The organism is Streptococcus sp. FDAARGOS_192 (genome assembly GCF_002073815.2).
Taxonomy (GTDB): domain Bacteria; phylum Bacillota; class Bacilli; order Lactobacillales; family Streptococcaceae; genus Streptococcus; species Streptococcus salivarius_H.
The window spans coordinates 173,015-288,357 of record NZ_CP020431.2; the positions used below are offsets into that span (position 1 = coordinate 173,015).

Annotated in this window: 114 protein-coding genes, 3 tRNA genes, 1 other RNA gene and 3 pseudogenes (2 of these 121 running past the window's edge); 101 read left to right on the forward strand and 20 right to left on the reverse strand. The window is 39.9% G+C overall.

Going from position 1 to position 115,343, the window contains the following annotated elements:
• The 8 genes from A6J31_RS01875 to A6J31_RS01910 form a co-directional block, all read left to right on the forward strand.
• Positions 1-557, forward strand: partial view of a 5'-methylthioadenosine/adenosylhomocysteine nucleosidase gene (locus A6J31_RS01875; protein WP_080610344.1) — the 3' portion only. Its footprint begins 136 nt before the window's first position; the window shows 557 of its 693 coding nt (coding positions 137-693); the start codon falls outside the window, past its left edge; its stop codon occupies positions 555-557.
• A 392-nt stretch (positions 558-949) separates the two neighbouring features.
• The gene (locus A6J31_RS01880; protein WP_080610345.1) at positions 950-3,976 is read left to right on the forward strand and encodes a Spy0128 family protein; all 3,027 of its coding nucleotides are present in this window, start codon (positions 950-952) and stop codon (positions 3,974-3,976) included.
• Positions 3,977-4,106: 130 nt separating this feature from the next.
• Positions 4,107-5,105, forward strand: a complete 999-nt coding sequence (locus A6J31_RS01885) for a glycosyltransferase family 4 protein (protein ID WP_004182965.1) — start codon at positions 4,107-4,109, stop codon at positions 5,103-5,105.
• A complete protein-coding gene (locus A6J31_RS01890) occupies positions 5,106-6,428 on the forward strand; it encodes a glycosyltransferase family 4 protein (protein ID WP_080610346.1) in 1,323 nt (440 codons plus the stop codon).
• A 457-nt stretch (positions 6,429-6,885) separates the two neighbouring features.
• A complete protein-coding gene (locus A6J31_RS01895; RefSeq protein WP_080610347.1) occupies positions 6,886-7,281 on the forward strand; it encodes a hypothetical protein in 396 nt (131 codons plus the stop codon).
• 44 nt (positions 7,282-7,325) lie between these two features.
• On the forward strand, positions 7,326-9,272 hold the full coding sequence (gene thrS / locus A6J31_RS01900; protein WP_002886069.1) for a threonine--tRNA ligase: 1,947 nt from the start codon (positions 7,326-7,328) through the stop codon (positions 9,270-9,272).
• A 48-nt stretch (positions 9,273-9,320) separates the two neighbouring features.
• On the forward strand, positions 9,321-10,259 hold the full coding sequence (locus A6J31_RS01905; protein WP_080610348.1) for an alpha/beta fold hydrolase: 939 nt from the start codon (positions 9,321-9,323) through the stop codon (positions 10,257-10,259).
• 29 nt (positions 10,260-10,288) lie between these two features.
• Positions 10,289-11,347: a DUF3114 domain-containing protein gene (locus tag A6J31_RS01910; RefSeq protein WP_013990950.1), complete on the forward strand. Its 1,059-nt coding sequence runs from the start codon at positions 10,289-10,291 to the stop codon at positions 11,345-11,347.
• Positions 11,348-11,421: 74 nt separating this feature from the next.
• Here the strand turns inward: A6J31_RS01910 and A6J31_RS01915 are convergent, their stop codons facing one another.
• The 5 genes from A6J31_RS01915 to A6J31_RS01935 all read right to left on the reverse strand — a co-directional run bounded on the left by A6J31_RS01915 (position 11,422) and on the right by A6J31_RS01935 (position 15,398).
• Positions 11,422-11,613 carry a PspC domain-containing protein gene (locus A6J31_RS01915; protein ID WP_002886147.1) on the reverse strand — a complete coding sequence of 64 codons (192 nt, stop codon included), beginning with the start codon at positions 11,611-11,613 and terminating at the stop codon, positions 11,422-11,424.
• 56 nt (positions 11,614-11,669) lie between these two features.
• Positions 11,670-12,347, reverse strand: coding sequence for a PAQR family membrane homeostasis protein TrhA (gene trhA / locus A6J31_RS01920; RefSeq protein ID WP_002886236.1), 678 nt, complete (start codon positions 12,345-12,347; stop codon positions 11,670-11,672).
• Complete coding sequence (locus A6J31_RS01925) at positions 12,340-12,789, reverse strand: DUF1836 domain-containing protein (protein ID WP_013990949.1); 450 nt, start codon at positions 12,787-12,789, stop codon at positions 12,340-12,342. The genes trhA and A6J31_RS01925 overlap by 8 nt, the downstream gene beginning before the upstream one ends.
• 169 nt (positions 12,790-12,958) lie before the next feature.
• Entirely contained in the window at positions 12,959-14,230 is a 1,272-nt protein-coding gene (locus A6J31_RS01930; protein WP_013990948.1) for a hydroxymethylglutaryl-CoA reductase, degradative, read from the reverse strand.
• A 1-nt stretch (position 14,231) separates the two neighbouring features.
• On the reverse strand, positions 14,232-15,398 hold the full coding sequence (locus tag A6J31_RS01935) for a hydroxymethylglutaryl-CoA synthase (RefSeq protein ID WP_038675548.1): 1,167 nt from the start codon (positions 15,396-15,398) through the stop codon (positions 14,232-14,234).
• A gap of 470 nt (positions 15,399-15,868) precedes the next feature.
• Between A6J31_RS01935 and A6J31_RS01940 the strand changes: the two genes are divergently transcribed.
• The 9 genes from A6J31_RS01940 (at position 15,869) to A6J31_RS01980 (ending at position 22,655) form a co-directional block, all read left to right on the forward strand.
• Positions 15,869-16,729, forward strand: coding sequence for a thymidylate synthase (locus A6J31_RS01940; protein ID WP_013990946.1), 861 nt, complete (start codon positions 15,869-15,871; stop codon positions 16,727-16,729).
• 107 nt (positions 16,730-16,836) lie between these two features.
• Positions 16,837-17,340: a dihydrofolate reductase gene (locus tag A6J31_RS01945; protein WP_080610349.1), complete on the forward strand. Its 504-nt coding sequence runs from the start codon at positions 16,837-16,839 to the stop codon at positions 17,338-17,340.
• Positions 17,341-17,344: 4 nt separating this feature from the next.
• Positions 17,345-17,515 carry a hypothetical protein gene (locus A6J31_RS01950; protein WP_002886174.1) on the forward strand — a complete coding sequence of 57 codons (171 nt, stop codon included), beginning with the start codon at positions 17,345-17,347 and terminating at the stop codon, positions 17,513-17,515.
• 17 nt (positions 17,516-17,532) lie between these two features.
• Positions 17,533-18,759, forward strand: a complete 1,227-nt coding sequence (gene clpX / locus A6J31_RS01955) for an ATP-dependent Clp protease ATP-binding subunit ClpX (protein WP_002890340.1) — start codon at positions 17,533-17,535, stop codon at positions 18,757-18,759.
• A 9-nt stretch (positions 18,760-18,768) separates the two neighbouring features.
• Entirely contained in the window at positions 18,769-19,368 is a 600-nt protein-coding gene (gene yihA, locus A6J31_RS01960; protein WP_002885996.1) for a ribosome biogenesis GTP-binding protein YihA/YsxC, read from the forward strand.
• Between the two features lie 129 nt (positions 19,369-19,497).
• Entirely contained in the window at positions 19,498-20,874 is a 1,377-nt protein-coding gene (locus tag A6J31_RS01965) for an amino acid permease (RefSeq protein WP_080610350.1), read from the forward strand.
• Between the two features lie 11 nt (positions 20,875-20,885).
• Positions 20,886-21,836, forward strand: coding sequence for a homocysteine S-methyltransferase (gene mmuM, locus A6J31_RS01970; protein ID WP_002885890.1), 951 nt, complete (start codon positions 20,886-20,888; stop codon positions 21,834-21,836).
• A 112-nt stretch (positions 21,837-21,948) separates the two neighbouring features.
• A complete protein-coding gene (locus tag A6J31_RS01975; protein WP_002886199.1) occupies positions 21,949-22,203 on the forward strand; it encodes a DUF1912 family protein in 255 nt (84 codons plus the stop codon).
• 74 nt (positions 22,204-22,277) lie between these two features.
• Positions 22,278-22,655 (forward strand): helix-hairpin-helix domain-containing protein, encoded by a 378-nt coding sequence (locus A6J31_RS01980; protein ID WP_002885939.1) that lies wholly within the window; start codon positions 22,278-22,280, stop codon positions 22,653-22,655.
• Positions 22,656-22,772: 117 nt separating this feature from the next.
• Here A6J31_RS01980 and plsY read toward each other — a convergent pair whose 3' ends face one another.
• Entirely contained in the window at positions 22,773-23,414 is a 642-nt protein-coding gene (plsY, locus tag A6J31_RS01985) for a glycerol-3-phosphate 1-O-acyltransferase PlsY (protein ID WP_013990943.1), read from the reverse strand.
• Positions 23,415-23,551: 137 nt separating this feature from the next.
• Between plsY and parE the strand changes: the two genes are divergently transcribed.
• From parE to A6J31_RS02060, 14 genes are all read left to right on the forward strand, one after another.
• Positions 23,552-25,501 carry a DNA topoisomerase IV subunit B gene (parE, locus tag A6J31_RS01990; protein ID WP_080610351.1) on the forward strand — a complete coding sequence of 650 codons (1,950 nt, stop codon included), beginning with the start codon at positions 23,552-23,554 and terminating at the stop codon, positions 25,499-25,501.
• A 155-nt stretch (positions 25,502-25,656) separates the two neighbouring features.
• Entirely contained in the window at positions 25,657-26,205 is a 549-nt protein-coding gene (locus A6J31_RS01995) for a hypothetical protein (protein WP_013990940.1), read from the forward strand.
• Positions 26,206-26,823: 618 nt separating this feature from the next.
• Positions 26,824-29,280 (forward strand): DNA topoisomerase IV subunit A, encoded by a 2,457-nt coding sequence (gene parC, locus A6J31_RS02005; RefSeq protein ID WP_080610352.1) that lies wholly within the window; start codon positions 26,824-26,826, stop codon positions 29,278-29,280.
• A gap of 165 nt (positions 29,281-29,445) precedes the next feature.
• Positions 29,446-30,468: a branched-chain amino acid aminotransferase gene (locus tag A6J31_RS02010; RefSeq protein WP_080610353.1), complete on the forward strand. Its 1,023-nt coding sequence runs from the start codon at positions 29,446-29,448 to the stop codon at positions 30,466-30,468.
• A gap of 118 nt (positions 30,469-30,586) precedes the next feature.
• Positions 30,587-30,817 (forward strand): DUF2969 domain-containing protein, encoded by a 231-nt coding sequence (locus A6J31_RS02015; RefSeq protein ID WP_002886057.1) that lies wholly within the window; start codon positions 30,587-30,589, stop codon positions 30,815-30,817.
• A 60-nt stretch (positions 30,818-30,877) separates the two neighbouring features.
• Positions 30,878-30,958 (forward strand) — tRNA-Tyr (locus A6J31_RS02020).
• A gap of 68 nt (positions 30,959-31,026) precedes the next feature.
• Positions 31,027-31,098, forward strand: a tRNA-Gln gene (locus A6J31_RS02025).
• Positions 31,099-31,218: 120 nt separating this feature from the next.
• Complete coding sequence (gene rpsA, locus A6J31_RS02030; protein ID WP_003094841.1) at positions 31,219-32,421, forward strand: 30S ribosomal protein S1; 1,203 nt, start codon at positions 31,219-31,221, stop codon at positions 32,419-32,421.
• 69 nt (positions 32,422-32,490) lie between these two features.
• Positions 32,491-32,562 (forward strand) — tRNA-Arg (locus A6J31_RS02035).
• A 250-nt stretch (positions 32,563-32,812) separates the two neighbouring features.
• Positions 32,813-33,162, forward strand: a transfer-messenger RNA (tmRNA) gene (gene ssrA / locus A6J31_RS02040).
• A 45-nt stretch (positions 33,163-33,207) separates the two neighbouring features.
• Positions 33,208-33,828: a DUF3862 domain-containing protein gene (locus A6J31_RS02045; RefSeq protein WP_002885892.1), complete on the forward strand. Its 621-nt coding sequence runs from the start codon at positions 33,208-33,210 to the stop codon at positions 33,826-33,828.
• A gap of 82 nt (positions 33,829-33,910) precedes the next feature.
• On the forward strand, positions 33,911-34,594 hold the full coding sequence (locus A6J31_RS02050; RefSeq protein ID WP_014633415.1) for a TVP38/TMEM64 family protein: 684 nt from the start codon (positions 33,911-33,913) through the stop codon (positions 34,592-34,594).
• The gene (locus tag A6J31_RS02055) at positions 34,572-35,807 is read left to right on the forward strand and encodes an aminoacyltransferase (protein WP_002885926.1); all 1,236 of its coding nucleotides are present in this window, start codon (positions 34,572-34,574) and stop codon (positions 35,805-35,807) included. Before A6J31_RS02050 ends, A6J31_RS02055 begins: the two co-directional genes overlap by 23 nt.
• A gap of 97 nt (positions 35,808-35,904) precedes the next feature.
• Positions 35,905-36,867 (forward strand): Gfo/Idh/MocA family protein, encoded by a 963-nt coding sequence (locus A6J31_RS02060; RefSeq protein ID WP_080610354.1) that lies wholly within the window; start codon positions 35,905-35,907, stop codon positions 36,865-36,867.
• 45 nt (positions 36,868-36,912) lie between these two features.
• On the opposite strand, the gene A6J31_RS02065 is transcribed toward A6J31_RS02060, so the two are convergent.
• From A6J31_RS02065 to A6J31_RS02075, 3 genes are all read right to left on the reverse strand, one after another.
• A complete protein-coding gene (locus tag A6J31_RS02065; RefSeq protein ID WP_002885967.1) occupies positions 36,913-37,215 on the reverse strand; it encodes a DUF1827 family protein in 303 nt (100 codons plus the stop codon).
• A 9-nt stretch (positions 37,216-37,224) separates the two neighbouring features.
• Positions 37,225-37,683 carry an NUDIX hydrolase gene (locus A6J31_RS02070; RefSeq protein WP_002885978.1) on the reverse strand — a complete coding sequence of 153 codons (459 nt, stop codon included), beginning with the start codon at positions 37,681-37,683 and terminating at the stop codon, positions 37,225-37,227.
• Positions 37,684-37,825: 142 nt separating this feature from the next.
• Entirely contained in the window at positions 37,826-40,096 is a 2,271-nt protein-coding gene (locus A6J31_RS02075) for an ATP-dependent Clp protease ATP-binding subunit (RefSeq protein ID WP_037620401.1), read from the reverse strand.
• 242 nt (positions 40,097-40,338) lie between these two features.
• Between A6J31_RS02075 and argF the strand changes: the two genes are divergently transcribed.
• The 25 genes from argF to A6J31_RS02200 all read left to right on the forward strand — a co-directional run bounded on the left by argF (position 40,339) and on the right by A6J31_RS02200 (position 63,055).
• Complete coding sequence (gene argF / locus A6J31_RS02080; protein ID WP_073688458.1) at positions 40,339-41,319, forward strand: ornithine carbamoyltransferase; 981 nt, start codon at positions 40,339-40,341, stop codon at positions 41,317-41,319.
• Between the two features lie 68 nt (positions 41,320-41,387).
• Positions 41,388-41,618 (forward strand): DUF1797 family protein, encoded by a 231-nt coding sequence (locus tag A6J31_RS02085; RefSeq protein ID WP_002885970.1) that lies wholly within the window; start codon positions 41,388-41,390, stop codon positions 41,616-41,618.
• A 313-nt stretch (positions 41,619-41,931) separates the two neighbouring features.
• Positions 41,932-42,612 carry an amino acid ABC transporter permease gene (locus tag A6J31_RS02090; RefSeq protein ID WP_002886081.1) on the forward strand — a complete coding sequence of 227 codons (681 nt, stop codon included), beginning with the start codon at positions 41,932-41,934 and terminating at the stop codon, positions 42,610-42,612.
• The gene (locus tag A6J31_RS02095; RefSeq protein ID WP_002886191.1) at positions 42,612-43,346 is read left to right on the forward strand and encodes an amino acid ABC transporter ATP-binding protein; all 735 of its coding nucleotides are present in this window, start codon (positions 42,612-42,614) and stop codon (positions 43,344-43,346) included. The genes A6J31_RS02090 and A6J31_RS02095 overlap by 1 nt, the downstream gene beginning before the upstream one ends.
• 171 nt (positions 43,347-43,517) lie before the next feature.
• Entirely contained in the window at positions 43,518-43,994 is a 477-nt protein-coding gene (locus A6J31_RS02100) for a ferrous iron transport protein A (RefSeq protein ID WP_037620398.1), read from the forward strand.
• The gene (feoB, locus tag A6J31_RS02105; RefSeq protein ID WP_080610355.1) at positions 43,991-46,129 is read left to right on the forward strand and encodes a ferrous iron transport protein B; all 2,139 of its coding nucleotides are present in this window, start codon (positions 43,991-43,993) and stop codon (positions 46,127-46,129) included. The genes A6J31_RS02100 and feoB overlap by 4 nt, the downstream gene beginning before the upstream one ends.
• Positions 46,130-46,146: 17 nt before the next feature.
• Positions 46,147-46,287 (forward strand): FeoB-associated Cys-rich membrane protein, encoded by a 141-nt coding sequence (locus A6J31_RS02110; RefSeq protein ID WP_002890392.1) that lies wholly within the window; start codon positions 46,147-46,149, stop codon positions 46,285-46,287.
• A gap of 149 nt (positions 46,288-46,436) precedes the next feature.
• Complete coding sequence (locus A6J31_RS02115) at positions 46,437-47,213, forward strand: alpha/beta fold hydrolase (protein WP_080610356.1); 777 nt, start codon at positions 46,437-46,439, stop codon at positions 47,211-47,213.
• A gap of 147 nt (positions 47,214-47,360) precedes the next feature.
• On the forward strand, positions 47,361-48,215 hold the full coding sequence (locus tag A6J31_RS02120; RefSeq protein WP_080610357.1) for a bifunctional methylenetetrahydrofolate dehydrogenase/methenyltetrahydrofolate cyclohydrolase: 855 nt from the start codon (positions 47,361-47,363) through the stop codon (positions 48,213-48,215).
• A gap of 3 nt (positions 48,216-48,218) precedes the next feature.
• A complete protein-coding gene (locus A6J31_RS02125; RefSeq protein WP_080610358.1) occupies positions 48,219-49,055 on the forward strand; it encodes an NAD(P)H-hydrate dehydratase in 837 nt (278 codons plus the stop codon).
• 121 nt (positions 49,056-49,176) lie between these two features.
• Entirely contained in the window at positions 49,177-51,291 is a 2,115-nt protein-coding gene (gene pbp2b, locus A6J31_RS02130) for a penicillin-binding protein PBP2B (RefSeq protein ID WP_080610359.1), read from the forward strand.
• A gap of 140 nt (positions 51,292-51,431) precedes the next feature.
• Positions 51,432-52,028: a recombination mediator RecR gene (recR, locus tag A6J31_RS02135; RefSeq protein WP_080610360.1), complete on the forward strand. Its 597-nt coding sequence runs from the start codon at positions 51,432-51,434 to the stop codon at positions 52,026-52,028.
• A 100-nt stretch (positions 52,029-52,128) separates the two neighbouring features.
• Positions 52,129-52,968: a BglG family transcription antiterminator LicT gene (gene licT, locus A6J31_RS02140; RefSeq protein ID WP_192573931.1), complete on the forward strand. Its 840-nt coding sequence runs from the start codon at positions 52,129-52,131 to the stop codon at positions 52,966-52,968.
• 209 nt (positions 52,969-53,177) lie between these two features.
• The gene (gene ybeY, locus A6J31_RS02145; RefSeq protein WP_002886021.1) at positions 53,178-53,675 is read left to right on the forward strand and encodes an rRNA maturation RNase YbeY; all 498 of its coding nucleotides are present in this window, start codon (positions 53,178-53,180) and stop codon (positions 53,673-53,675) included.
• Entirely contained in the window at positions 53,656-54,060 is a 405-nt protein-coding gene (locus A6J31_RS02150) for a diacylglycerol kinase family protein (RefSeq protein WP_004182934.1), read from the forward strand. Before ybeY ends, A6J31_RS02150 begins: the two co-directional genes overlap by 20 nt.
• Before the next feature lie 22 nt (positions 54,061-54,082).
• The gene (gene era, locus A6J31_RS02155) at positions 54,083-54,982 is read left to right on the forward strand and encodes a GTPase Era (protein WP_080610362.1); all 900 of its coding nucleotides are present in this window, start codon (positions 54,083-54,085) and stop codon (positions 54,980-54,982) included.
• Between the two features lie 44 nt (positions 54,983-55,026).
• Complete coding sequence (gene mutM, locus A6J31_RS02160; protein WP_021144488.1) at positions 55,027-55,848, forward strand: DNA-formamidopyrimidine glycosylase; 822 nt, start codon at positions 55,027-55,029, stop codon at positions 55,846-55,848.
• Positions 55,845-56,438 (forward strand): dephospho-CoA kinase, encoded by a 594-nt coding sequence (gene coaE, locus A6J31_RS02165; RefSeq protein ID WP_014634130.1) that lies wholly within the window; start codon positions 55,845-55,847, stop codon positions 56,436-56,438. The genes mutM and coaE overlap by 4 nt, the downstream gene beginning before the upstream one ends.
• A 50-nt stretch (positions 56,439-56,488) precedes the next feature.
• Positions 56,489-57,712, forward strand: a complete 1,224-nt coding sequence (locus A6J31_RS02170; RefSeq protein ID WP_002886097.1) for a multidrug efflux MFS transporter — start codon at positions 56,489-56,491, stop codon at positions 57,710-57,712.
• Entirely contained in the window at positions 57,702-57,848 is a 147-nt protein-coding gene (rpmG, locus tag A6J31_RS02175) for a 50S ribosomal protein L33 (protein WP_002890443.1), read from the forward strand. Before A6J31_RS02170 ends, rpmG begins: the two co-directional genes overlap by 11 nt.
• Positions 57,849-57,893: 45 nt before the next feature.
• Positions 57,894-58,130: a preprotein translocase subunit SecG gene (gene secG, locus A6J31_RS02180; protein ID WP_002886135.1), complete on the forward strand. Its 237-nt coding sequence runs from the start codon at positions 57,894-57,896 to the stop codon at positions 58,128-58,130.
• 62 nt (positions 58,131-58,192) lie between these two features.
• Entirely contained in the window at positions 58,193-60,646 is a 2,454-nt protein-coding gene (gene rnr / locus A6J31_RS02185) for a ribonuclease R (RefSeq protein ID WP_080610363.1), read from the forward strand.
• A gap of 21 nt (positions 60,647-60,667) precedes the next feature.
• A complete protein-coding gene (gene smpB / locus A6J31_RS02190) occupies positions 60,668-61,132 on the forward strand; it encodes an SsrA-binding protein SmpB (protein WP_014634133.1) in 465 nt (154 codons plus the stop codon).
• Positions 61,133-61,278: 146 nt separating this feature from the next.
• Positions 61,279-62,685, forward strand: coding sequence for a Cof-type HAD-IIB family hydrolase (locus A6J31_RS02195; RefSeq protein ID WP_014634134.1), 1,407 nt, complete (start codon positions 61,279-61,281; stop codon positions 62,683-62,685).
• 1 nt (position 62,686) lies between these two features.
• A complete protein-coding gene (locus tag A6J31_RS02200) occupies positions 62,687-63,055 on the forward strand; it encodes a S1 RNA-binding domain-containing protein (protein WP_002886108.1) in 369 nt (122 codons plus the stop codon).
• Between the two features lie 96 nt (positions 63,056-63,151).
• Here the strand turns inward: A6J31_RS02200 and A6J31_RS02205 are convergent, their stop codons facing one another.
• Positions 63,152-64,234, reverse strand: coding sequence for a M24 family metallopeptidase (locus tag A6J31_RS02205; protein ID WP_014634135.1), 1,083 nt, complete (start codon positions 64,232-64,234; stop codon positions 63,152-63,154).
• A gap of 312 nt (positions 64,235-64,546) precedes the next feature.
• Between A6J31_RS02205 and ccpA the strand changes: the two genes are divergently transcribed.
• Genes ccpA through A6J31_RS02220 form a run of 3 tightly spaced genes read left to right on the forward strand, consistent with a single transcriptional unit; the run spans position 64,547 to position 67,803 of the window.
• Positions 64,547-65,548, forward strand: coding sequence for a catabolite control protein A (gene ccpA, locus A6J31_RS02210; RefSeq protein ID WP_014634136.1), 1,002 nt, complete (start codon positions 64,547-64,549; stop codon positions 65,546-65,548).
• Between the two features lie 59 nt (positions 65,549-65,607).
• The gene (locus tag A6J31_RS02215; RefSeq protein WP_014634137.1) at positions 65,608-66,675 is read left to right on the forward strand and encodes an MmcQ/YjbR family DNA-binding protein; all 1,068 of its coding nucleotides are present in this window, start codon (positions 65,608-65,610) and stop codon (positions 66,673-66,675) included.
• A gap of 12 nt (positions 66,676-66,687) precedes the next feature.
• Positions 66,688-67,803, forward strand: a complete 1,116-nt coding sequence (locus A6J31_RS02220; protein ID WP_021144480.1) for a glycerate kinase — start codon at positions 66,688-66,690, stop codon at positions 67,801-67,803.
• 30 nt (positions 67,804-67,833) lie between these two features.
• Here A6J31_RS02220 and A6J31_RS02225 read toward each other — a convergent pair whose 3' ends face one another.
• Complete coding sequence (locus A6J31_RS02225; RefSeq protein ID WP_021144479.1) at positions 67,834-68,289, reverse strand: YueI family protein; 456 nt, start codon at positions 68,287-68,289, stop codon at positions 67,834-67,836.
• A gap of 205 nt (positions 68,290-68,494) precedes the next feature.
• Between A6J31_RS02225 and eno the strand changes: the two genes are divergently transcribed.
• Positions 68,495-69,799: a surface-displayed alpha-enolase gene (gene eno, locus A6J31_RS02230; RefSeq protein ID WP_002886048.1), complete on the forward strand. Its 1,305-nt coding sequence runs from the start codon at positions 68,495-68,497 to the stop codon at positions 69,797-69,799.
• A gap of 149 nt (positions 69,800-69,948) precedes the next feature.
• Here the strand turns inward: eno and A6J31_RS02235 are convergent, their stop codons facing one another.
• Positions 69,949-70,134 (reverse strand): hypothetical protein, encoded by a 186-nt coding sequence (locus tag A6J31_RS02235; RefSeq protein ID WP_002890454.1) that lies wholly within the window; start codon positions 70,132-70,134, stop codon positions 69,949-69,951.
• Between the two features lie 170 nt (positions 70,135-70,304).
• A complete protein-coding gene (locus A6J31_RS02240; RefSeq protein WP_080610364.1) occupies positions 70,305-72,485 on the reverse strand; it encodes an LTA synthase family protein in 2,181 nt (726 codons plus the stop codon).
• A 161-nt stretch (positions 72,486-72,646) separates the two neighbouring features.
• Here A6J31_RS02240 and A6J31_RS02245 point away from each other — a divergent pair, with 161 nt between their 5' ends.
• The 12 genes from A6J31_RS02245 (at position 72,647) to A6J31_RS02300 (ending at position 84,198) form a co-directional block, all read left to right on the forward strand.
• The gene (locus A6J31_RS02245) at positions 72,647-73,810 is read left to right on the forward strand and encodes a class I SAM-dependent rRNA methyltransferase (protein WP_014634142.1); all 1,164 of its coding nucleotides are present in this window, start codon (positions 72,647-72,649) and stop codon (positions 73,808-73,810) included.
• On the forward strand, positions 73,807-74,484 hold the full coding sequence (gene aroD, locus A6J31_RS02250) for a type I 3-dehydroquinate dehydratase (protein WP_080610365.1): 678 nt from the start codon (positions 73,807-73,809) through the stop codon (positions 74,482-74,484). Before A6J31_RS02245 ends, aroD begins: the two co-directional genes overlap by 4 nt.
• Positions 74,474-75,331 (forward strand): shikimate dehydrogenase, encoded by an 858-nt coding sequence (locus tag A6J31_RS02255; protein WP_080610366.1) that lies wholly within the window; start codon positions 74,474-74,476, stop codon positions 75,329-75,331. The genes aroD and A6J31_RS02255 overlap by 11 nt, the downstream gene beginning before the upstream one ends.
• 12 nt (positions 75,332-75,343) lie before the next feature.
• The gene (gene aroB, locus A6J31_RS02260) at positions 75,344-76,411 is read left to right on the forward strand and encodes a 3-dehydroquinate synthase (RefSeq protein WP_080610367.1); all 1,068 of its coding nucleotides are present in this window, start codon (positions 75,344-75,346) and stop codon (positions 76,409-76,411) included.
• Positions 76,412-77,578, forward strand: a complete 1,167-nt coding sequence (gene aroC / locus A6J31_RS02265) for a chorismate synthase (protein WP_003094323.1) — start codon at positions 76,412-76,414, stop codon at positions 77,576-77,578.
• 29 nt (positions 77,579-77,607) lie between these two features.
• A complete protein-coding gene (locus A6J31_RS02270) occupies positions 77,608-78,714 on the forward strand; it encodes a prephenate dehydrogenase (RefSeq protein WP_080610368.1) in 1,107 nt (368 codons plus the stop codon).
• 9 nt (positions 78,715-78,723) lie between these two features.
• Entirely contained in the window at positions 78,724-79,062 is a 339-nt protein-coding gene (locus A6J31_RS02275; protein WP_002890462.1) for a YlbF/YmcA family competence regulator, read from the forward strand.
• 89 nt (positions 79,063-79,151) lie between these two features.
• Positions 79,152-80,102 carry an L-lactate dehydrogenase gene (locus tag A6J31_RS02280; protein WP_080610369.1) on the forward strand — a complete coding sequence of 317 codons (951 nt, stop codon included), beginning with the start codon at positions 79,152-79,154 and terminating at the stop codon, positions 80,100-80,102.
• 80 nt (positions 80,103-80,182) lie between these two features.
• Positions 80,183-81,466, forward strand: a complete 1,284-nt coding sequence (gene aroA / locus A6J31_RS02285; RefSeq protein ID WP_080610370.1) for a 3-phosphoshikimate 1-carboxyvinyltransferase — start codon at positions 80,183-80,185, stop codon at positions 81,464-81,466.
• A complete protein-coding gene (locus A6J31_RS02290; protein ID WP_080610371.1) occupies positions 81,459-81,950 on the forward strand; it encodes a shikimate kinase in 492 nt (163 codons plus the stop codon). The genes aroA and A6J31_RS02290 overlap by 8 nt, the downstream gene beginning before the upstream one ends.
• On the forward strand, positions 81,941-82,765 hold the full coding sequence (gene pheA / locus A6J31_RS02295; protein ID WP_022496018.1) for a prephenate dehydratase: 825 nt from the start codon (positions 81,941-81,943) through the stop codon (positions 82,763-82,765). The genes A6J31_RS02290 and pheA overlap by 10 nt, the downstream gene beginning before the upstream one ends.
• Positions 82,766-82,776: 11 nt before the next feature.
• Entirely contained in the window at positions 82,777-84,198 is a 1,422-nt protein-coding gene (locus A6J31_RS02300) for an LCP family protein (RefSeq protein WP_080610372.1), read from the forward strand.
• Positions 84,199-84,240: 42 nt separating this feature from the next.
• Here A6J31_RS02300 and A6J31_RS02305 read toward each other — a convergent pair whose 3' ends face one another.
• Genes A6J31_RS02305 through A6J31_RS02315 form a run of 3 tightly spaced genes read right to left on the reverse strand, consistent with a single transcriptional unit; the run spans position 84,241 to position 86,828 of the window.
• Positions 84,241-85,152: an ethanolamine utilization protein EutJ gene (locus A6J31_RS02305; RefSeq protein ID WP_225791576.1), complete on the reverse strand. Its 912-nt coding sequence runs from the start codon at positions 85,150-85,152 to the stop codon at positions 84,241-84,243.
• 16 nt (positions 85,153-85,168) lie between these two features.
• The gene (locus A6J31_RS02310) at positions 85,169-86,233 is read right to left on the reverse strand and encodes an acyl-CoA dehydrogenase family protein (protein WP_080610373.1); all 1,065 of its coding nucleotides are present in this window, start codon (positions 86,231-86,233) and stop codon (positions 85,169-85,171) included.
• Positions 86,234-86,279: 46 nt separating this feature from the next.
• A complete protein-coding gene (locus tag A6J31_RS02315) occupies positions 86,280-86,828 on the reverse strand; it encodes a carboxymuconolactone decarboxylase family protein (protein ID WP_002885920.1) in 549 nt (182 codons plus the stop codon).
• A gap of 213 nt (positions 86,829-87,041) precedes the next feature.
• Between A6J31_RS02315 and rlmD the strand changes: the two genes are divergently transcribed.
• From rlmD to msr(D), 16 genes and pseudogenes are all read left to right on the forward strand, one after another.
• Positions 87,042-88,400 (forward strand): 23S rRNA (uracil(1939)-C(5))-methyltransferase RlmD, encoded by a 1,359-nt coding sequence (gene rlmD, locus A6J31_RS02320; protein WP_080610374.1) that lies wholly within the window; start codon positions 87,042-87,044, stop codon positions 88,398-88,400.
• Between the two features lie 66 nt (positions 88,401-88,466).
• Positions 88,467-88,787 (forward strand): annotated as a pseudogene (locus tag A6J31_RS11720) (23S rRNA (uracil-5-)-methyltransferase RumA); the annotation flags it as partial.
• 150 nt (positions 88,788-88,937) lie between these two features.
• Positions 88,938-89,558: a class I SAM-dependent methyltransferase gene (locus A6J31_RS02330; RefSeq protein ID WP_002890480.1), complete on the forward strand. Its 621-nt coding sequence runs from the start codon at positions 88,938-88,940 to the stop codon at positions 89,556-89,558.
• A gap of 299 nt (positions 89,559-89,857) precedes the next feature.
• Positions 89,858-90,987: pseudogene (locus A6J31_RS02335) on the forward strand (IS3 family transposase).
• 135 nt (positions 90,988-91,122) lie between these two features.
• Positions 91,123-91,740 carry a TetR/AcrR family transcriptional regulator gene (locus A6J31_RS02340; protein ID WP_002890483.1) on the forward strand — a complete coding sequence of 206 codons (618 nt, stop codon included), beginning with the start codon at positions 91,123-91,125 and terminating at the stop codon, positions 91,738-91,740.
• A gap of 108 nt (positions 91,741-91,848) precedes the next feature.
• The gene (locus tag A6J31_RS02345; RefSeq protein WP_002890485.1) at positions 91,849-92,559 is read left to right on the forward strand and encodes an ABC transporter ATP-binding protein; all 711 of its coding nucleotides are present in this window, start codon (positions 91,849-91,851) and stop codon (positions 92,557-92,559) included.
• Entirely contained in the window at positions 92,552-94,111 is a 1,560-nt protein-coding gene (locus A6J31_RS02350; RefSeq protein ID WP_080610375.1) for a putative ABC transporter permease subunit, read from the forward strand. Before A6J31_RS02345 ends, A6J31_RS02350 begins: the two co-directional genes overlap by 8 nt.
• 18 nt (positions 94,112-94,129) lie before the next feature.
• Entirely contained in the window at positions 94,130-94,351 is a 222-nt protein-coding gene (locus tag A6J31_RS02355) for a DUF1648 domain-containing protein (RefSeq protein WP_002890487.1), read from the forward strand.
• Entirely contained in the window at positions 94,348-94,689 is a 342-nt protein-coding gene (locus A6J31_RS02360) for a GntR family transcriptional regulator (RefSeq protein ID WP_002890488.1), read from the forward strand. The genes A6J31_RS02355 and A6J31_RS02360 overlap by 4 nt, the downstream gene beginning before the upstream one ends.
• Positions 94,690-94,856: 167 nt before the next feature.
• Positions 94,857-95,609, forward strand: coding sequence for a CPBP family intramembrane glutamic endopeptidase (locus A6J31_RS02365; RefSeq protein WP_080610376.1), 753 nt, complete (start codon positions 94,857-94,859; stop codon positions 95,607-95,609).
• 88 nt (positions 95,610-95,697) lie between these two features.
• On the forward strand, positions 95,698-96,189 hold the full coding sequence (locus A6J31_RS02370; RefSeq protein WP_070673939.1) for a nucleotidyltransferase: 492 nt from the start codon (positions 95,698-95,700) through the stop codon (positions 96,187-96,189).
• A 435-nt stretch (positions 96,190-96,624) separates the two neighbouring features.
• Positions 96,625-96,945 carry a TfoX/Sxy family protein gene (locus A6J31_RS02375; protein ID WP_070439264.1) on the forward strand — a complete coding sequence of 107 codons (321 nt, stop codon included), beginning with the start codon at positions 96,625-96,627 and terminating at the stop codon, positions 96,943-96,945.
• Between the two features lie 227 nt (positions 96,946-97,172).
• The gene (locus tag A6J31_RS02385; RefSeq protein WP_049514508.1) at positions 97,173-97,616 is read left to right on the forward strand and encodes a GNAT family N-acetyltransferase; all 444 of its coding nucleotides are present in this window, start codon (positions 97,173-97,175) and stop codon (positions 97,614-97,616) included.
• 648 nt (positions 97,617-98,264) lie between these two features.
• Complete coding sequence (locus A6J31_RS02390; protein ID WP_000873143.1) at positions 98,265-98,435, forward strand: hypothetical protein; 171 nt, start codon at positions 98,265-98,267, stop codon at positions 98,433-98,435.
• Between the two features lie 385 nt (positions 98,436-98,820).
• A complete protein-coding gene (gene mef(A) / locus A6J31_RS02395) occupies positions 98,821-100,038 on the forward strand; it encodes a macrolide efflux MFS transporter Mef(A) (RefSeq protein ID WP_000417519.1) in 1,218 nt (405 codons plus the stop codon).
• Between the two features lie 119 nt (positions 100,039-100,157).
• A complete protein-coding gene (msr(D), locus tag A6J31_RS02400; protein ID WP_000420313.1) occupies positions 100,158-101,621 on the forward strand; it encodes an ABC-F type ribosomal protection protein Msr(D) in 1,464 nt (487 codons plus the stop codon).
• 117 nt (positions 101,622-101,738) lie between these two features.
• On the opposite strand, the gene A6J31_RS02405 is transcribed toward msr(D), so the two are convergent.
• From A6J31_RS02405 to A6J31_RS02420, 4 genes are read right to left on the reverse strand one after another with little or no spacing between them, the layout of a single operon-like run.
• Positions 101,739-102,038 (reverse strand): DUF5960 family protein, encoded by a 300-nt coding sequence (locus A6J31_RS02405; RefSeq protein WP_001072467.1) that lies wholly within the window; start codon positions 102,036-102,038, stop codon positions 101,739-101,741.
• On the reverse strand, positions 102,025-102,393 hold the full coding sequence (locus A6J31_RS02410; RefSeq protein ID WP_000567222.1) for a hypothetical protein: 369 nt from the start codon (positions 102,391-102,393) through the stop codon (positions 102,025-102,027). The genes A6J31_RS02405 and A6J31_RS02410 overlap by 14 nt, the downstream gene beginning before the upstream one ends.
• A gap of 12 nt (positions 102,394-102,405) precedes the next feature.
• A complete protein-coding gene (locus tag A6J31_RS02415) occupies positions 102,406-102,741 on the reverse strand; it encodes a hypothetical protein (RefSeq protein WP_000806926.1) in 336 nt (111 codons plus the stop codon).
• Positions 102,738-102,983, reverse strand: a complete 246-nt coding sequence (locus tag A6J31_RS02420; RefSeq protein WP_001813542.1) for a hypothetical protein — start codon at positions 102,981-102,983, stop codon at positions 102,738-102,740. Before A6J31_RS02420 ends, A6J31_RS02415 begins: the two co-directional genes overlap by 4 nt.
• Positions 102,984-103,319: 336 nt before the next feature.
• Between A6J31_RS02420 and A6J31_RS02430 the strand changes: the two genes are divergently transcribed.
• The 13 genes and pseudogenes from A6J31_RS02430 to A6J31_RS02500 form a co-directional block, all read left to right on the forward strand.
• Positions 103,320-103,862 (forward strand): GNAT family N-acetyltransferase, encoded by a 543-nt coding sequence (locus tag A6J31_RS02430; protein WP_070460561.1) that lies wholly within the window; start codon positions 103,320-103,322, stop codon positions 103,860-103,862.
• A gap of 288 nt (positions 103,863-104,150) precedes the next feature.
• Entirely contained in the window at positions 104,151-104,579 is a 429-nt protein-coding gene (gene aac(6') / locus A6J31_RS02440; RefSeq protein WP_070460559.1) for an aminoglycoside 6'-N-acetyltransferase, read from the forward strand.
• A gap of 57 nt (positions 104,580-104,636) precedes the next feature.
• A complete protein-coding gene (locus A6J31_RS02445) occupies positions 104,637-105,245 on the forward strand; it encodes a Type 1 glutamine amidotransferase-like domain-containing protein (protein WP_080610377.1) in 609 nt (202 codons plus the stop codon).
• Positions 105,246-105,413: 168 nt separating this feature from the next.
• Positions 105,414-106,043, forward strand: coding sequence for a TetR/AcrR family transcriptional regulator (locus A6J31_RS02450; protein WP_048763849.1), 630 nt, complete (start codon positions 105,414-105,416; stop codon positions 106,041-106,043).
• A 276-nt stretch (positions 106,044-106,319) separates the two neighbouring features.
• On the forward strand, positions 106,320-107,060 hold the full coding sequence (locus tag A6J31_RS02455; protein ID WP_049546201.1) for an ABC transporter permease: 741 nt from the start codon (positions 106,320-106,322) through the stop codon (positions 107,058-107,060).
• A 135-nt stretch (positions 107,061-107,195) separates the two neighbouring features.
• A complete protein-coding gene (locus tag A6J31_RS02460; protein ID WP_080610378.1) occupies positions 107,196-107,933 on the forward strand; it encodes an ABC transporter ATP-binding protein in 738 nt (245 codons plus the stop codon).
• Between the two features lie 2 nt (positions 107,934-107,935).
• The gene (locus tag A6J31_RS02465) at positions 107,936-109,618 is read left to right on the forward strand and encodes an ABC transporter ATP-binding protein (RefSeq protein WP_080610379.1); all 1,683 of its coding nucleotides are present in this window, start codon (positions 107,936-107,938) and stop codon (positions 109,616-109,618) included.
• Positions 109,619-109,817: 199 nt separating this feature from the next.
• Complete coding sequence (locus tag A6J31_RS11800) at positions 109,818-109,991, forward strand: hypothetical protein (RefSeq protein ID WP_002890505.1); 174 nt, start codon at positions 109,818-109,820, stop codon at positions 109,989-109,991.
• 130 nt (positions 109,992-110,121) lie between these two features.
• The gene (locus A6J31_RS02475) at positions 110,122-110,910 is read left to right on the forward strand and encodes an alpha/beta fold hydrolase (RefSeq protein WP_080610380.1); all 789 of its coding nucleotides are present in this window, start codon (positions 110,122-110,124) and stop codon (positions 110,908-110,910) included.
• A 365-nt stretch (positions 110,911-111,275) separates the two neighbouring features.
• Positions 111,276-112,109 (forward strand): annotated as a pseudogene (locus A6J31_RS11725) (ZIP family metal transporter).
• Positions 112,110-112,123: 14 nt separating this feature from the next.
• Positions 112,124-112,486: an ArsR/SmtB family transcription factor gene (locus A6J31_RS02490; protein WP_002890511.1), complete on the forward strand. Its 363-nt coding sequence runs from the start codon at positions 112,124-112,126 to the stop codon at positions 112,484-112,486.
• A complete protein-coding gene (locus A6J31_RS02495) occupies positions 112,470-114,557 on the forward strand; it encodes a heavy metal translocating P-type ATPase (protein ID WP_080610381.1) in 2,088 nt (695 codons plus the stop codon). The genes A6J31_RS02490 and A6J31_RS02495 overlap by 17 nt, the downstream gene beginning before the upstream one ends.
• Positions 114,558-114,771: 214 nt before the next feature.
• On the forward strand, positions 114,772-115,343 hold the 5' portion of the coding sequence (locus A6J31_RS02500; protein ID WP_048790548.1) for an alpha/beta fold hydrolase. Its footprint extends 205 nt past the window's final position; the window shows 572 of its 777 coding nt (coding positions 1-572); it begins with the start codon at positions 114,772-114,774; the stop codon falls past the right edge of the window.

A 115,343-nucleotide genomic window follows, 5' to 3' on the forward strand; every position in this document is an offset into this window, starting at 1 on the left:
TGCAATCAGGTGTTGGTAAGGTTATGTCAGCCATGTCTGTGGCTGTTTTGGCAGACCACTTTGGCGTTGATGCCCTCATTAACACTGGTTCTGCAGGAGCAGTAGCACCTAGACTTAAAATTGGAGATGTCGTTGTGGCATCAAAATTGGCCTATCACGATGTTGACTTGACAGCATTTGGCTATGACTATGGGCAAATGTCTATGCAGCCACTTTACTTTGAAAGTGACTCTACCTTTGTAGAGACTTTTGAAAAGGTTTTGGCTCAAGCCTCTATCGACTCTAAAATTGGTCTTATTGCGACTGGTGATAGCTTTATTGCAGGTCAGGATAAGATTGATGCTATTAAAGGGCACTTTCCAGAAGTCTTAGCCGTGGAAATGGAAGGAGCAGCCATTGCTCAAGCTGCACACAGTGTCAAGAAACCTTTCATCGTTGTGCGTGCTATGAGTGATACAGCAGCCCATGACGCTAATATTACTTTTGACGAATTCATTATTCAGGCGGGGAAACAATCAGCTGCTATCTTAGTGGAGTTTCTCAAAGAGCTTGCCTAAAGTACTTTAAATGAGTGTTTATGCTCATTTTCTTAATAAATTTAAAGACGACTGTTATTCCTTTAAGAATGGCAGTTTTTTTCTGCTTTTAGATAAGAAAACCTTCTCATTTTTTAAAGAAAAAATCTGAATTTTAGCATTTTTCAGACGGAAATTGAATTAAAATTATGGCAATAAAATGAGAAAGGAAAACAATATTAAAAGAGAGACTCCGAAAGAAAGCTTATAATATAAGGGTTTGAAAATTTCACTATCTATTGATATCTTAGAAAGCTTTACAAAACCTCCAAAGGGGTAAATAATTATCTTGCAAAGTTCTGAAAATAGTGTATAATTCAGAATGAAAAGGGTTACAAAAATGTTAAGATTTGTAAAAATGGGAGGATAGAATCATGAATAACCGATTCGGTGATTCGAGGCAGCGTTTCTCCATCCGTAAGTTTACGGTGGGTGTTGCTTCGGTCTTACTTTCGTCTGCAGTTTTTGGTGTAAGTACCGCCAAAGCAGATCAAGCTGAAGAGCCTAAAGGCCAACCAGCGACGAGTGTACTTGAGGAAGCCAGTGAGTCTGATGGTGGGGGCCAAAGGACAAGCACTAGTGCCTCAAGTCAAGAAGTGACAGCTGAACCTACCGTTCAGGCAGAAAGTACCAGTGCTATCTCAGTAACTGCTGTTTCTAGTGAAGTTGCGCTTCAAGAGCAAACGGTTGCAAGCTCTGAACAAACGAGTACATCACAAGATAAGACTAGTGAGGGGCTCAGTGAGAAACCTGTTACAGTCAATGAAACACGTGAAGCTAGCGCTAGCGACCTCGCTGCAGCAAACAATACGAGTTCCGCTTCGTCAGATAATTTCGGACTGAAGGTTACCAACCTAAGTCGTCCGATTCCAGCGGATGTCAAGGTGACTAAGACAGGAACTGAAATCACTGTTCAAAATCCTGATGTGGAAATGGAATTTCCAAACGGAAATAGTAAGTACGCTACTAGCAAGGTTGTCTACCACAATATTCCTTTCCCTGATGATATGACTATCAATGAAGGGGATCAGGTCATTTTTAATTTGCCTGAGCAGTTGCGTTTCCGTACTAGCTACGATATCAATGTCTATAATCCAGACAATCAAATTGTAGGTCTGGCTCAAATTGATCCTGAGAAGAATCGTGTCACAACGACCTTTAATAACTATTTCCAAACACATCCCAACAATAAGCTCATGAGTTTGGAGTTGGATACCCTTTATTCTGAAGAAGTAGATGAAGGGGAACATCTTACTCTTGATTTTGAGGGACGTATCATTCATGTTTCAGTGGGTAAAGTGCAATCACCTCCTCCAGGTCAAGAAGTTATTTCTAAGTGGGGTAGTCAAGACAAGCATGATCCAACTATCCTAAATTGGCAGATGCGTCTCAATTACTCAAGACGTCTCCTTAACAACTTGAAACTGGTTGATACTTGGTCTGACAATCAAAGATTTGTGGACGGTTCTTTGCAACTTCGCTACATTGATTCGGCAGATCCTTGGATTGACAAGGGATCAGCTATGGATCTGATTAAGAGTTTCTCTTATGATGATAGTCATTTTGAGCTTAAACTCAATCAGTTGGACCGCATGGTTTATGTTTGGTATCAAACCCGTTTGACACAACCTGTTGAAGAATCAACTAACCCTGTCAACCGTATTAAACTTCATGCTGATGTTGTTTCCGATTCTTACAAGTCAACCATTCGCTTGGTAGGTGGCCGAGGAGATGCCATCGGAGATAACCTCGCTCATTTCAATCTTGAGCTTGAGAAGGACTTGACGGGTAGAGACCTTAAGGATAAAGAATTTACATTTAAATTAGTTGATGTGACTGATAGTGCCAATCCTGTTGACTTAGGGGAAACCACTAATGATGGCAAGGGTAAAATCGTCTTTTCAGATCTCTCACTCAGTAAGCCAGGTATCTATCATTATCGTGTGACAGAGGTTCCAGGTAATGACGAAGATGTGGTCTATGACAAACTAGAGGCCAATATCACCATTCAGGTTGTTCGTGAAACTGTGGACAATCAAGTCAAATTAGTTGCCAAGGTTGCCTATCCAGAAGACATTATCTTTAACAATAAATTGGTAACACCAGCCAAGGCCAAAATTGCATTTGGTAAGGAATTGACCAAGGCAGGCGTTAAACAAGATCTAAAAGCAGATCAATTCCAATTTGTTCTCAAAGACCGTTTTGGAAAAGTCCTTGAAACTGTTGGCAATACAGCTGATGGTCAGGTTGCCTTTAGTGAGTTAACCTTTAACAAGGTAGGTACTTACAACTACACTGTTGAAGAGCTTACAGGTAAGGATGATTCAATTGTTTATGACAGCATGAAAGCTGCTGTTTCTATCACGGTAACACGTGATGGCGACGCCCTTGTTTCAACCGTGGTTAATCCTAAAGACACTATCTTTAACAATAAGTTTGTGACTCCAGCTAAAGCCGCTATTCAGTTCAGTAAGGAATTGACTAAGGCAGGTGTCAACCAAACTTTGACTGCTAATGAGTTCCAATTTGTTCTCAAAGATAGTGCCGGTCATATTGTCGAAACAGTTGGTAATACAGCTGATGGTCGTGTTGCCTTTAGTGAACTTCACTTTGATAAGGCAGGAACTTACACTTATACTGTTGAAGAAGTTAAGGGAACTAACGAAGATATCATCTATGATGGTATGAAAGCGACTGTCTGGATTACAGTGACACGAGATGGTGATGCTTTGGTATCAACAGTCGCTAATCCAAAAGATACTGTTTTCAATAACTATGTTAAAGACGTGCAACCAGCCAAGGCTAAATTCGAATTGACCAAGGTTCTTACAGGTCGCAACCTCAAAGATGGTGAGTTTAGTTTCGTTCTCAAGGACGACAAGGGTAATGTTATCCAAACAGTGACCAATAATGCACAAGGAAACATTAGTTTTGGAAATATTGTCTACGACAAACCAGGTGTTTACTACTACACTGTTGAAGAAGTCAAGGGCAATGAAGCTGACGTGGTTTATGATAACATGGTGGCTAAATTCCAGGTGACCGTTACTAAGACTGTAGGTGAAAAGGAAAATCTGCTTGTAGCAGCCGTTCTCCTTCCTTTGGATACAGAATTTAACAATAGTTACATTCCTCCAAAACCTCCTACACCGCCAACACCACCGACACCACCAAGTGTCCCACCTAAACCACCAGTGGTTCCGCCAACACCACCAACTCCGCCTACTCCACCGGTGACTCCAAAACCAGCTAAGCCAGTTCAATCCTCTGAGAAATCAGGACCTCAACTTCCAGAGACTGGTCAAGCTAACGATACTGCCTTGCTTGCCCTTGGGGCGGTAGCAGAAGTGGCAGCAGTCATGGGTGTAGCATATAGCCATCGTCGCCGTAAAGACGTTTAAGATGATGACCTAAAAGATCGAGTATTCTCGATCTTTTTTAGTATTTGGCCGCCTATCTCATTAAATGAGAAATCAAGATAAAGCCAACTGCAAGATGAAATTTCTACTAAATTAAGCTATAATGAAGAGTATGAAAGTTCTACTTTATCTTGAAGGAAAATCGGTTCTTGAAAAATCAGGAATCGGACGGGCTCTCCACCATCAGATGCATGCCTTGGACTTGGCGGGGATTCCCTATACAACGGACATCTTGGGTGATTACGATGTCGTTCATATTAATACTTATGGGCCACGCAGCTTGATGTTGTTGCATGCTGCAAAACGCCGTGGCAAGAAGGTCATCATGCATGGTCATTCGACACGTGAGGACTTTGAGAATTCATTCATCGGTTCTAACCTTTTGGCCCCACTTTTTGGAAAATATTTGGCCCACATGTACCAAAAGGCTGATTACGTGATTACGCCATCTGAGTATTCCAAAAAATTGATTCAGTCTTACGGAGTTACCACACCAATCATTGCTGTTTCAAATGGGATTGATTTGAAAAAATACGGTAAGGATCCACGTAAGGAAGAAGTTTTCCGAGACTACTTTGGTATCGAGGAAGGACAGCCAGTGGTTATTTGTGCGGGGCTTTATTTCCAACGCAAGGGAATTGAAGACTTCGTCAAGGTGGCCGAAAAGATGCCTCATGTTCGTTTTATTTGGTTAGGTAGCATCAGCAAATGGTTGATTCCTAAGAAGATTCGAGACATTGTCAATGGTAAGCATCCTGATAATGTCAGCTTCCCAGGTTATTTCAAGGGAGCCGTCTTCCAGGGGGCTATGAGTGGTGCTAATGCCTTCTTTTTCCCATCTTACGAGGAAACTGAAGGGATTGTGGTGCTAGAAGCCTTTGCTAGTCACCAGCATGTAGTTTTGCGTGATATTCCTGTTTATGAAGGTTGGGTTGATGACAAGTCGGCCTCATTTGGGCACAACGTGGACGAATTTGTAGTAGCCTTGCAAGATATTATCGATGGTAAAGTGGACAAACGTGAAGAAGGCTATAAGGTTGCAGAAAGTCGCTCGATTGATGATGTCGCCCAAAAGCTTGTTGAAGCCTACAAAGAAGTATTGGAGATTTAAATGCGTATCGGATTGTTTACAGATACCTATTTTCCACAGGTATCAGGTGTTGCGACCAGTATTCGCACGCTGAAGACGCAGTTGGAAAAAATGGGACATACAGTCTTTATCTTTACCACCACTGATAGAGATGTTGACCGCTATGAAGACTGGCAGATTGTCCGTATTCCGAGTGTGCCTTTCTTTGCTTTTAAGGATCGCCGTGTAGCTTATCGTGGCTTTTCCAAGGCACTAGAGATTGCTAAACAATATAAGCTTGATATTATTCATACGCAGACAGAGTTTTCATTAGGTCTGCTAGGGATTGCCATTGCACGCGAACTTAGGATTCCTGTTGTGCATACCTACCATACTCAGTATGAAGACTATGTCCGCTATATTGCCAAAGGTATGGTTATCCGTCCAAGTATGGTTAAGTACATTGTTCGTGGCTTTATGAGCGATTTAGATGGAGTCATCTGTCCGAGTGAGATTGTTTATGACCTTTTGCTCAAGTACAAGGTTGCAGCTGAAAAACGTGTCATTCCAACTGGAATTGAACTTGAAAAATTCCAACGTCCAGAGATTACTGAAGATGATGTGGCAGACTTGAGATCCAAGCTTGGTATCGCCTCTGATGAGACCATGTTGTTGAGCCTCTCTCGTGTGTCCTATGAGAAAAACATCCAGGCTGTGCTGGCTGCTCTCCCTTCTGTTTTGGAGGAAGACGACAAGGTGCGTTTGGTTGTGGCTGGTGACGGTCCTTACCTACCAGATCTTAAGTCTCAAGCCAAAAAACTTGGTATTCAGGACAAGGTGGTTTTCACTGGTATGATTGCGCCTAGTGAGACAGCACTTTATTATAAGTCTGCTGATTTCTTCATTTCGGCATCAACCAGTGAGACTCAAGGCTTGACCTATCTGGAAGCCTTGGCTAGCGGTACCCCTATCATTGCTCACGGAAATCCTTATTTGGATAATGTGATTACAGACCAGATGTTTGGAACGCTTTATTATCATGATAATGATTTAGCCGGGGCCATTTTGGAAGCGGCTATAGCAACGCCGAAAAAAGATGAGACAAAGTGGGCTGAGAAGCTCTATGAAATTTCTGCCGAAAACTTTGGAAAACGTGTCTATGAGTATTACTTGGACCTCACGATTTCTAAGGATTTCCACAATGATTTGAATGGTGAAGATAGTACCATGAAACGCTTGACGCGTATGGTGACTTACTTGCCAACCAAGGCCATTACCTTGCCTGTTAACGGCTCGGTTCGTATCATCAAAGGCTCTGCTAAACAGGTCAAGAAAATCAAAAATATCACGAAACTATTGGATTAGGAAAGCTATCAGATTTTCCTAGTCAGATAAAATCTTAGAATTGATTAATAAAAGAGATAATTAGCTTGAAAAATTACAGTTTCATGCTATAATAACGCATAGAGACATATCAGTCATGGGAAATCTTTCAGAGAGCGTGTGTCGCTGGGAATCACGCAGAGGACATGATTGGGACTACTCGATAAATTTTTTATGCAAACATAAAACGGTGGCCACGTTAGAGCCAATCAGAGGTGTAGGACAGACGCATTTTTTGTCGTACACGAACTAAGGTGGAACCACGTTGCGACGTCCTTTTTGGATGTCGCTTTTTATATTGTTCGGGATACTTTGAGATTTTTATAATGTCTAGTATAGATAGAAAAGCTTTACTTTGTGACTAAATATTCTCTCTATTGATTACAAAAAGGACTGTTTAGAATGAAGTGGCACTATCTTTTTAGTTGAAGGAGAATTTATGGGGTTCAAATATGAAGCTATCAAGGCCTACTTGATTGACCACGGTGTGGATACTAGTCTTGCTGAGACTATGCACGCTATCTATGCTACCCAAAGACTTGGTGGAACAGCCAATGCCTATTTCCTAATTGTTTTTACAGAAACAGAGGTTTTCATTATCTCGATTACTCCTTTAGGAAAATTAGGAAAGATTATCGCTACACTTCCTGAAGAGATGATTAGGTCCTATCAGTTTAAGAAACGTTTCTTCATTGGTTACAAACTTCGTTTCGTTCTAACTGATGGTAGGGAGCTAGACTTTAATATCAACAAGATGATGATTGGTGCAGGTTGGCATAAGACAGAATTGCAAAGCATCCTAGAAACAAACTATTACAACAAAAACATTAAATAGAAAGGAAGAAGGAGCTCATTCTTTAGGGCTCTGACATCTTAATTATGATTAACATTACTTTCCCAGATGGCGCTGTTCGTGAATTCGAATCTGGCGTTACAACTTTTGACATTGCACAATCTATCAGCAACTCTTTGGCTAAAAAGGCACTTGCTGGTAAATTTAACGGCAAATTGATTGACACAACTCGTGCGATCACTGAAGATGGAAGCATCGAAATCGTGACACCTGATCACGAAGATGCCCTTCCAATCTTGCGTCACTCAGCTGCTCACTTGTTTGCCCAAGCAGCTCGTCGCCTTTTCCCAGATATTCATTTGGGTGTTGGTCCAGCTATCGAAGATGGTTTCTACTACGACACTGATAATGAAGCTGGTCAAATTTCTAACGAAGACCTTCCTCGTATTGAAGAAGAAATGAAGAAAATCGTTAAGGAAAACTTCCCATCAATCCGTGAAGAAGTGACTAAAGACGAAGCGCGTGAAATCTTCAAAAATGACCCATATAAATTGGAATTGATTGAAGAACACTCAGAAGACGAAGGTGGTTTGACTATCTACCGTCAAGGTGAATACGTTGACCTTTGCCGTGGTCCACACGTGCCATCAACTGGTCGTATTCAAGTCTTCCACCTTTTGAATGTTGCAGGTGCTTACTGGCGTGGAAATAGCGATAATGCTATGATGCAACGTATTTACGGTACAGCTTGGTTTGATAAAAAAGATCTCAAGGCTTACCTTAAACGTCTTGAAGAAGCTAAAGAACGTGACCACCGTAAACTTGGTAAAGAACTTGATTTGTTCATGATTTCTCAAGAGGTTGGTCAAGGTCTTCCATTCTGGTTGCCAAACGGTGCAACAATCCGTCGTGTTTTGGAACGCTACATCGTGGACAAGGAAGTAGCAGCAGGCTACCAACACGTCTACACTCCACCAATTGCTTCAGTTGAGCTTTATAAAACTTCAGGTCACTGGGATCACTACCGTGAAGATATGTTCCCAACAATGGATATGGGAGATGGTGAAGCCTTTGTCCTTCGTCCAATGAACTGTCCTCACCACATCGAAGTTTACAAACACCATGTGCACTCTTACCGCGAGTTGCCTATCCGTATCGCTGAAATTGGTATGATGCACCGTTATGAAAAATCAGGTGCCCTTACAGGACTTCAACGTGTGCGTGAAATGTCACTTAATGACGGTCATACTTTCGTAACACCTGAACAAATCAAAGATGAGTTCCAACGTACGCTTCAATTGATTATCGATGTTTACGAAGATTTCAACTTGACTGACTATCGTTTCCGTTTGTCATACCGTGACCCTAAAGATACTCACAAATACTTTGACAATGACGAAATGTGGGAAAATGCTCAAAGCATGTTGAAATCAGCCATGGATGACATGGAACTCGACTACTTTGAAGCAGAAGGTGAAGCTGCCTTCTACGGTCCAAAACTTGATATCCAAGTGAAGACTGCCCTTGGTAATGAAGAAACACTTTCTACTATCCAATTGGACTTCTTGCTTCCAGAACGCTTTGACCTTAAATACATCGGAGCTGATGGGGAAGAACACCGTCCAGTGATGATTCACCGTGGGGTTATCTCAACAATGGAACGCTTTACAGCTATCCTTATTGAAAACTATAAAGGAGCCTTCCCAACATGGTTGGCACCTCAACAAGTAACTGTTATCCCAGTTTCAAATGAAGCCCACACAGATTATGCTTGGGAAGTTGCTAAACAACTTCGTGACCGTGGTATCCGTGTTGAAGTGGATGAACGTAACGAGAAAATGCAATACAAGATTCGTGCGTCTCAAACACAAAAAATCCCTTATCAATTGATTGTTGGTGATAAGGAAATGGAAGACGGAACTGTTAACGTTCGTCGTTATGGACAAAAACAAACACATACAGAAGCTGTGTCAGAATTTGTAGAAAATATCCTTGCTGATATCGCTCGCAAATCACGCCCAGATGCCGAATAAAAAAAGGGTCGGTTAGCTAAGCTAACTGACTTTTTAGTAGGATAAACCATGCATGTTTTTATGAAAAGACTTTTATTTCTGATGGGAGCAGTTCTAGTCTTGTTGCTGGCTAGCTTTATCTATCATAGATTAGCCTTGCAAAGAGAAAAGGCCTCTCTCAACCCTATGGGGCAAATGGTGTCTGTGAATGGCCATGACATGAGCGTCTTTGTGAAGGGAAATGGTCCACAAACCTTAGTTTTTCTATCTGGTGCTGGAACGGCCTCTCCCATTCTAGATTTTAAAGACTTGTATGATGGGCTTTCTAAGCAGTATAAGATAGTCGTTGTAGAGAGAGCTGGCTATGGTTATAGTGAGGACACATCTAAGTCCAGAGATGTGTCTGAGGTTCTTTCTGAGACACGTCAAGCCCTAGCCAAGGCACAAGTATCAGGTCCTTATATTATTCTTTCTCATTCGATGGCCTCCTTAGAAACGCTTTTGTGGCAAGAAAAATACCCAAGTGAAATAAAAGCTATCATTGGCTTAGATTGGGCTCTACCAGAGAGTTATTCGCAATTGAGAATGCATTCCCAAATTTTACGTATGGCTCGTTTAGGAAGTCAATTAGGTCTTTTAAGGTATATACCGAGTCGCTTATATGTGCCTAATGAAAATCTAAGTAGTAGTGATCGACGCCTCTATCAACGAATAGCTTATCGTCAAATACTGTCACAAGCTATGTTAAATGAGAGCCTATCTGTTGAGGAAAATGCTAAAAAGGTTGATGCTAAGATAAATTCACAAATTCCAACCTTACTGATGGTCTCGAATGGTGGGGGTACTGGTTTTAGCCAGAAGGACTGGCGGCATTATGCGACTAGCTTTGCAAAGGACCAGAAAAATATCGAAGTGACTTTTTATGATGCTCCGCATTATCTTTATCACTATCAGACCAAAGAGGTAGCAGCAAAGATAGAGGAGTTCATCAAAAAGACGACTGATTAAATTTACATATATTATCGAGGAGAGATGTGATGCTCATTGGTTCAAAAGCCTTTCGAAACTTATGGGAGGACTGGCAAAGGGACTACCAGCCATTGCAAGTACTAAAGCTATTGTTAGCTTATATAGGGATGCCAGAGGATTTATCGGGAGAGCTTGAAGAAACCCAACACCTTTTATCTTATTTTGATCCTGACTTAGCACCGCATGATTCCTTCTGGAAGGATGTCGTGAAATTGGTAGATCTGGCTTTTCCTGATGATAGTTTGTCTAAGAATGTTTCTATAGAGCGACAAATCCATCAGCTACGATACCTGATTTCTAGTCAACAGGCCCAGTATGTGCGAACGCATTATAAAAAGCCGGGGATGACAGATAAAGAAGCTTTGGCTGTCTATCTCAGATGGAAGCCTTTCACCATGTTTGATCAGGGACGTTTGCACCAGAAGGTTTCTATCTGTGATGGCAAGGCGGTTTATCCTGATGGGATTCCAAGTGTTAATCTAAAAATTCTTCTCTATAATCGGATTGAGTTTATTCTGGATAGTCAGGGAAACTTTCTCAATGAGGTCGATGCGGAGCAGGTGACTGAGAGTGGGGTGGTTAATGGTGCCAGTTTTAACTATGGTAATTTCAAACGCCACTGGCAACTGGATGTGGAGCCGGTCCAACCACATGACCCTGATTTTCGTAATCGGATGACCAAGGGCTTTCGTTCACCCAACAAATTGAAAAAACGTTGGGGACAGCAAGCGCCTGAACAGTTTGATAAATCTTTCTACAATCCAAAAGGCATCTATGCCCAGTCTCATAGGTCTTTGGCAAATGATGTCAAACGCCAAGCCAGACTTTTTCTCGCTCTGGTTTATGGCTTTAAACCGGATCAGAACAAGCAATCAAAGGAGGTTCATATGTCTAAACAACCACAAAACAATAAGGGAACAGCAGTTCTAGGCTCACTAGTCTTTATGGCCTTATACGCCCTAGGTATTTGGCACAATGCTGTCCGAGGAAATATTCCCTTTCTCATTCTTTGGAGTGTTTTACTCCTTGTTAATGTCAGCTATTTGATTTTCCGCTTGAGAAAATAAAAAAAGAAAGTGATACAGACCTAAATGGTAAGAAATTTAGGTCCGTATCACTTTTTTGTATATTCAATGATGGCTTACCATTTGCTTTCTTCTGGGATAATAATCCAGCAAATGATGTAGAAAAGAAAGCCTGTTCCGAATAAGAAAATCGCTGCAGCCCAAATGAGGCGAATAATGACAGGGTCGATATCAAGATATTTAGCGATACCAGAACAAACACCGGCAATGATTTTGTTGTTTGGATCTCGTCTGAGTTCTTTTTTCATATGATTTACCTCCGTATGCCTTATTATACCATAACAACTTGCGGTCTAGTATTAGCTTAAGGAAGCATGAAGTAGACGATACCCAGATATTGGAGTGCTGAAGCCAGCATGATGAAGAGGTGCCAAATCATGTGGAAGTATGGTTTTTTCTTAGCGTAAAAAGCTGCCCCGACCGTGTATGACAATCCTCCGGCAAGCATAAGTCCCCAAAAGGCTGGCCCTGTCTTAGTAACGATAGCTGGAATAATGAAGATAACCAACCATCCCATCATCAGATAGAGGAAGAGGGAGAACTTTTCATTGATTTTTTTAGCAAAGATTTTATAGAGAATACCAAAAATGGTTGTTCCCCATTGGAGGATGATGATGCTATAGCCTAGCCAACCGCCAACCAGTGAGAGGGCAACAGGGGTGTAGCTTCCAGCAATGGCGATATAAATCATGCTGTGGTCAATAATTCTTAGAACCATCTTGTGGGGTGAGTTGTAATCCATAGCATGGTAGATGGCTGAGCTCAAAAACATGAGGAAAAGGCTGATAACGAAAACAGACATCCCGACCGCAGCAGTCATGCCGTAGCCGTTGTTGGCATGAACAGCAGTAATTGGCAGTAAGACCAACATGGCCACAGCTCCGACGGCGTGAGTCACACTGTTGGCAACTTCCTCACCAAAGCTTAGTTTTTTACTGAGTTTGAGGTTGGGAGAAGTATTAAAAGTAGCAGTATTAGACATTATTTCCTCCTTCAAGGTCGTTCAAAAGTTGATGGGTAGCTCGGTAGCATTGAAGCGTCTGACAGGCTGAGAGTATGACTTGTGGAGCTTCTTGAGGAAACTGACCATTCATGCAGGCTACAAAGTCATTGTAGTAGCTCTTTTGACTTTCAGTATCTGTTCGTAGGATTTCCAAGGTTTTAGCAATCTCAGAAATCTCAAAGACGGTCTTTAGACTAGTGATGACAATAAGTCTAGCTACCTGAGCAGCATTATATTTTTTCTTGATGGGTTTTGCGACATGGCCATGTTTGACATAATTATTGACCATAGAGGCGGTTAGCCCCTTGTCGTTTGGTCCCAAAGTGCTTTGGGTGACCTGATTGACATAGAGCAAAACCTGATCCAAATAGAGTTCAATCTCTGGTAATTCTTCCCAGAGAGGGTATTGTTGTGTTGTCAAATTATAAAAACCTCTTTATCTAGTTTTCATAACTAGATTATAACATTATAGAAATTCAAGTCAAGTCAGAACTTGTGAGATATGAAAAAGATGTTGAGATAAAATTTCCAACATCTTTATTTTTTATGTGATAAGGCAGAGTGATATTTTATTGCTTCATATTCTCTTTTTATGGGGTTCTGAGTTTCTCCAAAATTGCTTGTGCAGTTTCTTGGTTCATATGTTTGGCCTTGAGAAGTTCAGCCAAAACTTGAGGCATTTCTTCAGGACTGGCCCCAGCTAACAAAGCCAGGGATTTGGCTTGGAGTTTCATATGTCCTGCTTGTATTCCTGTTGAAGTCAGAGCTTTCAGAGCAGCCAAATTTTGTGCCAAACCAAGAGAGACGATGATACTGGCTAGGGTTTTGGCATCTGGATGATTAAGCAAATCATGGGCGATAGAAGCACTAGGGTTAAGTCCGATAGAACCGCCACGGGTTGCGATTGGCATGGGGAGGGATAATTCTCCAACTAGTTCCTTAGATTCCTGATTATAAGTCCATGTGGACAGACCTCGGTAGCTACCATCCTTGCTTGCATAGGCATGGCTACCGGCCTCAACTGCTCGCCAATCGTTTCCGGTCGCGATAACTAGGGCATCGATACCATTGAAAATTCCCTTATTATGGGTAGCTGCTCGGTAGGGGTCCACCTGAGCCAGTTGGCTGGCCATCTCCATTTTCTTAGCCAGGTCATGTGCCTCTTCCTTATTACGACTGAGGAAGCGTGTGCTAAGACGACAAGTCGCTGTCACAAGACTTTCAGTGGCTAGATTTGAGAGAATAGCCATGAGGCTTTGACCTTCTGACAGGTTTTCTAATTCTGGCACCAGGGCTTCCATCATGGTGTTGACCATATTGGCTCCCATGGCTTCTTGGGTATCAACGGCTAGATAGACAATGAGGAAGTCTCCTTTAGTCTCAGTCCAGAGCTTGCGAGGGCCACCCCCACGCTTAACAATAGAAGGGTGAGCCTCTTTGGCAATCTCTATAAGGTCCTGACTGGCTGCTTGAATTTTGCTTGAAGCATTATCCTTATCAGGAACGTCAAAGAGGGCAACTTGGCCAATCATTTGACGGTCATGGATTGTAGTCGTGAAACCACCAGAACGCTTAATGAGCTTGCTAGCGTAGGAAGCAGCAGCCACAACTGAGGGTTCCTCGGTAACCATGGGAACCTGATAGGTCACACCATCTACCAATACATCTGGGCAAATGGCAAAGGGGAGTGTGAATCGACCAATGACATTTTCAGCCATCTGATTGGCTGTTTCAAGGGTGAGTTGTTGGTCCTTATCCAGAAGATCTTGATTTTCCTGAGACAAAAGAGCATTCGTTTTCAAATGCTCTTTACGTTCTTGCGGTGTCTTCTTGGAAAAACCAGTCCAAGAGAGTTTAGTCATATTAATGTCCTTTATAGATACGTTGGTGTTCAGAGATTTCAGCTAAACGGAAAGCTCCGGTTTGGTAATCAGCGAATTGAGTAGAACCAGTGTCATCCAACTGCGCCTCCTCATAGAAAAGTTTTTCATAATCAGCAACGCTTAATTGTTGACGTTTGGCAAAGGTATCTAGGCGGTCCGAACGAAGCAGGTCTTTGTAACCTTCAACCAGACGTCCTGAGAAAATTTCAGAGACAGCTCCAGAACCGTAAGAGAAGAAGCCAATCTTATCTCCGGCTTTAAGGTCTTGCGACTGTTCAAGCAAAGAAAGAAGTCCAAGATAGAGTGACCCTGTATAGATATTCCCAATTTGACGACTATAGGTAATTGAAGCATCGAAGTTATTTGTCAGACGCTCTTTGTTCTCTGGATTCAAATCTTTTGGAATAATCTTATTAAGTCCCTTAAGAGCTAGCTTAGGATAAGGAAGATGGAGACAAAAAGCAGCAAAATCAGCAAAGTTAGCCTGATGGCGTTCTTGATAAGCTACCCAAGTTGTCTTCAAACTGTCAAGGTACTGTTTGGTTGAATAGATGCCTTGAACATAAGGCGTTGAACTGTAGTTTGGACGCCAGAAGTCCATGACATCACGAGTTTGTGCCACATTATCATCAGCAAGTTCCAAAATACGTGGATTCTGACTGACTAGCATAGCTACAGCACCAGCTCCCTGAGTTGACTCCCCAGAAGATCCGACACCATAGCGGGCAATATCACTAGCGATAACCAGAACTTTGCTATCTGGGTGAGTTGCCACATGCAACTTAGCATAGTTAAGTCCAGCAGTTGCAGCGTAACAAGCTTCCTTCATTTCAAAAGAACGAGCAAAAGGCTGAATACCTAAAAGACTGTGGACATAGACAGCAGCAGCCTTAGACTGGTCAATGGAAGACTCAGTAGCTACGATGACCATATCGATAGCATTTTTGTCGTCGTCATTTAAAATATCAGCCGCCGCATCAGAGGCAAGCGTCACGATATCTTCTGTAATCGGCGTAATACTGGTTGCATCAAGCATCAGCCCCTTGCTGAATTTTTCAGGCTCCGCCCCACGGGCAAGAGCGAGATCAGCCATGTTTAGAACATATTGACTGGTCGCAAAACCAATCTTATCAATTCCAATAGACATATGATGTTTCCTTTTTTCTTCATTGTAGAGTATCCAGAAGATACTAATCTATAGTGATTTTACCATAAAAGAGCGCTTTCGCCTTGAAAAAACTTTGATAGTTAGTTATATCTCATTTTTTGATAGGAACTAGGGGATTTTACACGACTTACATTTGCTATTCCATAGCTTATATTTCTCATTTACACCAGAATAAGGTAAAATTGAAATGGTAATCTACTTGTTTTTTAGCTATGTTAGAAAAGTAAAATTGTTGTTATATATTGAAATCATTGCGAGCGTTAAGTGAGACTTTCCGCTGTGAGATAAGTGTCTGTAAATAAAGTGTTTTGTTTACAGACACTCGGAATTTTTGAGACCATAGGCTCAAAAATTAGTCTTGGAACTTCGAAGAAGTTCGCAGACGTCCGTAATCACTTAAGGGAAGTCTCAAAAAATACTTTGTTTTCAATAGAATAAAGAGGAAAATCATGACAAAAGCAGACACTATTTTTAAAGAAAATATCACTAAAATCATGGAAGAAGGCGTTTGGTCGGAGCAAGCACGTCCTAAATACAAGGATGGCACCACAGCCAACTCCAAATACATCACTGGAGCTTTTGCAGAATATGACTTGAGCAAGGGAGAGTTTCCAATTACCACTCTTCGTCCTATCGCTATCAAATCTGCCATCAAAGAAGTGTTTTGGATTTATCAAGACCAGACAAACAGCCTAGATGTCCTTGAAGACAAATACAATGTCCACTATTGGAATGACTGGGAAGTTGAAGGCGTGCCTGCCAATAATGGGGACAAGCGTTCGATTGGTCAGCGTTATGGAGCGGTTGTTAAGAAGCACGATATCATTAACCGTTTGCTGGCACAGTTGGAGGCTAATCCGTGGAACCGTCGCAATGTCATTTCCCTTTGGGATTACGAGGCCTTCGAGGCGACAGCAGGACTTCAGCCTTGTGCCTTCCAAACTATGTTTGACGTTCGCCGTGTGGGAGAGGACATTTATTTGGACGCCACTTTGACGCAACGTTCTAACGATATGCTGGTGGCTCATCATATTAATGCCATGCAGTATGTGGCTCTTCAGATGATGATTGCCAAGCACTTTGGTTGGAAAGTTGGTAAATTCTTTTATTTCATCAACAACCTCCATATCTATGACAATCAATTTGAGCAAGCCGAGGAACTTCTCAAACGTCAGCCATCTGATTGCCAACCACGTTTGGTCCTCAACGTTCCTGATGGAACTAATTTCTTCAATATCAAACCAGAAGATTTCGAATTGGTTGACTATGATCCTGTTAAGCCTCAACTCAAATTTGACTTAGCAATTTAATAAATGCTTATGGTTTAAGCCCTTAAAGAGCTGGCAAAGTTTTTCCAAGCTCTTTTTCTCTTTTTTTGTTAGAATGGATTGTAAACTTAAAAAGAAAAGGAAATACTGTGTCTAAACAACTCATTGCTATTTGGGCGGAAGCTCATAACCATGTTATTGGGAAGAATCACACCATGCCTTGGCATTTGCCTGCTGAACTGGCACATTTCAAGAAAACGACCATGGGCTCAGCAATTCTCATGGGGCGTGTGACCTTTGATGGCATGAACCGTCGTTGTCTACTAGGACGTGAAACCTTGATTTTGACACGAGACAAGGACTTCGACTGTGAGGGTGTAACGACCGTTACGAGTGTTGAGGAAGCCCTAGCTTGGTTTGAACAGCAAGATAAGGATCTCTATATTGCTGGTGGTGCTGGTGTCTACAAGGCTTTTGATGGGCATTATGATGCATTCATCAAGACAACTATTGAGGCTGATTTAGAGGGAGATACGTATTTTCCACAACTAGATATGACGGCATTTAAAGTGGTATCACACGAACGTGTGGCCAAGGATGATAAAAATGCCTACGACTTTAGCATAAGTCGCTATGAAAAAGAAGGAGACTAGGTTCATGCAACGTAGTGTTTTTGGGTTATTTACTGCATTATTGGGAGTACTTTGTGTGCTCTCTGCCATTCCTGCCTTTCGCAAGAAACGTTATGGGTTAGCAGTTTTTCTCTTTTTAAATGCTTTTACCAACCTTGTCAATACTATTCACGCCTTCTATGGCACCCTATTTTAGAAAAGAGTGAGGAATAAATGGCTGGAAATCGTAATGAAGAAATGGTTTATTGTTCATTTTGTGGCAAAAACCAAGAAGAAGTAAAGAAAATTATCGCTGGGAATGGCGTCTTTATCTGTAACGAATGTGTGGCCTTGTCACAAGAAATCATTCGTGAGGAAATGGCAGAAGAAGTTTTGGCTGACTTGGCTGAAACACCAAAGCCAAAAGAACTTTTGGATATTTTGAACAACTATGTCGTGGGGCAAGACCGTGCTAAACGTGCCTTGGCGGTAGCTGTTTACAACCACTATAAACGTATCAACTTCACAGAAAGTCGTGAAGACAATGATGTGGATTTGCAAAAATCAAATATTCTCATGATTGGACCAACTGGTTCAGGGAAGACTTTCTTGGCTCAGACCTTGGCTCGTAGCTTGAATGTTCCTTTCGCGATTGCGGATGCGACATCATTGACAGAGGCAGGTTATGTGGGTGAGGACGTGGAAAATATCCTCCTCAAACTGATTCAAGCGGCAGACTTCAATATTGAACGTGCGGAACGTGGGATCATCTATGTCGACGAGATTGATAAGATTGCTAAAAAAGGTGAAAACGTATCAATCACTCGTGACGTTTCTGGTGAAGGGGTTCAACAAGCCCTCTTGAAGATTATCGAAGGAACAGTAGCTAGCGTTCCACCTCAAGGTGGCCGTAAACACCCTAACCAAGAGATGATTCAAATTGATACGAAGAATATTCTCTTTATCGTGGGTGGTGCTTTTGATGGTATCGAAGATATCGTTAAGCAACGTCTTGGTGAGAAAATCATTGGTTTTGGTCAAAATAATAAGGCTATTGATGATGACTCATCATACATGCAGGAAATTGTGGCTGAAGATATTCAAAAATTCGGTCTTATCCCTGAGTTTATCGGACGTTTGCCAGTCCTTGCTGCCCTGGAACAGTTAACGGTGGACGACTTGGTTCGTATCTTGACAGAGCCTAGAAATGCCTTGGTTAAACAGTATCAAACCCTCTTGTCTTATGATGGAGTTGAACTTGAGTTTGACCAAGATGCTCTTGAAGCTATTGCAAGTAAGGCAATCGAACGTAAGACTGGTGCACGTGGGCTTCGCTCTATCATTGAAGAAGTCATGATGGATGTCATGTTTGAAATTCCTAGCCAGGAAGATGTGACTAAGGTTCGTATTACCAAAGAAGCCGTTGACGGTACAGCTGCTCCAGTTTTGGAAACAGCGTAAGGAGGACCTATGGCTGAAGAACAAGTCCTAAATACGCACAATGCTGAGATTTTGCTCAGTGCAGCAAATAAGAGTCACTATCCCCAAGATGACCTTCCTGAGGTTGCCCTAGCAGGACGCTCGAATGTTGGTAAATCAAGTTTTATCAATACACTTCTCGGTCGTAAAAACCTCGCACGTACTTCTGGGAAACCAGGAAAAACCCAGTTGCTTAATTTCTACAATATTGACGATAAGCTTCGTTTTGTGGATGTGCCAGGTTACGGTTATGCCCGTGTGTCCAAAAAAGAACGTGCCAAATGGGGCAAAATGATTGAGGAGTATCTCGTGACTCGAGACAATCTTCGTGTGGTGGTTAGCTTGGTGGACCTCCGACATGAACCAACTCAAGACGATATTCAAATGTATGAATTTCTTAAGTACTATGAAATTCCAGTTATCGTTGTGGCGACTAAGGCTGACAAGATTCCTCGCGGAAAATGGAACAAGCACGAATCTATCATTAAGAAAAAACTCAATTTTGATAAAAATGACCATTTCATCGTCTTTTCATCTGTCACACGTGACGGTTATGATGAAGCATGGGATACGATTTTGGCAGAATTGTAAGAAAAGCTCGGAGAAATCCGAGTTTTTTTCTTGTGATAGTCTTTAACTATCTCTTTGATAGTTTTCACTTATTATCCAAGGAAATGATATTGTGATAAGCTTGTTTTATCACATATATTGGAGGAATCTATGGAAAACCATAATTATGAAAATGAGGGTCAGTTCCAACGGAAGATGACTTCTCGACACCTCTTTATGCTATCGCTGGGTGGTGTCATTGGTACTGGTCTTTTCTTGAGTTCAGGCTATACGATTGCACAAGCTGGACCCCTTGGAGCTATCCTATCTTATCTTGTGGGAGCTATTGTTGTTTACTTGGTCATGCTTTCATTAGGTGAGTTAGCTGTTGCCATGCCGGTAACGGGATCCTTTCACACCTATGCTACTAAATTTATCAGTCCGGGAACCGGCTTTACGGTAGCTTGGCTTTATTGGATTTGTTGGACGGTAGCCTTGGGAACAGAATTTCTCGGTGCTGCCATGTTGATGCAACGTTGGTTTCCATCGGTTCCGGCTTGGATTTTTGCGGCCTTCTTTGCCTTGGTGATTTTTGGGATTAATGCTCTGAGTGTGAGGTCATTTGCGGAAGCGGAATCCTTCTTCTCGTCAATAAAAGTCATTGCTATCCTGGTTTTCATTATTCTGGGGCTAGGGGCTATGTTTGGGTTGGTGAGTTTTGATGGGCACCATGAGGCCATTATGTTCAAGCACTTGACAGCCAATGGTCTCTTTCCAAATGGCGGTATTGCCATTGTGTCAGTTATGTTGGCTGTTAACTATGCCTTTTCAGGAACAGAGTTAATCGGTATAGCGGCTGGTGAAACGGACAACCCTAAAGAGGCAGTTCCTCGGGCGATTAAAACAACTATTGGTCGTTTGGTAATCTTCTTTGTACTGACGATTGTTGTATTAGCTTCGCTACTTCCAATGAAAGAAGCAGGAGTCTCTTCAGCACCTTTCGTTGATGTCTTTGATAAGATGGGAATTCCATTTGCGGCGGACATCATGAACTTTGTTATCTTGACAGCTATCCTTTCTGCTGGAAATTCTGGACTTTATGCGTCAAGTCGTATGCTGTGGTCTTTGGCCAATGAGGGGATGCTCAATAAAAAGCTAGTGAAAATTAATAAGCATGGTGTTCCAATGACAGCTCTTTTGATTTCTATGGCAGGAGCAGTTTTATCGCTCTTTTCAAGTATCTATGCAGCAGATACAGTTTACCTAGCTTTGGTATCAATCGCTGGTTTTGCAGTTGTTGTTGTCTGGCTCTCTATTCCTATGGCACAAATCAACTTCCGTAAACAGTGGAATTTAGAACATTCTGATGATGAGTTGGATTACAAGACGCCTTTTAATCCAATCCTACCTTATATCACAATCATTCTGTTGGCCATTTCTGTTCTTGGTATTGCTTGGGATAGTTCACAACGGGCAGGACTTTATTTTGGTATTCCTTTTATGATTTTCTGCTACCTCTATCACTACCTTCGTTTTAAGAAATGGTAAGGAGGCCTTGCATGGCAATATTTAAAGACTATTTAGAGAATAAATCTCCCCTCATTCTTCATGGGGCTCTGGGAACAGAGATGGAGAGCTTGGGTTATGATATTTCTGGGAAACTCTGGTCAGCCAAGTACCTGCTTGACAAGCCAGAAGTTATTCAAAAAATCCATGAAACCTATGTAGCTGCTGGGTCTGATTTGATTACCACATCGTCTTATCAGGCAACCTTACCAGGCTTGATAGACGCTGGACTTACTGAGAAAGAAGCGGAGCAGATTATTGCCTTGACAGTTCAGTTGGCAAAGAATGCACGCGATAAGGTCTGGGCAACTTTGGATGACAGTGAGAAAGCTAAGCGTCCTTATCCATTGATTTCTGGTGATGTCGGTCCTTACGCAGCCTATTTGGCCAATGGTTCTGAGTACACTGGTGATTATGGTCGGATAACTATCAAGGAACTTAAGGAGTTTCATCGCCCTCGCATTCAAATTCTCCTAGATCAGGGTGTCGATTTATTGGCTTTGGAAACCATTCCTAATCATCTGGAAGCACAAGCTTTGATTGAACTTCTGGCTGAAGAATTTCCAGAAGCAGAAGCTTATATCAGTTTTACAGTCCAAGAACCAGGAACTATCAGTGATGGGACTTCTTTAGATGAGATTACCCAGCTTGTTTCCCAGTCAGACCAAATCTTGGCTCTAGGAATCAACTGTAGTTCGCCTCTGCTATATAATCAGGCTCTTACTATTCTTAAAAATGCTGGAAAAGCTCTCATTACTTACCCCAACTCAGGTGAGGTTTATGATGGTAGTACGCAGACTTGGAAACCTAAGGACAAGGATGCTCTGACCTTAGTGGAACACAGCAAGGATTGGCATGATCAGTTTGGAGTTAAGATTTTAGGTGGTTGCTGCCGCACACGTCCAAATGACATTAAAGCCTTATATGCAGAGTTTAGAACCTAGTCAAATTTCTAATTATTTGTTATAATAGGAGACTGTAAGGCTATGAGCTCTACACACTATTAGTAGAAAATGAAGCCAGCGTTAAGCTGGTTTTTAAAATGAAGAGGAAAATATGACCTACGAACAAGAATTTCTAAAAGACTTCGAAGCCTGGGTTGTTACCCAAGTTAAAGTAAACGAAACGGCCTTGGCCGCTAGCAAGAAAATCTGGGAAGAAGATGGCGATGAGCGTGCACGTGATGCAAGTTACCGTTATGAAGCCAAATTGGATGCTTACAATTTCCTAATTGGTAAGTTTGCCAACTATCGTGCTGGCAAAGGTTTCCATGATATGCCAGATGGCTTGTTCGGGGAACGTCACTATTAATAGAGGATGAAAAAGAAAATGGCGACAGTACTTTATGGAAAGGTGTCGCCGATTAAAATAGGAGAATACTAAACATGGCTAAAGTAAAAAATAAAAAGAAAGCTTTTAAACACCGTTTGAAAAAACAAGGACTTTTCAATAATGTTAAAGCCCCTGTTCCACCAGTTGCGCCTGTTCCACCAGTGCCACCAGTAGCACCACAACCTGTTGCTGAAACTAAGACAGTTGCTAAGGAAGAAGTAGCAGCTAAAGACCTTAGTCTTGAAGCTTTTGCAGAACTTCCAGAAGTTGAAGGTCTTCGTTCAAACCTTGTAGAGACTCTTTACAATGAAGGTTTGACTTCAGCAGAGGCTTTTGCTACTGTGACTGAAGAAGAAGTTCTTGCCCTCAAAGGTGTAGGACCTGCGACAGTTAAAAAATTGAAAGAAAATGGTGTCAGCTTTAAAGCTTAAGCCTAAAAAAGATCCGAGGTGTAGACTTCGGATCTTTATTCTTTGACTTGGAAAGCATTGTTTGATTAGGAGAACAAGAAAACCACTAGCTTTTTGCTAGTGGTTGATAGATCTGTATTATTTATTTGGATTTTGTTTGGTTAAATTAAGTCCAAAAGGTACCAAGTTTTCTTGATGCCTACGGATTCGCCCCATATTTTCAGTGTGGCGGAAGATAATAATCAAAGCCATGATGGTAAGGACCCCAGTGAAAATAAGGTCATAGCCATCTAGCAAGAAGTGGATGGCTGGAAACACAGCCAAGGTAATCAGTCCAACAATTGCAGCAGTGACACTAGAAAATGAGATCATGCTAGTTAGATAGAGTGTTAGGGCAAAGACCAAGAGTAGGAAGACACAGTAGAGTGGGGCGAAACCAAGAAGCACCCCAGCACTTGTCGCAACGGCCTTCCCACCTTTAAATCCAGCAAAGATTGGAAAAACATGTCCGATAATGGCAAAGAAACCAATGACTAGAGGTGAAACCTCTGTAACACCAAGCCAGATAGGAAGAAGAACAGCCAAGGTACCCTTGAACATATCCACCAAGAAGGTAATGGTACCAGCAGTCTTACCTAGAACACGAAAGGTATTGGTTGTTCCAGTATTTCCAGAGCCATGCTCACGAAGATTGGTATGGAAGAAAAGTTTCCCAATCCAGAGGCCGGTCTGAATGGAACCTAGCAAGTAGGCGATTAGGATTAACAATAAGATTTTCATGAGATAATTATAGCATACAGCCTAGTAATTGACAAAGTCAGTCAGCCTTAAGATATCTTTTGAACTTTCTTGATTTCTTTTGCAAATTCTTCTGAAAACTTATAAAATAATAAGGATGAAAATTTTGGAGGTCACTCTTGGCTAAAAAAGAAATTAATGTAAATAATTATAATGATGATGCCATTCAGGTACTAGAAGGGTTGGATGCGGTTCGCAAGCGCCCTGGAATGTACATTGGCTCAACAGATGGAACAGGACTTCACCACCTCGTTTGGGAGATTGTCGACAATGCGGTCGATGAAGCTCTTTCTGGTTTTGGTGATGTTATCGCTGTCACCCTAAATAAGGATGGTTCTGTTTCTGTTTCTGACTCTGGACGTGGGATGCCGACAGGTATGCATGCCATGGGTAAACCAACAGTTGAAGTTATTTTCACCGTTCTCCACGCGGGTGGTAAATTTGGACAGGGTGGTTATAAGACTTCTGGAGGTCTTCACGGTGTGGGTTCCTCAGTTGTTAATGCGCTGTCTAGTTGGCTTGAGGTAGAAATTACCCGTGACGGTAGTGTTTATCGCCAACGATTTGAAAATGGTGGTCACCCTGTAACAGGGCTTGAAAAGATTGGTAAAGCGCCTAAGTCTAAGACAGGTACAAAAGTTACCTTTATGCCTGATGCGAGCATCTTTTCAACAACTGACTTTAAATTTAACACTATCTCAGAGCGTCTCAAAGAATCAGCCTTCCTTCTTAAGAATGTCACTATGACATTGACTGACTTGCGTGGCGAAGAAGAAGTTCGTGAAGAATTCCACTATGAAAATGGGGTTCAAGACTTCGTGTCATACCTGAATGAGGACAAGGAAACGTTGACACCAGTTATCTATATTGATGGAGATCAGCAAGAATTTCACTTGGAATTAGCCCTTCAGTATAATGACGGTTACTCTGACAATATCCTTTCCTTTGTCAATAATGTCCGTACTAAGGATGGAGGGGCCCACGAAACAGGCTTCAAGTCTGCCATTACCAAGGCTCTTAACGATTATGCGCGTAAGACGGGTCTTCTCAAAGAAAAGGATAAGAACCTCGAAGGCTCAGATTACCGTGAAGGTTTATCAGCAGTTATTTCGCTTTTGGTTCCTGAAGAACACCTTCAGTTTGAAGGACAAACCAAGGACAAACTTGGCTCTCCTTTAGCTCGTCCGATTGTTGATAGTATTGTTTCAGAGCATCTGACTTACTTCCTTATGGAAAATGGGGACTTAGCTTCTAACTTGGTGCGTAAGGCTATCAAGGCCCGTGATGCCCGTGAGGCTGCTAGAAAAGCGCGTGATGCTAGTCGAAATGGTAAGAAAAATAAAAAAGACAAGGGGCTCTTATCAGGGAAACTGACGCCAGCTCAGTCTAAAAATGCTAAGAAAAATGAACTTTATCTGGTCGAAGGGGATTCTGCCGGTGGATCAGCCAAACAAGGTCGTGATCGTAAATTCCAGGCTATCCTGCCTCTTCGAGGTAAGGTCCTAAACACTGAGAAAGCTAAAATGGCTGATATTCTCAAAAATGAAGAAATCAATACCATGATTTACACTATTGGTGCAGGTGTTGGAGCTGATTTTAACCTTGACGATATCAACTACGACAAGATTATCATCATGACCGATGCCGATACCGATGGGGCTCACATTCAGACCTTATTGCTCACTTTCTTCTATCGTTATATGCGTCCACTGGTTGAAGCGGGACACGTTTATATTGCTCTGCCTCCTCTTTACAAGATGTCTAAAGGAAAAGGCAAGAAGGAAGTTGTTGAATATGCTTGGACGGATGGGGAACTTGAGGAACTTCGTCAAAAATTTGGTCGTGGAGCTATTCTTCAACGTTACAAGGGGCTTGGTGAGATGAATGCTGACCAGCTTTGGGAAACAACCATGGATCCAGAGACAAGAACCCTTATCCGAGTGACTATTGACGACCTAGCGCGTGCCGAACGTCGTGTCTCCGTTCTTATGGGAGATAAGGCAGCACCACGCCGTCAATGGATCGAAGATAACGTTAAATTTACCTTGGAAGAAAGTGGCGCATTTTAGGTTGCAGGCCAGAAGGGAATGTAATAAGATAGAACTAGGGAGAGCGTTTACAATCAATAGAAACTTGGGCTTATAAAGAAACAAGTTGATTATTTTCTACATCGTTTATTAACTATTTGCAGTGTCATTGACTAGAAATCAATGGAGGTAGAAAAATGGATTTTAATGTTATGGATTACCTAGCTTACCATGCAGATGTAGCTGTTCCTGCTATTATTCTTATGGTTATTGTTTCTGCTATATACTTAATTTTTTATGGTATACGTCCTATAAAAACACGCTTTTTGATCCTTTTTCTCTTATCTATAGTCTCCCTCATAATCTTCGTGCTGGATAACCCCCTCTATTATTATTTGGGAAGTCCATTCTCAGGCTTATTATTTGTTTTTTACTACCTGATGGTCTTTTCAGTGTTTTATGTACCATTCTCACTAATAGCTTTTATAAAGAGTCTTCTACATTTAACACGCTTTCAAACCAATTATTCAATCTTATTAGCGATTAATAGTTTTTTCGCCACATTACTGGCTTTCCTCAACCTACTTTTCTTACAAGGGGCTTTGGAATTTCTCCCAAATTCATCCATGTACCTTATTTTTATCCTCCTAGCGGCAAGTGGTATTGCTCAAACTATAATAGGGAGAAAGGAAAACGAAAAAAATAAAGATTATATGGTTGAGTCAGGAAAAGACAATGTGAGGTAGACCTATGTTATCTAAGGTATTAAGTTTTTTACTTCACTATTCTCAAGTAGTCTTTCCTGTTTGTGGGGGAGCAATAGCTTATTTAAGCGTTTATAAAAAGAGACCAATAAAAACACGCTTTTTAACCCTGCCTATACTAGTAGTGGTAACCTTCCTTCTATCTTTGATAGATAATCCATTCTCAGATAGAACCTACTCGGGTTTATTATTGGCTTTCTATCATGTCTATGTTTTTTCTCCCCTAAGTGTTGCTTGTAGTATCACATCACTTTTAAAAAGTATCTATCATTATAGATTGTTTCGTATACCGCTAGCTACTGTTCTCGTAATCAACGCCTCTTTAATGACTTGTTTATCACTCTTAAACTTTATCTTATTCTTTGGGGAACTTTCTACTTCATTGACACTATCTTGTGTATTTTTCATTTTAATTGTGATAAGTACAGTCGTTCAATTTGTGGTTGGTGAAATAGAAATTAGGAAGGTGAAAACCATTCTTCTACAGTTGCAAAGTCAAGGAAAGACATTATGAAGCGTGGCAGTTAGGTAGGAAAGTTACTATTTGTCTTTCACATTATTTCAAATCATTACTTAAACTAAAAAATAAAGAGAAATCTTATGTCTAATATTCAAAACATGTCCCTTGAGGACATCATGGGGGAGCGTTTTGGACGCTACTCCAAATACATTATTCAGGAGCGTGCGCTTCCTGACATTCGTGACGGTTTGAAACCCGTTCAACGTCGTATTCTTTATTCCATGAATAAGGATGGCAATACCCATGACAAGGGCTATCGTAAATCTGCCAAATCGGTGGGTAACATTATGGGTAATTTTCACCCACATGGCGATAGTTCCATTTATGATGCCATGGTGCGTATGTCTCAGGACTGGAAGAATCGTGAAATCTTAGTTGAAATGCACGGTAACAACGGTTCTATGGATGGTGATCCACCAGCGGCTATGCGTTATACAGAGGCGCGCTTGTCAGAGATTGCTGGCTACCTTCTTCAAGATATTGATAAAAACACCGTTCCTTGGGCTTGGAACTTTGATGATACAGAGAAGGAACCAACCGTTTTACCTGCAGCCTTTCCAAACCTCTTGGTTAATGGGGCTACAGGGATTTCTGCTGGTTATGCCACAGATATTCCACCGCATAATCTGTCAGAAGTCATCGATGCTGTTGTCTACATGATTGATCACCCATCTGCTAAACTGGATAAATTGATGGAATTCTTGCCTGGTCCAGATTTCCCAACAGGAGCTATCATTCAGGGCAAAGATGAGATTCGCAAGGCTTACGAATCTGGTAAGGGACGAGTAGTTGTGCGCTCACGTACTGAAATTGAACAACTCAAAGGTGGTAAGGAGCAAATCATCGTTACTGAGATTCCTTACGATGTTAATAAGGCGGTTCTTGTTAAAAAAATCGATGATGTAAGGGTCAATAACAAGGTTCCAGGCATTGCAGAAGTTCGTGACGAGTCTGACCGTACAGGTTTGCGTATTGCTATCGAACTTAAGAAGGATGCTGACAGCCAAACCATTCTTAACTATCTTTTGAAATATACGGACCTTCAGGTCAACTATAATTTCAACATGGTGGCTATCGATAATTTCACCCCACGTCAAGTGGGCTTGCAAAAGATTTTATCTAGCTACATTGCTCACCGTCGCGATATTATCGTTGCTCGTTCAAAATTTGACAAGGAAAAAGCTGAAAAACGCCTTCATATTGTTGAAGGGCTGATTCGTGTTATCTCTATTTTGGATGAGGTTATTGCCCTTATCCGAGCTTCTGAAAATAAGGCTGATGCCAAGGAAAATCTTAAAGTCAGCTATGATTTTTCAGAAGAACAAGCTGAAGCTATCGTGACCTTGCAACTTTATCGTTTGACCAATACGGATATCGTCACTCTCCAAAATGAGGAAGCTGATTTACGTGAACAAATCGCGACCTTGGCTGCCATCATTGGTGATGAGCGTACCATGTTTAATGTCATGAAACGTGAACTCCGTGACATTAAGAAGAAATTTGGTAATGACCGTCGTTCAGAGTTGCAAGCCGAAACCAAGACTATTGAAATTGATACTGCAAGTTTGATTGTTGAAGAAGAAACCTATGTCAGCATCACTCGCGGTGGTTATGTAAAACGTACTAGCCCACGTTCTTTCAATGCTTCAACGATTGACGAAGTCGGAAAACGTGATGATGATGATTTGATCTTGGTTCAGCAAGCTAAGACGACACAACACCTCTTGATGTTCACTAATCAGGCCAATGTGATTTATCGTCCAATTCATGAGTTGCCAGATATTCGTTGGAAGGATTTGGGAGAGCATTTATCACAAACTATCACCAATTTATCTAAGGATGAAGAAGTGCTTTACGCAGAAATCCTGGATGATTTTGAAACAGGTACTTACCTAGCAGCTACCAAGCTGGGTCAGATTAAACGTTTCGAACGCAAGGAATTTACGCCATGGCGTACCTACAAGTCTAAGTCGGTTAAATACGCTAAACTCAAGGATGATAGTGATTTTATTGTTACGGTTACGCCAATTCAATTGGATGATATCATGATTATCACTCAAAAGGGTTATGCCCTTCGCTTTAACGCGGACGAAGTTCCAGTAGTTGGTGCCAAGGCAGCAGGTGTTAAGGCAATCAATCTTAAGGATGATGATACCGTTCAGGCTGTTTTTGTAGCAAATACTCAAAGTTTCTACCTTCTGACACAAAGGGCTAGTCTCAAACGTGTGGCTACAGCCGATATTCCGCAGGCTAAGCGAGCTGGTCGAGGTCTCCAAGTTCTTCGTGAGCTTAAGACTAAACCACATCGTGTCTTTACTGCGGGTCCAGTCTTTACGGAGAATGCTGGTGGCGAAATAGATCTTCTAGCAACACCAGTGGAAGAGACTCCTCAGACCTTGCTTGTAACAGCAACAACAGGCGAAACGGCAGAGGTTGACTTGTCCCTTCTAAATCTTTCAGACCGTACTAGTAACGGTAGTTTCATTGAAGGATTAGCAGACAAAGAAGTCTTTTCTGCCAAGATTATTGAAAGATAAAGATAAGAAAGCTTTGTTCTCTTATTAGAGGGCAGAGTTTTTTTCTTTGATGGGCAAAATAAGTGTTTTAAAAAGAATTGTCAGAATTTTGCAACATAACCTTGAAATTTTCAATGAAAAGGACTATACTAGAAAGCACATAGTAACAGAAAAGAGGATATACACATGACAGTTGATTTAGACTGGGAAAATCTAGGATTTAATTACAGTAAACTTCCATTCCGTTATATCTCATATTACAAAGACGGTAAATGGGATGAGGGGCAATTGACTGAGGATGCGACTTTGCATATTTCAGAAGCATCTCCAGCCCTTCACTATGGTCAAGAAGCTTTTGAAGGCCTCAAGGCTTACCGTACTAAAGATGGATCTATTCAATTGTTCCGTCCAGATGAAAATGCTAAACGTTTGCAACGTACTGCGGATCGTCTTTTGATGCCACAAGTTCCCGTTGACAAATTTGTAGATGCATGTAAACAAGTTGTACGTGCAAATGAAGAATATGTTCCACCATATGGTACAGGTGCAACACTTTATCTCCGTCCATTGTTGATTGGGGTTGGTGATATCATTGGTGTGCATCCAGCAGATGAGTATATCTTTACCATTTTTGCTATGCCAGTAGGTAACTACTTCAAAGGTGGTTTGGCTCCAACAAACTTCCTTATCCAAGATGATTATGACCGTGCTGCTCCACATGGTACAGGTGCTGCTAAGGTTGGTGGTAACTACGCGGCAAGTATGTTGCCAGGTAAGATTGCACATGACCATAACTTCTCTGACGTGATTTACCTTGATCCAGCAACTCACACTAAGATTGAAGAAGTGGGTTCTGCAAACTTCTTTGGTATCACAGCCGATAACGAATTCGTTACACCACTCAGCCCATCTATCTTGCCATCTATCACTAAGTTCTCATTGCTTTACTTGGCTGAAAATCGCTTTGGCATGAAAGCTATCCAAGGTGATGTTAAGATTTCCGAATTGGATAAATTTGTCGAAGCAGGTGCCTGTGGTACAGCTGCCGTTATTTCACCAATTGGTGGGGTACAACATGGTGATGACTTCCATGTCTTCTATTCAGAAACAGAAGTAGGTCCTGTAACACGTAAACTTTATGATGAGTTGACAGGTATCCAATTTGGTGATGTTGAAGCACCAGAAGGATGGATTTTCAAAGTTGACTAATTCTTAATAGATAAACGATTATTTTAAGGCTTGCTCTTGCAAGCTTTTTTCTTTTTCGGTAGAATTAAGAAGATACATTAAGAAAGGATGGCTCGAACCAAGGATCGGGTATAAATCTATGAGTAAAAAAGATAAAAAAATTGAAATCCAAATTAATGATGCTAAAGTAGTCGTCAATAAAGCAACTATTGAAGGTTTTGAACTTCTTGTTGGTAAGAAAGTCATCGGACAAATTGTGGAAATTGATGGTAAGTTTGCCGTTGTTGACAAGGAAAATGTTGTAGGTTTCCACAAAAAAATGGATGATGCAGTAGCTGCCATTATTGAATCATACAATCTTAATCATTAAAATCCAAAGTAAAGGCTTGCTTTGGTCAAGAAACTGTGATATACTATTTCTTGTTCTTAAGGAGAGATAGCGAAGAGGCTAAACGCGGCGGACTGTAAATCCGCTCCTTCGGGTTCGGGGGTTCGAATCCCTCTCTCTCCATGTCTAAGAAACTGAATCGGGATAGTCGATATCAAGTACTTAGATGTTTTTTTATAGCATTTTGCTATTGGGGTATAGCCAAGCGGTAAGGCAAGGGACTTTGACTCCCTCATGCGTTGGTTCGAATCCAGCTACCCCAGTAAAAGGTATCGGGTGCATTGGCACCGTCTATGTTAACCATTGTCTTTGCGGGTACCTTTAAAAATATATTGTTATCAAGGGTCAGAATTGGCTGGCTCTTGTTGGAGGATCTTTTTAGAATGAACGAATTTGAAGAATTGCTAAACAGTGTTAGCGAAGTTAACACAGGTGACGTTGTAACAGCTGAAGTTATCTCAGTAGATAATGATCAAGCAAATGTTGTTATCGAAGGAACTGGTATCGAAGGTGTTTTGACACGTCGTGAATTGACAAACGACCGTGACGCAAACGTTGCAGACCTTGTTAAAGTTGGTGAAACACTTGAAGTGCTTGTTCTTCGTCAAGTTGTTGGTAAAGATACTGATACTGTAACTTACCTTGTATCTAAAAAACGCTTGGAAGCTCGCAAAGCTTGGGATAAACTTGTTGGTCGTGAAGAAGAAGTTGTTACTGTTAAAGGAACACGCGCTGTTAAAGGTGGACTTTCAGTTGAATTTGAAGGTCTTCGTGGATTTATTCCAGCTTCAATGATTGATACTCGTTTTGTTCGTAACACTGAACAATTTGTAGGTCAAGAATTTGACGCTAAAATCAAAGAAGTTGATCCAGCTGAAAACCGTTTCATCCTTTCACGTCGTGAAGTTGTTGAAGCAGAAGCTGCAGAAGCTCGTAAAGAAGTCTTCTCTAAACTTGAAGTTGGTTCAATCGTAACTGGTAAAGTTGCTCGTTTGACAAGCTTCGGTGCTTTCATCGACCTTGGTGGTGTTGACGGACTTGTTCACGTGACTGAATTGTCTCACGAACGTAACGTTTCACCTAAATCAGTTGTATCTGTAGGTGATGAAGTTGAAGTTAAAGTTCTTGCTATCGACGAAGAAGCAGGACGTGTATCACTTTCACTTAAAGCAACAACACCTGGACCATGGGATGGCGTTGAACAAAAACTTGCTGCTGGTGATGTTATCGAAGGTAAAGTTAAACGCTTGACTGACTTCGGTGCTTTCGTTGAAGTATTGCCAGGTATCGATGGACTTGTTCACATCTCACAAATTTCACACAAACGTGTTGAAAATCCAAAAGATGTTCTTTCAGTAGGTCAAGACGTTACTGTTAAAGTTCTTGAAGTAAACGCTGATGCAGAACGTGTATCACTTTCAATCAAAGCTCTTGAAGAACGTCCAGCTAACGCTGAAGGCGAAAACAACGAAAAACGTCAATCACGTCCACGTCGTCCAAAACGTCAAGAAAAACGTGACTACGAACTTCCAGAAACTCAATCTGGATTCTCAATGGCGGATCTTTTCGGAGATATCGAATTGTAAGATAAAAAAAGAGGCATGGAAACATGTCTTTTTTTCTATTTTAGAGTATGCTATAATAGTATACTGTTAGCACCCTTAGTGTAATGGATATCACGTAAGATTCCGGTTCTTGAGATAGGGGTTCGATTCCCTTAGGGTGCAAAAAGAAAAACGTTGAGTGAATTGTTCTCTCAACGTTTTTTAGTTGGTAAGTTTTAGTAAAAGTATTTCATAAAATCTTTTGGCATTGAAGGGGAAGAAGGCAAGCATACAGAAAAAAGCTATTAGCTTATCCTAATAACAAAGGAAACTACTTTATTAGCACCACCATAGTTGATTTATTGGGGAGACAGTTTGGCTAATCTTTTGCAATTTATTAAAAAATTTGCTATAATACACAGTATCTCATATTGGGGTCGTTACGGATTCGACAGGCATTATGAGGCATATTCTGCGACTCGTGTGGCGACGTAAACGCTCAGTTAAATATAACTGCAAAAAATACTAATTCTTACGCTGTAGCAGCCTAAACACCTGCTCGCGTGACTTCTAGCAGATTGCTTATGTTTGTTTAGAGGTTTTATTGATTTATAAGCTACGTTTGACCATTGCCTAGCTGGTTGAAAAGAGATTTATAGGCTCGCAGATAGAAGGCTTGAGTTATGTGTCGTCTATCTGTTAAATGAAAGACATAACCTATGGTTGTAGACGAATATGTTGGCAGGTGTTTGGACGTGGGTTCGACTCCCACCGGCTCCATAAAAACCAGAGGCGTCAGCCTTTTATTTGTATATATAGGAATTTATTATGAAAAAACTTTTGTCTTTGACCGTTTTAGGTCTCTCACTTTTTACTCTAGCTGCTTGTGGAAAATCTTCGTCTAAGACAGAGACGAAGGGATCTTTGGATAATGAAGCCTCTAAGATTTTAACCGTTAAGCATGGGAATGTTCGCCAGAACTTTGATAAGATTACCATGGCAAATGCTTCTCAGGAATTTTCAGGAGGCTCAAATCTTGATAGCTTGAAGGGCTGGTTTGGTGAACCTTCATCAACGAGTCAGGAGCAGGCAGGAGATGCTAAGCTTGATGTTTATAATTGGCAGTATGACAATGTTGTTGTTACAGCGAAACTCTTTAACAATAGCACTGTGGTTAAGTCAATTTCAAACTTTTCTTACGTCCGTGATCCTAAAATCACACTGAAGATGTACGAAAATCTCAAAAATGGAACGAGCTATGACGATGCTGTCAAAACGCTTGGTACACCGGATGTTTATTCGATTGCAGTCTCTTCAGATGCAACAATGACACAAGCGCTTTGGTCTTCGAACCTTGTTGCTAAGAAGGGTGAAACAGGTAGCCTTACCCTTAACTTTAAAAATGGTGCCTTGGAAAACAAGTCACAAGCAAATTTGATTAATAAGTAATCGCAGTAAAAGATGCCTTTCTAAATCAATGAAGGCATTTTTTTGTTATAATAAAAGGAGCGATTAAAATTATGGAGATGTAATGACCAAAAAAAGACTATTTTTTATAGGGATAGCCGGTTTAATACTGGTATTCTTATGGCCTCTTTTAAATAACTTCATCCCCTTAATCAAGGAATGGACCAACGCTAAGCATGATCAAGCCTTTTTAAGAGAAGTTTTTAAGCAGGCTAATTTCCAAAATGCACTGATCCTTCTTAGTCTCATGATTCTGTCATCGGCTATTCCTGGAGTTTCAAGTTCTATTTTTTGTATTTTTGTTGGGCTACTCTATGGCCCTTTGCTTGCGATTCCGATGAATATTATTGGTAATACTTTTGGGAATTTGACTAGTTTTGAAATTCTGAGAAGACTTGAAAAGCCAGAGAAGTCCAAACGCATGGAGAAACTTCTAAACTATATTGAGAACTTTAAGCATCGCTTTATTGGGATTTCACTGGCCTTCTCTATTCCATTTATACCATCAGCTCTGGTCAATTATGCTTGTGTTCAAATGAATTTACCCACAAGGACGAGGATTTTGGCGACACTTATTGGAGTGACGCCAGTATCGATTGTTTATGCAGTTAGTGGAGATTTGTTGCTTAATATCCGTCCAATCCGAATGCCATTAGTGGCAGTACTTGCCATCTTGCTTTTTATCTCACTCGTCATTTACTTTATCCATTTTAGGAAGGAAAAAAATGAGCTTCATTCAAGTAACTAAAGAAGAATTTAACACACATGCTCAACAAGTGTCTGAGCGTTCTTTTATGCAAACTGAGGAAATGGCTAAGCTTCTTGAAAAACGTGGATTTAGCATTAGCTATGTCGCTTGGAAAGAAGGAGACCAGCTAGAAGTCTCAGCAATTGTCTACAGCATGCCTATGACTGGTGGGCTTCGTATGGAGGTGAATTGTGGACCGATTCACTCAAATACAGCTCATCTAAGCGACTTTTACCAAGGTTTGAAGGATTATGCTAAGGAAAATGGTGCTCTTGAACTATTAATCAAACCTTATGATACTTATCAAACTTTTGATAGTAATGGTGAACCAACTAGTGATGAGCAGAAGCAATTGATTAGTCAATTGACTGATTTAGGCTATAGCTTTGATGGTTTACAGACAGGCTATCCTGGTGGTGAACCTGACTGGCACTATGTGAAGGATTTATCAGGGATTGAAGAAAAAGATCTCATCAAATCTTTTAGTAAAAAGGGAAAACCTCTGGTTAAAAAAGCCAAAACGTTCGGGATTAAATTAAAAAAACTGAAACGTGATGAGTTATCCATTTTTAAAGAAATCACTTCAGCGACCTCTGATCGTCGTGAGTATAGTGATAAATCGTTGGATTATTATCAAGACTTTTATGATGCTTTTGGTGACAATGCTGATTTTATGGTTGCTACCCTGAATTTTCAAGATTACTATGACCATTTGGAAAGTGATCAAGCTAAATTGGGGGCTAGAATTGTTAAACTCCAGGCTGATTTAGAGGCTAATCCAAAGTCTGAGAAAAAGCAAAACCAATTGAGAGAACTATCAAGTCAGTTTGAGACTTTTGATGTTCGTAAGGGAGAGGCAACTGCCTTTATCGATAAGTATGGTCAGGAAGACATTGTTCTGGCTGGAAGTCTTTTCGTCTATACCCCTCAAGAAGCTGTTTATCTCTTTAGTGGATCTTATCCTGAGTTTAATAAGTTTTATGCGCCAGCGCTCTTGCAAGAGTATGTGATGACACAAGCTATCAAACGTGGTATTACTTTCTATAATTTCCTTGGGATTATGGGGATTTTTGATGGTTCAGATGGAGTTTTGCGATTTAAACAAAACTTTAATGGTTACATTGTTCGCAAGATGGGAACCTTCCGCTATTATCCACAACCGCTTAAATACAAAGCGATTCAAGGAGTTAAGAAACTGCTTGGACGTTCTTAAATTTTAGAGGACTTCGATTTGAGTCCTCTTTCATTATAAGTCTCTATATGGGCTTGGACCATTGTAAAGAGAGATTAGAAATTAAGGAGGTAAGTTGATGAAACTTGCACTATTGGGTACAGGAATGATTGTGACAGAGGTTCTTCCTGTGTTAACTACTATTGAAGGAATTGAGCTTAAAGCTATCATGTCGACACCACGATCACTTGACAAAGCTAAAGCTTTAGCTAAGCAATATGGTTTGGCTCAGGCGACTAGTGATTATGAGGAGATTTTGTCCAATCCAGAAGTTGATACGATTTATGTGGGAACGCCCAACCATACCCACTATGATTATGCTAAGAAAGCACTTTTGTCCGGCAAGCATGTTATTTGTGAGAAACCTTTCACCTTACATTTGGAAGAGTTTGAAGAGCTGGCTAAGCTTGCGCAAGAAAAAGAGCTTCTCTTGATGGAGGCTATTACCAATCAATATTTGGCTAATTTTACAGCGATTAAGGAAGCCTTGTCTGATATTGGAGATATTAAGATTGTGAATATCAATTATTCTCAATATTCTTCACGTTACGATGCCTTTAAGCGAGGAGAGATTGCTCCTGCCTTCAACCCTGAAATGGGTGGGGGAGCACTTAGAGATCTTAATATCTATAATATCCATCTCCTGGTTGGTCTCTTTGGTAAGCCTAATCGTGTGGAATATCTACCTAATGTGGAGCGAGGAGTGGATACGTCAGGAATTCTAGTTTTGGACTATGGTCACTTTAAGGCTGTTGCCATTGGAGCTAAAGACTGTAGTGCCGAGATTCGTTCAACTATTCAAGGAGATAAGGGAGCTATTACCATTTTTGGTGCAACCAACACTCTCCCTGAGATTGGCGTCACCCTCAATGGTCAGAAAGAGAGAGTCGTCAATCTCAATAGTCTACAACATCGTATGCATGATGAATTTGTGGCTTTTGAAAAGATGGTGGCGACCAAGGATTTTGACAGTGTTGCCAAGCAGTTGGAACATAGTCGTCAGGTTATGGAAGTTCTGGATCAAGCTTCGAAAGCTTTGTAACATACAAAAAAACAAGCAGTGGTATTAGCCATTGCTTGTTTTGTCTTATACAGTTGTTGGGAATGAGATCTCAATCAATTTGTCAGTGTGTACTGTTCTGAGTTTGTCCATCAAAACGATATCCTTGTCGATTTTTCGTTTGAGGAAGAATTCACGGATAACTTCTAATTCATTGTCTTTAACAGCACGGTGTTTATTTGAAATCAAGAGTTCATAATGCTTAGGTGCTTGTGTAAAGACAACATCAGTATTCCCAGCAGAGTAGGTCTCTACGAGAAAGGCATCCGTGTTGTCAAGTTGGTTTTGAACAAGTTCTTGGTGTGTACGGGTCGTATTAATGAGTTTCATAGTTTCCTCCTAGGATTTGCCAGTTGTTGTGTTAGTTTCTTTCCATTGTTCGATTCCCCATTTATGACTGCCACGTTTAAGTTTAGCAATGGCTTCGTCAATTGGAAACCAGGCCAGGTTATTGAAATCTTCGAGAGGTTTGCCAATTTTTGAAAAATCTACAACTTCATAAATATAGGCTGGATTGTAATAGTAAGTGTCACGGTGGCTTGAATAGAAGTATTCATCAGCCTGGCCATAGTACTGGCCTAAAGTGGCTGTAAACCCAAGTTCTTCAATTAACTCGCGTTCTAATGCGCTATAGTGATCCTCGCCTGCTTCGATCTCTCCACCTGGGAGAAACCAAGCTCCGTTAGGAGCCTGGACTAAAATAATCTTTGTCTTTTCTTGGTTAGGAATCACAGCATAAACACCGTAACGTGTTTGATAATGAGCTCCCTCAACCTTGTCACCAAATGTTGGATTCATGAGTTGCTCCTTACGTTTATTTGCCTATATTATACTAAAATTTTGCTCATTTTCCTATTGATTTAGGCAGAATTAGGGATAAATTTGAAAATAGGAAATGAAAAGATAAAGAAACCAAGCCATTGCGACTTGGTTTCTTTATTTAATCAGTTTCTTTTGCTGTCTCAGCTTTCTGAGCAGTTTTTTCGGCTTTTTTAGCAGACTTAATGGTGATGTGGCCTTTTGAAGTCATGACTGCCTTGAGATCTTTTTCGTTTGGATTTTCAAGGTAGAAGTCAGTAATAGCGTCTTCAATATGATCTTGGATGGTACGACGTAGTGGTCGAGCACCCATCTTAGGATCGTAACCAAGGTCAACCAATTTTTCCTTAACTTTCTCAGTTACACTGAGGTGGATACCGTTATTAGCCAAGCGTTGGTTGACATTATCAAGCATGAGGTCCACGATAGTGAGGAGATTTTCCTTGCTAAGGGCAGAGAATTCGATAATACCGTCAAAACGGTTCATGAATTCAGGGCTGAAGAAATCTCCAAGCTGGTTAAGCACAGAATTGGTACGATTTTCACGGGCAGCTCCAAAGCCAACGCTAGCTTCTACTTTACCTGTACCAGCATTTGAAGTCATGATGATGATGGTATCCTTGAAACTTACAGTTCGCCCTTGACCATCAGTCAAGCGACCGTCGTCAAGAACTTGGAGGAACATGTGAAGAACGTCTGGGTGAGCTTTTTCAACCTCATCTAGAAGAATGAGTGAATAAGGATTACGGCGGACTTTTTCAGTTAACTGACCAGCTTCGTCGTAACCGACATATCCTGGAGGGGCACCGACTAATTTGGCAACGGCGTGTTTTTCCATGTATTCTGACATGTCGAAACGAATCATACTGTCAGCTGAACCAAAGAGTTCAATCGCCAATTGTTTAGAGAGTTCAGTTTTACCGACTCCTGTAGGACCTACGAAGAGGAAGCTACCAATTGGGCGATTTGGTGCACCCAATCCAACACGATTACGACGGATGGCTTTGGCAATCTTATCAACTGCGGCATCTTGTCCGATAACATGTGATTTAAGATCATCAGCAAGACTAAGAAGTTGTGATTGTTCTTTTTCTTTCAAATCACCGACAGGAATATTGGTTTTTTGTTCCACAATGGCTTCGATATGTTTTTCTGTGATGACAGGCATATCTTGGTCTTTGATGGTTTGTTTTTGCATTTCCTTGTATTTGGCAATTTGATCACGGAAATAGGCAGCTTTTTCAAAGTCTTCGTCACGAGTAGCTTGAGCCTTGAGGTTTTCAGCCTCAATCAAACGTTTGTCGATATCTTTAGGATCAACAAAGTTGAGGGTCAAGTTCATCTTAGAACCTGCTTCATCGAGAAGGTCGATGGCCTTGTCTGGCAAGAAACGGTCTTGAATGTAGCGGTTGGACAATTCTGCAGCTGCAGTAATTGCTTCGTCCGTATATTTGACGTGGTGGTAGTCTTGATATTTAGGCTGAATCCCACGCAAAATAGTGATGGTTTCCTCAACCGTTGGTTCGTCAACCTTAACTGGTTGCATACGACGCTCTAGGGCAGCATCTTTTTCGATGATGCGGTATTCGTTGAGTGTTGTTGCTCCGACCAGTTGAAGTTCTCCACGAGCAAGGGCAGGTTTTAGGATGTTTCCAGCATCCATATTGCCATCACCAGCATTACCAGCTCCCACAATTTCATGGATTTCATCAATAAATAGGATAACATCCTGACGTTGACGAATTTCTTCCATGAGTTTTTGCATGCGTTCTTCAAATTGGCCACGGATACCAGTCCCTTGAACCAGACTGACCACATCAAGACGGATGACTTGTTTGCCTTGGAGTTTTTGTGGCACGCTACCGTCTACAATTTTTTGAGCTAGGCCTTCAACGACAGCAGTCTTACCGACACCGGGTTCACCGATGAGGACGGGGTTGTTCTTGGTACGGCGGTTAAGGATTTCGATGACACGAATGATTTCCTCGTCACGACCAATGACAGGATCAATATCTCCACGACGAGCGATGTCAGTGATGTTAATGCCGAACTCTTCAAGAAGACCTTGTGGCTGTTGAGGAGCTTGTTGGCGTGGTCCTCCTGGACGGCCTGGCCCTTGTGTATTGCCACCGTTTCCTCGGTTACCTCCTTCTTGTGTTGGAGGTGTATTGGGAAGATCGCCGTTAGAAGAACGGAAGTTATTTAGGTCGCTGAAGAAATCGTCGAAGAAGTTGGAACCTCCTGTTTGATTGAATTGATTGAGGGGGTTCTCTGGATCGGATTTCATGATTTTATAACAATTTTGACAGAGGTCAACTTGTTGCTGATTACCATTTACATTGGTATACAAATGAATACTAGCTTCATTAAGGTTACAGTTTTGACAGAGCATATCAGTACCTCTTTTCTATCTGAATTGGGAAAGATCTTTATTGAAAACAATCTTGGTCAAAAAAGGTCAAATCTATGACTCCATTATAGCATGCGGAAGGTAGATTGCAAGTAAAAAGCATCTAGGTTTGGCACTCTCTTAACAAGAGTGCTAACATTGAATTTTAATTCAAAAATGCTTGTCTAAAATGCATAAATATTATATAATGTTTTTATATTATTCAGAACGAAAGAGAGATGCCTATGACACAAGCTAAATCATTTTTGAAAGAAATCGACTTTACCAAGCAGGAACTTGAGGAGTTAATCGATTTATCTATAAAATTTAAACAGCTAAAGAAGGAAGGAATTCCGCATAAATATTTAGATGGCTTAAATATTGCCTTGATTTTTGAAAAAACATCCACAAGAACTCGCTCAGCTTTTACAGTGGCTGGTCAGGACCTAGGTATGAATGTGACCTACCTTGGTGCTGGAGACATTCAGTTAGGTAAAAAGGAATCTGTAGTTGATACAGCCAAGGTGCTTGGTTCTATGTTTGATGGAATCGAATACCGTGGTTTTAAGCAAGAAGATGTCGAAGATTTGGCTAAGTACTCAGGAGTTCCGGTCTGGAATGGTTTGACGGATACCTGGCATCCAACGCAAATGATTGCGGATTTCATGACTTTGAAGGAGCGTTTTGGTAGTTTGGAAGGTTTGACCATCGCCTATATTGGAGATGGTAGAAATAATATGGCCAACTCACTTTTGGTCACTTCGGCTATTTTAGGCGTTAATGTCAAGATTATTGCCCCAGAGGTGCTGCAACCTGAAGATGAGATTGTAGCCCTAGCTCAGAAACATAATAATGGTGCCGATTTAACCATTACAGATGATATTTCAGAGGTCAAGGGAGTGGATATGCTTTATACGGATGTCTGGGTATCTATGGGTGAAGAAGTAGACTTTAAATCTCGTATTGATTTACTCCTGCCTTATCAAATTAATGCAGACCTACTTGCCAAGACGGAAAATCCAGATGTCATCGTTATGCACTGTCTCCCAGCTTTTCATGATCTCAATACCCAAATTGGGCAAGAAATCTATGACAAATATGGTTTGGCAGAATTAGAAATCACCGATCAAGTCTTCCAAAAATACAGCGATATCATCTTCCAAGAAGCTGAGAATCGTATGCATTCTATCAAGGCCATTATGTACAATTCCTTGAAAAATATCTAAAATTCCCCCATTTTTCCCATAAGTGTGATAAAATAAGTAAGAAATACACAATTAATAGGAGAAATAACATGGAATCACATTTGGTGAGAATCATTAACCGTCTTGAAATGATGGCGGCTGATGGTGGTAATTTGAAACGTAATTTTGAACGTGAAGGAGTGGTTGTTGCCGAAGTATCATTTAGCAACGATCCTGAAAATGGTCCAGTTTTCACATTGCGTGATGTTGAAGCACGTGAATCTTATTCATTTGATAGCATCGACTTGATTGCAATGGAAATCTACGATTTGCTTTACTAATAAATTATTTTGGAACTTTACAAGGTTCCAAAAATCAGAATGCCTGAAACTATCGAGTTTCAGGCATTTTTATCAGGATGAAAGCATGGGGTGATGCTTGTATGGCTTGTCAAAACAGGCAGTGTTTCAACTCATTGGCAAAGTTTTTGGCGTGGTGTCATCTTGGAAATACATGAGGTGTATTGCTTAAGAGTTTTGCTAGCTAGGTCTATAACTTAGTTTTTATACTGAAATATCGCATTTATAAGAAAATACTTTATTATTATACAGTCTTCTGATATAATATTGAAGAATATTAGTAAGGAGTATCTAGATGAATTTTTCATTTCTACCACAGTTTTGGTCTTACTTTAACTATGGTGTCTTAGTAACAATTATGATTTCGGTCTGCGTGGTCTTCTTCGGAACCATCCTTGGGGTTTTGGTATCCTTGGCCAAGCGTTCTGGAATCAAACCTTTGGAGTGGTTGGTAAGCCTTTATGTTTGGGTTTTCCGTGGGACTCCTATGGTTGTACAGATTATGATTGCTTTTAACCTCATCCACATGAATCTTCCAACTGTTCAGTTTGGCATTTTGAACCTTGATTTGTCACGTATCGTTCCAGGTATTATCGTCCTTTCTTTGAACAGTGGTGCTTATATTTCTGAGAGTGTGCGTGCAGGTATCGAGTCTATTCCTAAAGGTCAGGTTGAAGCTGCCTACTCACTTGGTATCCGTCCATGGAATACCATGCGTTATGTGGTCTTGCCTCAAGCTATTAAAAATATCTTGCCTGCCTTGGGTAACGAGTTTGTTACTATTATCAAGGATAGTTCGCTCTTGCAAACCATCGGAGTTATGGAATTGTGGAATGGTGCACAAACTGTTGCAACAACAACCTACTTGACCTTGACACCGCTCTTGTTCGCAGCCTTCTATTATTTGATTGTGACAACGGCTATGACGGCACTCTTGAAACAAATGGAAAAACGACTTGGGGAGGGACGTAAATAATGGCAGAAACAATTATTGAGATTAAAAATCTTCACAAGTATTTTGGTAAGAACGAAGTTCTCAAAGGGATTGATCTAGATATTAAAAAGGGTGAGGTAGTGGTTATCATCGGTCCTTCAGGATCAGGAAAATCTACCTTCCTACGCTCAATGAACTTGCTTGAGAAACCTACAAAAGGTGTTATTTCCTTTGAAGGTGTGGATATTACAGATAAAAATAACGACATTTTCAAAATGCGTGAGAAGATGGGAATGGTTTTCCAACAGTTCAACCTCTTCCCTAATATGACAGTTAAAGAAAATATCACCTTGTCGCCAATTAAGACTAAGGGTGTTTCTAAAGCTGATGCAGAAGCAAAGGCTATGGAACTTTTAGAAAAGGTTGGCTTGAAAGATAAGGCAGATGCCTACCCAACAAGTCTATCAGGTGGTCAGCAACAACGTATTGCGATTGCACGTGGTTTGGCTATGGATCCAGATGTTCTCTTGTTTGACGAACCAACATCAGCCCTTGACCCAGAAATGGTTGGTGAAGTTCTTGCAGTTATGCAGGACCTTGCTAAATCAGGGATGACAATGGCAATCGTTACCCACGAAATGGGCTTTGCTTATGAAGTGGCTGATCGTGTTATCTTTATGGATGGCGGTGTTATTGTCGAAGAAGGCACACCACAAGAGATTTTCGACAATACTAAGGAAGATCGTACCAAGGATTTCTTGAGTAAAGTTTTGTAAGATATTCATTAAGTATGTATACATTGTTTGTGAAGGCTGGAACTTTTCCGGCCTTTTCTTTTTGTGTTCTGCTTTTCTAGAATCATTCTTGTTTAGGATAATATTGCGGAAAAGATGGATAAATATGCTATAATGATGCCATATCAAAAATAATAAAGTAGGTCAAGAAATATGCTCATATATGATGCGGCCTTAAAAACGCCTTACCGGATTCTTGGCATTAACCTCCCTAAGGATAGTCTTTTGCACTTATCTAACCTAGGGTTGGCTGCCGGTGAAACGATTGAGGTGGTAACTAAGACCAAAAACAGTGCTATTATTATCGTTAAAGGGAGTCGCTTAGCCTTTGATGCTTCGATTCTAGATAAGATTGATTTGGCACCTGCGGAGGAAAATCAGGAAAAGATACCTCTTTCTGAATTACCGGTTGGACGTTCGGCTATCGTTACTGATATTTTTTCAGCAAATGAAACCAAACGACGTCTTATGGATATGGGAATTACAAAGCGTACTCGGGTGTTGTTGCGTAAGGTAGCCCCTTTGGGAGATCCTCTAGAAATTAGTTTGAGAGGGTACGAATTAACCCTACGCAAGTCGGAAGCGCAAATGATTAGTGTGGTCATGCTGGATGAGGGAGAGGAAAAATGACAGAAATTGCATTAATAGGTAATCCTAATAGTGGTAAAACCAGTTTATTCAACCTGATAACAGGGAACAATCAGCGTGTTGGTAACTGGCCGGGTGTTACTGTAGAACGAAAAAGTGGTCTGGTTAAAAAGAATAAGGATTTAGAAATCCAGGATTTACCAGGAATTTACTCAATGTCACCCTATAGTCCTGAAGAAAAGGTAGCGCGTGACTATTTGTTGAGCCAAAGGGCCGACAGCATTTTAAATGTAGTCGATGCGACAAATTTGGAGCGTAATCTTTATCTGACAACGCAGTTGATTGAGACAGGTATTCCAGTCACTTTAGCGCTTAACATGAGTGATGTTTTAGAGGCTCAGGGAAAACAGATTAATGTTGATAAATTATCTTACCATCTAGGCGTCCCAGTAGTAGCTACTAGTGCTCTCAAGCAAACTGGTATTGATCAGGTTGTGAAGAAGGCGGCACATACGACAACCTCTACAGTTGCTGACATTGCTTTTCCAATTTATGACGATAAATTAGAAGCTGCCATCTCACAAATTTTGGAAGTCTTGGGAAATTCGGTGCCGCAAAGGTCTGCGCGTTTTTACGCCATTAAACTCTTTGAACACGATGCTTTAGTTGAGGCTGAGCTAGACTTGTCCCCATTCCAACGAAAAGAAATCAAAGACATCATTCGAATCACTGAGGAAGTTTTCACCGAAGATGCGGAGTCAATTGTCATTAATGAGCGTTATGCCTTTATCGAACGAGTTTGTCAGATGGCTCAAAGTCATACAGAAGATTTTGCCCTGACCTTGTCGGATAAGATTGATAGGATTGTCACCAACCGTATTTTGGCCTTGCCAATTTTCGCAGTGGTTATGTATTTGGTTTATTTCTTATCTATTCAGACTGTTGGAACCATGTGGACAGACTGGGCTAACGATGTGCTTTTTGGTAAGTATGTTCCAGATTTGGTAACGTCTGGTCTTGACTATCTTCAAGTTCAGGACTGGCTTAAGTCTTTGATTGTTGATGGGATTGTCGCTGGGATTGGGACAGTACTAGGATTCCTACCTCAAATATTTGTGCTCTTTATCTGTTTGGGTGTGCTTGAGGACATTGGATATATGAGTCGTATTGCCTTTGTTATGGACCGTATTTTCCGACGTTTTGGTCTTTCTGGGAAATCCTTTATTCCTATGTTGATTTCTACAGGTTGTGGGGTTCCAGCGGTTATGTCTAGTCGAACCATTGAAAATGAAAGGGACCGTCGCATTACCATTATGACGGCAACCTTCATGCCTTGTTCGGCCAAGTTGGAAATTATTGCCTTGATTGCTGGAGCTTTCTTCCCTAGTAATTCTTTAGTAGCACCAAGTACCTATTTTATTGGGATGGCTGCTATTATCCTATCGGGTATTGCCCTCAAAAAGACGAGTTTTTTAGGTGGTTTAACCAGTCCGTTTATTATGGAATTGCCTGCCTATCACTGGCCTAAAGCCATGTCGGTCTTGCGTTATGCTTTTGGTAAGGCTATGAGTTTTGTCAAACGTGCGGGAACCATCATTTTCAGTTTGACCGTTCTTATCTGGTTTATGTCTAACTACAACTTTACCCTACATACTGTAGATACGGAAGTTAGCATTTTGGCGACTTTAGGTAAGGGCTTGTCTTGGATTTTTGACCCACTCGGATTTGGAAATTGGAAGGCAACAGTTGCGGCTCTCACAGGTTTAGCTGCCAAGGAGACCGTTGTTGCCACCTTTGGTATTCTCTATCATAATAGCAGTGAGGCGGGTCTGGCTGAGGCTCTGCGAGGAGATTATTCTTCCCTAGCTGCCTATTCCTTCTTGATTTTTAACTTGCTTTGTGCGCCATGTTTTGCGGCTATTGGAGCTATTAAGCGTGAAATGGCCAATCTTAAATGGACGGTTGGGGCTATCGGTTTCCAAACAGGTCTAGCTTATTGTGTGAGTTTAATCCTTTACCAGTTTGGTCAAGTCATCCTGTACGGTAAGTCAATGACAATTTGGACTTTGGTTGCTTTCTTACTTTTAGTAACGATGATTTACTTTGTTGTTCGTAAACCACGTCAGATTAAGGATCAAATCATTAGCTTGGATAATCTTCAAGAAGCTCATATTTAGGTTTAGGAGGAATTGTTATGTCTACCTTTATCATTGCTTTCATTATTTTTGCTTTGGCTGGTCTTGGCATCCGTCACTATATCAAAGGCAAAGGATCTTGTGGCGATTGCGAGTGTTCTTGTCCAGTTAAGGAAGAAATGCATAAGGCTAATCGCTAATAATATATAGAAAAATGGTCTCTTATTCATTTAAGAGACCATTTTCTTACGATTGTAAGAAATGTATAAAGGTATCTAGGTTGGAAGTGTGATACTATAAGATAGATAAATAATCTAAATTTTTAACAAAAAAGGGAGATGTATAAGGAATGGTTTTGAACAAAGAGATTGTCCTAATTCATGGGACCTGGTGTGATGGCAATGTTTGGGGAGAATTTGCGACAGGTCTACGTCAAATGGGATATAAGGTGCATACACCTAGCTTTCGTTACCATGACCTACCTTATCAAGAGTGCCTAGCTAAAGTTGGGACTGTTACCTTGCAGGACTATCGAGATGATTTAGTGGCTTTGATTGAAAGTCTAGACCAACCACCACTCATTTTAGGGCACTCTTTAGGCTGTCTGGTGGCTCAAATGGTTGCTGAAAAGACAGAAGTTGCTGGTATGATTCTCATGGGACCTGCTCCGACAGCAGATATTTATGCCTTTTATCCAACCATGTTAGCTTGTTTTGGCAAACACTTTTTACGCTGGGGGTTTTGGAAAAAAGCCATGCCCCCTTATAAAAAGGAGTTTTTCAAGTATTGCATGAATGAACAAGAGGAAACTTTGAAAGAGGAAGTTTTTGCTGGTCTGGTTCCTGAATCAGGAAAAGTTTATACTCAGATGGCTCTTCATTGGTTTGATAAGACAAAGGCAGCTTATGTGGACTTTAGTAACATTTTATGTCCTGTTCTCGTCATTTCAGGAACCAAGGATAAGATGACTCATCCTAATATTGCTAGAAGAACAGCTAAGAACTACCGTGATTCTGTTCTCGTTTCCTTAACAGGTGCAGATCACATGTATGAAAGTGGCAAATACCAGCAGAAGACCTTGAAGGTTATTAAGGGTTGGAGCCAGCAAAATGATTTTGTGGATTAGTCACGAAAGATAATCAGAAGAAGTTGGAAGGCAATTCCAGCTTTTTTAGTTTTCACTTGAAACGTCTTTTTGAAAATTTAGAAAATTTAGTCACAAAGAGTCCTCACTATGGTATAATTGAAAAAAAGTATGTATTGGAGAACACCCATGGCGATAATAATGGATGGTAAGGCCCTAGCTGTTAAAATGCAGGATCAATTGCAAGAAAAGGTAGCACGTCTAAAAGAAAAGGAATGGATTGTGCCAGGACTCGTGGTAATCATGGTCGGTGATAACCCTGCCAGTCAGGTTTATGTGCGAAATAAGGAACGTGCTGCTAAAAAGGCTGGCTTCCATAGTCAGACGGTCAATCTTTCTGAGAGTATTAGTGAGGAAGAGTTGATTGAAGTTATTGAGCGCTATAATCAGGATCCGCTTTTCCATGGTATCTTGGTTCAGTTGCCACTGCCGAATCATATTAATGAAATGCGTATTCTTTTGGCTATTGATCCTAAAAAAGATGTCGATGGTTTCCATCCTATGAATACTGGTAATCTTTGGAATGGTCGCCGTCAAATGGTGCCTTGTACACCGGCTGGGATTATGGAAATCCTTCGTGAGTACAATGTTGAATTGGAAGGTAAGACAGCAGTTATCATTGGACGTAGTAATATTGTTGGTAAACCTATGGCTCAGCTTCTTCTAGAAAAGAATGCAACAGTTACCTTGACCCACTCACGAACACCGCATTTGGCTAAGGTTTGTAGTAAGGCAGATGTCTTGATTGTAGCTATTGGACGTGCAAAATTTGTAACAGAAGAATATGTCAAAGAGGGTGCTGTTGTCATTGATGTGGGAATCAACCGTGATGAAGAAGGCAAACTTTGTGGTGACGTTGATTTTGATCAAGTGAAAGATAAGGTTGGCATGATCACGCCTGTTCCAGGTGGTGTAGGCCCTATGACTATTACTATGCTTATGGAACAGACCTATCAAGCTGCTCTTCGTAGTGCGAAAGGATAGTTTATGAAAGTTGATGACGATTTAGCTAGGCAAGTGATAACACCTCGCTTGAGAGAGTCTCACAAGGGTTCTTACGGTCGATTGCTTTTAGTTGGTGGGCTTTATCCTTATGGTGGTGCCATCATTATGGCTGCCATAGCTTGTGTCAATAGTGGGGCAGGCTTGGTCACAGTGGCTACGGATCGTGAAAATATCACAGCCCTTCATGCTCATCTCCCTGAAGCCATGGCTTTTGACCTTAGAGAGACTGAAAGATTTCTTGAGAATCTTAGGGCAGCTGATGTGGTATTAATCGGTTCTGGCCTAGGTGAAGAAGGTGCAGCTAGTCAGGCTATGGACTTGGTGCTGGCAAATATTAGGGCAGATCAAAATTTGGTTGTTGATGGTTCAGCTCTCAATCTTTTGGCTAAGAAAAATAAGAAGGACTTACCAGATTGTCACCTTACTCTCACCCCACATCAAAAAGAATGGGAACGCTTGTCAGGTTTAAGGATTCCAGAGCAGACAGTTTCCAACACTCAAAAAGCCTTGGGAGAGTTCCGAGCTGGGACAATCCTGGTTGCCAAGAGTCACAAGACGGCTGTCTATCAGGGTGAAAAAGTAGCTCATTTAGAAGTTGGTGGGCCTTATCAAGCCACAGGAGGAATGGGAGATACCTTGGCTGGTATGATTACTGGTTTTCTGGCTCAGTTCCCTTCAATTGATCGCTATAAGGCTGTCACAGTGGCTACCTGGCTTCACTCAGCTATCGCTGATGATCTGGCTAAAAATGCCTATGTGGTTTTGCCGACACATATCAGTAAAGCTATTCCTAGCTGGATGAAAAAGTTATCATTATAATCTAAAAAACGTGTCTTGTATTGAGGCAAGTTTTTTTCGATTTCGACATTTTTTTAAGTTTGCTAAAGCTTATTTGTGATAAAATAAAAGAGAATTTTTATGAGAACATAGAGGAAAAAAAGTGACATCATTTTCGAAAAAACTCAGTCAAAAATGGGAAAAACGGCGCCAAAAACAAAAAGAAAAACGAGCGAATAAACCTAGAAAGCCAGTAAACATCTCACGTCGTGTTTACTTGCTTTTTGGTGTAGTCTTTGTCCTTTTTTTGTTGCTTTTTGCACGTTTGACCTATATGCAGGTTTATAACAAATCGTTTTATACTAAGAAATTAGAGGATAACTCCAAGTATACGGTTAGAATTGCAAGCGAACGTGGGCAAATCTTTGATGCTAAAGGGGTTGCCCTCACGACCAACCAGAGTAAGGACGTTATCACCTTTACACGTAGCAATTTGGTGTCATCAGATACTATGAAGAAGGTCGCTGAAAAGTTAGCGACCATGGTAACACTAACGGAGACGAAGGTAACAGCACGCCAGAAACGCGATTTCTATCTAGCGGATTCTGCCACTTATAAGCGTGTTGTTAATGATCTTCCAAACGACAAGAAAACAGATAAATTTGGTAATAAATTAGCTGAAGCTACTATCTACAACAATGCTGTTGATGCAGTTCCTGATGAAGCAGTGGATTACTCTGAGGATGAACTTAAGATTGTCTACATTTACTCACAGATGAATGCTGTTTCTAATTTCTCAACAGTCACATTGAAAACAGGAGACTTGACGCCTGAACAAATTGCGATTGTAGCAGCTAAACAGAAGGAACTCAATGGTATTACGGTTGCTAAGGATTGGGAACGCCATACGGTTGATTCAGCCTTGTCACCTCTCATCGGGAAAGTCTCAAGTTCAGAAGCAGGTTTGCCACAAGAAGATGCCAAGGAGTACCTCAAAAAAGGGTATGCACTTAATGACCGTGTAGGAACGTCCTATCTAGAAAAAGAATATGAAGAGAAACTACAAGGAAAACATACTGTTCGTGAGATTACAGTAGACAAGGAAGGCAAAGTTGCTAGTGATAAAATCACTCAAAAGGGCAGCAAGGGGAACAATCTGCAGTTGACCATCGACCTTGATTTCCAAAAGGGAGTTGAAGACATCCTAGGTCAACAGCTTTCTTCAGAAATTTCAGAGAATAAAGCAACCTATTCTGAAGGAATGTATGCCGTTGTTATGAATGCTGACACTGGTGCTGTACTTGCCATGGCGGGGCAAAAACATGAACAAGGAGCACAAGATTTTAAAGCAAATGCCTTAGGAACAATCACTGATGTCTTTATTCCAGGATCTGTTGTTAAGGGAGCAACCCTAACTGCTGGTTGGCGTTCAGGAGCCATCTATGGAAATCAGGTCTTGACTGACCAACCAATCAACATTGCTGGTTCAGCCTCGATTACATCTTGGTTTACAGATCAAGGTAGCCGTCCTATTACCGCGACACAGGCTCTAGAATATTCATCAAATACCTATATGGTGCAGATTGCAATCAAACTACTTGGCCAACAATATGTTCCAGGCATGGCCTTGTCGACTGACAATATGGATAAGGCCATGACGACACTTCGTGATACCTACGCTGATTTTGGTATGGGGGTATCTACAGGACTTGATTTGCCTGGAGAATCAGAAGGGTATATTTCTAAGAATTACAATGTAGCCAACGTTCTGACAGAGGCCTTTGGTCAGTACGATTCTTATACAACCATTCAGCTAGCTCAGTATGTTGCTTCAATTGCCAATGGGGGTAAACGTGTAGCCCCTCATATCGTTGGAGGTATCTATGATGCAGGATCTAATGGTAGTCTAGGAACTCTAGCCTCAACAGTAGATACACGTGTATTAAATACCTTACCTCTCGACTCTGAGCAGATGGGTATTATCCAACAAGGCTTTAATGATGTTGTTAATTCAGGATCTAGCCTTGCGACTGGTAAAGCTATGGCAAGTTCTATCATTCCAATCAGTGGTAAAACAGGGACAGCCGAAACCTATGCGACGGATGCTTCTGGTAACTCTGTAACAACGGTTAACCTTAATGCCGTGGCCTATGCGACCGCTAAAGATGGTACGAAGTTGGCAGTTGGGATTATGTACCCACATGCTTTAGACTGGAAGAGTAAGGCTCATCAAAATGCGGTCAAAGCTATCATGGAACTTTATCAAAATACTCACTAAATATGAAAATCTCTTGTGCCTTGCACGAGGGATTTTTCTGTGATATAGTGTTTGAGTATTTGTTCTTGGGTAAAGACATATCCATGACAGTGACATAAGATAAGAGATGAATAAAATCATATAAAGAACAGGAGACCTTCATGCTTTATCCTACTCCAATTGCGAAGCTGATTGATAGTTTTTCAAAACTCCCTGGAATTGGGGCTAAAACAGCGACACGCCTAGCTTTTTATACCATTACCATGTCTGATGAAGATGTCAATGATTTCGCAAAAAACCTCTTGGCAGCCAAACGTGAATTGACTTATTGTTCGGTCTGTGGTCGTTTGACAGATGATGATCCCTGTAACATTTGTACAGATGAAACGAGAGATCGTACTAAGATTTTGGTTGTTGAAGACTCCAAAGATGTTTCAGCTATGGAAAAGATTCAGGAATACCGTGGTCTCTACCATGTGCTTCAAGGGCTTATTTCCCCTATGAATGGTGTTGGACCAGATGATATTAACTTGAAAAGTTTGATTACTCGTCTTATGGATAGCGAGGTTGACGAAGTTATCATTGCTACTAATGCAACAGCAGATGGTGAGGCAACATCTATGTATATTTCACGTGTCCTCAAACCTGCGGGAATCAAGGTGACTCGTTTAGCGCGTGGTTTGGCTGTTGGTTCTGACATCGAGTATGCTGATGAAGTGACCTTGCTAAGAGCTATCGAAAATCGAACAGAACTTTAGGAAAAGTGTTGGTAATCCAGCGCTTTTTGTTTGCAGTAAGTAGGTTTCTCATTAAAAATTTGGTAAAATAAAGTAAACGCTTTAATGATGAGGGATCATGATGCAGATCGAAAAGATTTTAAACAACAATGTTGTTCAGGCTTTGGATAATAATGTGGAATACATTGTCATGGGCAAGGGACTGGGCTTTCAAAAGAAGGTCGGAGACTTTGTTGATAAGGAAAAGATTGAAAAGACTTTTATTTTGGAAAATACAGAGGCAGTAGAGGAATGGTCTCGTGTTTATGTCAATTTGCCTGATGGTGAAATGCAGGTCTTTTTGAATATTCTTACTTTTGCTGAGGCTGTCTTGCAAACCAAGTTTGAACCCTCCTTTTTTATCGCTCTTGCAGACCACCTACATAACGCTATTGAAAGAAGTAGAGAGGGTGTTTCTTTGCAGAATCCTTTGGCTTGGGAGGTTCGAAAATTTTATCCTCGGGAGTATGAAATTGGGAAACAAGCCCTTCGTTTGATTGCCAAGGATTTAGAAGTTCAGTTAGAAGATGATGAGGCTGCCTCTGTCGCCTTACATTTTGTCAATGCACAAAAAGATGCAGGTCTTCTTGAAAAAGACCGACAGATGACTCAAATTGTGGTTGGGATTAGTGAGATTGTCCGTCTTCATTTTGGTTATGATTTGGAGGAGGATAGTTTCTCGTATAACCGTTTTATGACCCATCTCCAATACCTAGCACAACGTATTGTGAGCGGAGTTAGTGGTGGTAAGAATGATGCTTTCCTTTACGAACAAGTTAAGATAAATTATCCAGAGTCCTTTATCTGTACCCAAAAGATTGCTACCTATATCAAGACAAGTTATGCCTTTGAGCTGAGTTTAGACGAACAAGTCTTTTTAACCATTCATATTCAACGTCTTAAGGATAATTTAGATAAGTAAGCGATTCCCAGAGACGTCCTACAAAAAGCAGACAATTAGCCTTAAGTCTGCTTTTTCTGTGTCCTTATGGTATAATGAGGTGATTAATATTAGACCAAAAATACTCTGGGCTAGTATTCTATGTATTTGTATAAAAAAGCTAATGAGTTAGTGAAAGGAAGCGAGCGGTTCTATGCTTGAAGTGATCATAGCCGTTCCTAAAGTATCTTATGTATATTGAAATGATTGATGAGACTGGACAAGTCTCTGAGAAATTAAAAGAACAAACCTTGGAGTTGCTAGATTTTGCAGCACAAAGACTTGGCAAGGAAGACAAGGAAATGGCGGTTACATTTGTAACCAACGAACGTAGCCACGAGCTAAACCTGGAATATCGTGATACGGACCGTCCAACGGATGTTATTAGTTTGGAGTATAAGCCTGAATTAGACATTAGCTTTGATGAGGAAGAGTTGGCTGAAAATCCTGAATTAGCTGAAATGATGGGAGAGTTTGATAGTTATATCGGTGAACTCTTTATTTCTGTTGATAAGGCTCACGAGCAAGCTGAGGATTATGGTCATAGTTTCGAACGTGAGATGGGCTTCTTGGCTGTTCACGGTTTTCTTCACATCAATGGCTACGACCATTACACCCCAGAAGAAGAAGCGGAAATGTTTGGATTACAGGAAGAAATTTTGACTGCTTATGGACTTACGCGACAATAACCCACAAAAAAAGTGGAAAAATAGAGAATTTACAGCTAGTTTTGAGTTTGCTCTAACAGGGATTATCACAGCTTTTAAAGAAGAACGCAACATGCGCAAGCACTTGGTTTCAGCTATCTTGGTGGTATTGGCTGGCTTGATTTTTCGGGTGTCTGCGACAGAATGGCTCTTTCTTTTGATGGCCGTTTTTCTCGTAATTGCCCTAGAGATTGTTAATTCTGCCATTGAAAATGTTGTCGATTTGGCCAGTAATTATCACTTTTCGATGCTAGCCAAAAATGCCAAGGATATGGCTGCAGGGGCTGTTTTAGTGGTTTCTTGTTATGCACTCATTACGGGTATGATTGTTTTTATACCTAAAATTTGGCACTTAATTTTCAATTAAAAAGAAATAGGAAAGAAGTTATATGACATTTAAATCAGGATTTGTGGCTATTCTTGGCCGTCCTAATGTAGGAAAATCAACGTTTTTGAACCATGTTATGGGGCAAAAAATTGCTATTATGAGTGATAAGGCTCAAACAACCCGTAATAAAATTATGGGGATTTACACAACTGATAAGGAACAGATTGTCTTTATTGATACACCAGGGATTCACAAACCTAAAACGGCTCTTGGGGATTTCATGGTGGAATCTGCTTATTCAACCCTTCGTGAAGTAGATACCGTCCTCTTTATGGTACCAGCGGATGAACCCCGTGGTAAGGGTGATAATATGATTATCGAACGTCTTAAACAAGCTAAGGTTCCAGTTATCTTGGTAATCAATAAGATTGACAAGGTTCATCCAGATCAGCTCCTAGAGCAGATTGAGGATTTCCGTACACAAATGGATTTCAAGGAGATTATTCCGATATCTGCTCTCCAAGGGAACAATGTTTCTTATCTTGTGGATGTCTTGAGTGATAACCTTGAGGAAGGGTTCCAATATTTCCCAGCGGACCAAATCACCGACCACCCAGAGCGTTTCTTGGTATCGGAGATGATTCGTGAAAAAGTCCTTCAGTTGACACGTGAAGAAATTCCACACTCTGTTGCGGTTGTCATTGATGAGATGAAGCGTGATGAAGACACGGATAAGATTCATATTCGTGCGACGATCATGGTTGAGCGTGACAGCCAAAAAGGCATTGTCATTGGTAAACAAGGTTCCATGCTCAAGAAAATTGGTACCCTTGCCCGTAAAGATATTGAAGTTATGCTAGGGGACAAGGTCTTCCTTGAAACCTGGGTTAAGGTTAAGAAAAATTGGCGTGATAAGAAATTAGATCTTGCCGATTTCGGATACAACGAAAAAGAATATTAAAAAGCTGGGCATTTGCTCGGCTTTCTTGTTAGAAGGAGGAGCAAATGCCTGAGTTACCTGAGGTAGAAACTGTTAGACGAGGGTTAGAAAGATTGGTAGTAAGTCGGACCATTTCGTCTGTTGAAGTTAAGGTCCCGAAAATGATTAAGACCTCCTACGATAGTTTTTTGAATGACTTACCTGGCCAAACTATTCAAGCCATGCGACGTAGAGGCAAGTACTTGATTTTTGATTTTGGACAGTTGATTATGATTTCCCACTTGCGCATGGAAGGGAAATACCTCTTGTTTACGGATCAGGTCCCTGCTAATAAGCATTTCCATCTTTTCTTTATCTTAGATGATGGCTCGACTCTTGTTTATCAGGACGTCCGCAAGTTTGGGACCTTTGATTTATTGGCTAAAAATCAAGAGGAGGCTTATTTTACAAAGAAAAAGCTTGGTCCTGAGCCTACTAAGAAGGCTTTTAAATACGCCCCGTTTGAGAGAGCCTTGATGACCTCTGCAAAGCCCATTAAAAGTCTCCTTTTGGAGCAGAAATTGGTGGCTGGTCTAGGCAATATCTATGTTGATGAGGTGCTTTGGGCAGCCAAGGTTCATCCTGAGACGCCAGCAAAGAAACTCAGCAAGGCAGCCATGAAGCGAGTCCATGATCAAACGATTGTTATTTTACAGCTAGGAATTGAAAAAGGTGGCTCAACTATAAGGACTTATCGTAATGCCCTTGGTGAGGATGGGACCATGCAGAACTATTTGCAGGTTTACGGAAAGACGGGACAGCCTTGTCCACGCTGCGCAAGCACAATTGAGAAAATCAAGTTAGGAGGGAGAGGAACACATTTGTGTCCTCATTGTCAGAAACGATGATTATTGGGTTAACAGGTGGTATTGCTTCAGGAAAATCTACTGTTGTTGAAATGATTAAAGAGGCAGGTTACAAGGTCATTGACGCTGATCAGCTTGTACACGACATGCAGGCTCAAGGGGGCCGTTTGTACCGTGCCTTACTCGATTGGTTGGGAGAGGAAATTCTTCTTTCTAATGGGGAATTGAACCGTCCTAAACTAGGGCAACTGATCTTTTCCAATGAGGAGATGAGACAGCGGTCTGCTGAGATTCAAGGGACGATTATTCGAGAGGAACTAGCAGCGCAAAAGGATTATTTAGCTAAGAAAGAAGATGTTTTTTTCATGGATATTCCCTTGCTTATTGAGAATGGGTATCAGGACTGGTTTGATCAGATTTGGTTGGTGGCAGTGTTACCGGAGATCCAGTGCCAACGCTTGATGAAACGTAATCACTTAAGTGTTGAGGAAGCTAAGCTGCGTATTGATAGCCAGATGTCTTTAGCTGAGAAAATGCCTTATGCCAGCTTGGTTCTTGATAATAACGGTAGTCTCGATGATTTGAAGGAGAAGGTTAAGAGTGCAATAAATGATTTAACGAGCTCCTCATAGCTAGCCATTGTGATATAATGGATAGTGAATTTTAGAAAGAAGATGATTATTTGCGCCAAAAAGAACTTAAAAGTACTGATTGGCAACGTAACCTTAAAATTGCATGGATAGGAACCTTTTTTACTGGAGCTAGTTTCTCCATTGTTATGCCTTTCATGGCCCTATACATTGAGGAACTTGGTGTTAAAGGAGATATGGTCGAATGGTATGCTGGCTTGTCTGTTGCCATCTCTGCCTTAGCCTCTGCCTTGGTTTCTCCTATTTGGGGACGCCTGGCTGACCGTTATGGTCGAAAGCCTATGATGATTAGGGCCAGCATGGTGATGACTTTTACAATGGGAGGGCTTGCCTTAGTCCCAAATGTTTTCTGGCTGCTTTTCTTAAGAACGCTGAATGGTTTGTTTGCAGGCTATGTCCCAAATGCCACAGCTTTAATTGCTAGTCAGGTTCCTCAGAATCGTTCTGGCTATGCCTTGGGGACCTTGTCTACGGGTCTAACGGCAGGTGTTCTGATTGGCCCTTTGTTAGGTGGTACCTTATCTGAGGCGTTTGGTATGAGGGGTACCTTTTTATTGGTTGGACTCATTCTATTTATCTGCTGCCTCTTAACTATTTTTGGCTTGCGAGAGGATTTCCAGCCTGTCGAAAAGGGAGAGATGATGACCCTTTCTCAGGTTTTTGCAAGAATTCCCAGCAAATCTATGTTGATTGGCCTTTTTGTGACCAGTATGATTATTCAGATTTCTGCCCAATCGATTGCACCTATGTTGGCCCTTTACATTCGTTATTTAGGTCAGAGGGAAAATATCCTTTTTTACTCAGGGTTAATTGTTTCTGCTATGGGCTTTTCTAGTCTCTTAAGTACCCCTTATCTGGGAAAATTGGGAGACCGTATTGGGAATCATCGCTTGCTTTTAATGGGGCTATTTTATAGCTTTCTCTTGTATTTCCTCTGTGGTTTTGCCGGTTCAGCCTTGCAACTGGGTATCTTACGCTTTGCCTATGGCTTCGGTGTAGGTGCTCTTATGCCTAGTGTCAATTCTTTATTGACCAAGATGACACCCAAGGAAGGAATCTCAAGAATATTTAGCTTTAATCAAAGCTTTTCATATATTGGACAGGTTTTAGGTCCCTTTGTTGGGTCAGCAGTTGCGACAGGTCTAGGTTATCGCTGGGTCTTCTTTGTGACTGCAATGATTGTCTTTGGAAATTTTGTCTGGTCCTTAATCATCTTTAGAAAATTGCTAGGAGTCAAGAATATAGGTGAGAGTTAAAATCAATTTAAAGTGTAGTGAATGTGGGAGCATCAACTATCTCACAAGTAAAAATAAACAGAATCATCCTGAGAAAATTCAGGTACCCAAATTCTGCCCTAAGGATAGAAAAGTAACCTTACATGTTGAATCTTAAAGGGTTCTATGGTAGAATAAAAAGGACTTTTTCGGAGGAATAACTATGTACGACTTATTATTAACGCTGCTCTTGGTGATGTCAGCTATTATTGTGATTGCGGTATTTATGCAGCCACAAAAAAATCCAAGTAGCAATGTCTTTGATGGTGGTGGGTCAGAAGCACTATTTGAACGTAGTAAACCACGTGGTTTTGAAGCCTTTATGCAACGCTTTACAGGAATCATGGTTTTTCTATGGATTGTAGATGCAATCGTCCTTTCCATTCTCTCAAGTAAGTAATGAGCTGACTGAGGTTGGCTCATTTTTTGCGTTATAGTCAATAAATAAAAGAAAAGGAAATCATGAAAGAAACTATTATAAATTATTTGAAGGAGCATGGGAAATCCAGTGTAAACGACATTGCCCAGGCTCTTAATCATGCTGGGGGAGAAAAGTTCCCTCAGCTCATCAAGGCCATATCAGCCATGGAAAGTAAGGGGCAGTTGCGTTTTAACCGAGATGGCTCTGTATCCTTGCGTCCTAAGAAAGAAAATCCTAATCAGGTGACTGTTGAAGGTGTCTTCCGTGCCAATAAGAATGGCTTTGGTTTTTTGCATGTCGATGACAGTGAAGATGATATGTTCATCGGTCGTAATGATGTTGGCCATGCCATTGACGGTGATACTGTTGCTGTTGTCATCAAGAAGCCAGCGGATCGTTTGCGTGGGACTGCAGCGGAAGCACGAGTTGTTGAAATTGTAGAACGTTCGCTTAAGACTGTTGTAGGGAAATTTATTCTTAGCGACGAGAAAGAACCTTATGCGGGTTACATTAAGTCTAAAAACCAAAAAATTCAGCAGCCAATTTATATCAAGAAAGAACCAGTTGCCCTAGATGGTACTGAAATTATCAAGGTTGATATTGAAAAATACCCTAACCGTCACTATGATTATTTCGTAGGAAGTGTTCGTGACATTATTGGTCATCAGGGGGATGCCGGTATTGATGTCTTGGAAGTTTTGGAATCAATGGATATTGTTTCAGAGTTCCCAGAGGATGTCATGGCGGAAGCAGAAGCTGTCCCAGATGCGCCAAGTCAGGAAGACCTCGTTGGTCGTGTTGACCTTCGTCAAGAGGTAACCTTTACTATTGACGGAGCCGATGCTAAGGACTTGGACGATGCGGTCCATATCAAACGTTTGCCAAATGGTAACTTTGAACTTGGTGTTCATATTGCCGATGTGTCCTACTATGTCACTGAAGGGTCTGCTCTTAACCGTGAGGCTGTAGCACGTGGGACCTCTGTTTATGTGACAGACCGCGTGGTGCCAATGTTGCCTGAGCGTCTTTCAAATGGCATTTGTTCACTAAATCCCAATGTTGATCGCTTGACGCAGTCAGCTATTATGGAGATTACTCCTAAAGGTAAGGTGGTTAATCATAAGATTTGTCAATCTGTGATTAATACAACCTTCCGTATGACCTACAGTGATGTCAATGAGATGTTGGCTGGAAATCCAGAAAAGATTGAGCAGTTTAAGCCAATCATGGATTCTGTATCAGCTATGGCAGAATTGCATAAGATTTTAGAAGACATGCGTGAGCGTCGTGGTGCCCTAAACTTTGATACATCTGAAGCTCGTATCTTGGTTAATGAGAAGGGAATGCCAGTGGATATCGTGGTGCGTGAACGTGGAACAGCCGAGCGAATGATTGAATCCTTCATGTTGGCTGCCAATGAATGTGTGGCAGAGCACTTTGCTAAGGCTAAGTTGCCATTTATCTACCGTATCCACGAAGAGCCAAAAGCTGAGAAATTGCAACGCTTCATGGATTATGCCTCTATCTTTGGTGTTCAAATCAAAGGAACTGCCAATAAGATGGATCAGCTAGACTTGCAAGAGTTTATGGCCAAAGTTCAGGGAAAACCTGGAGCAGAAGTCATGAACATGATGCTGCTTCGTTCAATGCAACAAGCCCGCTATTCAGAACACAATCATGGACACTACGGACTTGCGGCTCAGTACTATACCCACTTTACTAGTCCAATCCGTCGTTACCCAGATCTCTTGGTTCACCGAATGATTCGTGAGTACACTAACAATATGTCTCAAGAGACGCGTGAACATTTTGAAGAGGTTATTCCTGAGTTAGCGACATCATCTTCAACTCTTGAACGTCGTGCCATTGATGCCGAACGTGTCGTTGAAGCTATGAAAAAAGCGGAATACATGGAAGAGTTTGTTGGCCAAGAATTCGATGGTATTGTCGGAAGTGTGGTTAAATTTGGTATGTTTGTGGAATTGCCAAATACTATCGAAGGTTTGGTTCACATCACGACCCTTCCAGAATTTTACAATTACAATGAACGTACCATGACACTTCAGGGTGAGAAAACTGGTAAGACTTTCCGAGTTGGTCAGCCTATCCGTGTCAAATTAACACGTGCGGATAAGGAAACCGGAGACATTGACTTCCAATACCTTCCAAGCGAGTATGATGTCACTGAAAAAGTAGATCACAAGGCTCGTCAGGAACGTGAAGAAAAGGCAAAAGCCTTCCGCAATAGAGGTCCATGTCGTGACCGTCAAAATGGAGACTTCGAACGTCGTGGTAAACGTGGGGATAACCGTAACCGTCAAGACGGTAATGGTCGTAAAGGTTCTTATGACGAAAAACGTAAGTCATCTAAGAAACCCGACAAGCGTAAGAATCAAAACCGTCCTCATAATGATAACAAGGGACGTGAGAGTGGCCGTCGTAAGAAGAAAGGGAACAAACCTTTCTACAAGGACGTTGCTAAAAAACGAAAATAGGATGAGAATGGAGGGACTGCTATGCCAAAGGGTGAAGGCAATGTTGTTGCTCAGAATAAAAAGGCTAGACATGATTATAGTATCGTTGATACTATTGAAGCAGGTATCGTGCTAACAGGGACGGAGATTAAATCCGTTCGTGCGGCACGCATCCAACTAAAAGATGGCTATGCCCAAATCAAGAATGGTGAAGCCTGGTTAATCAATGTTCATATTGCTCCTTTTGAGCAAGGTAATATTTGGAATCAGGATCCAGACCGTACGAGAAAATTATTGCTCAAGAAGAAGCAAATCACCAAACTTCAAAATGACCTTAAGGGAACAGGAATGACCTTGGTTCCTTTGAAGGTATACCTAAAAAACGGTTTTGCCAAGGTATTGCTTGGTATTGTCAAAGGGAAACATGATTATGATAAACGTGAATCTATCAAACGTCGTGAACAAGAACGTGATATCAAACGTATTATCAAGAGTGTTAACCGTTAAAACGCCTATCATCTAAGACTGCTATAGTCCTAGATGATTTTTTGTTTTTGGCTTTAAGACATGATATAATGGGAGTACCATACGGTCTTTAGTTAGGATAGCAGGTATACCTAACTCTGGTCGTGATACTGTAAAGGAGATTAGCGATGCCAGTAGATGCTAAAACAAAATACAAGGCCAAGAAGACAAAGATTGTTTTCTTCGACATTGACGACACCCTTCGTGTCAAAAAGACAGGCTACATTCCTGAGTCTATTAAGGCTGTTTTCAAAGGGCTTAAAGAAAAAGGAATTTTGACGGGGATTGCCACAGGACGTGGCTACTATGGTGTCGTTGAGGACATTCGAGACCTAGAGCCCGATTATTTTGTAACCATCAATGGAACTTATGTGATTAATCGAAAAGGGGAAGAAATTTATAACCAGCCCCTAGCTCGTGAAGTTACAGAAGCCTTTGTTGCTTGGTGCAAGGAGATTGGGATTGCTTGGGGCTTTGCCGGTAAGGATAAGCCAGTTGTCTCAGAGCGTTCAGATTTGATTGATGATGCTATGAAACCAGTCTATGGTCTTTGTGATGTGGAGCCAGACTTCCATTTGTCGAACGATGTTTACCATATGTGGACTTTTGCGGAAAATGATGGTGAGCTTGAGTTACCAGAAGAACTTGCGACACATGTTCGTATGGTACCTTGGCACGAACACTCATCTGACGTCGTAGCAAATGGTATCTCAAAAGCATCTGGTGTCGAGCATGTCTTGGAGCATGAAAACCTTAAACCGGTCAATGCTATGATGTTTGGGGATGGTCCAAACGATATGGAGATTTTTGACTATGTTGGACTTAAGGTTGCCATGGGTAATGCCACACCAGAACTGAAAGAAAAAGCAGATTACGTTACAGGAACAGTAGAAGAAGATGGCATTTTCAATGCCTTGGAGGAACTCGGATTGGTAGAAAAAGAACTTCATTTCCCACAACTTGACTTGGATGCAGTAGAAGGTCCAGTCGCAACAATTAAAACAAACCATGGTGATTTGGTCATCAAGCTTTTCCCTGATCATGCACCATTAACAGTTACTAACTTTGTCAATTTGGCCAAGAGTGGCTACTATGACGGTGTGATTTTCCACCGTATTATCAAGGACTTTATGATTCAAGGTGGTGACCCAACTGGTACTGGTATGGGTGGTGAGTCAAGCTTCGGTGGTAGCTTCCAGGATGAATTTTCTGAAGAGCTCTATAACCTCCGTGGTGCGCTTTCTATGGCCAATGCTGGACCAGATACTAATGGTAGCCAGTTCTTCATCGTTCAAACGCCTGAAATTCCTTATGCTAAAAAGGAACTCGAACGTGGTGGTTGGCCAGCACCAATCGCAGAAGCTTATGCTGAAAATGGTGGAACACCTCACCTAGACCGTCGTCACACAGTCTTTGGTCAATTGGTGGATGAAGACTCTTACAAGGTGCTTGATGAGATTGCCAATGTTGAGGTTGGGGCTCAAGATAAGCCACTTGAGGATGTTGTAATTGAAACAGTTGAGGTAGCAGACTAAGATGAAAATTGGAGACAAGCTTAGGGGTGTTATCACAGGCATCAAGCCTTACGGTGCCTTTGTTTCATTGGAAAATGGTACCACAGGCTTGATTCACATCTCGGAGATTAAGACAGGTTATATCGACAACATCTACAATACCCTCAAGGTAGACCAGGAGGTCTTGGTTCAAGTTGTTGATTTTGATGAATTTACACAAAAGGCTAGTCTTTCTTTGAGAACCCTTGAGGAAGAAAAAAATAAAATCCCTCATCGTCATCGTTTCTCTGATAGTCGTTTGAACTATGGCTTTAAACCCTTGGCAGAAGCAATGCCAGGATGGATTGAAGAAGGACTTGACTATCTTAGACAAGAGCATGAGGAAAAATAGTAAAAGCTGACTCTCGATGAGTCAGCTTTTTTGGTGTTTTCGATTTGGCTACAAACAAAAAGATCTTCAATTTAATTGAAGACCCATGTTTATTAATTAGACATCAAAATAGAGCAATTCTTTTGGTGTGTGTGTGAAGACTTCAAAGCCATCTTTTGTCACATAACCACAGTCCTCGATACGAACACCAACTTTTTCAGGAATGTAAATACCTGGTTCAACAGAGAAGCACATTCCTTCTTCGATTACCAAGTCATTTCCTTCCATGATTGAAGGGAATTCATGCACATCCATTCCGATACCGTGTCCGAGGCGGTGGTTGAAGTATTCACCATAACCAGCTTTTTCAATAACATTACGTGCTGCAGCATCGACTTCGCTGGCAGTTACACCTGGTTTAATCATATCTAGGGCAGCCTGTTGAGCTTCTAAAGTCAAGTGGTAGATTTCTTTTTTGAAATCATCGGGTTTTCCAACAGCGACTGTTCGCGTCATATCTGAAGCATAGCCATTCACCATACAGCCCAAGTCGAAGAGAAGAAGAGCATCTTTTTCAATTTTGTTGCTTCCAGGAATGCCGTGTGGGTTGGCTGCATTGTTACCAGTCAAGACCATAGTTTCAAAGCTCATTTCATAGCCCAAGCGTTTGATGCCAAATTCGATTTGAGCAATGATGTCTGTTTCAGTAACGTCAAGAGAGATATTGTCGAAACCGATATTAACAGCTTTATCAGCATAATCACCGGCAACAATCATTTTTTGAATTTCATCAGCTGACTTGATAACGCGCATTTTTTGAATGAATGGTGTCAAGTTTTCAAAGCGACCTTCAAAGACTGTTTGCAATCCTTGGAACTTAGTCACATTGAGATTGTCAAACTCTGCATAAATAATAGAGCTGTCTGTACTTGCTAGACCAGCTTTGATTTTTTGCCATGGATTTTCAGAATCCACATAACCAAAGACTGGGAAGTCGAGTACAGCAGAGGCACGTGCAACCTCAAGAGCAGGAACAAAGAGGGCAGGTTCACGATTTTCGTAGACGAAGAGGAACATTTGGCGTTCATGTGGGTCACAATCAAAACCAGTAAGATAATTGACAGTTACAGGATCTGAAACAATAGCTAGCCCTGCTTTATTTTCATTCAAAAAATGACGAATGCGATCAAGTTTAGACATAGAAAAAACTCCTTTGTATTTCTTACACTCATTCTGTCACTTTTATAGGGAAAATGCAAGTTGTTTTTTGGCTTTTCATTAAATCATTTACTTTCATTGAGACTTTTTTAGGCTAGTTTTGTAAGCGATGGATAGTCTTGGAAACACGAAATGAGAGGCCTTTTTCTGAAATGGCTTTCTTCCTCGTAACCATAAAGAAGGAATCCCTTTCATTTTTTTGTAAAAAATCAGTCAAAATAATTGAAAGTGTTTTCAGAATCTGATACAATTAGCATGAATAAGTGAGCGTAAAATGAGAAAGGAAGTGTTTTTATGAATACTGATGAAACAATTACTATATACGACGTTGCGCGTGAAGCAGGTGTTTCGATGGCGACTGTGTCTCGTGTGGTAAATGGAAATAAAAATGTAAAAGAAAACACCCGAAAAAAAGTGCTTGAGGTCATTGATCGTTTGGATTACCGTCCAAATGCGGTTGCGCGTGGCTTGGCGAGTAAGAAAACCACTACTGTAGGAGTTGTTATTCCAAATATTGCTAATAGTTATTTTGCTACTTTAGCAAGGGGGATTGATGATATTGCTACGATGTACAAGTACAATATTGTTCTTGCATCTAGTGATGAAAATGACGATCATGAAGTTACCGTGATTAACTCTCTATTTGCCAAACAAGTAGACGGTATCATCTTCATGGGTTACCACTTGACGGAAAAAATTCGTGCAGAATTTTCTCGTACCCGTACGCCGATTGTTCTAGCAGGAACAGTAGACCTCGAACACCAATTACCGAGTGTTAACATCGACTATAAAGCTGCCGTTGAGGATTCTGTAACGCAGCTTGCCAAGAATAATGAAAAGGTTGCCTTTGTATCAGGACCACTAATTGATGATATTAATGGCAAGCTCCGTCTAGCTGGTTATAAGGCTGGACTTGAAAAGAATAATTTGCGCTACAATGAAGGACTTGTCTTTGAAGCTAAATATAGCTATAAAGACGGCTTTGATTTAGCACAACGTGTCTTGAACTCTGGTGCCACTGCTGCCTATGTTGGGGAAGATGAATTGGCTGCGGGTCTCTTGAATGGCCTCTTTGCTGCAGGTAAATCAGTTCCAGAAGACTTCGAAATCATCACAAGCAATGACTCACCAATTACAAGCTACACACGTCCAAACCTTTCTAGTATTAATCATCCTCTCTATGATTTAGGGGCAGTTAGCATGCGTATGTTGACTAAAATCATGAATAAGGAAGAGCTTGAAGAAAAAGATGTTATTCTTAATCACGGTATTACCTTACGTCAGTCAACAAAATAAAAAAGGAGTTGGGACATAAGTTTGTCTCAACTTCTCTTTTTTAGAAAAAGGGAGAACCAATGACTTTTGAGGATGCTTATTTTAAAAAGAAAGTCCTAAAACCTGATAGCCTAGAGCCTTTTGGTTTTACAGCTACCGAGCAAGGCTATGAGTTCAGAAAAACACTGATAGCTGAAGAACTTGAAGCTCGATTGTTTATTGATTTAGAAGGTAAGCTGACGGGACAGGTTGTCGATAGTGATTTTGATGAGCCTTATGATATCTTCAGGAGTCCTCAGGCTACTGGAACTTACGTTGGTCAAGTCAGAGAAGCTTATGGAGAACTTCTGTCACAGGTAGCTGATTCTTGTTATGAAGATCAATTATTCTCATTTCCACAAGCTAATCGCCTGGCTAAATTTTTAGCTCAAGAATTTTCAGACCAAGCAGACCAACCTTTCGAGAAGGAACCAAGCTATCTATCTTTTAGAGTTGATGGTAAATGGTATGCCTTGTTTTTTCCTCTTAAGGGAGAAAAACTAGGGCTTGATGGAGAAAAGGCAGAATTAACATATGATGTGGTTAACCTCAAGGTTAATCCGACGCAAATGGATAAGCTCTTGAAAATGGATGGCGTTTTTCCTAGCTACCATATGTCCAAGAAGACCTGGGTTAGTCTTGTTTTAGATGAGACCTTGCCGGACCAGACCATTTTTGAGCTTCTTAGTGAAAGTCGCTCCCTAGTGGCCCCAAAACATCTTAGAAAGGCTTCGGAGCCTCATTATTGGATTATCCCAGTAAATTTGAAATACTACGATATTGGGGAGGAGTTTTCCGCAAATGAGGAGATTCTTTGGACACAGAAAGCTAGTATGCAAAAGGGAGATTTTGTGGCTATCTATATTACGGCACCTACCAAGGCCATCCGTTACCTCTGTCAAGTTTTAGAGGCAAATATCCCTAATCAAGGTTATCGTGAAGAGGAGAGTATTAAGGAGTTGATGCGGATTAAACCCTTATACACTTTTAATGATACTGACTTTGATAGTGATAGACTAAAGAGTTTAGGTATTAAAACTGTTCGAGGTCCCCGACATATGACAGAAGAGTTAGTTCAGGCCTTATCCCCTTACCTAAAAGAAAAATAGAAGGAGGACATCATGCGAATTTTGATTGCACCTGATTCATTTAAGGAAAGTTTATCTGCAAAAGAGGTCGCCTTAGCTCTTAAATCAGGTTTTGAAAATGCCTTATCCGACGCTGATTTTGACCTCATGCCAATAGGTGATGGTGGCGAGGGCACCTTAGATGCTCTTGCTGAAAATCTAAATCTTGAGAAGAAAAGTATCAAGATTCCTCATGCCTATACAAGTGACGGAAGTGTTTCTTTTGCCAGCAATGGCCAGACTGCCATTTTTGAAATGGCTGCGATTTGTGGCTTGGAGCATATTCCTAAGGAGAAACGAAATCCTCTAGCTCTAACGACACAAGGCGTAGGTGAACTAATTGTTCATTTGGTTCAGTCTGGCATCCGAGAGTTTATTATAGGCGTAGGTGGATCTGCTACCAATGATGGTGGTATTGGTATGGCATATGGATTGGGGTATCGTTTTTATGATTCTGAGGGACAGGAGCTTGAGCCAATAGGTGCTAATCTTGGTCTCATTAAGAAGGTATCCTCTAAAAATAAGGTTGATTTGTCTAGTGTCACCATTCGTCTGATTACTGACGTAGATAACCCCTTGTGTGGCCAACATGGAGCGACCTATATTTTTGGTGGACAAAAAGGCTTGTCTCCTTCACAATTTAAAAAAGTTGATCAAGATATGTCACAATTCTACACTGACTTTGCTCCAGAAGTTTTAAAATTGGCTGGTTCAGGGGCGGGAGGAGGCATGGCTGCAGGCCTGGTGGCCTTTGCAGGTGCAGAAATTAAATCAGGGATTGACTTTGTACTTGATTGTGTTGATTTTGACCAACGTGTGAAGTCTGCTGATTTGGTTATAGTAGGAGAAGGACGTATGGATAGCCAGTCCTTATCTGGTAAGGCACCGGTCGGAGTGGCTAGGCGGACACCATCAGCTATTCCCGTCATTGCTATCTGTGGTAGTTTGAAGGATGACTTGCCTGATTTTCCAGTAGCAGGTATCTCAGCTGCTTTCCCTATCATTGGACAAGTATTAGAGTTAGACCAAGTTTTAGCTACCGCTAAGGAGAATCTCTATCGCACAGGACTCAATATTGGGAATCTCATCAAGCTCAGTAAAACATTGTGATATAAGAAAAAGCTGACTTTGCATCAGCTTTTATTTTCCGAATAGTTTAGCAAAAAATCCCTTTTTTTCAAGGATAGGTTCAGTTTCACTAGGAGCAAGGATATCAGGATAGAGTTCTGAAAATAATACTTTATCAAGATTCTCTGCTTGATTACTATGTACGATAAGACCGTATGGTGAATGGGCCTTGGCCTCGTCAACAATAGTTGCAGAAATATTTAGTGCTTGAGCGGTCTTGATATAGGTAAATTGTGTCTGGTCGGCTAATTTTGGCGAAAGTTTGAGACTAAGATTAGGGTAAACGGCTAATAAGTCTTTTAATATTTGCGGAAAATTGTCAATTACAGTTTTCTTTTCGGTGTTTTCCAATAGAACAGCTAGGACTACACGTTCCGCATAGGTTCCAAAATACTGACGAAGTTCATCGGGATTTAGGCGTTTTTCGCCACTAGCGCATTGGAGCACTTTGTTTTCAAGTGAAGTCATAGGAATCTCCTCTTAGTTTTCTACTTGTATTATACAATATTTTGAATTCCTTTTCATTTGAGTTGCTTTCTGAGATTTTCAAAAACAATTGAAAATATTAAAAAATAGAAAATCGCTAGAAAATTCTGGTTTTAATTTGCTTAAGCCTTGATATTATGGTAATATATAGGTGTAAAAAATTTTAACTCATAAGGAGAGTATTGTAATGTCAATTATTACTGATGTTTACGCACGCGAAGTCCTTGACTCACGCGGTAACCCAACACTTGAAGTAGAAGTTTACACTGAATCTGGTGCATTCGGTCGCGGTATGGTTCCTTCAGGAGCTTCAACTGGTGAACACGAAGCAGTAGAACTTCGTGATGGTGACAAAGCTCGTTACGGTGGTCTTGGTACTCAAAAAGCAGTTGATAATGTAAACAACGTTATTGCTGAACACATCATCGGATTCGACGTACGTGATCAACAAGGTATTGACCGCGCAATGATCGCTCTTGACGGTACTCCAAACAAAGGTAAACTTGGTGCCAACGCTATTCTTGGTGTGTCTATCGCTGTAGCACGCGCAGCTGCTGACTACCTTGAAGTTCCACTTTACAGCTACCTTGGCGGATTCAACACTAAAGTTCTTCCAACTCCAATGATGAACATCATCAACGGTGGTTCTCACTCAGACGCTCCAATCGCTTTCCAAGAATTCATGATTGTACCTGCTGGTGCACCAACATTCAAAGAAGCTCTTCGTTGGGGTGCTGAAATCTTCCACGCACTTAAGAAAATCCTTAAAGAACGTGGACTTGAAACAGCCGTAGGTGACGAAGGTGGTTTCGCACCTCGTTTCGACGGAACTGAAGATGGTGTTGAAACTATCATCAAAGCTATCGAAGCTGCTGGATATGTACCAGGTAAAGACGTATTTATCGGATTTGACTGTGCATCATCTGAATTCTACGATGCAGAACGTAAAGTTTACGACTACACTAAATTTGAAGGTGAAGGCGCTGCTGTTCGTACTGCTGCAGAACAAATCGACTACCTTGAAGAATTGGTTAACAAATACCCAATCATCACTATCGAAGATGGTATGGACGAAAACGACTGGGACGGTTGGAAAGCTCTTACTGAACGTCTTGGTGGTAAAGTTCAATTGGTTGGTGACGACTTCTTCGTAACTAACACAGCTTACCTTGAAAAAGGTATTGCAGAACACGCTGCTAACTCAATCCTTATCAAAGTTAACCAAATCGGTACTTTGACTGAAACTTTCGACGCTATCGAAATGGCGAAAGAAGCTGGATACACAGCAGTAGTATCACACCGTTCAGGTGAAACTGAAGATTCAACAATCGCTGATATCGCAGTTGCAACTAACGCTGGTCAAATCAAGACAGGTTCATTGTCACGTACTGACCGTATCGCTAAATACAACCAATTGCTTCGTATCGAAGACCAACTTGGTGAAGTTGCAGAATACCGTGGTTTGAAATCATTCTACAACTTGAAAAAATAATTCTATAGTCATATAGAATAAAAAGAGATTCCTTAGGAATCTCTTTTTTATGTTTCTAAAGAATCTTAGATTGTGTTATGCATTATCTCTAAATAGAAACTCTAAACATAAAAAGTCCCCTCAATCAATAGGATTGAGGGGACTTCGTCTTAGAATAGACCTTTAATCTTGTCTAAAGCTCCACTAACCATTTCGTTACCTGAAACAAGAGATTTGGCTTGGTCGAAGTATTCGCCCAAATCATCTTTATTGTCATCGACAAACTTTTTAGCAGCTTCGAAATCTTTCTTTTCGATCATTTCTTTTACTTGGTTAAAAAGGTCCATTGGATTCATATCTGTTCTCCTTTATAAGTTTTCTTACAAACTCTATTTAATCACGCTTATAGTAAACTAGCAAGAAATATGTTTGAGGCGAGTGCTATGAGGATTTTGATTTTCTAGTTAAGTACGATTGATAATTGTTTAATCTAAAAAGGCAGTCCAAACAGGACTGCTTTTAAGGCTTATTGTTGTTCCGTTGAAGAGCTACTTGGCTCTGATTCACTTGAACTTGAGCTCGATTCAGATTCTGCAGGATGTAGTTCCTTGTAAGATGGGGTCTTGAATAGATCAGCTGTTGATTTATTGCCTTTTTGTTTGTAGAGGCTGGTTGATTTATCTTTCAGCTTTTTATTGATTTCTTTTAGTTGATCCATCTGTTTAGTGTAGGAAATCTTGCTAGAATCAACATGCTTCAAACCGTTTGGCGTATAGAAACGAAGAAGGTCACCTGTTTGAACAGCGTCACTCATCGAAAGCTGAGTTGCTACTGCCTTACGAATGGCTTCGTTATCCTTTTTAGTCGTTTCATCAGGGTTGGTAATTTCTTCCCCTGTTTGAGTATTATAGAGTCGACCAGAATAGCTAGTGTATTGAGGAGTAACATATTGACCTGAGGTTCTAAATGCGACAATTTGCTTGTTATCAGGAGATAGGAGGTCTTGTCCCATCTGGATATAAGAGCTAGTGTCAACACCAAGAATGTGAAGGAGAGTTGGAAGGGCATCGACCTCACCGCCAAAGGTGTTAGAGATGCCACCACCAGTATATCCTGGAATATGAATCATGTAAGGAACACGTTGAAGCATGGCCTTATCATAGTTTGACCAAGTTTCAGGGTTCTTACCGAGAAGTTCAGCAAGATTGCTGCTTCGTGTATCAGAGATACCATAGTGGTCACCGTACATGACAATAATCGAGTTGTCGTAAAGACCGGTTTCCTTAAGGTAATCAAAGAAGTCTTTGATTGCTGAGTCAAGATAGTTAGCTGTTGCAAAATATCCGTTGACTGTCTCATCTTTTGTTTCAGCGAGTGGGAAACCTTGTTCCTTTTCATCGCCTGAGAGTGAAGTGTATGGGTAGTGGTTAGATACTGTAAGGTATTTAACGTAGAAAGGTTGTTGCATTTGTTCCAGATATTTGATGGAATCTGGGAACATGTACTTGTCATTTAGACCATACTGGAAGGAGTTTTCATCAGTTTTTTCAGTGAAGGCTGATGAGTCAAAGAAGTAATTATACCCCCATTGTTTATAGGTATTATTACGATTCCAGAAGGATCCAGTGTTTCCGTGGAAAACAGCTGACGTATAGCCACCTGTTTGAGCTAGAATAGATGGTGCCGCATAGGCTGTATTGGTACCACCATAGTTTACCATGTATGACCCTGTACTTAGTCCAAAGAGAGACGTTTCCATCAAGGTTTCAGCATCAGAAGTTTTCCCTGATTTAACTTGGTGGAAGAAGTTTGAAAAGGCTAGCGTCTCGTTTGAGTGGTAAATGGAATTGATGAATGGTGTAACCTCATATTCTTGACCGTCTACTTTGAGCTTGTAGTCAATAAGGAACTGTTGGAAGCTTTCCAAGTGAATAACGATGACGTTTCTTCCTTTAGCAATTCCGTAATACTTAGGATCAGGTGCTGCATAGTGCTCCTTAACGTAAGCCTCAACCTTTTTCATATCCTCAGCTGTTGCAGATGAACGAGCCTGTGAGGCCTGATAAGTTAAGTTACCAGAATAGGCTGTGAAGAAGGGAATCCCCATAGCACGAACAATATAGTTATTTGAGAAACCACGTGTCAACAACTCGCCACGGTTAACTTCCGCTAAGAAGAGGTTAACTGAGAGAAGGAGTGTCGACAGTGCAGTGACGGCAAAACTAGCTCGTTTGTTAAATGGCTTGCTGTCCATCTTAAGCTTCTTCCTGAAACCAGCATAGATGAAGAAAGGTACATCAATCAGGTAGAAGAGATAGCTTGGCTCAAGAAGGTTCTTGGCGGAGTCTCCTAGTCCTGCTGCCGAACTAGAACTTGCTAGGATGGTATTTACAGTGATAAAGTCTGTAAACTCTCCAAAGTAAATCACATTAGCGATAAGTAAGAGGTTAAGGATGACATAGATAGCAATGGTAATGCTATAAAAGAAACGTCGTTTCTTAAAGTATAGTCCTAAACCTAGAAGCATTAATCCTAGTGGAATAGGGTTAATCAGCGAAAGCATAACCTGATATCTGCTTTCCAACTCAAGATTAATGTTGACGTAATAAGCGAATATGGTTTTTAGCCAGTAAAAGAAGAGTAACAAGAGGATAAATCCAAGTCTTGATGAAACTCCTTTCCAAAAGGCTTCATTAATTTTTTTCAAAGTAATACTTCCTTTGATTCTATATTATCTTAATCATTATACCAAATAAGATAATGACTCTCAAAAATTTACTGCCATTGAGTGTGATATTCCTTGACATATAATTGATAAAATCTAGTTACGAAACAGAAATAATAGCATTTTTTTGGTATAATAGTAACATGAGTATATTGACGGTAAGTCCCTTTGCGGAGAAAAAAATCAAACAAGGAAAACAGCTTCTTCTAGCGGAAGATTTTCCAAATATCACTGAAAATAATCAGTTGGTTTACCTTTATAGCCAGTCCAAAGATTTTTTAGGAACGGGCTATTTGTCAAGTCAAAATAAGGGGATAGGATGGTTTCTGTCCCCTAAAAAACAAAAATTGACAGTGACTTATTTTCAAGGGCTTTTTGAAAAGGCAAAGGCCAAACGTCAATCCTATTATGATAATGAGTTGACGACAGCTTTTCGTCTTTTCAACCAAGATGGTGATGATTTTGGTGGTCTCACAATTGATTTATATGGGGATTATGCCCTCTTTTCATGGTACAATGCCTTTGTTTATTCCTTGAAGGATGTTATTGTAGAGGCTTTCCAAACGGTCTTTCCTGAGGTTTTGGGAGGCTATGAGAAAATCCGTTTCAAGGGTCTTGATTTCGAATCAGACCATCTTTTTGGGCAAGAGGCGGCTGATACCTTTACCATTTTAGAAAATGGGGTAACATATGAAGTTTTCCTCAATGATGGGCTAATGACGGGGATTTTCCTTGATCAGCATGAAGTGCGTGATGGTTTAGTTAATGGCCTAGCTTTGGGTAAATCAGTTTTGAATATGTTTTCCTATACGGCAGCTTTTTCAGTTGCTGCGGCTATGGGTGGAGCGGTTGAAACGACATCGGTTGATTTGGCTAAACGTTCACGTGAATTATCGACGGCTCATTTTGAAGCTAATGGTTTCAGTATGGACAATCATCGCTTGGTCGTGATGGATGTCTTTGATTATTTCAAATATGCAAAGAAAAAAGGCTTATCTTATGACCTTATCGTCATCGATCCGCCAAGCTTTGCCAGAAATAAGAAACGCACTTTCTCAGCAAATAAGGATTACCACAAGTTAATTGCACAGAGTCTTGATATTTTATCAGAGCATGGGACAATCATTGCAAGTACCAATGCTGCTAATATGACCGTGCAACAGTTTAAAAAACAACTGCGTAAGGGCTTGGGAGATGTTTCAGCGGACTTCGTTAACCTGCAACAATTACCAGCGGATTTTACCGTCAATCCTAACGATCCAACATCAAATTATTTGAAAGTATACACAATAAAGGTAAATAAATGAAAATTGTAGTTCCGATTATGCCAACTAGTTTAGAGGAGGCACAAGAGCTTGAACTGTCTCGTTTTGAGGGGGCAGATATTATAGAATGGCGTGCAGATTTTTTAGATAAGGATAGTATCTTAACGGTTGCTCCGGCTATTTTCGAGAAATTCGCAGGCTTTGAGATTGTCTTTACCATCCGTACGACGCGTGAGGGTGGCAAGCTTGAGTTAACGGATGCAGAATACGTCGCACTAATTAAGGATGTAGCTGCTATCTATTCGCCAGATTATATTGATTTTGAGTATTTCACACGTAAGGCTGTCTTTGACCAAATGCTCGAATTTTCAAACTTGGTTTTGTCTTATCATAACTTTGAGGAGACACCTGAAAACCTTATGGAGCTTTTGTCTGAGATGACAAACTTAACGCCAAGGGTGGTTAAGGTGGCTGTTATGCCTAAACATGAGCAGGATGTTATTGACCTTATGAACTTCACACGTGGCTTTAAGGCCTTTAATCCTGAGCAAGAGTTTGTGACCATGTCAATGGGTAAACTAGGTCGTTTGTCACGTTTTGCGGGAGATTTGGTGGGGTCATCATGGACCTTTGCTAGTCTTGACAATGCTAGTGCACCGGGACAAGTTGGTCTAGCAGATATGCGTAGAATCAGGGAGGTTTTGGATGCAGATTGATGGACACACACGCCTAGCGGCTGTTGTTGCCAATCCTATCAAGCATTCCATTTCACCATTCATTCATAATTCGGCCTTCGAAAAGACACAGGTTAATGGTGTTTATGTGGCCTGGGAGGTTCCAGATTCAGACTTGGCCGAGACAGTTGAAAATATTAGACGTTACAACATGTTCGGTATCAACTTGTCGATGCCATATAAGGAAGCAGTCATTCCTTTTTTGGATGAAATTAGTCCTGCAGCTCAACTGATTGGTGCCGTCAATACAGTTGTTAATCGTGATGGTCATTTGATTGGTCATAATACGGACGGTTTTGGCTTCTTTGCTAGTCTAAAGGACTTTAGCCCTAGAGACGCTCATTTGATGATTTTGGGTGCTGGTGGTGCTGCTAAAGCTATTGTGACTCAGGCAGTTCTTGATGGTGCAAAAAAAGTCAGTGTCTATGTTCGCCCTCAGTCATTGGATAAGGCAAAAGAGAGCTTTAAGTCCTTACTTGAACAGGCAACTTGTCACTTGGAGTTTCATGCTTTAAATGATATTGAGTATTTTCAAGAGGAACTAGGCCAGGCTGATTTATTGGTGAATGCGACGAGTGTTGGGATGGATGGCGAATCCTTGCCTATTCCTACAGATACAAGATTTCCTAAGGGACTCTTGGTTGCTGATATCATTTATCAGCCTTTTGAAACACCTTTCTTGGCCTTGGCTAGAAAACAGGGAATCGAGGCTGTAAATGGACTTGGCATGTTGCTTCATCAAGCAGCAGGTGCCTTTAAATTGTGGACCGGCAAGGACATGCCAACAGACGCCATTTGGCAGGAATTAGAAAATATTTACAATAGCTAGGAGGGGACGACTATGAAACTAGAGGTAAATTTAACAAATAACCCTTATGACATTATTATTGAAAAAGGAGCCCTTAAGACCGTCGGTCAATGGGTGAAGTCACTTTGGGAACCACAAAAGATTGCACTTATCACAGACAATCATGTGGGAGCTCTATATGCAGAAAAAGTTAAGCTTAGCTTGGAGCACGAAGGTTTTGAGGTAGTCGTTTTTGATTTCCTAGAAGGTGAAGCAAGTAAAAATCTTAAAACTGTTAATAAGGCTTATGAGTTTTTGATTAAGAATGGCATGACTCGTAGTGATGGAATTCTTGCTCTTGGTGGTGGCGTTGTTGGTGATTTGGCAGGGTTTGTCGCTTCGACCTATATGCGTGGCATTCACTTCGTTCAGGTTCCAACCAGTCTAACTGCCCAAGTGGATTCATCTATTGGTGGTAAGACAGGTGTGAACACACCATTTGCTAAAAATATCGTGGGAACTTTTGCTCAGCCTGATGGGGTTTTGATTGACCCTAATGTCCTTGAGACACTTGGTAAACGCGAATTGATTGAAGGTATGGGTGAGGTTGTCAAATATGGTTTGATTGATGATCCTGAGCTTTGGCACTTGCTTGAAAGCATTGATGGTTCAGTTCACAGTATCCTAGAAAACTCAGAAACCATCATTTATCGTTCATGTAACGTTAAGCGTAAAATTGTGGTTGAAGACGAGTTTGAAGGTGGTGTCCGTATGTATCTAAACTTTGGTCATACGATCGGGCATGCCGTTGAACAAACAGCTGGTTACGGTAAAGTCATGCACGGTGAAGCGGTGGCTATCGGAATGGTTCAGATTTCACGTGTTGCTGAGGAAAAAGGTCTAATGCCTAAGGGAATCACACGTCAAATTGCTGAGATGTGTGTCAAATTTGGCTTGCCAGTAGACTATGAGCCATGGCGTGTTGAGGAGCTTTATACAGCTCTCACACATGACAAAAAAGCCCGTGGTAATAGTATTAAGACAGTTATCGTTCCAGAGATTGGTAAGGCAGCTATCAATCAAATTCCTTTAGTTGAAATGAAAGAGTACTTGGAGAAATAAATGAGATATTTAACAGCAGGTGAGTCTCACGGCCCACGTTTAACAGCAATTATCGAAGGTGTTCCAGCTGGTCTTCCCTTGACGGCTGAAGATATCAATGGCGATTTGAAACGTCGTCAAGGTGGCTATGGTCGTGGTGGCCGTATGAAAATTGAGTCTGATAAGGTTGAAATCACTTCTGGTGTTCGTCATGGGAAAACAACAGGAGCTCCAATCACCCTTCATGTCATCAATAAGGACCATCAAAAATGGTTGGACATCATGGCTGTGGAAGATATTGAGGACCGTTTGAAAACCAAACGTAAAATCACTCACCCACGTCCAGGCCATGCTGACTTGGTTGGCGGAATGAAATACCGTTTCGATGATTTGCGTAATTCCTTGGAGCGTTCTAGTGCGCGTGAAACAACCATGCGTGTGGCAGTAGGTGCTGTTGCTAAACGTATCTTGGCTGAGCTTGATATTGAAATTGCTAACCATGTTGTTGTCTTTGGTGGTAAGGAAATTGATGTGCCTGAGAATTTGACAGTTGCTCAAATCAAGGAATTGGCCCAACAATCAGAAATTTCAGTTGTTAACCAAGAACGTGAACAAGAAATTAAAGATTACATTGACCAAATCAAAAAAGAGGGAGACACAATCGGTGGTGTCGTTGAAACCGTTGTTGGCGGCGTCCCTGTTGGCCTTGGTTCTTATGTCCAATGGGATACCAAACTTGATGCCAAGATTGCTCAAGCAGTTGTATCCATCAATGCCTTCAAGGGTGTAGAATTTGGTCTTGGTTTTAAGGATGGCTACCTCAAGGGCTCTCAAGTGATGGACGAGATTCTCTGGAATGAGGAGGATGGCTATACGCGTCGCACTAACAACCTTGGTGGTTTTGAAGGTGGTATGACCAACGGGCAACCGATTGTGGTCCGTGGGGTTATGAAACCTATTCCAACCCTATACAAGCCATTGATGTCAGTAGATATCGAAACACATGAACCTTACAAGGCAACAGTTGAGCGTTCAGATCCAACGGCCTTGCCTGCAGCGGGTGTCGTTATGGAATCCGTAGTTGCTACAGTCGTAGCCAATGAAATCTTGGACAAATTCTCTTCTGACAACATGGAAGAATTGAAAGAAGCGGTAGCACGTCACCGTGACTATGTGAAAAACTTTTAAGCAGCATCAGACAATAGATGGGAGTAGTAATGAGTAAGAAAACTATTTATATCGCAGGATTGGGCTTGATTGGTGGCTCCTTGGCCTTAGGGATTAAAAGGGACCACCCTGATTATGAGATTCTTGGATATAATCGCTCTGACTATTCTCGAAATATTGCGCTTGAGCGTGGGATTGTTGATCGTGCGACAAGTGACTTCAAAGAATTTGCTCCCCTCGCGGATGTTATTATCCTTGCAGTGCCAATTAAGCAAACTGTGGCCTACTTGAAGGAGTTGGCTGACTTGGAGCTCAAAGATAATGTCATCATTACAGACGCAGGGTCTACTAAGTTGGATATCGTTGAGGCAGCCGAACGTTACCTAACAGGTAAAAATGTTCAGTTTGTAGGTTCTCACCCTATGGCTGGTTCCCATAAATCAGGTGCTATTGCAGCTGACGTGACACTTTTCGAAAATGCCTATTATATTTTCACACCGACAAGTCTAACAAGAGAGACAACTATCCCTGAACTTAAGGACATCTTGTCAGGGCTTAAGTCACGATTTGTGGAGATTGATGCGGCTGAACATGACCGTGTAACTAGTCAAATCAGCCATTTTCCACATCTTTTGGCTTCTGGTCTTATGGAGCAAGCTGCTGACTACGCACAGGCTCACGAGATGACCAATCACTTTGCGGCTGGGGGCTTCCGAGATATGACCCGTATTGCAGAAAGTGAACCTGGCATGTGGGCTTCCATTCTCATGACCAATGGGCCAGCTGTTTTGGATCGTATTGAAGATTTCAAAAAACGTTTGGACCATGTGGCTGACTTGATTAAGGCTGAAGATGAGAATGCCATTTGGGAGTTCTTTGACAACGGTCGTAAGAAGCGTAAAGAGATGGAAATTCACAAAAAGGGTGGCGTGGAAAGTGCCTTCGATATTTTCGTGGATGTGCCTGACCGAGAAGACGTTATCCTTAGCATTATGGAATTGTTACGAGGAACGTCTTTGGTTAACCTTCGTATTAATGAGGAAAATCGTGAGGATATTCACGGTATTCTTCAAATTACTTTTAAAAATGAAAAAGATCGCACACATGCTAAGACTGTTATTGAAGCCAATACGGATTATCATGTGGTGATCGCCTAGGAGAATAAAATGACAAATATTTATGATTTAGCAAATGAGTTGGAACGTGGCATTCGTGCCCTTCCTGAGTACAAAACTTTGGTAGAGAAAAAAGAAGCGATTGCAGCTGATGCTGAAGCTAGCGCTCTTTTCAAAGAGTTTACTGATTTCCAAGAGGATTTCTATGCTAAAATGCAAGCTGGAACAATGCCAACAGCAGAAGAACAAGCAGCTGTTCAAGAATTGGGTCAAAAAGTAGAAGCTAATGCCCTTTTGAAAGAATACTTGGCTGCACAACAAGGTTTGTCTGTTTATTTGAATGATATTGAACGTATCATCTTCAAACCTTTGCAAGAATTGAATAGTTAATCAGAGAGGGTGTGTCAATTGACAGGCCCTTTTCTGCATTCAAAAGAGATTGTTTAAGGAAGAAACTAGAGACATTAAGGAGGAAAATGATGAGTCGTAAGATTGGAATTATTGGTATGGGAAACGTTGGAGCTGCAGTAGCTCATGGAGCAATTGCCCAAGGCTTGGCTGATAGTTATGTCTTTATAGATATCAATGAGAAGAAGGCCGAGGCAGATGCCCAGGATTTTAAGGATGCCGTGGCAAATCTACCTAGCTATGCAAACATTGTTGTCAATGATTATACGGCACTTGAAGATGCTGATGTGATTATTTCATCTCTTGGAAACATTCAGTTACAGCATAATGCTGGTGAGGACCGCTTTGCTGAATTCCCATTTACTCGAGAAGCCGTTTATCAGGTTTCTCAGGAGCTTAAAAAATTGGATTTTAAAGGCATACTCTTGGTTATCTCGAATCCTGTAGATGCCGTATCAGCCCTCTATCAGGAATTCACAGGCTGGCCAAGAGAACGTGTGATTGGGACAGGAACTCTACTCGATACGTCTAGAATGAAGGCGGCGGTAGGAGACGATTTATCAGTCAATCCCAAATCAGTATCCGGCTACAATCTTGGCGAACATGGGAATTCCCAATTTACAGCCTGGAGTCAGGTTAAGGTCAAAGGTCAAGACATTACAGAATTGACCAGTGAAGAAGAGCGTCAAAATCTCTTTATGGCTTCCATGAAGGGTGGCCACAAAGTCTTTTATGGTAAGGGCTATACTTCTTACGGCATTGCCAGTGCGGCTCTTCGTTTGGTGTCTATTATCATTTCGGATGCTCAAGAAGAAGTGGCAGTATCAAGCTATCAAGAAGCCTATCAAACCTATCTTGGCTATCCAGTCATTTTGGGACGTCAAGGGGTGGCTGCTCCCGTTCACTTGTCTTTGTCTGCTGAGGAAAATCGTCTTTTGGAGGAGTCTGCTAACTTGATTCGGAACCGTGTTCAAGAGGCGGTTGCCTTTCTGAAAGAAAAGTATGGTAATACTAGAGAGTGAATATTTTGACAATTCAGTCTATGGTTGGGCTTTCAATTATGGTATAATGAGAGTAACTATAAAATTTTCAGGAGTAACCTATGAAACTAGAAACCAAGGCTCAAGGTCTTCATGGCAGCTTGCGCATCCCTGGTGACAAGTCAATCAGTCACCGTTCTATCATGTTCGGAAGTCTTGCCAAAGGTGTGACAACTGTTCGTGATATTTTACGAGGTGAGGATGTCCTCTCAACTATGCAGGTCTTCCGTGATTTGGGTGTGACTATCGAGGATGATGGTGATGTGGTACGCATTCACGGTGTTGGTTTTGATGGTCTCAAGGCTCCTCAAAACAAGTTGGATATGGGTAACTCTGGGACATCTATTCGCTTGATTTCAGGTGTGCTTGCAGGTCAAGATTTCGATGTAGAGATGTTTGGAGATGATTCCCTTTCAAAACGTCCTATGGACCGTGTGACCATTCCCTTGCGTCAGATGGGTGTAGAGGTTTCAGGTCAAACAGACCGTGATTTGCCACCATTGAAAATGCACGGTAGCAAGTTTCTTAAGCCTATTCATTACCAATTGCCAGTTGCCTCTGCTCAGGTAAAATCTGCCCTTATTTTTGCAGCTCTTCAAGCTGATGGTGAATCTGTCATCATTGAAAAGGAAAAAACACGTAATCATACAGAGGATATGATTCAGCAGTTTGGTGGTCAGCTTCAAGTAGATGGCAAGGAAATTCGTATTTCTGGTGGCCAAAGCTTTACTGCTCAAGAAGTCGTGGTTCCAGGTGACATTTCTTCAGCGGCCTTTTGGTTGGTAGCGGGACTCGTGGTGCCTAACTCTAAGATTGTCTTGGAAAATGTCGGCATCAACGAGACACGTACGGGTATCATTGATGTGATCAAAGATATGGGTGGTAAGATTACCCTTTCAGATATTGACCAAGTTGCCAAATCTGCGACTATTACGGTTGAAACTTCAGAACTTAAAGGAACTGAAATTGGTGGCGATATCATTCCACGTTTGATTGATGAACTTCCGATTATCACACTCTTGGCGACGCAAGCCCAAGGTAAGACAGTGATTCGTGATGCTGAAGAACTCAAGGTCAAAGAGACCGACCGTATTCAGGTGGTGGCAGATGCCTTGAATGCTATGGGGGCTGATATTGTTCCAACAGAGGATGGTATGATTATCACTGGTAAGACCGCTCTTCATGGAGCAGAGGTCAATACCTTTGGTGACCACCGTATTGGTATGATGACGGCTATTGCTGCCCTCTTGGTTCAAGATGGTGAGGTTGACTTGCAACGTGCGGAAGCTATCAATACAAGTTACCCAAGCTTCTTTAGTGACTTGGAAGGATTGCTCAATGGCTAAAGTTTTATTGGGCTTTATGGGAGTTGGTAAGAGTTCCGTCGCCCCATACCTGGATGGTCGTTTCGTGGATATGGATCAGGTCATCGAGGAGAAAATCGGCATGTCCATTGCTGATTTTTTTGCAAAAGAAGGTGAGGCAGCCTTTCGTCAGATTGAGTCTGAGACTTTGGAAGAACTTCTTCAAGAGGGAGATGATGTCATCATCTCTACTGGAGGTGGTGTCGTTGTAACAGAGCGTAATCGTCAGCTCTTGGCCAAGAATCGTAAGCATAACGTTTGGCTCCATGCTTCTTTCGATGTGGTCTATGATCGCATTGAAAAGGATACCAAAAATCAACGTCCCCTCTTTCTCAATCATTCAAAAGAGGATTTTAAGGTTATTTACGACGGTCGAATGGCACTCTATCAAGATTTAGCAGATTTGGTTGTCACAGTTGATAACCGAACGCCAGAAGAAGTAGCAAGGTTTATCAAATGTATGTAGGTTATTTGGGCCCAAGTGGGTCGTTTACACATAATGCAGCCTTAAAGGCTTTTCCTGAGGCAGAATTGGTTTCATTAGGTACCATTACTGAGGTTATTAAGTCTTATGAAGAGGGGCGTGTGGATTACGCGGTCATTCCGGTGGAAAATTCCATTGAGGGCTCTGTTCATGAGAGTTTAGACTATCTCTTTCATCAGGCCGATATTCGTGCTGTGTCAGAGATTGTTCAGCCCATCAAGCAGCAGTTGATGGCCACTAAACATCATGAGAAAATTGAGAAAATCTTCTCACACCCGCAGGCCATTGCCCAAGGGAAAAAGTATATTAAACAGCATTTTCCACATGCCAAGATTGAGACAACAGCAAGTACAGCCTTTGCGGCTCGTTTTGTCGCTGATAATCCAGATCAGCCTTATGCAGCAATTGCTCCACATGCAGCTGCTAAGGAATACGGTCTACAAATATTGGCTAAGGATATCCAGGAGATTGAAAAGAATTATACCCGCTTTTGGGTGCTGGGGAACACTGTTCCTGAGATTCCGCTCAATCAGATTGATTGTAAATTAACGCTGGCTTTGACCCTGCCTGACAATATGCCAGGGGCACTTTACAAGGCCCTATCGACCTTTGCCTGGCGAGGCATTGACTTGACCAAGATTGAAAGCCGTCCGTTGAAGACGGTACTTGGCGAGTATTTCTTCATTATTGATTGTGATTATACAAAGGAAAAGTTGGCTCAGTTCGCTCTTGAAGAGCTAACTGCAGTTGGAATTGGATATAAAATCTTGGGTGCTTACCAAGTCTATGAAATTTAAAGGGAAATCTTATGACCAAATCTAACAATGGGCCGTTTACACATCATGAACGGTTACGTTACAGCTATCTTTTAAAAAATCTTGCTCACCTGAATGGACAGCAGGCTTCAGAATTCAATTATCTCCAAGGAAAGTTAGATGCCTATGAAGCTGAGCGGAGGTATCAAGCGCAAAGAGAGGACTATCAAGCAGCGTGGCGCCAGCCTTATGACAATCGTTATGACTACTATCAAGAGCGTGATTATGAGGCTCCCAATCAGCTAACTGAGGAAGGACTACCCATCTATCGAGAGGAAGTTGCTCAAAGTAAACCTAAACGCAAAAAGGTTCAAAGACAAGCAGCACCTTCAACAGCGTCTGCTCCAAAGTCCAAGTCGCAAGTAGCCCAGAAGAAGCGGCCAAAGAAAAAGAGAAGGCTCAAGAAGGTTGTCAAGCTAGTACTTAGTTGCTTGAGTCTAGGAGTTGTGTTCCTAGTGATAGCCATGGCTTATCAATTTTACAAGGGAACAGACCTTTCTGCTGCGGGTAATAATGGTAAATCATACCAGCCTGCCATAGTTGAGACCTTTAATGGTAAGGATACCAAGGATGGGGTCAATATCCTTATTCTGGGTTCTGACCAGCGCGTTAGCCAAGAATCTACCGATGCCAGAACAGACTCCATTATGGTGGTCAATGTGGGCAATAAAGAAGGTAAGGTTAAGATGGTTAGCTTTATGCGAGACACCTTGGTCAATATCAAGGGGGCTTCAGAAACCGACTATTCTCAGGACTTGAAACTCAATACGGCCTTCAATATTGGTGAGCAAAATAATCATCAAGGGGCAGAGCTCATGCGTGAGACGCTCAAACGAAACTTTGATATTGATATCAAGTACTATGCCATGGTTGACTTTGAAACCTTTGCGACAGGGGTTGATACCCTCTTCCCAAATGGTGTGGAAATCAATGCGAAGTTTGCGACTATTGATGGTAAAAAAGTGTCTTCGGTTCAAGTTCCAGATGATTTGAAGATGGACAAGAATGGTCACGTGCCAAATCAAACCATTAAAGTTGGTAAACAAGATATGGATGGCCGCACCCTTCTGAATTATGCCCGTTTCCGTAAGGATGATGAGGGAGATTATGGCCGTACCAAGCGCCAGCAACAAGTGATGCAGGCTGTCATGAAGCAGCTTAAGAATCCACTTAGCCTCTTCAAAGGGCCTGAGGCTTTGGGGAAGGTTTACTCTCTAACCTCAACCAATATGAGTATGACAGACATGTTGGACTTGGGGCTTTCAAATGCCGGTAGTTTCAAAAAAGGGATCAATTCGCAAACCATTCCTTCAGATGGTGATTGGATTGATAGCTATGATTTGTATGGCGGTCAAGGGATTGAAATTGATTTTGACACTTATCAGGCAAAATTAAAAGAACTAGGATTTAGATAAGAAAAGAAGCAGGTTCACACTGAACCTGCTTCTTTTTTGGTGTTAAGAGTTTGTATAAGCGCCATGTATAAGAAGTTTTAGAAAATGATAGAGCAAATAGGTCATGATAACAAGAATAATGACGAACTCTACCTTATAAATCAATTGGGTAGCTGGATTGACTAAACCCAGACTGGTGGTAGCTGCTTTAAAAGCATTGGTACTATTGACTAATGGGAAACTAAAGGCAGCAAAAAGTGGTATAAAGCCTTTTCTAACCAGTTTTACAAAGAGATTAAGAGCATAGAAAAAGAATGCTTGTGAGAATAAAAGTAGGGCAAGTAAAATGATAGTTGCAGGTCTTTGATTACTCTTGATTGAGCTGGTAATGAGAAGGGCCAGAGGTGCTGCTAAAATGGCAAGTATAGGCCGATATAGGTGAGGTATGGCTATCTGTCTCATTCTCCATAAAACAAGTGGAAAGAGGGCTAGAGTCGCAAATCCCGTTACTCCCAGAATAAGTCCCTTGATGCTAGTTGGAACACTAGCCGGTACTGTCACAAGACTGATAGCAGGGCCAACATAGACCACGAACCAGCTTGGAAAGACTTGGTTCAAAGATAGTGGGCACATAAAACGCAGACTGAAAAAAATAATATAGGCAATATAAAGTCCAAGGAGTCCAACCCAAGTCACACTTAATCCTGTTTGAGCTAGTGGGAGGTGGCTGGCAAAGAGAAAGGCAGCCATAAAGAAGCTGGCAAAGGCCGAAGCAACGACTGGGTTGCGCAAATCTTCTCTTATTTGTTCAAAGCCAAGAATCAAGCGTCCTAGTATAAGTATAAAACCGATACTGGCCAGAGACCAAATGCCCTGAGCAATCAGGGCATAGTGGCTTATTTGATTGGATAAACTAAAGAGGGCAAGAACTAGACTAGATAGGGCCAAGGGAATTTTCTTAAAAAATACCTTCATTGGTCCACCGGCCTTTCTAGCTAGCTGCAAGAATGTGACGAAGCTGCACCGCACTCGGAGATACAATTGGAAGGAAGACACCTTCATTCCAACGACGGATAAAGCTTGACTCTGATTCTTTCAAATAGCCACGACCACCACTAGCCTGAAGTTCGAGGAGTAGGCTGTTGGCTACGACGTCGACAATATCGATACGCAATTGGAAAAGTTCACGTGGTTTGTCAATGAAATAATCGGCATCATTAAGACCTGCAAAGAGTTGGTCTTGGATAGCAAGAAGATTTCCACGTGTAGCTTCAAATTCTTCACGAAGAACACTACGGTTACTGTTTAGACTAGCTTCAACCTCATCAAGAGAACGTTTGGCCAAACCAAAGGCAAGACCAAATTGGAAACCAAGGAAGTTCGGACGTGTTTTGGCAATATAGTCCGTACCTTCTTTTGAAAGGACCCAATTAGGATCTAACTTAACGTGATCGAAAGTAAGAGAGGCAGTGTTAGCACCTTGAAGGGAAACAAATTCCAAATCTTCAGAACGGCTGAGGCCTTCAGCTTCAGATGGAATAGTGATAATCCAAGGTTGGCTACCGTCTTTAAAATCAGCAGCAAAGAGAGCAGCGAATTTATCAGAACGTAGGTTAGTTACCCAAGGCAAACGACCATCGAGATAGTAGTCATCACCTTCTTGACTGATGGTAACATTCAATTCTTCAATATCTGACAAGAATTTGACCGCATTTGACAAGCCAGTGCCACCAGCACGCTCACCGGTATACAATTCTTTCAACCATGTTTCACGAGGGTAAGCATTGTCACTCGCAAGGATATACTCGATGAAAGTACGGTGTCCCCAAGAAATAAAGGAAGCTGTCAAAGAGTGTTGTGCCAATTCATTAAGCACATCAACAACTTGAGTAGGACCACCACCTAGGCCATCAAACTCAGCAGGTACGCCGATTTTAAAGACGTCGTTTTCAGCAATTTTTTCAAGAAGTTGGTCCGCAATTGGTCCAGACTCTTGGTCAATATGGTCAGCGTTGGTGTCCAACCAAGTAAGGAATTCTTTTGAAAAATGTGACATAGGCTTAGGTCCTCCTCTAGTTTATCTTTATCAGTTTATCTTTGCATTAAGCGAATTCTTGAAGTTCAGGGTTAATCGGTGTTTGTGCGAGATTGTTAGCGTAGTTACACAAGCTAGCAAGGCTGACACCCAAGATAACGTCAAGGGCATTTTGAGCAGTGTAGCCAGCTTCCAAGAAGTCATTGTAGGCTTCGTCACCAACAGCACCTTTAGTATTAATCACGGCAATAGTAAATTTAGCAAGGGTATCAAGTTTTGGATCGTCTTCGATTGGTGTACGGTTACGAAGAGCTTCCAAGAGTTGAGGTGTCATTTGGATTTGTTTGATTGAAAAGGCTGTGTGACCTGCCACACAGAAGGCGCAGCCGTTAGTAACAGCAGCTGTAATTTGTACAACCTCACGTTCAGTTGGTGTCAATGAATTGCGACGGTTGATTTCACCGACAGTACGGTAAGTTTCAAGCGCAGTTGGCGCATTAGCAAGGAGACCAATCAAATTTGGAATGTATCCCCCATTGGCATCTTTAACTGTTTGAAGGACGTCTTTGACTTCTTCTGGTGCAGTTTCGATTGTATGAATGGTAATATCTGGCATGATTATTCTCCTTTATATAGAAACGACATCTAGCTAAGTTGCTGAGTCGTTTAATTTTTTGTCATGGACCTATGATAGCACTGTATGACTTTTCTGAAAAATCTATATTATTTATGGCCAGCCATAAATTTGATTTATATGTGCTATAATGGAGGGTAGTAAAAGGCTTTAGAAGATATGTTTAAGCCCTATAAGAGTAAAGAAAGTTGAATTATGTTAAATAAAAACGATATTGTAGAAGTTGAAATTGTCGATTTGACACATGAAGGAGCAGGCGTTGCCAAGGTGGATGGCTTTGTCTTTTTCGTGGATAATGCCCTACCAGGTGAAGTCATCAAGATGCGCGTGCTTAAGCTCAAGAAAAATATCGGCTTTGGTAAGGTTGAAGAGTATGTGACCCTTTCACCAAACCGTAATCAGGACATTGATGCGACCTATCTACGTTCAGGGATTGCTGATTTTGGCCATATGACCTACGAGGAGCAGCTCAAGTTCAAGCGTAAACAAGTTGTGGGCAACCTCTATAAGACAGCAGGTATCTCAGACGTAGAAGTCGCTGAAACATTGGGAATGGAGACTCCTTACGCCTACCGTAACAAGGCGCAGGTACCCGTTCGCCGTGTTAAAGGTCAGCTTGAAACAGGTTTCTACCGCAAGAATTCGCACGACTTGATTCCAATTGAAGATTTTCTCATCCAAGACAAGGAAATTGATAAACTCATTGTCTTTGTCCGTGACCTTCTCCGTCGCTATGACCTCAAACCTTATGACGAGAAGGAGCAGACAGGGTTGATTCGTCATTTGGTGGTCCGTCGTGGCCATTATTCAGGTCAGATGATGTTGGTCTTTGTAACGACTAGACCAAAAATTTTCCGTATTGATCAAATCATTGCTAAAATTACAGAAGCCTTCCCAAATGTCGTTTCTATCATCCAAAACATCAACGATAAGAACACTAACGCCATCTTTGGTAAGGAGTTCCGTACCCTTTTTGGTCAAGATACCATTACAGATAGTATGTTGGGCAATGACTATGAGATTTCTGCCCAGTCATTCTATCAGGTTAACACCGAGATGGCTGAAAAACTCTATCAAACAGCCATTGACTTCTCAGATCTAAACAGCGACAGCATTGTAATTGATGCCTATTCAGGAATCGGGACAATCGGTTTGTCATTTGCAAAACAGGTCAAGGAAGTCTACGGCGTTGAAGTCATCGAAACAGCCGTCGAAGATGCCAAGAAAAATGCAGAACGCAACGGCATTACAAATGCCCACTATGTGGCTGACTCAGCTGAAAATACCATGGCCAAGTGGAGCAAGGATGGCATCAAACCAGATATTATCATTGTGGACCCACCACGCAAGGGCTTGACAGAAAGCTTCATCAAAGCCAGCGTCGCCATGCAACCTGAGAAGATTACCTACGTCTCATGTAACCCAGCAACCATGGCGCGTGATATCAAACGCTATCAAGAATTGGGCTATGAATTGAAAAAAGTACAGCCAGTGGATCTTTTTCCGCAAACGCATCATGTAGAGTGTGTGAGTTTATTGGTAAAACGCAGTTAAACATCTCGCTTTTACATTTCAAGGCGAGATGCTTCAAAGCTCCACTGGAGCTTTGAACTCCCACAGACGCATCATGTTGAGGCAGTATCACTTTTGTCCAAACTCGATGTCGATAAGCATATAGACGTTGAAATTGAGCTGGATGAGCTTGATTTGACCAGTGCTGAAAGTAAGGCAACATATGCTCAAATCAAAGAATATGTTTGGAATAAATTTGAATTATAAGTTCCGACATTATATATTGCACAGATAAAAAGGAAATGTGGAATAGAATTACGAGAACATTACAACAAGTCTAAAAAGGAGAAACAAATTATTCCACAGTGTACACCTGAAAAAGAAGAAGCTATCATGGATGCCTTGAGACACTTCAAAATGATTGAATAGAAAAGAATGACAGCATATGACTTTCTGCATTTATGACATTCCTACTTGGTATAGGAACAGCTATTATTCCTTTCTTGCAAGGTATCAATGAGAAAATAGGCTCAATATAAAGATTGATAGGATCATTTTTATATTTAAAGGAGCGTTGAAATGATTGATAAAAGCAATAAAAAATTTTGGGATAAATTTGCTAAGCTATATGCTCCTTTCATGAAAAAAGACAAAGGAGTATATGATAAAGTTTGCGAATACATTCGTCCTCATTTGAATAAAGACATGGAGGTGCTTGAACTTGCTTGTGGCTCAGGACAATTATCGTTTAATCTTTCAAAGCATACGAAAAGTTGGATTGGCACAGATTTTTCCGAACAAATGATTAAGGAAGCTAAAAAGCGTGGGGAATACGAAAATCTTACATTTGAAACAGCCGATGCAGTAGCATTATCCTATTCGCATGAAAAATTTGATTGTGTGTTAATTGCTAATGCACTTCATATTATGCCTAAACCGGATGAGGCGATGAAAGAAATATATAGGGTGTTAAAACCTAATGGGACTTTGTTCGCCCCCACTTTTCTATGGAAAGAGGGAAAACAAAGAAAAATGATAAAAAGTTTGATGTCTATTTTAGGATTTAAGATGTATCAAGAATGGGATAAAAAGGAATTTGAAGATTTTATTAAAGAATATGGATTTTCAGTAGTTGAAATGAAATTGGCACATGGAGGTCTTGCACCGATTGGTGTGATGATTGCTCAAAAAGTGGCTTAACAGATTCTATTCTTATGATTTAAAAAATTTCATCAAAATGGTAACCAAAGGCGATAGAAAAACTATCGTCTCAGAACGTAGACAAACCCTACTAGGAATAGAAAAATTGTCATTTTGTCGGTTGGGTACCACTTAGCGAAAACTCTTAGGAATGCTGTTTTAGCGCTATTCTTAAGAGTTTTTCTCTTTTTCTAGTAAAAGAAAAAGACTGAAGAAAATTGGGCACTGCACCCATAAAATGAGACAAAAGAAAACACTCCTGTTGAAATCTGGTAAACTAGAAACAGGAGTGTTTTGTTATGGTCAAAAAAGCATATTCAGTAGAAACTAAGCTAGCCTGTATCGAAATGAAGAAGGCAGGTAAATCAAATAAAGTTATCATGGACACCCTCGGCATCAAAATGTTAGTCAGGTCAAGACTTGGTGGCAATGGTATCAGAATGATGAATTGTACCGTTTCCACCAACCTGTGGGGAAACAATATACTTATGGTAAAGGGATGAAACAGTTATCCAAAGTAGAACAGTTACGTTTGCAGGTAGAATTACTAAAAAAGTATCAGAGCTTGGTAAGAGAATCGACAAAGTAAGTCTTATCAAGCTAGTGGAAGAGTATAAGAAAACGTTCCCTGTATCGATTATTTTAGAATGTTTCGGCGTCAAACGCTCAACCTTTTACCGCTGGAAACAGGAGTGTAAGAATTCTCAGAAAAGAGATGAAATAGCAGATAAAATCGAACAACTCTGTATGAAAAATCACTTTATTTACGGCTATCGAACTATTACTCGCTTGCTCAAAAAAGTGTATAAGCTCGTCGTTAATCGCAAGAAAGTCTATCGCATCATGAAGGAAAAGGGCTGCCTTTGCCGTGTTCGTCCCAAGAAGGGACCTAAATTAGGGAAGCCTTACCATGTAACAGACAATAAGCTGGATCGTGATTTCCAGGCAGACAAGCCTATGGAGAAACTTGTCACAGACATCACCTACCTCTATTTTGAAAACTGTAGACTTTATCTATCTTCGATCATGGATCTCTATAATCGTGAAATTGTAGCTTATACCATCTCCGAGTGCCAAGATACGGACTTCGTGCTCGACACACTTAATCAACTTGAGCTACCTCAAGGAGCACTTTTACACAGCGACCAGGGCTCTGTCTACACCTCAAAAGCCTACTATCAGGCTTGTACAGAAAAAGGCATCACCCGCTCCATGTCCCGAAAAGGAACACCAGCAGATAATGCCTGTATCGAATGGTTCCATTCTGTTCTCAAGTCTGAAACCCTTCTATCTCCATAAGTGGAGAAACCTAACTAAAGATAGTATAACAGATATTGTTAAAAATTACATCATATTTTATAATGAAACTAGAATTCAACAGAAATTAAATGACCAGTCTCCTGTAGAGTACAGAAAACTAGTCGCATAAGAGGTTTTTCTCTTGTCCCATTATTGGGGTGCAGTGCCCCTTGGTGACAGGGCTTTTTTACTGGTTTCAAAACTATAATTTTTTAATTGACAGTTTGTCAGTAAAGTAGTATAACTTATAATCAGGAGGGATAAAATGCGAGATGTAAAAGATCCGGAAATTCGACGGGCAGAGATTATGGATGCTGCTATGCTCCTCTTTATGGAGAAAGGATATACGAACACAACAACTCAGGATATAGTTGATAAAGTAAATATATCACGAGGTTTGTTATATTATCATTTTAAGAATAAAGAAGATATTCTATATTGTCTTGTTGAACGTTATTCAGAGAAATTACTGAGAGATATTCATGTGATTGTCTATGATGAGGATAAAACTGCTATTGAAAAAATAAGAGCCTTTATAGATGCCACAATAATCTCTACAGATAACGTTTCAGCGGAGGGAACTGAGTTACAAAAGACGGTTGATCTTGAAGAGAATCGTTATATGTTAGATAAGTTATCCCATAAGCTCATTGAAAAACTGACTATATATTTTGAGAGGATAATAAATCAAGGCATCTCAGAAAAAGTATTTTCTGTAAAATATCCATCAGAAACAGCAGAATTTCTGATGACAGCCTATGTTTTTGTTTCAAATAACATAGGTATAAAAACTTCAAAGAAAGAACCTGTCAAAGATTACTTGAATGCATTTAAGATAATGCTGGAACAAAATCTAAATACAAAAGGACTCTTTAGCAATTAAAAAAAATAGAATGTTTGTAAAGAGAACTATGTACCGATAGCTAAATCAAAACAAGCTATCGGTATTATTTCAAAATATAACTGACAAATTGTCAATAGAGGTGAAAATATGTTAGAGATAAAGAATTTTAGTAAAAGTTATGGGGACAAGAAGGTTGTGGATAACCTATCTATTTCAGTACAGCCTGGAGATATTTATGGTTTTATTGGAGCAAATGGTGCAGGCAAAACGACAACGATAAAGGCAGTTGTCGGTATCCATGATTTTGAAGACGGAAGTATAATTATCAACGGTCATTCTATTAAAGAAGAACCTGTTATTTGTAAAAAAATGATGGCGTATATCCCAGATAATCCAGATTTGTATGAACATATGACAGGACTTCAATATATTAATTTTATTGCTGACTTGTTTGAAATTCCTACAAAAATACGCAAGGAGAGAATACAAAAATACGGTGATTTATTTGATATGACTGATCATCTTTCGGGGATTATTTCTTCATATTCACATGGAATGAAGCAACGAACAGCCATTATTTCTGCACTTGTACATTCTCCCAAACTGTTGATTTTAGATGAACCTTTTGTTGGGCTAGATCCCAAAGCAACTTTCCTACTAAAGAAAATTATGCATGAGTGTGTTTCAGATGGAGGTGCTATTTTCTTTTCAACCCATGTATTGGATGTTGCGGAAAAATTATGTAATAAGATTGCCATTATCAAAAATGGAAAGTTAATTGCAAGTGGCAATACAGGAGACGTCAAAGGTGATGAATCATTGGAGGCATTTTTCATGGAGGTGCAGAACAATGAGTAACATTTGGATACTGCTTAAAGCGCAATTGATTAATTTCTTTCCTATTAACGAGATTAGAGATTCACGAAATAAAAAACAAAGTTCAATGGCTATTGCGAGTTTTGGCATAATAACTCTTTCCTTATTTTGCTTTGTTTATAATATAATAACAGCGAAAACATTGGTACACGTCGGACAGCAGAACTTGATTCCAGCATATATGGTATCTGTCTCAAGTTTTTCAATATTATTTTTGACAGTATTTTATTCGAATGGCATTTTATTTGGCAGTCGAGATATGGAAATTCTCCAATCCTTACCTGTTAAAAGTTCGTATATTATCACCAGCAAGTTCATGTTTATGTACTTATTGAATTTTTTAATAGGCTTGATGTTTATGCTTCCGGGTGGAATTGTATGGGGCTTGAACGGAAGTTTAAACCTCCTACAGATTATATTGTATTTTACTTCTATAATTTTTGCCCCTTTGATCCCCATGTGTATAGCGGCATGCATGGGTATCATTATTGTTGTCGCTTCATCTTTTTTTAAAAGGAAAAATGTTATCTCTCTTATTTTTTCATTTGCGATGCTAGGTATAATTGGATATTTTGCATTATCAGCTATGCAATCAGGTGATGAAAGTAGTATTGGGGTTACTCTAGCTAAGCAAATTACTGGACTGTATCCAATTTCTAGACTATTTATGTCATACTACAATTTTCCAATGTACTATGGGATGGGATTTTATATAGTTCTTTCAATAGTCGTTTTTTATCTATTTGTCAAAATTGCTTCGTTGAAGTATGGACTACTTAATACACTTGCTAATACAAAATCAAGATATGCTAATGACAAAGTATCTTATGAAAGAAAATCGGTATTTTTTGCCTTGTATCAAAAAGAGCTTGGACGATTTTTAAGTTCTTATATGGCAGTCTTGAATGCTGGGCTTGGAGTGATTCTTTTATGTGTCTTTAGTATATGTTTCCTGTTTAATTCTGTCGGTCAAATAGGAAATTCAGCAGGAATTGAAAATATAAATGAGTATCTTTCAAACTTAGCTCCCGTCTTTATTGCATCTATGCTTTCACTCAGTTGTCCAGCAGCTTCATCTATATCTTTAGAAGGTAAAAATATTTGGATTTTGAAAAGTTCTCCAGTTGAAGTGAAAACGATTTTAAATGCTAAGATAGCTGTCAACCTTACACTTCATTTGATTGGATATATGATTTCTGTATCTGTATTTATGCTGAAACTTGATATGAGTCCTATTCAAGTTATGAATCTAGTTATTGTTCCTATATGTTACTCCCTTTTTATAATGGTAATCGGAATTTCATTAAATAAAAAATATCCCAACTATGATTGGGACAGTGAGATGATAGTTGTCAAACAAAGTCTTCCTGTTATTGTAACTGGAATTATTAGTATGATTACGCTTATTACGCCTATTTTGCTTAATTGGTTTTTTAATCTTCCAATTATATTTGTTTTGCAAGCAGTATCAGTAATTTTACTGGCTATTTCGTTTAGAGTTTATATAAAAATGACCAAGTTAAATTTTATCTAGTTAAAGGAGGAAAATAAGATGAAAAATAGACTGTTAAAAGATATTTTGGTTTTGTTGGGAATGATGGTCATCATAGTCATTATTTGTGGGTTTCTCCCTGAGAAAGTTCCTATTCATTTCAATGCAAAAGGAGTAGCAGATATGTTTGCAAATAAATACTATCTTCTACTAGCTACAGTCATCCCTTATTCTGCATATTGGAAGTTTGTTAGGGAAAGTGATAATAAAAAGATTAAATGAAACACCATCTATATTTACAAATTGCATCAAAATTAAGAACGAAGATTTTAAGAGGTGATTATGCACCTGAACAACAAATTCCTTCAATAAGGAGATTAGCAGAAAACGAGAAGTGTAATCCGGCAACTGTCCAAAAAGCAATGAAAGTTCTCGAAGAACAGAATTTGGTTACTAGCTGTGGAACATTAGGATATTTTGTCATAGCAAGCGAGCAAGAAATAAAAGAGATAAGATATCAAGAATCTAACAAGCTAGTTAAAATTTTGTTTGAAAAACTTGGTGAGCTAGGCTTTTCAGAAGATGAGATTGTCAATTTATTTTTTAGAAAAGATGCTTAGAAGAAGTTGAATGGAAATTTATTAGGATTATTTGTGAAAGTATAGAAAAGCCTTGATTTCAAGGCTTTTTCTTGCATTTTTGTGATAGAATATAGCTAGTTATACATCGAGAGCAACTTAGAAGCAGTAAAAAATTATTCATAAAGTAATCAAGATAAGGAAGATAAATGACAGAAATTGATAAAAAGAATTTAAAAAATTATCTTTATTTTACATTTGGAATTACTTATATAGCTTGGGGACTTCTTGCCATATTTACACAATCTCATATTTTGGGATTAGAGACTTTTATAGGGAGAATATTACATATAGTTGGTGCTCTTGGACCAGCTATTGCAAGTGGGTCTTATTTGAAAAGTAATAATATAAAATTTAAACATTTTGTATTTCATAAGAGAGAAAATAGTAGTATTTATTTCATTATTCATATGTTAGCAATTTTGATCCTATTTTCTGTATCTTCCTTAGAATTAAACGGAGTATCACTTTATCTGATGCCACTATTCTTTATTCAATTAATTTTTTTTGGTGGTGGACATGAAGAATTAGGATGGAGAGGTATATTACAACCGTTACTTGATAAAAAATATACGTATTGGCAATCTAATTTGATTGTAGGATCAATTTGGGGAATTTGGCATCTGCCTTTATGGTTTATAGTGGGAGAAAGTCATCAAGGATTTCCTTTTATTTTATTTTTTATATATACATTATTTTTAAGTTTTGTTTTAGGGCTTCTTTATCGTCAAACCAAATCTGTGGGGTACTGTCTATTATTTCATGCGTTTGCAAATTTGTTAAATCTCTATTTTGTGTTAAAAATTAATGTTATTTTTATTATCATTTTTATTGGTTATTTGATTTATACGATATTGGCTAGTAATAGAATTAGTAAGGAAAAGAGTTTGTATCCAAAATAGCTGGATATACTCTAGAAAATGAAGATGATTTTGTTCAAGGGAATAAAGTAGAAATAACGAACATTTAGATGAAAGGTTTAGAGTATACATGAGTCTCTTATTTGAAGAATTTAAAACCATTTGTTTCCATTTAAATCGAGTCGGAATTACACCGACACTGATGGGTTCTTTGGGATTGGAGTTTAGAACGAAAGAAAATTGGGTGCCGTCTGACATTGACATTCATGTGCCTGGTGACCCTAGAGGTTGGGAAGCGCCTGATCATATCAGAATTTATGACTGGGACAAGATAATGAAAGAGATGAAAGACTTAGGCTACGTCTTAATAGATATTCATGAGCATGAATTCCAAAAGGATCGAGTGACTGTTGAATTTGGAAGTATCGATTCCTTACTTGATTTTGCAGGAGTTTCGGAATCGGATATAGAGCTTATTCACATTGAAGGCATCACTTTTCGTCTTCCAAGTCTGGAGCAGTATCTAAGTATTTACAAAGCCTCTTCTCAAGACTCCTATCGAAATGAACAAAATAACAATAAGGATTTTAAAAAGATCGAGTGGCTGGAAAAACATTTGTAAATTATCATATGAAAAGTAGTAAGTTGTAAGACTGGCTGCTATGTTATTTTTATTGGTTATTTAATTTGTACTATATTGGCTAGTAATAGAATTAGTAAAGAAAAGGAATTTAAATTATAGAATGGATGTCGTTTCTTTTGGAAGTGGTGATAATCTTTCCATTCTACAGTATCATTTTAAAATGATTTTCATTGCCTTTTGTTTATTAGTATAAAAGCAGAATATTACCACACGTTGAGTGTGTGGCATTGCTTGTGAGAGCTGAGGCATCAGCGAAGTAGAAATAGATGTTCGGCCCATGAATTGTACACCCAAGAAAACGAGTAAGGTGAAGTGTGATTAGCTGCGTGCTAGTGCAAAAGGAATGCCCAACATATTAATCTAATATAAGTATTAAAACGGTGTAGACAAATGCAAATTTTGGAGGTATAGATTATGGCTTCAAGTAAAGAGTATTTAGATTTCATTTTAGAACAACTATCTGAGTTGGAAGAAATAACATATAAAGCAATGATGGGTGAATATATTATTTATTATCGCGGGAAAATTGTTGGTGGGATTTATGATGATAGGTTTTTAGTGAAGCCTGTTAAATCTGCAATAGCATATATGCCAAATGCAAAATATGAGTTGCCGTATGATGGAGCAAAGGAAATGCTATTGGTAGATGATGTTGACAACAAAGAATTTTTAACCGGCTTATTCAATTCAATTTATGATGAGTTACCTGCACCAAAACCGAAGAAAAAGAAATAATCAAATTCGAATTTGTGGAGAGGATTTGAATGAAAAATGCCGTTATATATGTTCATGGTAAGGGTGGTAATGCAGAAGAAGCTAATCACTATAAACAATTTTTGATGACAGCTTTGAAATCATTGGATTTGATTACAAATCATTGAACCCGTGGGATGCTAAAATCGAGTTTATAAATTATTTGCGAAACAATAATAACAATAAATATTTTAAGAAGTGGGTTGTTGATGGAAATACTAGAGGTTATGGAAAACAGGAAAAATTATATTGAGTTGCTATTATTGGCAGATGAGCAGGAGGATATGATAGACCGTTATATTGATAAGGGTAAAATGTATGTACTTGATGATAATGGTATTAAATGTGAGTGTGTTGTAATCGATGTGGGAAATGGCGTACTTGAAATTAAGAATATTGCGACAGTGCCGGAATATCAAGGCAAAGGTTACGCGAAAGCCATGATTGATTTTATTATCACGAAATACAGAGAAGAGTATTCTACTCTGCAGGTAGGAACGGGCGATAGTCCAATGACGATTCCGTTTTATGAAAAGTGTGGGTTTGTGCGATCACATATCGCCCCGAACTTCTTTACAGACAATTATGACCATCCAATATATGAAGGTGGCATTCAGTTGGTAGACATGGTTTATTTGCGGAGATCTTTCTAAATCCCAGTTTGTCTAACTGAATATTAAACTGTTTAAGACACTTACTTATTTCGAAGACGGGAAATGCTAAGGATGTGGATATGTTTCCAATGACTGCGCATGTTGAGGCGGTAAGTTTGCTAGTCAAGGAGTAAAACGACGAAGATTAGCATTTACTTCCGCCCATGCGATAGCTGTCCGTGATTGACAAGTGCTAGCACGCAGACAGAACGGAGATAGCGAACCGCTGAGTGTGTCGCTCTGCTCGTAAAAGCTTAGAAACCTTTGAACGAAAGGGATAATGAAAGCCTTGATTGCAAGGCTTTTTGCTTTATGGTGGGTAAGTATCAGAGTGAGAAAATTTTTGGAATGAGTAGAAGTGATAGCTAGAAATTATCAGTTTCTATTTCCATTTACCCTGTGGGTACGTGTTTGTTTCCATTGACAAGGAGTTTGTGGGAATAGAAATGTACCCACCTTGTTTGAATCAAGTGAAGTGTAGTTGAAGGAAATCTGTTGAAAGCAATACTTCATTTTACCGAATAAGTAATAATTTAGGCAACTTCAAATCGATTAAAAAAAACTATTTTAAAGGTTAAGAGTAGACAAAAATTGTCCACTCTTTTTTGCAAACTCAATTTATCAATAAATGAAATGAGGGAATGTAAAATGAAATATTTTGAGGTTGAGTTAGAAAATCCTGATGAATTTTTAAAACTACAAACAGAAGATTTTGTGAAAGCTAATCGCTTGCTACTAAGGAAGATAATCCAGAGCGTTACAGTCTATGAAGAAAACTTCGTCATATCCTTTAAATCTGGCATCGAATTGGAAGTATGAGTCTCATTCCATAACTTTTATATTGAACATATCATCTTGTTGTGTTATACTATAAATTGATATAAACAAAGATGTAGGAGGAACCGAAACTATGACAGCCTCAATGCGTTTAAGATAAGCTGGCAATAAAAAAAGCAGAATCTATACCCGATGATAGGCTTTTTTGTTGTGCTTATTTATACGATATTGAGCATTCATTAGTTACGGTGAGGATATTGGTTATTTAACTATACCTTTATTTAACTATGTCTTTAATATGAATGTTTCCAAATTGTATGTATGCAGACCAAAAGCCACATTGTGGGGTTTGGCCTGCATTTTTTATTGCCTAGAATGCTATTCAAAATAGAAATTCAAGCAAAATAATATGCAGGAGATAATATAAATGGAAAAATACAACAATTGGAAACGAAAATTTTATGCAATATGGGCAGGGCAAGCAGTATCATTAATCACTAGTGCCATCCTGCAAATGGCGATTATTTTTTACCTTACAGAAAAAACAGGATCTGCGATGGTCTTGTCTATGGCTTCATTAGTAGGTTTTTTACCCTATGCGATTTTGGGACCTGCCATTGGTGTGCTAGTGGATCGTCATGATAGGAAGAAGATAATGATTGGTGCCGATTTAATTATCGCAGCAGCTGGTGCAGTGCTTGCTATTGTTGCATTCTGTATGGAGCTACCTGTCTGGATGATTATGATAGTATTGTTTATCCGTAGCATTGGAACAGCTTTTCATACCCCAGCACTCAATGCGGTTACACCACTTTTAGTACCAGAAGAACAGCTAACGAAATGCGCAGGCTATAGTCAGTCTTTGCAGTCTATAAGCTATATTGTTAGTCCGGCAGTTGCAGCACTCTTATACTCCGTTTGGGATTTAAATGCTATTATTGCCATCGACGTATTGGGTGCTGTGATTGCATCTATTACGGTAGCAATTGTACGTATACCTAAGCTGGGTAATCAAGTGCAAAGTTTAGAACCAAATTTCATAAGGGAGATGAAAGAAGGAGTTGTGGTTCTGAGACAAAACAAAGGATTGTTTGCCTTATTACTCTTAGGAACACTATATACTTTTGTTTATATGCCAATCAATGCACTATTTCCTTTAATAAGCATGGAACACTTTAATGGAACGCCTGTGCATATTTCTATTACGGAAATTTCCTTTGCATTTGGGATGCTAGCAGGAGGCTTATTATTAGGAAGATTAGGGGGCTTCGAAAAGCATGTATTACTAATAACAAGTTCATTTTTTATAATGGGGACCAGTTTAGCCGTTTCGGGAATACTTCCTCCAAATGGATTTGTAATATTCGTAGTTTGCTGTGCAATAATGGGGCTTTCGGTGCCATTTTATAGCGGTGTGCAAACAGCTCTTTTTCAGGAGAAAATTAAGCCTGAATATTTAGGACGTGTATTTTCTTTGATCGGAAGTATCATGTCACTTGCTATGCCAATTGGGTTAATTCTTTCTGGATTCTTTGCTGATAAAATCGGTGTAAATCATTGGTTTTTACTATCAGGTATTTTAATTATTGGCATTGCTATAGTTTGCCAAATGATAACTGAGGTTAGAAAATTAGATTTAAAATAAACAATATTGGAGGAATATTTATGTATCTTATTTTCATGTAACTCTTCCTGCTAAAATCGCAGGGTTTTCCCTGCATACAAGCAAATGAAAGCATGCGATTATAGACAGGAGGAAATGTTATGGAATTAATATTAAAAGCAAAAGACATTCGTGTGGAATTCAAAGGACGCGATGTTTTAGATATAAATGAATTAGAAGTATATGATTATGACCGTATTGGTTTAGTAGGAGCAAATGGTGCTGGAAAAAGCACTTTACTCAGGGTACTTTTAGGAGAATTAACTCCCCCAGGATGTAAAATGAATCGTCTGGGTGAACTTGCCTATATTCCCCAGTTGGACGAAGTAACTCTGCAGGAGGAAAAAGATTTTGCACTTGTAGGCAAGCTAGGTGTTGAGCAATTAAATATACAGACTATGAGCGGTGGTGAAGAAACAAGGCTTAAAATAGCACAGGCCTTATCGGCACAGGTTCATGGTATTTTAGCGGATGAACCTACGAGCCATTTAGACCGTGAAGGAATTGATTTTCTAATAGGACAGCTAAAATATTTTACAGGTGCACTGTTAGTTATTAGCCATGACCGCTATTTTCTTGATGAAATAGTAGATAAAATATGGGAACTGAAAGATGGCAAAATCACTGAGTATTGGGGAAACTATTCTGATTATCTTCGTCAGAAAGAGGAAGAACGTAAGAGCCAAGCTGCAGAATACGAACAATTTATTGCGGAACGTGCCCGATTGGAAAGGGCTGCGGAGGAAAAGCGAAAACAGGCTCGTAAAATAGAACAGAAGGCAAAAGGTTCTTCAAAGAAAAAAAGTACTGAAGACGGAGGGCGTTTAGCTCATCAAAAATCAATAGGAAGTAAGGAAAAAAAGATGTATAATGCTGCTAAAACCCTAGAGCACAGGATTGCGGCCTTAGGAAAAGTAGAAGCTCCGGAAGGCATTCGCAGAATTCGTTTCAGGCAAAGTAAAGCATTGGAGCTCCATAATCCATACCCTATAGTCGGTGCAGAAATTAATAAAGTATTTGGGGATAAGGCTCTGTTTGAAAATGCATCTTTTCAAATTCCGTTAGGAGCAAAAGTGGCGTTAACTGGTGGTAATGGAATCGGAAAAACAACTTTAATCCAAATGATCTTAAACCATGAAGAAGGAATTTCTATTTCGCCTAAGGCAAAAATAGGTTACTTTGCACAGAATGGTTACAAGTACAACAGTAATCAGAATGTTATGGAGTTTATGCAGAAGGATTGTGACTACAATATATCAGAAATTCGTTCAGTGCTAGCATCTATGGGGTTCAAACAGAACGATATTGGAAAAAGTTTATCTGTTTTAAGCGGTGGAGAAATTATAAAATTGTTGCTTGCTAAAATGCTCATGGGTAGATATAACATCCTAATAATGGATGAACCCAGTAACTTCCTTGACATACCAAGTTTAGAGGCTTTGGAAATACTAATGAAGGAGTACACCGGAACTATCGTGTTTATCACCCACGATAAACGATTACTCGAAAATGTAGCAGATGTAGTTTATGAAATTAGAGATAAGAAAATAAATCTGAAACATTAAATTTAAGGTAGTCGCTGGTCAGTATAGTCTGTTCTGGTTGGCGACTCCATTGTTAAAGAGTATAAAGACTTTAGATTTTATGAATATTAAAAATAGGAACAGTCAATTGAACTGCTCCTATTTTTCTGCTAAATATATTGTAGTTTTCTTATATGTATAATGATAGATTAGCGGATTCTCATCTACGGTACTTACTTCAAATATGAAGAAGTGATCGCGGTTATCTCTGGACTTTTCCTTATTGAGGACAAAGTAATTCTTACGTGAAGTCGCCATTGTTTTTAGGATATCATCAGTTAGGAAGGTCAATGGAATATTCATGTTAGAGTAGCGGTAGAAGTCACGTTCAAAATCTTGGTAGCTCTCGCTATAATAGTCCATTTGTAGGTGATTACGCTGAAACTCAAGCTGATTCATAGAGCACCTCCTCGACAAGTTCAATACTAATAATGTCTTTTAATTTCAAATTGATGTGACCTGTTGTAGTTTTTATCAAAATGAAATCTTTGGTCAGACTTGGTATTGTTCCAGTGTAGGAAACACGCTTGTTTTTTTCAATCACTTGAATGCGTGTGCGTAGCTGCCCGGCGTATACTTGACTGAGGAGTAATAATTTCTTCTCTAGTGATAAGTCAGACATGTACGTTACTTTGTTTGTATCATCAGAGAGTGCTGATGCATGTTCAGATAGGAAAAAGCCCATCCATTTTTGCATCTTTGTATCCTGGTACTCTCTTGCTGATTGAAATGGTAAATATGAACGGTCAATCATATCAAATCCTTTCTATGCAGAGGCAAGGGTATTTTTATCAAATTGAATCGTAAAACCTTGAATTCCCCCACCTGTGTAACATTCTTTAAAGCGATTGATTACCTCAGTATAGATTATCACAGATGAGCTTGTTGGCTTAATGCTAAATGTAAATTCCAATGGTAATCGGTTTTCAGATTTAGCATGTACTAGTCGTATCGATATTTCAGTTGTTTTGAGTTTTCTCTGACGAAGTTTTGAAGTTGCTGTTTCAACGATTCCATGTAAAAATCTTTCAAGCATTTCAATATCATTACATCCTTTGCTACGGATTTCTGAAAATTGTACTGTATTTTTTTCTTGTTTCATTTTAATCCCTCCAATCCACCCGCGGAATGACCACCGATAAGTTTACTGCGTTCAATATTTCTGGAACCTTCAGTTAGGACGGTTCCTTTTTGTATGGCTAAAAAACCAAACTGTTCTCTGACAACATCAATAGCTGTCTGAAGTCTATTATCTTTTTCAATTTGTTCTACATCATCAAAGAGTGATAGTAGAGTATAGCTTTCATCTACGAAGCCACTATAAGATACACCAATTTGTCTCACTGCACCAGAGGTGTATTTTTTCGGAATAATACAAGTACATGACTCACCATTGTTTTGGGGAGATTTGCGGGTTCAATTTTATTCTGAGCATTTATAGATTTTTTCATCTCAGTCCTAGAATAGCCAATATGAATAGAAACGACAGTAGTCAATACTAGGGCTACTGTTCCGTTCCACAGTATCATTTAAAAATCATTTTCACACCCTTTCGTCTATTAGTATAGAAGAAAGCTCTCAGCACATGTGGAGTGTATAGCGTTGATACAAAGAGTCAAATCATGAAAAATCCTTCATTTGAAATGATTGTATAAACAGTTGGAATTTAAGGAGAGAAAAATGATTTTAGAAACGGAAAGATTGATTCTTCGCCCATGGGAAGAAAAAGACGCCAATGATTTATTTCAATATGCCAGTAATCCCGAGGTGGGTCCGATTGCAGGTTGGCCAGTACATACAAGCGTTGAAAATAGTAGGGAGATTATAAAAAGTTATCTTTCAGCACCTGAGACATACGCCATTGTTTTAAAAGAAACGATGCAGCCAGTGGGTAGCATAGGACTGATGATTGGCTCTGCAAGTGATAAAGGGATTCCGGATACTGAGGCGGAGATTGGTTACTGGATAGGAGTTCCCTATTGGGGTCAAGGCCTGATACCAGAAGCAGTTCGTGAGATGATGAGACATGGATTTGATGACCTGAATCTGGAGAAATTATGGTGCGGTTATTTTGACGGCAATACAAAGTCGCAGAGAGTTCAGGAAAAATGCGGGTTCCGTTATCGTCATACAAAAGAGAACGTTCCGTGTGCATGGGAAGGTGTTCTTCGTACAGAACACGTAACCTGTCTATCAAAAGAAGAATGGATTTCATTTAAGTAAATCACTGCTTGTACAAGCTGAGTCATCAGCGAAGTAGAAGTAGATGTTTGGCCCATGCGACAAGGTGAGACTGAAGGTTGAGAAGGTGCCCTGGGCATAGGACTCGTAGAATGAGGAGGGAAACCGACGAAATGATACGGTAAGTCCGAACCGCTGAGTATGTGGATCTGCTCTTCCAATCTGAGACAGTCGAAAAGTAGAAAGGGATGGTATTGGTATCAACCAATGAGTAACAAAGTAACAGCGTGATTCGAAACATTTGCTTGTAATTTGAGGAGGAACATCAATATGGATGGAATAACAAAAGATTCTATAAAAATGGCTAAACAAATGAAACAATTATGGCCCCAATTGACCGATAAAGAAGCTATTGATGAAGTAAAAAGATATACGAATGGCAAAAATACTGCAATCTTTACTGAAGTTGAAGGTGACACAATCGTAGGTCTAGCACTATGTTCACTCAGATTTGATTATGTTGAAGGATGTAAATATAGTCCTGTTGGATTCTTAGAAGGGATTATTGTCGACGAGGAATATCGTTTAAAGGATATTGCTAAAAATCTCTGTACAAAATGTGAGGAATGGGCGAAAAATAAAGGATGTAAGGAATTTGCAAGTGACTGTACTTTAACGAATACTGATTCTATAAGATTTCATCTCAATATTGGATTCCAGGAGGCAAATAGAATTATTCATTTTAAGAAAAAATTATAATTTCGAAACGAGAATAAACTTGTTTAAACTTTATGTATCTTTAGAAAGTGTGAAAGATTGGACGAACAAATTTTTTTGATGGGTGGAAATCCGCCGATAAAGAATCATACGATTGTTAATAAAATTGTGTCATCAAGGAAGATCGAAAGAATTGTCATTTTTACAGTTTATCGAGAAAATTGGCAACCCTATATGAAAAAGTACACGGAAGTTTTCCGAAGTCAATTTCCTAATCTAAACACTGATTACTTACTCTTAGACACTGAGCAGATTAATTTTGATAGCTATCTAGATGCTGATGTCATTATCATCGGTGGTGGAGATACGGAAAAATATATAGCTACTTATGTCAATCAGGAGTTCAAAAATTATATCGATCATATGCTGAATAAAGGGGCTAAAGTTATAGGATTTTCTGCAGGAGCCCTATTATTAGGAGAAAAGGTCTATATCTCACCTAATGATCATTCAGATCATCAGATAAAGATAAAGAATGGATTAGGACTCTTTAGTCAGTTTTTAATTAGTGTCCATTATGATTCATGGAATGATAAAGCTAATAAAGATAGAGCTGAAGAACTTGTTCATGTTCCCATAATTTCACTAAATGATCATTCCTGTCTTGTATTGGATAAACTTGGAAACATCACAGAGAAAATTGACTAGTTTCCATTATCTAAATCTTGATCTAGGTAACTAAAGTGTAGACGAAATATATAATGAAAAGCCTTGAATTAAGGCTTTTTGTTATATTTCAATAAAGAACTTGACATTATTAGTTTTGTCCACTAAAATAGAAGTTACATACCATCGGTATGATAGAAAGGGACTGGAATGGCAAGAAATAGAAACTCACACGAAACTAGAAAAAAAATACTAGAGGTCTCTAAAGATTTATTTTTAGAAAAAGGATTTGATAATACGTCAATACAAGATATCATAGATGGCTTAGGTGGATTGACGAAAGGTGTTATTTATCATCATTTTGAGTCTAAATATGATATTTTGCAAACGATCATTAGCGAAAATAATCAAGAAATTTTAAATTATAATTGGAGAGGAAATACTGGATTAGAAAAGATACAAAATTCTTTGATGGATTCTTTCTCTAACTTTGAACACCAAAGGCTCGTCTACTCTGCTTCAATTATGCTAAGAAGTCCACGCTTATTGGGAGAGCAGTATCTAGGTCTATTTTCTGATTTTTTACCCGAAATTAGAGAAAAAGTTTACGAAGGTGTCGAAGATGGCTCTATTAAAACAGAATATCCAGAAGAGCTAGCAGATTTAATTGTTTTAACTTTAAATATTTGGATTGGTTTTCAAATTTCCGTTTTTTCATTAGTAGAATTAAAGCGTAAAATGAATTTCATTAAACTTACTTTTGAAGGTCTAGGGGTACAGTTAATTTCTGATGAAATGATGGAGGTGATTTTCAACTTATTTGATCACTTAAAAAAATAGTAAATATGTAGTCGCACGACATTCTTGTTAATACTAATTTCTATCTATGTATTATCAATTGAACGATCTATTTTACATTTTGATACTTAAAAAATAACATACTTTATGTGTGTTATTAAAATCCTATTTTACATACCGTAGGTATGTTTGTTTTTTAACATATACATACCGACAGTATGTATAGTGGCATTGTCTGTAAAATAAGCTTTTTTTAAATATTTGGTGAGATTAGTTTGAATAGTTTATTCTTTATTTACACTTTGGAGGAAATAATCTATGTTGTCGCTTATTAAAATTGAATTAAATAAAATTTCTAAATCTAAGTTAATTTTAGCCTGGTTGTGTACTATATTTATAGTGTTAGGTATTACAGTAATAATCATTATGGGGTTAGGTACTGACAATAAACTAGGAGAATTCACTGGACAGGATTCTAATCTTATTAGAATTACTGGCAAATGGGAAGGTTGGGCAATTGTAGCATCATTATTTTCATCTTTATTTACAAAATCAGCATTTTTGATTTTTGAATCTTATTTATTATCTACGATTATTATTGATGAATTTAAACGAAAAACAATTTTTCAGTTATTTTCTTACCCTATTTCTAAAATAAAGTTAGTATGGGGAAAAATTCTTTCAGTCATCCTAATTTCATTTATTGCCCATTTTTCTGCCCATTTAGTTATTCAAATATTCATTAGATCCATGGCTGTTGTCACTGAATCTACTTATATCCCTGTTGGTAATCAATTAATGAACTTAGCTGGAATTACGTTTGGAACAGTACTAATAGGGTTATTACCATTTGTTTTAGGTATGATTAAGTATTCAACAGCTATAACAATGCTTACAGGACTTGGCTTAGCAGCATTACTTTCGAATGTAAGTTCAGGAAGTTTATCTAATAATATTGTTGATAACTTATTCTTTTTGATATTTGCAAGTTTCATAAGTTTAATGATTACTTCATTTTCAATTTATAATATTTCAAAACGAGATATTAGTATCAAATAGTATTGCTGAGTTTAATCGAAGAAAAGTGGTAATTCCTTTATGATTCCAATAAAGAAAGAGACTGTATAAGTTTGTATTTATGCTCCTGAAGAAAAATTCTTGCATTTAAAGGTGGTTATAGAAAGAGAGATAGAAATGAGAAATATTGTTGAAATAAAAGAAGTTTTTAAAACAATTGATAAAGAAGAAATTTTAAGTGGTATCAACCTTCAAATTGCTGAAGGAGAAATCTATGGTTTTTTAGGACCGAATGGTGCTGGAAAAACAACGTTAATGAAATGTATGTTATCCTTATCAACAATTACATCAGGTAGTATTGAAATTTTTGGGAAAAATCTACAAGAACACAGAGAAGAAATATTAAGTCAGATTGGAAGTATTATTGAATCACCAATTTTTTATGATAATTACACTGCAAAAGAAATTTTGGAAATTCACGCTCAGTATATGGGGAAAAATATTATTGAATCAGATATAATAAGAGCCTTAAGAATGGTCGGATTAAAGAATACGACTAAAAAAGTAAAAGATTTTTCGTTAGGAATGAGGCAAAGGCTTGGTTTAGCTCGTGCTTTTCTAACAAAACCTAAATTGTTAATTTTAGATGAGCCAATCAATGGTTTAGATCCAATAGGAATTCAAGAAATTCGAAATCTTTTGTTGTCGCTTTCTAAGGAGCATGGAATTACAATTCTAATATCGAGTCATATATTATCGGAAATTTCACAGATAGCAGATAGGATTGGTTTTATCAAAAATGGAGAAATAGTAGAACAGGTCTCTATGAAAGAGATTAGGAGAGAGAATATTGACTTAGAAGAATATTTTATCTCACATTTTCTAAATGATATTAAGGATTATGAGGTAGATTAAGGATGAAACAATTGATAAAGAACCATCAGAAGGCTTTTTATACTTTCATGATATTTAATATACTGGTCCCTTTAACTAATATTGCTTTTGCTTATTCTATTAAAGGTATTATTGATAGTGGCATGTCCCAAAATGAAGTTGCCTTAACTCAAGCGGTACTAGTAGGAGCTACTGTTATTTTCATCTATGCAGCACTCAACTTTATATCTCTTCGATTGAGAAATAAACTTGTTAGGCAAATCATGTCAAGATACAAAAACAAGGTGTTCCAATCTATTTTAGATAGGGATTATAGAGACTTTTCTAAAGAAAAATCAGGGAAATTTATTTCCGTATTAACCGAAAATATGAAGAAAATTGAGCAAGATTATCTATACCAGTATTTTAATATTTCAAAAAACCTTTCCTTAATGATTTTTTCACTTCTAGCTATGTTTATAGGTAATTGGTTTTTGACCTTATTAGTTATCATTGCTAGCATTATTCCAATGATGATTTCAGGATTTATTGGACAAAAATCAGCCTCTTTACAAAATAGAGCTATGGTTGCCGATCAGAAGTATTTAGCTAAGGTTAAAGATATTTTAGCAGGATTTCTTGTTATTAAAAGTTTTAATGTGAAAGATGCTATCTGTGAGGATTATAGTCATGAAAGTGAAAAATTTGATGAAATAAATTTTATAAAAGGGAAATTTGACGTTTTAGCTAATGTTATTTCACAGCTTTCAGGGATGATTGTTTTTTTGGTAGCCTTTGGTGGAGGGATGTATCTCGTATTTAATAGCTCTACCACAATTGGGAGTGTAACAGCTATTGTTCAACTGGTCAATTTTGTAGTAATGCCACTGAATGAAGTTGGAATGGGAATAAGTAAATTTCGTGAAGGTCAGGCAACACTAGATGCATTTGAGGTAAAAGATGTAACTGAGCTTCAGACTGGTGAAACAAAAGAATATTTCGATGATGTTATTTCTTTTTCAAATATAGACTTTTCTTACCCTAATACTGAAGAAAAAATTTTTAATCATTTATCTTTGAAGATTCAAAAAGGGGAAAAAATTGCAATTGTAGGAATGTCAGGGAGTGGAAAATCAACTTTGCTCAATCTATTACTGCGTTTTTACGATGTAACAAGTGGGCACATCTCCATTGATAATATAGATTTGCAAGCTATTTCAGCAGGGAGCCTTTATAACTTAATGACTATTGTTCAACAAGACATTTATATCTTTGATGATACTTTAAGATCAAATATTACTCTTAATCAATTCTTCACTGATGAGGAAATAAAGCAAGCGGTACAGCAGTCAGGTTTAGAAAGTTATGTTTTAGAAAATGAATCTGGTCTACAAGCTTTATGTGGAGAGAATGGCTCAAATCTATCTGGCGGACAAAAACAAAGACTTAGTATTGCGCGTGCCTTAATTCGAAAAACACCAATCTTATTATTGGATGAGGCTACCTCATCTTTGGATAATCAAGTAACTACTGAAATTGAAAATTCAATCCTGGATATTCAAGATTTGACTGCACTTGTAGTAACCCACAAGTTGAATGAGAACATTTTGAAAAAATACGATAGAATTCTCTTTATGAAAGGTGGCGTCATTGTTGAAGATGGTTCTTTTGGTGACTTGATGGATAGGAGAGGTGAGTTTTATAAGTTGTTTGAGTTGAGTGTGTAATTCTCTTTCGTTCTATAATATAGGAGTATACTAGCACGACATGTTGAAGCGGTATCACTGCTTGTGAGGCCTAGAAAATGTGTAGAATGAAAAGCCTTGGTGACAGGGCTTTTTATGGTAAGTCATTTGATATTTTTATCTGAATCATATTTCTTCTTCATGTTACAATAAATATATACAAAATAGAACGCTTAGAAAAATGGAAAATATAATGGTTAACCAAAGCAAATATGTGTCTAGTGATTTTCCAGAGGCAACGTATCAAGTGGCTTTTGAGGATTTGAAAAAGAAAATTTTAGTCGGGCATCAGGAAATTATTCAAGGTAAAGTCTCTTCTCTAGCTGATGCGAGAAAGGAATTTGGCCTTGACTAGGTAGGTTGCGATATTGTCTCTCTTACTTGTAACAGAGCTAAGCAGAGTAAATAGTAGAATAATAAAGGTGAACATAGACTTTCAAGTAAATATAGTACTGTCTATATGAGACATTTTGGAGGTTATCAAAATGAAATTTCATAAATTCGGTGATAAAAATTTGCCTCCCATTTTATTGATACATGGTGGGGGTAGCTCTTGGTGGAATTATCTTAGACAAGCTCGTCTCCTGTCTCATAATTACCATGTCATTTTACCGACACTTAATGGACACGGAGAAGAGTATCAAGAGGATTATATATCAACGGAAGATTCGGCACAGGAAATTCTAGATTATGTTCGACAAAACTGTGGTGGGAAAGTATTTGCTTTAGGTGGTGTTTCACTTGGAGGTCAAATTGCTATGGAACTTTTGTCCTTAGACAGCGATATAGCTGAGAAAGCCATCATAGACGGAAGTATCTGTATTCCTCAACCAAGGTTGGCGAGATTTAGCATCTTGTTGGTATCTTTATTTGGTAAACTGATGTTCAGTAAATCCTCTTGCAAACTTCAGTTAAGCTTAATGAATAAATTCTATCCCCAATTAGCTTACCCAGACGAGATAAAAAATTATTATATGGAGGATATGCCAAGGACACCTAACAAAACATTAGTGACTATCTATAAGACTTATATGGGGCACTACAAATTGAATAGTAGGATTTCTAAAAGTAAGGCGCAGGTTCTCTATATTTATGGTGAAAAAGAATTGAAATGTGTTAAGGAGTCAGCTAGGTTATTTGAGCAGCTACATCCCAACACTATTCTGTTTGAAGCAAAGGGTTATAATCACGGCTATTTATCAGCTTACCTGCCTCAAGAGTGGGTTGATTTGGTGATACCATTTTTAAAGAGTGATTCATTTATAGTAAACTGAACCAAAAATAGTACATAATCTTCAACACGTTATAAAAACCTTGAAATCAGTATGTTTCAAGGTTTTAAGTACTCTTACGGATAGCATTGGGAACATCTAACTTTCTTGAGGAGTAAAGTTTGTTTCTCAATATAGTAATCGTTAAATTGTGTCAAAGCGTTATATGATATGATAATTCCAAATAGTCCTTTGGGCTTTTTATGGCATTGTGATATTCTCTAAGAACACGAGATTGCTTCAATAATTTACAAAGTTATGGGGATTTCTCATAGCTTTTTTACTTTCTTCCTTGACAATTGAGCGAGTGTTCAACTATAATGATAATAGTTGAGTGGTTGTTCAACTGAATCATCGATTATTGAGGTATGAGATGTAATTTTTCTTCTCTATCACCAGTAATGCAAGCTTTATTAGCTGGCTTATTCAACTGGTTTTGTACCCTTATCGGTGCTAGTTTGGTCTTTTTTGTCAAAACCATTCATCAAAAATTCATGGATATGATGATGGGCTTGGCAGCGGGCATTATGACGGCAGCGGCAGTCTGGCCTTTGCTTGTCCCTTCTTTGGACTATAGCCAGTCAATAGCTACGAACAGATTTTACTGGTTGACGACGGCTGTTGGTTCTATTGTCGGGGGCTTATTTATCCGCTTTATTAATTATTTGGTTCCCGACCTACATTTGAATCATCAGATGAGTGATAAGGAAGGGATTTTGAATCCCAAAAGACCCTTATCAAAGACCATGCTGCTTTATCTGGCGGTAGTGTTTCATAATATACCAGAGGGCTTAGCAGTTGGTGTGGCATTTGCTAGTGTGGCAAATCTCGCAACTAGACTTTCCTTTACGTGAATGAGTGCCCTTGGATTGGCCTTGGGAATTGGCATCCAAAATATTCGAGAAGGCTCTGCCTTGTCCTTGCCACTACGGGTAGAAGGGCGAAGTAGGAAATCAGCTTTCTACTATGGCGCCATGTCAGCGATTGTTGAGTCGATTGCAGCTGTTTTAGGGGCCTATGCTGTTATGTCTATGACCCAGCTACTACCTTATGCTCTCTTATTTGCGGCGGGAGCCATGATTTATGTTGCAGTGGAAGAACTTGTGCCAGGTGCTCAAGAGCACAAGAATACCGATATTGCGACAGGTGGGGTTATGGCCGGATTTCTAATCATGATGTTACTTGATACAACTTTAGTATAGGAGGAATAGAAAATATGTCACAGTGTTTAACAGCTTGTAATCCAGATTTAATTCAAGGGGTCCATGAGACGGAGTTTGATACCGTTACATTGCTAAATATGTCCAATTTTTTTAAGGCGATTTCTGACCCAACTCGTTTGCGGATTTTACAAGCAGTACGGCAAAATCCAATTTGTGTCGGAGACTTAGCGATTGCGTTACAGATGACCAAGTCTGCTATTTCTCACCAACTACGCTATCTGCGGGACTGCCAATTGGTCAAGGGGGAGAAAAAAGGAAGGATGACCTATTATGAACTTGCGGACGATCATGTCGCAGCAGTCTTGTCTTTGACACTGAAACATTTGAAAGAGGAAAAACATGAAGAAAGAGTATGAACTTCGAGGAATTGACTGTGGCAATTGTGCTGCTAAGATTGAACGTGCTGTCAATCAATTGGAGCAGGTAGAATCTGCCACTGTCAATCTGATAGCTCAAAAGCTGATTTTGGAAACAAAAAGCGAAGATGGGATAGATAAGGAAATTATTGACTTGGTGGATGCTATTGAACCTGGAATCGAAGTTATCAGTGAGAAAAAGGAAGAGGCACTTCCAGAAAAACGAGATTGGGCGAAAGAGCTGCTACTTGCTGTTATGATTCTATTTGCCTTCGGCTTTTTCCTGCCAGAGGAGTATTTCTGGATTCGTCTGGTCTATTATCTGACCCTATATATCATTATCGGCCATAAGGTTCTTATCAAGATGGTTCAAAATATTCAACGTGGTAATCTTTTTGATGAAAACTTTTTGATGAGTATCGCGACCTTAGGAGCCTTTCTCTTGGGAGAATTTCCAGAGGCAGTAGCCGTCATGCTTTTTTATCAGATTGGGGAGTATTTCCAAGATAAGGCCACCTCTCAATCTCGTCAGTCCATTGCACGATTGATGGATATTCGGTCGGATAAGGCTTGGAGACTAGAGGGGGGAGAAACCGTTCAAGTAGACCCTGAAACAGTAAGGGTTGCGGACCATATTTTAGTTAAGCCTGGGGAGAAGATGCCCCTAGATGGTCTGGTCAGAGAAGGTCGTTCTATTCTGGATACGTCAGCCTTGACAGGAGAATCACTGCCTAGGGAAATTGGCGTTGGTGAGGACATTACAAGTGGTGTGATCAATTTGACTAGTCCATTGGTAATTGAAGTGAGTAAGACTTTTTCGCAATCAACGGTCAACAAAATTTTGGAATTAGTTGAAAATGCAAGCAATAAAAAAGCGGAGACGGAACGGATGATCACACGTTTTTCGCGTGTGTATACACCAGTGGTTGTCGGAATCGCTTTTCTGCTTGCAAGCCTGCCTCCCTTGCTTGGTTTAGGGGAGTGGTCGACTTGGCTTTATCGGGCACTTACCTTTTTAGTCATTTCTTGCCCTTGTGCTCTTGCGGTTTCGGTACCAATGAGTTTCTTTGGCGGGCTAGGGGGAGCATCTAAATTAGGTGTCTTAGTGAAAGGTGGGAATTATTTAGAGGCTCTTGCCAAGTTGGATACGGTCGTATTTGATAAGACGGGGACAATTACAAAAGGTATCTTTGCGGTGGATACCGTTGTCAACGCAGAAGGTGTCGAGGATGATATTCTGTACCTCGCTGCCCATCTGGAAAGCTATTCCAATCATCCAATCGCAAACTCTATTCGAACAGCCTATGGACAGGAAGTGGACGAGAATAGGGTGAGTCAGATTACCGAGCTACCAGGGCAGGGCATGTCCGGTAGGGTAGATGGCAGACAGCTCTATCTTGGGAATGCTAGATTAATGGAAGTTCAAGGGATTGCTTATCCAGCTATTGACAGCACAGGAACAGTTCTCTATTTGGCAGAGGACAGTCATTTTCTAGGCTATTTCCTTATCACAGACCAAGTGAAGGAGACGAGCATCGAGGCCTTGAAGGATTTACAGGCAGTCGGAATTAAAAAGACGGTTCTCCTTTCAGGCGATCGTCAGGCAGTGGTTGATGAATTTGCACAGCAATTTGCCTTTAATGATGCATTTGGAGATTGCTTGCCTCAGGATAAGGTGAGTACATTTGAGGAAATTCTGACTCAGTCTCAGCAGGCTGTTGCCTTTGTTGGAGATGGGGTGAATGATGCACCGGTTCTTGCTAGGGCAGATGTTGGTATTGCTATGGGAGGGCTAGGTTCGGACGCAGCCATTGAATCAGCAGATGTTGTACTGATGGATGATGACCTTGGAAAACTTCCTCAAGTCATTCGACTGGCAAAAAAGACAGTCAGAATAGCCCAACAAAACATGACCTTGGCTATTGTAGTTAAACTAATTTTCTTGGTTCTAAGTGGATTGGGAATTTCTAATATGTGGGAGGCCATCTTTGCAGATGTTGGTGTAACGCTACTAGCAGTATGGAATGCATTGAGGGTCTTGAGGATAGATACCTCCACTTTGTCAAAGTAAGTGAACTGATGTTAGTATGATTTTATGGACACGTTTTGGTAGAATAGTATCTAACCAAAGGAGATGTCCAAATGAGCCAAAAATATACCAAAGAGTTCAAGGAAACTAGTGTTCAATTACATGAAGCAGGACACGTGGAGTGTGTAGCTTTGCTTCTACGAGCTGATTAAACAAGGATTTAGCAAGTGAAAGTCCTAAAGTAAGGAGTCTAAACATGAAATTCCATGAATTTGGGGATAAGAATTTGCCTTCTATCTTACTGATACATGGTGGTGGCAGTTCTTGGTGGAATTATCTTCGTCAAGCACGAATCTTGTCAGAAGAATACCGTGTTATTCTACCCACTTTGAATGGCCACGGCGAGGAATATCAACTTGATTATGTTTCTACTGAAGATTCTGCTTTGGAGATTCTAGACTATATCAAAGCAAACTGTGGTGGGAAATTGTTAGCAATCGGTGGTGTTTCACTTGGTGGTCAAATTGCCATGGAGCTTTTGTCTTTAGACAGTGAAATTGCTGAGAAGGCCATCATAGACGGAAGCCTCTGTATTCCTCAACCAAGGTTAGCTAAAATCAGCATCTTTCTAGTGTCTCTATTTGGTAAATTGATGTTCAATAAATTCTCTTGTAAACTTCAGTTAAGCTTAATGAATAAATTCTATCCCCAATTAGCTTACCCAGACGAGATAAAAAATTTTTATATGGAGGATATGCCAAGGACGCCTATCAAAACATTAGTGACCATCTCTTCAACTTATATGGGGCATTATAAGTTGAAGAGTAG

Bases quoted from the DNA above. Each gene is read 5' to 3' on its own strand.
- A6J31_RS01880 (WP_080610345.1), top strand. From the start codon at position 950: ATGAATAACCGATTCGGTGATTCGAGGCAGCGTTTCTCCATCCGTAAG.
- A6J31_RS01885 (WP_004182965.1), top strand. From the start codon at position 4,107: ATGAAAGTTCTACTTTATCTTGAAGGAAAATCGGTTCTTGAAAAATCA.
- A6J31_RS01890 (WP_080610346.1), top strand. From the start codon at position 5,106: ATGCGTATCGGATTGTTTACAGATACCTATTTTCCACAGGTATCAGGT.
- A6J31_RS01895 (WP_080610347.1), top strand. From the start codon at position 6,886: ATGGGGTTCAAATATGAAGCTATCAAGGCCTACTTGATTGACCACGGT.
- thrS (WP_002886069.1), top strand. From the start codon at position 7,326: ATGATTAACATTACTTTCCCAGATGGCGCTGTTCGTGAATTCGAATCT.
- A6J31_RS01905 (WP_080610348.1), top strand. From the start codon at position 9,321: ATGCATGTTTTTATGAAAAGACTTTTATTTCTGATGGGAGCAGTTCTA.
- A6J31_RS01910 (WP_013990950.1), top strand. From the start codon at position 10,289: ATGCTCATTGGTTCAAAAGCCTTTCGAAACTTATGGGAGGACTGGCAA.
- A6J31_RS01915 (WP_002886147.1), bottom strand. From the start codon at position 11,613: ATGAAAAAAGAACTCAGACGAGATCCAAACAACAAAATCATTGCCGGT.
- trhA (WP_002886236.1), bottom strand. From the start codon at position 12,347: ATGTCTAATACTGCTACTTTTAATACTTCTCCCAACCTCAAACTCAGT.
- A6J31_RS01930 (WP_013990948.1), bottom strand. From the start codon at position 14,230: ATGACTAAACTCTCTTGGACTGGTTTTTCCAAGAAGACACCGCAAGAA.
- A6J31_RS01935 (WP_038675548.1), bottom strand. From the start codon at position 15,398: ATGTCTATTGGAATTGATAAGATTGGTTTTGCGACCAGTCAATATGTT.
- A6J31_RS01940 (WP_013990946.1), top strand. From the start codon at position 15,869: ATGACAAAAGCAGACACTATTTTTAAAGAAAATATCACTAAAATCATG.
- A6J31_RS01950 (WP_002886174.1), top strand. From the start codon at position 17,345: ATGCAACGTAGTGTTTTTGGGTTATTTACTGCATTATTGGGAGTACTT.
- clpX (WP_002890340.1), top strand. From the start codon at position 17,533: ATGGCTGGAAATCGTAATGAAGAAATGGTTTATTGTTCATTTTGTGGC.
- yihA (WP_002885996.1), top strand. From the start codon at position 18,769: ATGGCTGAAGAACAAGTCCTAAATACGCACAATGCTGAGATTTTGCTC.
- A6J31_RS01965 (WP_080610350.1), top strand. From the start codon at position 19,498: ATGGAAAACCATAATTATGAAAATGAGGGTCAGTTCCAACGGAAGATG.
- mmuM (WP_002885890.1), top strand. From the start codon at position 20,886: ATGGCAATATTTAAAGACTATTTAGAGAATAAATCTCCCCTCATTCTT.
- A6J31_RS01975 (WP_002886199.1), top strand. From the start codon at position 21,949: ATGACCTACGAACAAGAATTTCTAAAAGACTTCGAAGCCTGGGTTGTT.
- A6J31_RS01980 (WP_002885939.1), top strand. From the start codon at position 22,278: ATGGCTAAAGTAAAAAATAAAAAGAAAGCTTTTAAACACCGTTTGAAA.
- plsY (WP_013990943.1), bottom strand. From the start codon at position 23,414: ATGAAAATCTTATTGTTAATCCTAATCGCCTACTTGCTAGGTTCCATT.
- A6J31_RS01995 (WP_013990940.1), top strand. From the start codon at position 25,657: ATGGATTTTAATGTTATGGATTACCTAGCTTACCATGCAGATGTAGCT.
- parC (WP_080610352.1), top strand. From the start codon at position 26,824: ATGTCTAATATTCAAAACATGTCCCTTGAGGACATCATGGGGGAGCGT.
- A6J31_RS02010 (WP_080610353.1), top strand. From the start codon at position 29,446: ATGACAGTTGATTTAGACTGGGAAAATCTAGGATTTAATTACAGTAAA.
- A6J31_RS02015 (WP_002886057.1), top strand. From the start codon at position 30,587: ATGAGTAAAAAAGATAAAAAAATTGAAATCCAAATTAATGATGCTAAA.
- rpsA (WP_003094841.1), top strand. From the start codon at position 31,219: ATGAACGAATTTGAAGAATTGCTAAACAGTGTTAGCGAAGTTAACACA.
- A6J31_RS02045 (WP_002885892.1), top strand. From the start codon at position 33,208: ATGAAAAAACTTTTGTCTTTGACCGTTTTAGGTCTCTCACTTTTTACT.
- A6J31_RS02050 (WP_014633415.1), top strand. From the start codon at position 33,911: ATGACCAAAAAAAGACTATTTTTTATAGGGATAGCCGGTTTAATACTG.
- A6J31_RS02055 (WP_002885926.1), top strand. From the start codon at position 34,572: ATGAGCTTCATTCAAGTAACTAAAGAAGAATTTAACACACATGCTCAA.
- A6J31_RS02060 (WP_080610354.1), top strand. From the start codon at position 35,905: ATGAAACTTGCACTATTGGGTACAGGAATGATTGTGACAGAGGTTCTT.
- A6J31_RS02065 (WP_002885967.1), bottom strand. From the start codon at position 37,215: ATGAAACTCATTAATACGACCCGTACACACCAAGAACTTGTTCAAAAC.
- A6J31_RS02070 (WP_002885978.1), bottom strand. From the start codon at position 37,683: ATGAATCCAACATTTGGTGACAAGGTTGAGGGAGCTCATTATCAAACA.
- A6J31_RS02075 (WP_037620401.1), bottom strand. From the start codon at position 40,096: ATGCTCTGTCAAAACTGTAACCTTAATGAAGCTAGTATTCATTTGTAT.
- argF (WP_073688458.1), top strand. From the start codon at position 40,339: ATGACACAAGCTAAATCATTTTTGAAAGAAATCGACTTTACCAAGCAG.
- A6J31_RS02085 (WP_002885970.1), top strand. From the start codon at position 41,388: ATGGAATCACATTTGGTGAGAATCATTAACCGTCTTGAAATGATGGCG.
- A6J31_RS02090 (WP_002886081.1), top strand. From the start codon at position 41,932: ATGAATTTTTCATTTCTACCACAGTTTTGGTCTTACTTTAACTATGGT.
- A6J31_RS02095 (WP_002886191.1), top strand. From the start codon at position 42,612: ATGGCAGAAACAATTATTGAGATTAAAAATCTTCACAAGTATTTTGGT.
- A6J31_RS02100 (WP_037620398.1), top strand. From the start codon at position 43,518: ATGCTCATATATGATGCGGCCTTAAAAACGCCTTACCGGATTCTTGGC.
- feoB (WP_080610355.1), top strand. From the start codon at position 43,991: ATGACAGAAATTGCATTAATAGGTAATCCTAATAGTGGTAAAACCAGT.
- A6J31_RS02110 (WP_002890392.1), top strand. From the start codon at position 46,147: ATGTCTACCTTTATCATTGCTTTCATTATTTTTGCTTTGGCTGGTCTT.
- A6J31_RS02115 (WP_080610356.1), top strand. From the start codon at position 46,437: ATGGTTTTGAACAAAGAGATTGTCCTAATTCATGGGACCTGGTGTGAT.
- A6J31_RS02120 (WP_080610357.1), top strand. From the start codon at position 47,361: ATGGCGATAATAATGGATGGTAAGGCCCTAGCTGTTAAAATGCAGGAT.
- A6J31_RS02125 (WP_080610358.1), top strand. From the start codon at position 48,219: ATGAAAGTTGATGACGATTTAGCTAGGCAAGTGATAACACCTCGCTTG.
- recR (WP_080610360.1), top strand. From the start codon at position 51,432: ATGCTTTATCCTACTCCAATTGCGAAGCTGATTGATAGTTTTTCAAAA.
- licT (WP_192573931.1), top strand. From the start codon at position 52,129: ATGCAGATCGAAAAGATTTTAAACAACAATGTTGTTCAGGCTTTGGAT.
- ybeY (WP_002886021.1), top strand. From the start codon at position 53,178: ATGTATATTGAAATGATTGATGAGACTGGACAAGTCTCTGAGAAATTA.
- A6J31_RS02150 (WP_004182934.1), top strand. From the start codon at position 53,656: ATGGACTTACGCGACAATAACCCACAAAAAAAGTGGAAAAATAGAGAA.
- era (WP_080610362.1), top strand. From the start codon at position 54,083: ATGACATTTAAATCAGGATTTGTGGCTATTCTTGGCCGTCCTAATGTA.
- mutM (WP_021144488.1), top strand. From the start codon at position 55,027: ATGCCTGAGTTACCTGAGGTAGAAACTGTTAGACGAGGGTTAGAAAGA.
- coaE (WP_014634130.1), top strand. From the start codon at position 55,845: ATGATTATTGGGTTAACAGGTGGTATTGCTTCAGGAAAATCTACTGTT.
- secG (WP_002886135.1), top strand. From the start codon at position 57,894: ATGTACGACTTATTATTAACGCTGCTCTTGGTGATGTCAGCTATTATT.
- rnr (WP_080610363.1), top strand. From the start codon at position 58,193: ATGAAAGAAACTATTATAAATTATTTGAAGGAGCATGGGAAATCCAGT.
- smpB (WP_014634133.1), top strand. From the start codon at position 60,668: ATGCCAAAGGGTGAAGGCAATGTTGTTGCTCAGAATAAAAAGGCTAGA.
- A6J31_RS02195 (WP_014634134.1), top strand. From the start codon at position 61,279: ATGCCAGTAGATGCTAAAACAAAATACAAGGCCAAGAAGACAAAGATT.
- A6J31_RS02200 (WP_002886108.1), top strand. From the start codon at position 62,687: ATGAAAATTGGAGACAAGCTTAGGGGTGTTATCACAGGCATCAAGCCT.
- A6J31_RS02205 (WP_014634135.1), bottom strand. From the start codon at position 64,234: ATGTCTAAACTTGATCGCATTCGTCATTTTTTGAATGAAAATAAAGCA.
- ccpA (WP_014634136.1), top strand. From the start codon at position 64,547: ATGAATACTGATGAAACAATTACTATATACGACGTTGCGCGTGAAGCA.
- A6J31_RS02215 (WP_014634137.1), top strand. From the start codon at position 65,608: ATGACTTTTGAGGATGCTTATTTTAAAAAGAAAGTCCTAAAACCTGAT.
- A6J31_RS02220 (WP_021144480.1), top strand. From the start codon at position 66,688: ATGCGAATTTTGATTGCACCTGATTCATTTAAGGAAAGTTTATCTGCA.
- A6J31_RS02225 (WP_021144479.1), bottom strand. From the start codon at position 68,289: ATGACTTCACTTGAAAACAAAGTGCTCCAATGCGCTAGTGGCGAAAAA.
- eno (WP_002886048.1), top strand. From the start codon at position 68,495: ATGTCAATTATTACTGATGTTTACGCACGCGAAGTCCTTGACTCACGC.
- A6J31_RS02235 (WP_002890454.1), bottom strand. From the start codon at position 70,134: ATGAATCCAATGGACCTTTTTAACCAAGTAAAAGAAATGATCGAAAAG.
- A6J31_RS02245 (WP_014634142.1), top strand. From the start codon at position 72,647: ATGAGTATATTGACGGTAAGTCCCTTTGCGGAGAAAAAAATCAAACAA.
- aroD (WP_080610365.1), top strand. From the start codon at position 73,807: ATGAAAATTGTAGTTCCGATTATGCCAACTAGTTTAGAGGAGGCACAA.
- A6J31_RS02255 (WP_080610366.1), top strand. From the start codon at position 74,474: ATGCAGATTGATGGACACACACGCCTAGCGGCTGTTGTTGCCAATCCT.
- aroB (WP_080610367.1), top strand. From the start codon at position 75,344: ATGAAACTAGAGGTAAATTTAACAAATAACCCTTATGACATTATTATT.
- aroC (WP_003094323.1), top strand. From the start codon at position 76,412: ATGAGATATTTAACAGCAGGTGAGTCTCACGGCCCACGTTTAACAGCA.
- A6J31_RS02270 (WP_080610368.1), top strand. From the start codon at position 77,608: ATGAGTAAGAAAACTATTTATATCGCAGGATTGGGCTTGATTGGTGGC.
- A6J31_RS02275 (WP_002890462.1), top strand. From the start codon at position 78,724: ATGACAAATATTTATGATTTAGCAAATGAGTTGGAACGTGGCATTCGT.
- A6J31_RS02280 (WP_080610369.1), top strand. From the start codon at position 79,152: ATGAGTCGTAAGATTGGAATTATTGGTATGGGAAACGTTGGAGCTGCA.
- aroA (WP_080610370.1), top strand. From the start codon at position 80,183: ATGAAACTAGAAACCAAGGCTCAAGGTCTTCATGGCAGCTTGCGCATC.
- A6J31_RS02290 (WP_080610371.1), top strand. From the start codon at position 81,459: ATGGCTAAAGTTTTATTGGGCTTTATGGGAGTTGGTAAGAGTTCCGTC.
- pheA (WP_022496018.1), top strand. From the start codon at position 81,941: ATGTATGTAGGTTATTTGGGCCCAAGTGGGTCGTTTACACATAATGCA.
- A6J31_RS02300 (WP_080610372.1), top strand. From the start codon at position 82,777: ATGACCAAATCTAACAATGGGCCGTTTACACATCATGAACGGTTACGT.
- A6J31_RS02305 (WP_225791576.1), bottom strand. From the start codon at position 85,152: ATGAAGGTATTTTTTAAGAAAATTCCCTTGGCCCTATCTAGTCTAGTT.
- A6J31_RS02310 (WP_080610373.1), bottom strand. From the start codon at position 86,233: ATGTCACATTTTTCAAAAGAATTCCTTACTTGGTTGGACACCAACGCT.
- A6J31_RS02315 (WP_002885920.1), bottom strand. From the start codon at position 86,828: ATGCCAGATATTACCATTCATACAATCGAAACTGCACCAGAAGAAGTC.
- rlmD (WP_080610374.1), top strand. From the start codon at position 87,042: ATGTTAAATAAAAACGATATTGTAGAAGTTGAAATTGTCGATTTGACA.
- A6J31_RS02330 (WP_002890480.1), top strand. From the start codon at position 88,938: ATGATTGATAAAAGCAATAAAAAATTTTGGGATAAATTTGCTAAGCTA.
- A6J31_RS02340 (WP_002890483.1), top strand. From the start codon at position 91,123: ATGCGAGATGTAAAAGATCCGGAAATTCGACGGGCAGAGATTATGGAT.
- A6J31_RS02345 (WP_002890485.1), top strand. From the start codon at position 91,849: ATGTTAGAGATAAAGAATTTTAGTAAAAGTTATGGGGACAAGAAGGTT.
- A6J31_RS02350 (WP_080610375.1), top strand. From the start codon at position 92,552: ATGAGTAACATTTGGATACTGCTTAAAGCGCAATTGATTAATTTCTTT.
- A6J31_RS02355 (WP_002890487.1), top strand. From the start codon at position 94,130: ATGAAAAATAGACTGTTAAAAGATATTTTGGTTTTGTTGGGAATGATG.
- A6J31_RS02360 (WP_002890488.1), top strand. From the start codon at position 94,348: ATGAAACACCATCTATATTTACAAATTGCATCAAAATTAAGAACGAAG.
- A6J31_RS02365 (WP_080610376.1), top strand. From the start codon at position 94,857: ATGACAGAAATTGATAAAAAGAATTTAAAAAATTATCTTTATTTTACA.
- A6J31_RS02370 (WP_070673939.1), top strand. From the start codon at position 95,698: ATGAGTCTCTTATTTGAAGAATTTAAAACCATTTGTTTCCATTTAAAT.
- A6J31_RS02375 (WP_070439264.1), top strand. From the start codon at position 96,625: ATGGCTTCAAGTAAAGAGTATTTAGATTTCATTTTAGAACAACTATCT.
- A6J31_RS02385 (WP_049514508.1), top strand. From the start codon at position 97,173: ATGGAAATACTAGAGGTTATGGAAAACAGGAAAAATTATATTGAGTTG.
- A6J31_RS02390 (WP_000873143.1), top strand. From the start codon at position 98,265: ATGAAATATTTTGAGGTTGAGTTAGAAAATCCTGATGAATTTTTAAAA.
- A6J31_RS02405 (WP_001072467.1), bottom strand. From the start codon at position 102,038: ATGAATCAGCTTGAGTTTCAGCGTAATCACCTACAAATGGACTATTAT.
- A6J31_RS02410 (WP_000567222.1), bottom strand. From the start codon at position 102,393: ATGATTGACCGTTCATATTTACCATTTCAATCAGCAAGAGAGTACCAG.
- A6J31_RS02415 (WP_000806926.1), bottom strand. From the start codon at position 102,741: ATGAAACAAGAAAAAAATACAGTACAATTTTCAGAAATCCGTAGCAAA.
- A6J31_RS02430 (WP_070460561.1), top strand. From the start codon at position 103,320: ATGATTTTAGAAACGGAAAGATTGATTCTTCGCCCATGGGAAGAAAAA.
- A6J31_RS02450 (WP_048763849.1), top strand. From the start codon at position 105,414: ATGGCAAGAAATAGAAACTCACACGAAACTAGAAAAAAAATACTAGAG.
- A6J31_RS02455 (WP_049546201.1), top strand. From the start codon at position 106,320: ATGTTGTCGCTTATTAAAATTGAATTAAATAAAATTTCTAAATCTAAG.
- A6J31_RS02460 (WP_080610378.1), top strand. From the start codon at position 107,196: ATGAGAAATATTGTTGAAATAAAAGAAGTTTTTAAAACAATTGATAAA.
- A6J31_RS02465 (WP_080610379.1), top strand. From the start codon at position 107,936: ATGAAACAATTGATAAAGAACCATCAGAAGGCTTTTTATACTTTCATG.
- A6J31_RS11800 (WP_002890505.1), top strand. From the start codon at position 109,818: ATGGAAAATATAATGGTTAACCAAAGCAAATATGTGTCTAGTGATTTT.
- A6J31_RS02475 (WP_080610380.1), top strand. From the start codon at position 110,122: ATGAAATTTCATAAATTCGGTGATAAAAATTTGCCTCCCATTTTATTG.
- A6J31_RS02490 (WP_002890511.1), top strand. From the start codon at position 112,124: ATGTCACAGTGTTTAACAGCTTGTAATCCAGATTTAATTCAAGGGGTC.
- A6J31_RS02495 (WP_080610381.1), top strand. From the start codon at position 112,470: ATGAAGAAAGAGTATGAACTTCGAGGAATTGACTGTGGCAATTGTGCT.